108 protein-coding genes and 3 tRNA genes (1 of these 111 running past the window's edge) are annotated in these 115,343 nt (G+C 37.4%); 56 read left to right on the top strand and 55 right to left on the bottom strand.

Translation table 11 applies throughout. The features are described 5' to 3' along the window. The 3 genes from topA to I2F23_RS02300 form a co-directional block, all read right to left on the bottom strand. Positions 1 to 1,966, bottom strand: the 5' portion of a protein-coding gene (topA, locus tag I2F23_RS02310) for a type I DNA topoisomerase (protein WP_195770976.1). Its footprint begins 680 nt before the window's first position; 1,966 of the gene's 2,646 nt are visible here — the first part of the coding sequence; the start codon lies at positions 1,964 to 1,966; the stop codon falls past the left edge of the window. Positions 1,967 to 1,993: 27 nt separating this feature from the next. Continuing rightward, complete coding sequence (locus I2F23_RS02305) at positions 1,994 to 2,434, bottom strand: ammonium transporter (protein ID WP_195770975.1); 441 nt, start codon at positions 2,432 to 2,434, stop codon at positions 1,994 to 1,996. 148 nt (positions 2,435 to 2,582) lie between these two features. Continuing rightward, positions 2,583 to 2,825 carry a SlyX family protein gene (locus I2F23_RS02300; protein ID WP_023273416.1) on the bottom strand — a complete coding sequence of 81 codons (243 nt, stop codon included), beginning with the start codon at positions 2,823 to 2,825 and terminating at the stop codon, positions 2,583 to 2,585. Between the two features lie 35 nt (positions 2,826 to 2,860). On the opposite strand from I2F23_RS02300, the gene I2F23_RS02295 reads away from it, so the two are divergent. The 9 genes from I2F23_RS02295 to truA all read left to right on the top strand — a co-directional run bounded on the left by I2F23_RS02295 (position 2,861) and on the right by truA (position 12,425). Next, entirely contained in the window at positions 2,861 to 4,756 is a 1,896-nt protein-coding gene (locus I2F23_RS02295) for an ATP-binding cassette domain-containing protein (RefSeq protein WP_195770974.1), read from the top strand. 269 nt (positions 4,757 to 5,025) lie between these two features. Beyond that, positions 5,026 to 5,358, top strand: a complete 333-nt coding sequence (locus tag I2F23_RS02290; RefSeq protein ID WP_195770973.1) for a darcynin family protein — start codon at positions 5,026 to 5,028, stop codon at positions 5,356 to 5,358. Between the two features lie 51 nt (positions 5,359 to 5,409). Continuing rightward, positions 5,410 to 5,799, top strand: coding sequence for a tautomerase family protein (locus I2F23_RS02285; protein WP_195770972.1), 390 nt, complete (start codon positions 5,410 to 5,412; stop codon positions 5,797 to 5,799). 94 nt (positions 5,800 to 5,893) lie between these two features. Then, positions 5,894 to 6,829 carry an LpxL/LpxP family acyltransferase gene (locus I2F23_RS02280; RefSeq protein ID WP_195770971.1) on the top strand — a complete coding sequence of 312 codons (936 nt, stop codon included), beginning with the start codon at positions 5,894 to 5,896 and terminating at the stop codon, positions 6,827 to 6,829. A gap of 267 nt (positions 6,830 to 7,096) precedes the next feature. Beyond that, positions 7,097 to 8,215: an aspartate-semialdehyde dehydrogenase gene (asd, locus tag I2F23_RS02275; protein WP_195770970.1), complete on the top strand. Its 1,119-nt coding sequence runs from the start codon at positions 7,097 to 7,099 to the stop codon at positions 8,213 to 8,215. A 110-nt stretch (positions 8,216 to 8,325) separates the two neighbouring features. Beyond that, complete coding sequence (locus I2F23_RS02270) at positions 8,326 to 9,369, top strand: FimV/HubP family polar landmark protein (RefSeq protein ID WP_195770969.1); 1,044 nt, start codon at positions 8,326 to 8,328, stop codon at positions 9,367 to 9,369. 52 nt (positions 9,370 to 9,421) lie between these two features. Next, complete coding sequence (locus tag I2F23_RS02265; RefSeq protein ID WP_195770968.1) at positions 9,422 to 10,588, top strand: hypothetical protein; 1,167 nt, start codon at positions 9,422 to 9,424, stop codon at positions 10,586 to 10,588. Positions 10,589 to 10,642: 54 nt separating this feature from the next. After that, positions 10,643 to 11,614 carry an asparaginase domain-containing protein gene (locus I2F23_RS02260; RefSeq protein ID WP_195771028.1) on the top strand — a complete coding sequence of 324 codons (972 nt, stop codon included), beginning with the start codon at positions 10,643 to 10,645 and terminating at the stop codon, positions 11,612 to 11,614. A 13-nt stretch (positions 11,615 to 11,627) separates the two neighbouring features. After that, on the top strand, positions 11,628 to 12,425 hold the full coding sequence (gene truA / locus I2F23_RS02255; RefSeq protein WP_195770967.1) for a tRNA pseudouridine(38-40) synthase TruA: 798 nt from the start codon (positions 11,628 to 11,630) through the stop codon (positions 12,423 to 12,425). On the opposite strand, the gene I2F23_RS02250 is transcribed toward truA, so the two are convergent. Then, complete coding sequence (locus I2F23_RS02250) at positions 12,422 to 13,447, bottom strand: AraC family transcriptional regulator (protein ID WP_195770966.1); 1,026 nt, start codon at positions 13,445 to 13,447, stop codon at positions 12,422 to 12,424. The two genes, truA and I2F23_RS02250, sit on opposite strands and share 4 nt — an antisense overlap. A gap of 211 nt (positions 13,448 to 13,658) precedes the next feature. Between I2F23_RS02250 and infA the strand changes: the two genes are divergently transcribed. Continuing rightward, entirely contained in the window at positions 13,659 to 13,880 is a 222-nt protein-coding gene (infA, locus tag I2F23_RS02245) for a translation initiation factor IF-1 (protein ID WP_004718087.1), read from the top strand. Positions 13,881 to 13,999: 119 nt separating this feature from the next. On the opposite strand, the gene I2F23_RS02240 is transcribed toward infA, so the two are convergent. From I2F23_RS02240 to leuC, 5 genes are all read right to left on the bottom strand, one after another. Next, positions 14,000 to 14,290 carry a hypothetical protein gene (locus tag I2F23_RS02240; protein WP_195770965.1) on the bottom strand — a complete coding sequence of 97 codons (291 nt, stop codon included), beginning with the start codon at positions 14,288 to 14,290 and terminating at the stop codon, positions 14,000 to 14,002. Between the two features lie 46 nt (positions 14,291 to 14,336). After that, entirely contained in the window at positions 14,337 to 15,413 is a 1,077-nt protein-coding gene (leuB, locus tag I2F23_RS02235) for a 3-isopropylmalate dehydrogenase (protein WP_195770964.1), read from the bottom strand. A 76-nt stretch (positions 15,414 to 15,489) separates the two neighbouring features. Continuing rightward, positions 15,490 to 16,065: a hypothetical protein gene (locus I2F23_RS02230; RefSeq protein ID WP_195770963.1), complete on the bottom strand. Its 576-nt coding sequence runs from the start codon at positions 16,063 to 16,065 to the stop codon at positions 15,490 to 15,492. Between the two features lie 93 nt (positions 16,066 to 16,158). After that, positions 16,159 to 16,809, bottom strand: coding sequence for a 3-isopropylmalate dehydratase small subunit (leuD, locus tag I2F23_RS02225; RefSeq protein ID WP_195770962.1), 651 nt, complete (start codon positions 16,807 to 16,809; stop codon positions 16,159 to 16,161). Between the two features lie 11 nt (positions 16,810 to 16,820). Next, a complete protein-coding gene (leuC, locus tag I2F23_RS02220; RefSeq protein WP_211140196.1) occupies positions 16,821 to 18,239 on the bottom strand; it encodes a 3-isopropylmalate dehydratase large subunit in 1,419 nt (472 codons plus the stop codon). Between the two features lie 259 nt (positions 18,240 to 18,498). Here leuC and I2F23_RS02215 point away from each other — a divergent pair, with 259 nt between their 5' ends. Next, a complete protein-coding gene (locus tag I2F23_RS02215) occupies positions 18,499 to 19,368 on the top strand; it encodes a LysR family transcriptional regulator (protein ID WP_195770960.1) in 870 nt (289 codons plus the stop codon). Here the strand turns inward: I2F23_RS02215 and I2F23_RS02210 are convergent. Further along, the gene (locus tag I2F23_RS02210; RefSeq protein ID WP_195770959.1) at positions 19,365 to 20,021 is read right to left on the bottom strand and encodes an HAD family hydrolase; all 657 of its coding nucleotides are present in this window, start codon (positions 20,019 to 20,021) and stop codon (positions 19,365 to 19,367) included. The genes I2F23_RS02215 and I2F23_RS02210 overlap by 4 nt on opposite strands. A gap of 185 nt (positions 20,022 to 20,206) precedes the next feature. Between I2F23_RS02210 and I2F23_RS02205 the strand changes: the two genes are divergently transcribed. Together I2F23_RS02205 and ptsP are read left to right on the top strand one after the other, a co-directional pair. Continuing rightward, on the top strand, positions 20,207 to 20,689 hold the full coding sequence (locus I2F23_RS02205; RefSeq protein WP_195770958.1) for an RNA pyrophosphohydrolase: 483 nt from the start codon (positions 20,207 to 20,209) through the stop codon (positions 20,687 to 20,689). A gap of 86 nt (positions 20,690 to 20,775) precedes the next feature. Continuing rightward, positions 20,776 to 23,070: a phosphoenolpyruvate--protein phosphotransferase gene (gene ptsP / locus I2F23_RS02200; RefSeq protein WP_195770957.1), complete on the top strand. Its 2,295-nt coding sequence runs from the start codon at positions 20,776 to 20,778 to the stop codon at positions 23,068 to 23,070. Between the two features lie 47 nt (positions 23,071 to 23,117). On the opposite strand, the gene katG is transcribed toward ptsP, so the two are convergent. Next, positions 23,118 to 25,304 carry a catalase/peroxidase HPI gene (gene katG, locus I2F23_RS02195; RefSeq protein ID WP_195770956.1) on the bottom strand — a complete coding sequence of 729 codons (2,187 nt, stop codon included), beginning with the start codon at positions 25,302 to 25,304 and terminating at the stop codon, positions 23,118 to 23,120. Between the two features lie 320 nt (positions 25,305 to 25,624). On the opposite strand from katG, the gene I2F23_RS02190 reads away from it, so the two are divergent. After that, positions 25,625 to 27,142 carry a catalase gene (locus I2F23_RS02190; RefSeq protein WP_195770955.1) on the top strand — a complete coding sequence of 506 codons (1,518 nt, stop codon included), beginning with the start codon at positions 25,625 to 25,627 and terminating at the stop codon, positions 27,140 to 27,142. Positions 27,143 to 27,186: 44 nt separating this feature from the next. Here the strand turns inward: I2F23_RS02190 and I2F23_RS02185 are convergent, their stop codons facing one another. Beyond that, complete coding sequence (locus I2F23_RS02185) at positions 27,187 to 28,239, bottom strand: MBL fold metallo-hydrolase (RefSeq protein WP_195770954.1); 1,053 nt, start codon at positions 28,237 to 28,239, stop codon at positions 27,187 to 27,189. A gap of 352 nt (positions 28,240 to 28,591) precedes the next feature. Here I2F23_RS02185 and hcaR point away from each other — a divergent pair, with 352 nt between their 5' ends. Continuing rightward, a complete protein-coding gene (gene hcaR / locus I2F23_RS02180) occupies positions 28,592 to 29,488 on the top strand; it encodes a DNA-binding transcriptional regulator HcaR (protein WP_195770953.1) in 897 nt (298 codons plus the stop codon). Positions 29,489 to 29,538: 50 nt separating this feature from the next. On the opposite strand, the gene I2F23_RS02175 is transcribed toward hcaR, so the two are convergent. Beyond that, positions 29,539 to 30,186, bottom strand: a complete 648-nt coding sequence (locus tag I2F23_RS02175; RefSeq protein ID WP_195770952.1) for an HAD-IA family hydrolase — start codon at positions 30,184 to 30,186, stop codon at positions 29,539 to 29,541. A 5-nt stretch (positions 30,187 to 30,191) separates the two neighbouring features. Continuing rightward, positions 30,192 to 31,121, bottom strand: coding sequence for an RluA family pseudouridine synthase (locus I2F23_RS02170; RefSeq protein ID WP_195770951.1), 930 nt, complete (start codon positions 31,119 to 31,121; stop codon positions 30,192 to 30,194). A 721-nt stretch (positions 31,122 to 31,842) separates the two neighbouring features. On the opposite strand from I2F23_RS02170, the gene I2F23_RS02165 reads away from it, so the two are divergent. The 3 genes from I2F23_RS02165 to I2F23_RS02155 all read left to right on the top strand — a co-directional run bounded on the left by I2F23_RS02165 (position 31,843) and on the right by I2F23_RS02155 (position 35,714). Next, the gene (locus tag I2F23_RS02165; RefSeq protein ID WP_195770950.1) at positions 31,843 to 35,289 is read left to right on the top strand and encodes an Rne/Rng family ribonuclease; all 3,447 of its coding nucleotides are present in this window, start codon (positions 31,843 to 31,845) and stop codon (positions 35,287 to 35,289) included. Between the two features lie 253 nt (positions 35,290 to 35,542). After that, a tRNA-Lys gene (locus I2F23_RS02160) sits at positions 35,543 to 35,618 on the top strand. Between the two features lie 20 nt (positions 35,619 to 35,638). Beyond that, positions 35,639 to 35,714 (top strand) — tRNA-Lys (locus I2F23_RS02155). A 38-nt stretch (positions 35,715 to 35,752) separates the two neighbouring features. On the opposite strand, the gene I2F23_RS02150 is transcribed toward I2F23_RS02155, so the two are convergent. Then, entirely contained in the window at positions 35,753 to 36,376 is a 624-nt protein-coding gene (locus I2F23_RS02150) for a hypothetical protein (RefSeq protein WP_195770949.1), read from the bottom strand. Positions 36,377 to 36,629: 253 nt separating this feature from the next. Between I2F23_RS02150 and I2F23_RS02145 the strand changes: the two genes are divergently transcribed. The 3 genes from I2F23_RS02145 (at position 36,630) to glyS (ending at position 40,033) form a co-directional block, all read left to right on the top strand. Next, on the top strand, positions 36,630 to 36,881 hold the full coding sequence (locus I2F23_RS02145; protein WP_195770948.1) for a PspC domain-containing protein: 252 nt from the start codon (positions 36,630 to 36,632) through the stop codon (positions 36,879 to 36,881). A gap of 105 nt (positions 36,882 to 36,986) precedes the next feature. Then, the gene (gene glyQ, locus I2F23_RS02140; protein ID WP_195770947.1) at positions 36,987 to 37,964 is read left to right on the top strand and encodes a glycine--tRNA ligase subunit alpha; all 978 of its coding nucleotides are present in this window, start codon (positions 36,987 to 36,989) and stop codon (positions 37,962 to 37,964) included. Then, positions 37,964 to 40,033, top strand: coding sequence for a glycine--tRNA ligase subunit beta (gene glyS, locus I2F23_RS02135; protein WP_195770946.1), 2,070 nt, complete (start codon positions 37,964 to 37,966; stop codon positions 40,031 to 40,033). Before glyQ ends, glyS begins: the two co-directional genes overlap by 1 nt. Before the next feature lie 52 nt (positions 40,034 to 40,085). Here glyS and I2F23_RS02130 read toward each other — a convergent pair whose 3' ends face one another. Further along, positions 40,086 to 41,348, bottom strand: a complete 1,263-nt coding sequence (locus I2F23_RS02130) for a hypothetical protein (RefSeq protein ID WP_195770945.1) — start codon at positions 41,346 to 41,348, stop codon at positions 40,086 to 40,088. A gap of 339 nt (positions 41,349 to 41,687) precedes the next feature. Here I2F23_RS02130 and I2F23_RS02125 point away from each other — a divergent pair, with 339 nt between their 5' ends. Then, positions 41,688 to 42,269 (top strand): hypothetical protein, encoded by a 582-nt coding sequence (locus I2F23_RS02125; RefSeq protein ID WP_195770944.1) that lies wholly within the window; start codon positions 41,688 to 41,690, stop codon positions 42,267 to 42,269. A gap of 38 nt (positions 42,270 to 42,307) precedes the next feature. On the opposite strand, the gene I2F23_RS02120 is transcribed toward I2F23_RS02125, so the two are convergent. Then, positions 42,308 to 43,156 (bottom strand): aldo/keto reductase, encoded by an 849-nt coding sequence (locus tag I2F23_RS02120; protein ID WP_195770943.1) that lies wholly within the window; start codon positions 43,154 to 43,156, stop codon positions 42,308 to 42,310. A 167-nt stretch (positions 43,157 to 43,323) separates the two neighbouring features. Between I2F23_RS02120 and I2F23_RS02115 the strand changes: the two genes are divergently transcribed. Both I2F23_RS02115 and I2F23_RS02110 read left to right on the top strand, forming a co-directional pair. After that, the gene (locus I2F23_RS02115) at positions 43,324 to 44,121 is read left to right on the top strand and encodes a class I SAM-dependent methyltransferase (RefSeq protein ID WP_195770942.1); all 798 of its coding nucleotides are present in this window, start codon (positions 43,324 to 43,326) and stop codon (positions 44,119 to 44,121) included. A gap of 1 nt (position 44,122) precedes the next feature. After that, positions 44,123 to 44,638, top strand: a complete 516-nt coding sequence (locus tag I2F23_RS02110) for a hypothetical protein (protein WP_195770941.1) — start codon at positions 44,123 to 44,125, stop codon at positions 44,636 to 44,638. On the opposite strand, the gene I2F23_RS02105 is transcribed toward I2F23_RS02110, so the two are convergent. Then, complete coding sequence (locus I2F23_RS02105) at positions 44,635 to 45,048, bottom strand: protease inhibitor I42 family protein (protein ID WP_195770940.1); 414 nt, start codon at positions 45,046 to 45,048, stop codon at positions 44,635 to 44,637. The genes I2F23_RS02110 and I2F23_RS02105 overlap by 4 nt on opposite strands. Positions 45,049 to 45,221: 173 nt before the next feature. After that, positions 45,222 to 45,686, bottom strand: coding sequence for a Holliday junction resolvase-like protein (locus tag I2F23_RS02100; RefSeq protein WP_195770939.1), 465 nt, complete (start codon positions 45,684 to 45,686; stop codon positions 45,222 to 45,224). A gap of 142 nt (positions 45,687 to 45,828) precedes the next feature. On the opposite strand from I2F23_RS02100, the gene I2F23_RS02095 reads away from it, so the two are divergent. From I2F23_RS02095 to yccS, 5 genes are all read left to right on the top strand, one after another. Further along, entirely contained in the window at positions 45,829 to 46,473 is a 645-nt protein-coding gene (locus tag I2F23_RS02095; RefSeq protein ID WP_195770938.1) for a ParA family protein, read from the top strand. A gap of 56 nt (positions 46,474 to 46,529) precedes the next feature. Next, complete coding sequence (locus tag I2F23_RS02090; protein WP_195770937.1) at positions 46,530 to 47,603, top strand: AI-2E family transporter; 1,074 nt, start codon at positions 46,530 to 46,532, stop codon at positions 47,601 to 47,603. A 179-nt stretch (positions 47,604 to 47,782) separates the two neighbouring features. After that, positions 47,783 to 48,412: an NAD(P)-dependent oxidoreductase gene (locus I2F23_RS02085; protein ID WP_407647988.1), complete on the top strand. Its 630-nt coding sequence runs from the start codon at positions 47,783 to 47,785 to the stop codon at positions 48,410 to 48,412. Between the two features lie 117 nt (positions 48,413 to 48,529). After that, entirely contained in the window at positions 48,530 to 49,705 is a 1,176-nt protein-coding gene (locus tag I2F23_RS02080; protein ID WP_195770935.1) for a glycoside hydrolase family 28 protein, read from the top strand. A 64-nt stretch (positions 49,706 to 49,769) separates the two neighbouring features. Next, on the top strand, positions 49,770 to 51,929 hold the full coding sequence (gene yccS, locus I2F23_RS02075; protein WP_195770934.1) for a YccS family putative transporter: 2,160 nt from the start codon (positions 49,770 to 49,772) through the stop codon (positions 51,927 to 51,929). Positions 51,930 to 51,981: 52 nt separating this feature from the next. Here yccS and I2F23_RS02070 read toward each other — a convergent pair whose 3' ends face one another. Beyond that, entirely contained in the window at positions 51,982 to 53,211 is a 1,230-nt protein-coding gene (locus I2F23_RS02070) for an MFS transporter (protein WP_195770933.1), read from the bottom strand. Positions 53,212 to 53,539: 328 nt separating this feature from the next. On the opposite strand from I2F23_RS02070, the gene I2F23_RS02065 reads away from it, so the two are divergent. Continuing rightward, the gene (locus I2F23_RS02065; protein ID WP_195770932.1) at positions 53,540 to 55,345 is read left to right on the top strand and encodes an aminopeptidase P family protein; all 1,806 of its coding nucleotides are present in this window, start codon (positions 53,540 to 53,542) and stop codon (positions 55,343 to 55,345) included. Between the two features lie 48 nt (positions 55,346 to 55,393). Here the strand turns inward: I2F23_RS02065 and I2F23_RS02060 are convergent, their stop codons facing one another. Then, positions 55,394 to 56,800 (bottom strand): FAD-binding oxidoreductase, encoded by a 1,407-nt coding sequence (locus I2F23_RS02060; protein ID WP_195770931.1) that lies wholly within the window; start codon positions 56,798 to 56,800, stop codon positions 55,394 to 55,396. 88 nt (positions 56,801 to 56,888) lie between these two features. Between I2F23_RS02060 and serA the strand changes: the two genes are divergently transcribed. Continuing rightward, on the top strand, positions 56,889 to 58,121 hold the full coding sequence (gene serA / locus I2F23_RS02055) for a phosphoglycerate dehydrogenase (protein WP_195770930.1): 1,233 nt from the start codon (positions 56,889 to 56,891) through the stop codon (positions 58,119 to 58,121). Between the two features lie 74 nt (positions 58,122 to 58,195). After that, positions 58,196 to 59,137, top strand: coding sequence for an EamA family transporter (locus I2F23_RS02050; RefSeq protein WP_195770929.1), 942 nt, complete (start codon positions 58,196 to 58,198; stop codon positions 59,135 to 59,137). A gap of 15 nt (positions 59,138 to 59,152) precedes the next feature. On the opposite strand, the gene I2F23_RS02045 is transcribed toward I2F23_RS02050, so the two are convergent. The 14 genes from I2F23_RS02045 to ispH form a co-directional block, all read right to left on the bottom strand. Then, positions 59,153 to 59,920, bottom strand: coding sequence for a sulfite exporter TauE/SafE family protein (locus I2F23_RS02045; RefSeq protein ID WP_195770928.1), 768 nt, complete (start codon positions 59,918 to 59,920; stop codon positions 59,153 to 59,155). Positions 59,921 to 59,935: 15 nt separating this feature from the next. After that, complete coding sequence (truB, locus tag I2F23_RS02040) at positions 59,936 to 60,850, bottom strand: tRNA pseudouridine(55) synthase TruB (protein WP_195770927.1); 915 nt, start codon at positions 60,848 to 60,850, stop codon at positions 59,936 to 59,938. A gap of 155 nt (positions 60,851 to 61,005) precedes the next feature. Then, positions 61,006 to 61,374 (bottom strand): 50S ribosomal protein L19, encoded by a 369-nt coding sequence (gene rplS, locus I2F23_RS02035; RefSeq protein WP_195770926.1) that lies wholly within the window; start codon positions 61,372 to 61,374, stop codon positions 61,006 to 61,008. A gap of 139 nt (positions 61,375 to 61,513) precedes the next feature. Then, a complete protein-coding gene (gene trmD, locus I2F23_RS02030) occupies positions 61,514 to 62,254 on the bottom strand; it encodes a tRNA (guanosine(37)-N1)-methyltransferase TrmD (RefSeq protein ID WP_195770925.1) in 741 nt (246 codons plus the stop codon). A gap of 46 nt (positions 62,255 to 62,300) precedes the next feature. Continuing rightward, positions 62,301 to 62,849: a ribosome maturation factor RimM gene (rimM, locus tag I2F23_RS02025; RefSeq protein WP_195770924.1), complete on the bottom strand. Its 549-nt coding sequence runs from the start codon at positions 62,847 to 62,849 to the stop codon at positions 62,301 to 62,303. A 19-nt stretch (positions 62,850 to 62,868) separates the two neighbouring features. After that, complete coding sequence (rpsP, locus tag I2F23_RS02020; RefSeq protein ID WP_195770923.1) at positions 62,869 to 63,126, bottom strand: 30S ribosomal protein S16; 258 nt, start codon at positions 63,124 to 63,126, stop codon at positions 62,869 to 62,871. A gap of 128 nt (positions 63,127 to 63,254) precedes the next feature. Continuing rightward, positions 63,255 to 63,683 carry a type IV pilin protein gene (locus tag I2F23_RS02015; RefSeq protein WP_195770922.1) on the bottom strand — a complete coding sequence of 143 codons (429 nt, stop codon included), beginning with the start codon at positions 63,681 to 63,683 and terminating at the stop codon, positions 63,255 to 63,257. Then, the gene (locus tag I2F23_RS02010; protein WP_213014634.1) at positions 63,683 to 64,141 is read right to left on the bottom strand and encodes a type IV pilin protein; all 459 of its coding nucleotides are present in this window, start codon (positions 64,139 to 64,141) and stop codon (positions 63,683 to 63,685) included. Before I2F23_RS02010 ends, I2F23_RS02015 begins: the two co-directional genes overlap by 1 nt. Positions 64,142 to 64,156: 15 nt before the next feature. Further along, positions 64,157 to 68,044, bottom strand: a complete 3,888-nt coding sequence (locus tag I2F23_RS02005) for a pilus assembly protein (protein ID WP_195770921.1) — start codon at positions 68,042 to 68,044, stop codon at positions 64,157 to 64,159. A 13-nt stretch (positions 68,045 to 68,057) separates the two neighbouring features. Then, positions 68,058 to 68,765: a pilus assembly PilX family protein gene (locus I2F23_RS02000; protein ID WP_195770920.1), complete on the bottom strand. Its 708-nt coding sequence runs from the start codon at positions 68,763 to 68,765 to the stop codon at positions 68,058 to 68,060. A gap of 1 nt (position 68,766) precedes the next feature. Continuing rightward, positions 68,767 to 69,633: a prepilin-type N-terminal cleavage/methylation domain-containing protein gene (locus I2F23_RS01995; protein WP_195770919.1), complete on the bottom strand. Its 867-nt coding sequence runs from the start codon at positions 69,631 to 69,633 to the stop codon at positions 68,767 to 68,769. Between the two features lie 2 nt (positions 69,634 to 69,635). After that, on the bottom strand, positions 69,636 to 70,145 hold the full coding sequence (gene pilV, locus I2F23_RS01990) for a type IV pilus modification protein PilV (RefSeq protein WP_228284765.1): 510 nt from the start codon (positions 70,143 to 70,145) through the stop codon (positions 69,636 to 69,638). After that, positions 70,142 to 70,630 carry a GspH/FimT family pseudopilin gene (locus tag I2F23_RS01985; RefSeq protein ID WP_195770917.1) on the bottom strand — a complete coding sequence of 163 codons (489 nt, stop codon included), beginning with the start codon at positions 70,628 to 70,630 and terminating at the stop codon, positions 70,142 to 70,144. The genes pilV and I2F23_RS01985 overlap by 4 nt, the downstream gene beginning before the upstream one ends. Positions 70,631 to 70,742: 112 nt before the next feature. After that, positions 70,743 to 71,693 carry a 4-hydroxy-3-methylbut-2-enyl diphosphate reductase gene (gene ispH, locus I2F23_RS01980; RefSeq protein ID WP_195770916.1) on the bottom strand — a complete coding sequence of 317 codons (951 nt, stop codon included), beginning with the start codon at positions 71,691 to 71,693 and terminating at the stop codon, positions 70,743 to 70,745. A gap of 131 nt (positions 71,694 to 71,824) precedes the next feature. Here ispH and gmk point away from each other — a divergent pair, with 131 nt between their 5' ends. From gmk to bfr, 6 genes are all read left to right on the top strand, one after another. Continuing rightward, on the top strand, positions 71,825 to 72,448 hold the full coding sequence (gene gmk, locus I2F23_RS01975) for a guanylate kinase (protein ID WP_195770915.1): 624 nt from the start codon (positions 71,825 to 71,827) through the stop codon (positions 72,446 to 72,448). Positions 72,449 to 72,520: 72 nt separating this feature from the next. Further along, positions 72,521 to 72,799, top strand: a complete 279-nt coding sequence (gene rpoZ, locus I2F23_RS01970) for a DNA-directed RNA polymerase subunit omega (RefSeq protein ID WP_195770914.1) — start codon at positions 72,521 to 72,523, stop codon at positions 72,797 to 72,799. Between the two features lie 201 nt (positions 72,800 to 73,000). Beyond that, the gene (locus I2F23_RS01965) at positions 73,001 to 75,103 is read left to right on the top strand and encodes a RelA/SpoT family protein (protein WP_195770913.1); all 2,103 of its coding nucleotides are present in this window, start codon (positions 73,001 to 73,003) and stop codon (positions 75,101 to 75,103) included. Positions 75,104 to 75,112: 9 nt separating this feature from the next. Then, entirely contained in the window at positions 75,113 to 75,493 is a 381-nt protein-coding gene (locus I2F23_RS01960; RefSeq protein WP_195770912.1) for a RidA family protein, read from the top strand. Positions 75,494 to 75,645: 152 nt separating this feature from the next. After that, positions 75,646 to 75,840 carry a bacterioferritin-associated ferredoxin gene (locus tag I2F23_RS01955; protein ID WP_195770911.1) on the top strand — a complete coding sequence of 65 codons (195 nt, stop codon included), beginning with the start codon at positions 75,646 to 75,648 and terminating at the stop codon, positions 75,838 to 75,840. 245 nt (positions 75,841 to 76,085) lie between these two features. Further along, positions 76,086 to 76,559 (top strand): heteropolymeric bacterioferritin subunit Bfr, encoded by a 474-nt coding sequence (bfr, locus tag I2F23_RS01950; protein ID WP_195770910.1) that lies wholly within the window; start codon positions 76,086 to 76,088, stop codon positions 76,557 to 76,559. 27 nt (positions 76,560 to 76,586) lie between these two features. Here the strand turns inward: bfr and I2F23_RS01945 are convergent, their stop codons facing one another. Continuing rightward, positions 76,587 to 78,254, bottom strand: a complete 1,668-nt coding sequence (locus tag I2F23_RS01945) for a PglL family O-oligosaccharyltransferase (protein ID WP_195770909.1) — start codon at positions 78,252 to 78,254, stop codon at positions 76,587 to 76,589. Between the two features lie 177 nt (positions 78,255 to 78,431). Between I2F23_RS01945 and I2F23_RS01940 the strand changes: the two genes are divergently transcribed. Further along, positions 78,432 to 79,211 carry an META and DUF4377 domain-containing protein gene (locus I2F23_RS01940; protein WP_195770908.1) on the top strand — a complete coding sequence of 260 codons (780 nt, stop codon included), beginning with the start codon at positions 78,432 to 78,434 and terminating at the stop codon, positions 79,209 to 79,211. Between the two features lie 42 nt (positions 79,212 to 79,253). Here the strand turns inward: I2F23_RS01940 and I2F23_RS01935 are convergent, their stop codons facing one another. The 6 genes from I2F23_RS01935 to I2F23_RS01910 all read right to left on the bottom strand — a co-directional run bounded on the left by I2F23_RS01935 (position 79,254) and on the right by I2F23_RS01910 (position 84,644). After that, positions 79,254 to 80,117, bottom strand: coding sequence for a pirin family protein (locus tag I2F23_RS01935; RefSeq protein ID WP_195770907.1), 864 nt, complete (start codon positions 80,115 to 80,117; stop codon positions 79,254 to 79,256). Between the two features lie 110 nt (positions 80,118 to 80,227). Next, entirely contained in the window at positions 80,228 to 81,013 is a 786-nt protein-coding gene (locus I2F23_RS01930; RefSeq protein WP_195770906.1) for an ABC transporter ATP-binding protein, read from the bottom strand. 11 nt (positions 81,014 to 81,024) lie between these two features. Continuing rightward, positions 81,025 to 81,804, bottom strand: coding sequence for an aliphatic sulfonate ABC transporter permease SsuC (ssuC, locus tag I2F23_RS01925; RefSeq protein ID WP_195770905.1), 780 nt, complete (start codon positions 81,802 to 81,804; stop codon positions 81,025 to 81,027). Beyond that, the gene (gene ssuD / locus I2F23_RS01920; protein WP_195770904.1) at positions 81,801 to 82,964 is read right to left on the bottom strand and encodes an FMNH2-dependent alkanesulfonate monooxygenase; all 1,164 of its coding nucleotides are present in this window, start codon (positions 82,962 to 82,964) and stop codon (positions 81,801 to 81,803) included. Before ssuD ends, ssuC begins: the two co-directional genes overlap by 4 nt. A gap of 1 nt (position 82,965) precedes the next feature. Beyond that, positions 82,966 to 83,946 carry an aliphatic sulfonate ABC transporter substrate-binding protein gene (locus tag I2F23_RS01915; protein ID WP_228285995.1) on the bottom strand — a complete coding sequence of 327 codons (981 nt, stop codon included), beginning with the start codon at positions 83,944 to 83,946 and terminating at the stop codon, positions 82,966 to 82,968. A 338-nt stretch (positions 83,947 to 84,284) separates the two neighbouring features. Further along, a complete protein-coding gene (locus tag I2F23_RS01910; RefSeq protein WP_195770902.1) occupies positions 84,285 to 84,644 on the bottom strand; it encodes a winged helix-turn-helix transcriptional regulator in 360 nt (119 codons plus the stop codon). Positions 84,645 to 84,746: 102 nt separating this feature from the next. On the opposite strand from I2F23_RS01910, the gene I2F23_RS01905 reads away from it, so the two are divergent. Further along, positions 84,747 to 85,751: a zinc-binding alcohol dehydrogenase family protein gene (locus I2F23_RS01905; RefSeq protein ID WP_195771026.1), complete on the top strand. Its 1,005-nt coding sequence runs from the start codon at positions 84,747 to 84,749 to the stop codon at positions 85,749 to 85,751. A gap of 12 nt (positions 85,752 to 85,763) precedes the next feature. Further along, entirely contained in the window at positions 85,764 to 86,048 is a 285-nt protein-coding gene (locus I2F23_RS01900) for a putative quinol monooxygenase (protein WP_195770901.1), read from the top strand. 67 nt (positions 86,049 to 86,115) lie between these two features. On the opposite strand, the gene I2F23_RS01895 is transcribed toward I2F23_RS01900, so the two are convergent. The 3 genes from I2F23_RS01895 to tpiA all read right to left on the bottom strand — a co-directional run bounded on the left by I2F23_RS01895 (position 86,116) and on the right by tpiA (position 87,392). Further along, a tRNA-Leu gene (locus tag I2F23_RS01895) sits at positions 86,116 to 86,200 on the bottom strand. A 53-nt stretch (positions 86,201 to 86,253) separates the two neighbouring features. Beyond that, positions 86,254 to 86,577, bottom strand: coding sequence for a preprotein translocase subunit SecG (secG, locus tag I2F23_RS01890; RefSeq protein WP_195770900.1), 324 nt, complete (start codon positions 86,575 to 86,577; stop codon positions 86,254 to 86,256). Between the two features lie 20 nt (positions 86,578 to 86,597). Continuing rightward, complete coding sequence (gene tpiA / locus I2F23_RS01885; protein WP_195770899.1) at positions 86,598 to 87,392, bottom strand: triose-phosphate isomerase; 795 nt, start codon at positions 87,390 to 87,392, stop codon at positions 86,598 to 86,600. Positions 87,393 to 87,663: 271 nt separating this feature from the next. On the opposite strand from tpiA, the gene pilB reads away from it, so the two are divergent. Genes pilB through coaE form a run of 4 tightly spaced genes read left to right on the top strand, consistent with a single transcriptional unit; the run spans position 87,664 to position 92,089 of the window. After that, entirely contained in the window at positions 87,664 to 89,382 is a 1,719-nt protein-coding gene (pilB, locus tag I2F23_RS01880) for a type IV-A pilus assembly ATPase PilB (RefSeq protein ID WP_195770898.1), read from the top strand. A gap of 22 nt (positions 89,383 to 89,404) precedes the next feature. Then, entirely contained in the window at positions 89,405 to 90,628 is a 1,224-nt protein-coding gene (locus tag I2F23_RS01875) for a type II secretion system F family protein (RefSeq protein ID WP_195770897.1), read from the top strand. After that, positions 90,628 to 91,485: a prepilin peptidase gene (locus I2F23_RS01870; RefSeq protein ID WP_195770896.1), complete on the top strand. Its 858-nt coding sequence runs from the start codon at positions 90,628 to 90,630 to the stop codon at positions 91,483 to 91,485. Before I2F23_RS01875 ends, I2F23_RS01870 begins: the two co-directional genes overlap by 1 nt. A 1-nt stretch (position 91,486) precedes the next feature. Continuing rightward, the gene (gene coaE, locus I2F23_RS01865; protein WP_195770895.1) at positions 91,487 to 92,089 is read left to right on the top strand and encodes a dephospho-CoA kinase; all 603 of its coding nucleotides are present in this window, start codon (positions 91,487 to 91,489) and stop codon (positions 92,087 to 92,089) included. On the opposite strand, the gene rlmB is transcribed toward coaE, so the two are convergent. Both rlmB and ppnP read right to left on the bottom strand, forming a co-directional pair. Continuing rightward, positions 92,080 to 92,829: a 23S rRNA (guanosine(2251)-2'-O)-methyltransferase RlmB gene (gene rlmB, locus I2F23_RS01860; RefSeq protein ID WP_195770894.1), complete on the bottom strand. Its 750-nt coding sequence runs from the start codon at positions 92,827 to 92,829 to the stop codon at positions 92,080 to 92,082. The genes coaE and rlmB overlap by 10 nt on opposite strands. A gap of 109 nt (positions 92,830 to 92,938) precedes the next feature. Then, complete coding sequence (gene ppnP, locus I2F23_RS01855; protein ID WP_195770893.1) at positions 92,939 to 93,262, bottom strand: pyrimidine/purine nucleoside phosphorylase; 324 nt, start codon at positions 93,260 to 93,262, stop codon at positions 92,939 to 92,941. Between the two features lie 331 nt (positions 93,263 to 93,593). Between ppnP and recN the strand changes: the two genes are divergently transcribed. From recN to ruvX, 3 genes are all read left to right on the top strand, one after another. After that, positions 93,594 to 95,255 carry a DNA repair protein RecN gene (recN, locus tag I2F23_RS01850; protein ID WP_195770892.1) on the top strand — a complete coding sequence of 554 codons (1,662 nt, stop codon included), beginning with the start codon at positions 93,594 to 93,596 and terminating at the stop codon, positions 95,253 to 95,255. A 93-nt stretch (positions 95,256 to 95,348) separates the two neighbouring features. Beyond that, complete coding sequence (locus I2F23_RS01845) at positions 95,349 to 95,903, top strand: YqgE/AlgH family protein (protein ID WP_195771025.1); 555 nt, start codon at positions 95,349 to 95,351, stop codon at positions 95,901 to 95,903. Further along, the gene (gene ruvX, locus I2F23_RS01840) at positions 95,896 to 96,333 is read left to right on the top strand and encodes a Holliday junction resolvase RuvX (RefSeq protein ID WP_195770891.1); all 438 of its coding nucleotides are present in this window, start codon (positions 95,896 to 95,898) and stop codon (positions 96,331 to 96,333) included. Before I2F23_RS01845 ends, ruvX begins: the two co-directional genes overlap by 8 nt. Before the next feature lie 30 nt (positions 96,334 to 96,363). On the opposite strand, the gene I2F23_RS01835 is transcribed toward ruvX, so the two are convergent. Genes I2F23_RS01835 through I2F23_RS01825 form a run of 3 tightly spaced genes read right to left on the bottom strand, consistent with a single transcriptional unit; the run spans position 96,364 to position 99,675 of the window. Continuing rightward, positions 96,364 to 97,365, bottom strand: a complete 1,002-nt coding sequence (locus tag I2F23_RS01835; protein WP_195770890.1) for an HlyD family secretion protein — start codon at positions 97,363 to 97,365, stop codon at positions 96,364 to 96,366. Positions 97,366 to 97,387: 22 nt separating this feature from the next. Next, complete coding sequence (locus I2F23_RS01830) at positions 97,388 to 97,594, bottom strand: DUF1656 domain-containing protein (RefSeq protein ID WP_195770889.1); 207 nt, start codon at positions 97,592 to 97,594, stop codon at positions 97,388 to 97,390. Then, on the bottom strand, positions 97,591 to 99,675 hold the full coding sequence (locus I2F23_RS01825; RefSeq protein WP_195770888.1) for an FUSC family protein: 2,085 nt from the start codon (positions 99,673 to 99,675) through the stop codon (positions 97,591 to 97,593). Before I2F23_RS01825 ends, I2F23_RS01830 begins: the two co-directional genes overlap by 4 nt. A gap of 352 nt (positions 99,676 to 100,027) precedes the next feature. Between I2F23_RS01825 and I2F23_RS01820 the strand changes: the two genes are divergently transcribed. Then, positions 100,028 to 100,831 (top strand): IclR family transcriptional regulator, encoded by an 804-nt coding sequence (locus I2F23_RS01820; protein ID WP_195770887.1) that lies wholly within the window; start codon positions 100,028 to 100,030, stop codon positions 100,829 to 100,831. Positions 100,832 to 100,945: 114 nt separating this feature from the next. Beyond that, positions 100,946 to 102,667 (top strand): gamma-glutamyltransferase, encoded by a 1,722-nt coding sequence (gene ggt / locus I2F23_RS01815; RefSeq protein ID WP_213014632.1) that lies wholly within the window; start codon positions 100,946 to 100,948, stop codon positions 102,665 to 102,667. Between the two features lie 114 nt (positions 102,668 to 102,781). Here ggt and I2F23_RS01810 read toward each other — a convergent pair whose 3' ends face one another. From I2F23_RS01810 to lpxO, 4 genes are all read right to left on the bottom strand, one after another. Continuing rightward, positions 102,782 to 103,390, bottom strand: a complete 609-nt coding sequence (locus I2F23_RS01810) for an alpha-ketoglutarate-dependent dioxygenase AlkB family protein (RefSeq protein WP_195770886.1) — start codon at positions 103,388 to 103,390, stop codon at positions 102,782 to 102,784. Between the two features lie 50 nt (positions 103,391 to 103,440). Beyond that, positions 103,441 to 104,031 carry a CDP-diacylglycerol--glycerol-3-phosphate 3-phosphatidyltransferase gene (gene pgsA, locus I2F23_RS01805; protein ID WP_195770885.1) on the bottom strand — a complete coding sequence of 197 codons (591 nt, stop codon included), beginning with the start codon at positions 104,029 to 104,031 and terminating at the stop codon, positions 103,441 to 103,443. Between the two features lie 155 nt (positions 104,032 to 104,186). Further along, positions 104,187 to 105,986, bottom strand: coding sequence for an excinuclease ABC subunit UvrC (gene uvrC / locus I2F23_RS01800; protein WP_195770884.1), 1,800 nt, complete (start codon positions 105,984 to 105,986; stop codon positions 104,187 to 104,189). A gap of 154 nt (positions 105,987 to 106,140) precedes the next feature. Further along, complete coding sequence (gene lpxO / locus I2F23_RS01795; protein ID WP_195770883.1) at positions 106,141 to 107,061, bottom strand: lipid A hydroxylase LpxO; 921 nt, start codon at positions 107,059 to 107,061, stop codon at positions 106,141 to 106,143. 293 nt (positions 107,062 to 107,354) lie between these two features. On the opposite strand from lpxO, the gene I2F23_RS01790 reads away from it, so the two are divergent. The 6 genes from I2F23_RS01790 (at position 107,355) to I2F23_RS01765 (ending at position 113,198) form a co-directional block, all read left to right on the top strand. Next, positions 107,355 to 109,496 carry a 3-hydroxyacyl-CoA dehydrogenase NAD-binding domain-containing protein gene (locus I2F23_RS01790; RefSeq protein ID WP_195770882.1) on the top strand — a complete coding sequence of 714 codons (2,142 nt, stop codon included), beginning with the start codon at positions 107,355 to 107,357 and terminating at the stop codon, positions 109,494 to 109,496. Then, the gene (locus tag I2F23_RS01785; protein WP_195770881.1) at positions 109,496 to 110,605 is read left to right on the top strand and encodes an acetyl-CoA C-acyltransferase; all 1,110 of its coding nucleotides are present in this window, start codon (positions 109,496 to 109,498) and stop codon (positions 110,603 to 110,605) included. The genes I2F23_RS01790 and I2F23_RS01785 overlap by 1 nt, the downstream gene beginning before the upstream one ends. A 122-nt stretch (positions 110,606 to 110,727) precedes the next feature. Then, complete coding sequence (locus tag I2F23_RS01780) at positions 110,728 to 111,429, top strand: DsbA family oxidoreductase (protein ID WP_195770880.1); 702 nt, start codon at positions 110,728 to 110,730, stop codon at positions 111,427 to 111,429. A 114-nt stretch (positions 111,430 to 111,543) separates the two neighbouring features. Then, positions 111,544 to 111,738: a hypothetical protein gene (locus tag I2F23_RS01775; protein ID WP_195770879.1), complete on the top strand. Its 195-nt coding sequence runs from the start codon at positions 111,544 to 111,546 to the stop codon at positions 111,736 to 111,738. Then, positions 111,735 to 112,199, top strand: coding sequence for a hypothetical protein (locus I2F23_RS01770; RefSeq protein ID WP_195770878.1), 465 nt, complete (start codon positions 111,735 to 111,737; stop codon positions 112,197 to 112,199). Before I2F23_RS01775 ends, I2F23_RS01770 begins: the two co-directional genes overlap by 4 nt. 51 nt (positions 112,200 to 112,250) lie before the next feature. Beyond that, positions 112,251 to 113,198 carry a hypothetical protein gene (locus tag I2F23_RS01765; RefSeq protein WP_195770877.1) on the top strand — a complete coding sequence of 316 codons (948 nt, stop codon included), beginning with the start codon at positions 112,251 to 112,253 and terminating at the stop codon, positions 113,196 to 113,198. A 50-nt stretch (positions 113,199 to 113,248) separates the two neighbouring features. Here the strand turns inward: I2F23_RS01765 and htpG are convergent, their stop codons facing one another. Continuing rightward, positions 113,249 to 115,171 carry a molecular chaperone HtpG gene (gene htpG / locus I2F23_RS01760; RefSeq protein ID WP_195770876.1) on the bottom strand — a complete coding sequence of 641 codons (1,923 nt, stop codon included), beginning with the start codon at positions 115,169 to 115,171 and terminating at the stop codon, positions 113,249 to 113,251. Between the last annotated feature and the right edge of the window lie 172 nt (positions 115,172 to 115,343).

Here is a 115,343-nt window from a genome sequence, read left to right as displayed (position 1 = left end):
ACAGATTAAGTGTACCCTTACAGCGTTCTTTTGGTGGCAGGTTATAGCCTGAACATCCTAAGAAGACACCTGTTGTTCCTGTACGAATCTGCATTGGTCGTTCGCACTGTGGACAATGCACATCGGCAACTTCAACAGGTTCATTACGGCGCATGCCATCTGCACCTTGTGCAGTCGTTAAACGCTTTTTAAAATCGCCATAAAATGTATCGAGTAATTCTTTCCAATTGCGATCGCCTACTGCAACATGGTCAAGTTGCCCTTCAAGATCTGCAGTAAATGCATAGTTCATGAGGTTATTAAAACTCTCATTTAAACGCTCGGTAACAATCTCACCCATTTTTTCTGCGAATAAACGACGATTTTCAAGTTTTACATAACCACGATCTTGAATGGTTGAAATAATTGCAGCATATGTTGAAGGACGACCAATACCACGCTTTTCAAGCTCTTTCACCAAAGATGCTTCGGTAAAACGTGCAGGTGGCTTGGTAAAATGCTGACTCGGATCAAGCTTATTCAGAACAAGCGTTTCACCCACTTGAACTGCAGGCAGTAACACATCATCGTCAGACTTATTCGCACCACGGACACGTGTAAAACCATCAAATACGAGTGTACGGCCTTTGGCTTTTAAATCGATCTCAGATGCTTTGACATGTAATGTAGATGACAAATACTCGGCAGGTGTCATCTGACAAGCAACAAATTGACGCCAAATTAGATCATACAAACGCTGTGCATCACGCTCTGCACCTGCAAGCTGATCGCCTTTTAAAGCCACATTCGATGGACGAATTGCCTCGTGGGCTTCTTGTGCACCTGCTTTATTGCCATAACGATTTGGTTTTGCAGGTAAGTATTTTTCACCATATTCAGATTGAATATGATCTCGCACCATATTTACTGCATCATCACTTAAAAAAGTTGAGTCCGTACGCATATAGGTAATAAAACCAGCTTCATACAGACGTTGAGCGAGCATCATGGTTTTCTTTACAGAGAAACCAAGGCGTGTGCTCGCTGCTTGTTGGAGCGTAGATGTAATATATGGTGCACTTGGATTAACCTTAGTTGGCTTGTCTTCACGCTGTGCAACTTTATATTCAGCCGACTTTAAAATGTCTAAGACGGCATCCGTCTCAGCTTTATTTTTTAGCTTAAGCGTTTTGCCTGCACGTTTAACTGCTTCAAGGCGAATTGCATCTGCCTTAGATTGTGTATCTGCAAAAACTTGCCAATATTCTTCTGGAATAAATGCACGAATTTCACGTTCACGCTCTACAACCAATTTTACAGCCACAGACTGTACACGCCCTGCCGATAGACCTCGTGCAATTTTTTCCCATAATAACGGAGAAATCATAAAGCCAACCACACGGTCTAAAAAGCGACGTGCTTGTTGTGCATTTACACGATCTAAGTCTAAACGGGTCGGTTGTTTAAAAGCTTCTTGAATTGCATTTTTTGTAATTTCATTAAATACAACACGATGGTAACGAGAACTGTCTCCACCAATGACTTCACGTAAATGCCAAGCAATCGCTTCCCCTTCTCTATCCAAATCGGTTGCGAGATAGATTTCATCAACCTCAGAAGCGAGTTTTTTCAATTCTGCAACAACGTGCTCTTTACCTGGTAGCACTTCGTAGTGCGCATCCCAGTCATGCTCTGGGTCTACGCCCATACGCTTTACAAGTGCTTGCTGTGCTTTTACAATTTTTTGATCTTCGGTAAGTTTTGTTCTTGGTGCTGCTTTTTTCTCTGTTGTTTTACTCGCAGAACCGCCTGTCGGTAGGTCACGTACATGCCCTACTGAAGATTTAACAATATATTCAGACCCTAAATACTTATTAATTGTTTTTGCTTTAGCAGGCGACTCCACAATCACTAAAGCGCGTTTTTTTGCAGCCGAGTCAGCACTTGCTGTGGTGCGTTTTGATGTGGATCGAGGAGCATTCGCCATAATGTTATATCTTTCCTATCATTAAAATTAAATTTCTGCTAAAGAAACTAAATACGATTTCATTTGTTCGAGCTGAGTTGCATGAATGTCTGCATCCTCATCCCAATAAAGTCCAATATAGTTCGACTGCATCTCCACAGCATAAATACCTTTTAAGTCAACTTGAAGATGCTGAAACTTATCTGAACCATTTACCACAACCAACTGGTTATTTTCAACGCATGCTCGCATTAGAGGCATCGTTGCTTGTGGCAAGAGAATGCTGTAAAACGCGACCATACTTGCGCGCGTTTCTGTCATTTTTGGTATTTTTGTCCATTCAGGTGCAGGCACCAAACGTGGATGCAGTGACATTTGTCTTGCTTTATCACGCATCATACCAATGGCTTTCTCTCTAGGGTTGATGCGTAAACTAAAAATAGAACCTGCAACAAACACGATAATAATAATGGCGACCCAAAGACCCATTTTTTGTGTTATCTCCCTCTAATGCATTATTAGAGTTACATAAGATGAATAAAAAAGGCAAGTTTCATATAACATGCAACTCTCGCCGTTAAGGTGTGTATAGTAATATTGAATAACAGATTTTCAATCTTTATTCTTCAAATATCACTTAATAGTGTGGTGGTCTGTTGCTCATTGGATCAAATTCAGCAATGCCTTCTGATAAATCAGAAGCCTCTACACGACGATATAAAAGCTGCATTTGCTTTTTTAAATCGGTAATTTCTTGGCTTTGATGAGCCAACTGTTCATTTAACTGTTCAACTAAATCATCTAAAAATGAAATTCGTACTTGCAAATCTTCGATGGGTGCGGAAAATGACGCATGATCATCATAAGGTGGTTTAGTCATTTAACACTCCTCAATTTGAGACACTAGGAAACATTATGGCCTATATTACTTTAAGGGATGTCCAACTTGCATTTGGTGGGCCTGCCCTCCTCGACGGCGCAAATTTTACATTAGAACGTGGCGAGCGAGTATGTTTAATTGGACGTAATGGCGAAGGTAAGTCTACTTTACTCAAACTTATTGAGGGAAGCCTCCATGCCGACAATGGGGAAGTTTTAATTCAAAATGGCTTAACTGTTTCAATGTTAACCCAAGATGTACCCATGGATTCTGGCAAAGTTGCCGACATCGTCGCTGAAGGTGCAGGTGAAGTTGCTCAAGTACTGCAACAGTACAATACTGCAAGCGATGCATGTGTATTGGGTGACATGGAAGCTTGTGAGCGCATGGGCGACTTACAGCATAAGCTTGACCAAATGGATGGTTGGACGCTTGAAAACAAAGTTAATACAATTTTAGGTAAAATGGGATTAGATCCCAATGCCGATTTGGCAGATTTGTCAGGTGGTCGTAAACGCCGTGTACTTTTAGCACGCGCTTTACTTACACAACCAGATATTTTATTACTTGACGAACCCACTAACCATTTAGATGTAGAAAGCATTGAATGGCTTGAAAAATTCTTACTCGAACAAAACAATCTTACATTGCTATTTATCTCGCATGACCGTTCTTTTGTCGACCACCTTGCTACACGTATTGTGGAACTCGACCGTGGTACGCTACGAAGTTTTGAAGGTAACTACTCTCGTTACCTCGAGCTAAAAGCACAACAGCTTGAAGCTGAAGAAAAGCAGAATGCATTGTTTGATAAAAAGCTTGCAGAAGAAGAAGCTTGGATTCGTCAGGGCATTAAAGCACGTCGTACCCGTAACGAAGGTCGTGTACGTGCATTAAAAACATTGCGTGAAGAATCTAAAGCAAGACGTTCACAGCAAGGTAAGGTGAATATGGGCGTACAAGAAGCACAACGCTCAGGAAAACTGGTCTTTGAAATTGAAAATCTTGGTGTAGATTACGACAATATATCACTTATTAAAGACTTCTCTACTGTTGTGGTACGTGGTGACCGTATTGGTCTTGTAGGTGATAATGGTGTAGGTAAAACAACACTTGTTAAAGCCATTCTTGGTGAGATTGAACATCATGGACAAGTGAAAACGGGTACACAGTTAGAAGTAGCTTACTTTGACCAACTACGTAACCAACTTAACCTTGAAAAATCTGTTTCAGATAACGTTTCAGAGGGTTCAGACTTTATTGATATTAATGGTCAGCGCCGTCATATCTTGAGTTACCTACAAGACTTCTTGTTCTCTCCTGAGCGTTCACGTACACCTGTAAAAGCCTTGTCTGGTGGTGAGCGTAATCGTATTTTATTGGCGAAGCTTCTACTCAAGCCTTCCAACCTCATTGTGATGGATGAACCAACCAACGACCTAGACATGGTAACGCTTGAGTTACTTGAAGAAATGCTTGCTGAATATAAAGGCACGTTACTTCTGATTAGCCATGACCGTGCATTTATGGATAACGTTGTTACATCTACATGGGTGTTTGATGGTAAAGGACATATTCAAGAGTACATTGGGGGTTATCAAGACTATCTTGCACAACGTCCTGAACTCAAAACTGAAACTGTGAAGAAAGATACGCCAAAGTCCAATACATCGGATAAATCTGCACAGAAGAAAGTTAAACTGAGCTATAAAGATCAGCGTGAGCTTGAACAGCTACCACAAGAAATGGAGCAACTTGAAGCTGAACAATCTGAACTGACTGAAAAACTTGCTGACGGCTCTTGGTTTGTTAAAGACGCAGATGCAGCAACAAAAGCGAGTCAACGTCTTTCAGAAATTGAAGAACTTTTATTAGAAAAGTTAGAACGTTGGGATACATTAGAAAATATGGTGAAAGGTCACACCGAATAAACCTATACCGATTATAGCTAGCTCATATGAGCTAGCTATATTAAACTCTGGTTTAGAAAATTTATCATATTCTTTCTAAATAATTTTTATTTATCATATGTTTATAATCAAAAAAATTGCACTTCCCGAGCCTGTAAAAATACTAAAAAAATCAGTAGATTTTCTTTATTTTTTAGGTTGGGTATAAATCGATTTATCTATTCAAAAGAAATAGTCATCATTTTAGTGTATTGTGAATACGCTTACCCAAAACTATAGAATTACAAATAATGAATATTATCCAAATTGTTCTCCTTGAATTTTATCCATCTTGGCTTGCCCTTCCTCGTGAAATACGCCGTAAATATGCAAAATCACTTGAAGAAATTATTGCAAAATATCCTGATGTAAAAGTACGTTTTTGTGACTCAGAGGCATTTCCCGGAAGTAATTTTACAGATTTTCTTATTTGTGAAACTGAAAATTTAAAGTCTTACCATTTTATGTGGGAAGAAATTCGTGATACCGAACCTTACACTCGCGGTTATTTCAAAATTAAAGATGTCATTATGGGTGCTGAAAATGCTTTTCAAAGCTATGAAAAAGAAAGTTTAAAAATTTAAATTATTTAGGGTATCCGAGTAGTCAATACCCAAAAAACATAGAGAGATCTCATGTCGCAAATTAAAATTTACGGTTTAACGCATACAATAAATACATATAGAAAAATGCTCTCTCCAGCGATACATAGCTCTCTCATGGAAAGTTTAAACTATCCATCAGAAAAGATTTTTCAGAGATTTATAAAGCTTGAGCCTGAAGATTTTATATTTCCTCAAGACCGTAGCGAAAACTATCTGATTATCGAAATATCTATGTTTGAAGGACGTTCTACTTCTGCAAAGAAACAGCTCATTGCATCATTATTTAAAAATATAGAAACCGATTGTCAGATTTTACCGCAAGATATCGAAATCACTATTTTTGAAACACCTTTAGAAAATTGGGGAATCCGTGGCAAAGTTGCAAGTGAATTAACACTTAACTATCAAGTAAAAGTTTAGTGATGAAATTCATCATTTTAAATATCAATCTATCAACCCTAAAAGCATATCGTGCTAAAATCACGCCCACTTTTCACTGGTTCATTACACGTATATGAGTACGCAACCTGACTATATTCCTGGTAAATTTTATTGGTCTTTTTTATTGCCAAGATATTGGAATGTATGGATTTCTATTTGTCTATTGATGCTTTTGGCCGTTTTACCTTGGTCAGTTCAACGTATGATTTCACGTACGCTTGCAAAACTTGCTTGGAAACTTCTAAAGTCACGAAGAAAAACCACCATCCGCAACTTAGAAGTTTGTTTTCCTGAATGGTCTCAAGAAGAAGTTCTTCAAAAAGCTCAACAGGTTTTTGTAGATATGATGCTTGGTACATTCGAAACCCTCAATGCTTGGTATAAACCCTATTGGTTTAAAAATAGAGTTACCATCGAAGGACTTGAACATATCACTCAAGCACAAGCTTCTGGTCAAGGTGTACTTCTGCTTGGAACACACAGTACATTGCTCGATGCAGGTGGTTATATCTGCTCACAATACTTTGAACCCGATGTCGTTTATCGACCACAAAACAACCCCCTACTCGACTTAATCATTTACCGTTGTCGTGCGACTATTTATAAATCACAAATAGACCATGATGATATGCGTGGCTTGATTCGCCATTTAAAAGATGGTGATGCAATTTGGTATAGCCCTGATCAAGATTTCGGTTTAAAGCAAGGCATTATGGCACCTTTTTTTGGTGTGCCTGCGGCAACCGTTACTGCCCACCGTCGTTTATTAAAGATTTCTAAAGCGGTGGCTATTCCTTTATATTTTTACCGTTATGGCAGTGAAAGAGATCCTAAGTATCATATTTTAATTGAGCCAATTGTTGAAAATTTACCTTCTGAAGATGAATTAGATGATGCAACACGCGTGAACAAAATTATTGAAACTCAACTTCGCATTGCACCTACACAATATATGTGGTTTCACCGCCGTTTTAAAACTCGCCCTGAAGGATACGAGCGCATTTATTAAAATTAAACCTCTAATCTACTATAGCAAAGAGTCATTTTTAAGCAGATACTTGCATATATATCGCCTAAAGTCGTATATGCACCTTAATCGTGCTAAGTCACTTAAATACATCATCTTTTTTTGCCTTCAAAATAAGATGATGAAATCTCAGCTATTTACTTAAAAATTATCGTTTTTTTCAGCCATATATCGTTTGCACTTAAAAAGATGTTTGATACACTCAAAGATCACATTTATTTTTTACACACAGTACCGAGGCAAAATGACATGAAAGTAGGTCTGGTCGGTTGGCGTGGAATGGTTGGTTCCGTTCTTATGCAACGTATGGTTGAAGAAAATGATTTCGAGCACTTCGAGCCATTTTATTTTTCTACCAGTAATGCAGGTGGTGAAGCACCTGCTTTTGGCGGGAAGACCGCCCCAGCACTTATGGATGCAACAGACATTAAGAGTCTGAAGCAAATGGATGTTATTATTACCTGCCAAGGTGGAGACTATACCTCATCAGTTTATAGTCAACTCAAAGAAACAGGTTGGACAGGTTACTGGATTGATGCTGCATCGACTTTACGTATGAAAGATGATGCGATTATTGTTTTAGATCCAGTCAACTCAAACGTAATTAAAAATGCACTTGCTAAAGGCACCACAACGTTTGTAGGTGGTAACTGCACAGTTTCTCTCATGCTTATGGGTTTAGGCTCTCTTTTCCAAAACAACTTAGTTGAATGGATGAGTGCCATGACATACCAAGCTGCTTCTGGTGCAGGTGCACAGAACATGCGTGAACTACTGACAGGTATGGGTTATCTCTATAACAATACCAAATCATTGTTAGATGACCCAAAATCAGCAATTTTAGATATTGACCGTCAAGTTGCTGAACTACAACGTGGTGAACAGTTCCCGAAATCGAACTTTGGTGTACCGCTTGCTGGCTCACTCATTCCATATATTGATAAACAGCTTGAAAATGGTCAGTCAAAAGAAGAATGGAAAGCACAAGCTGAAACCAATAAAATTTTAGGCAATACCAACATTATTCCAATTGATGGTCATTGTGTACGTATTGGTGCTATGCGTTGCCACTCTCAAGCACTTACCATTAAATTGCGTAAAGATGTGCCACTCAATGAAATTGAAGACATGATTGCACAATCAAACCAATGGGCAAAAGTGATTCCAAATACACGTGAAGCATCTATGCATGATTTATCACCAGTAGCTGTAACAGGAACACTCTCTGTACCTGTAGGTCGCTTACGTAAATTAAATATGGGTAAAGAATACCTCGGTGCCTTCACTGTAGGTGATCAACTACTTTGGGGTGCAGCAGAACCACTACGCCGCATGCTTAGAATATTGATCGAGTACAAACAAAATTAAGAAAATGCAAAAAGCTAGTTAAAATACTAGCTTTTTTTTTAAATCGTTTACATTCGATTAACATATCGCTACATTATATAGGATGCCTATTTTTTGTTTAGTAATGTCTAATGACTTCTTACCATAAGCTTTCATATGCCATTTTATGTCTTGGTATATCGCAATTTAGCCATGCGCTTACATTTGGTCAGCCTAATATTCTGTCTACAAAAGCACAGCTTTTGTATATGGAAATCCCGTATCAAGGTGCAATTTCTTCGAATATTCAAGCAGATATTGCCGATGATGATGACTTAGTCAGTTTTGATTCACTCAAAGCTGAGATTACAAGTGACCTAAACGTATTCCTACGCAGTACAGGCCCGAATACAGGGGTAATTACAGTCACATCTTCTCGGCCTATCTATAACGGTGATGTTCGCTTTGTTTTAAAAGCAAAGGATGGAAATGGTCAATACTTAAAATTAATTGAACTTCCTTTTAAAGTTACTCATCCAAATCAAAGTAATGCACCTACAGTTCCGATTAATAAACCAAGTATTCATACAGACCAACCTCTCATTCCAATTACCATATTGAATGAAAGACAAATTTCAAAAGGATCTGTAAAGAAAAATCTAAAACAAGGCGTACAGCAAAAAGCGATTGTTACCTCTCAAAAACAGGCTGAGAGCAACAATACATCTGATCATACTTATACGGTAAAGCAGCAAGATACTTTATGGTCTATTTCTGCACGTATTGCACAACAAACCAATCAATCAATCTATGCTGTCATGCAACAAATTCAACAGATGAACCAACATGCATTCATCCATGGGAATAAAAATCGTATTAAAAAAGGTGCTGTTTTAGACGTAAGTGATGTCAAAAGAGCGACTATTCTTTCTAAAACGACACATACTGAAATGACTGTCATTGCCGATAAAAATGCAAATAGCCAGTCGACAAGTAATGAATTGACTACACCAAAACAAGGTTTACCATCTGATTCTAAACAGCAAAAAGAAGTTACATCTTTAGAAAGTGAAATTGCACAACTTGAGCATGGTTTGCAAAATAAAAATATTAAGCTTGAGATATTAGATGCTAAACTAGCTAAGATTCAAGAATTGCTTAAACAGCAAAATGCGCAAAAGCATGCAGCAGAATAGAATCTGATTGTAAATTTTCAGATCTTCTAAAATTTTATGGGGTATTAATACTATGTTGCTTTCCATCATTTCAGCCGTTGTTATACTTTTAATCATTGCGGTCGTGATTATAAAAAAGCGCAATGCTGAAGCACCAAAAACACAGCCTAAAAAACCGTCAGATCTAAAAACAACAACAGAGAATCAAGCTGAACAAAAATCATCTGCTGCCTCTGAACAACCTAAAGCAGATGAAAGCCTGTATTCGCAAATTCATACATTGATTGAACAAGAGAACTATTCTGCTGCTGAAGCACTCATCAATCAATCTTTAAATAAAAATCCTAAGCAATCTAAGTTATATCTTGTATTACTTGACATTTATCAGAAACAAGACGATGAACTTGCTATTAAGCAATTAATTAATCAACTGCGCTCTTCAGAACTTTTTGAATCACTTAAAGAAGTTAAAGAAAAAAATAATGCGTATAAAGAAGCAAAAAGACAAGAAGAAGAGGCTAAAAAACCAACTTCTCAAGAGGAAGTAAAGAAGGATGTTTTCTCTAAAGAGACTCAATTTACCAATCAAATTAGTCATGAAGAACTGCTTGGTCAAGCTGTAAGTCAGCCAAAACCACCAGTATCTGAACAGCCTAAAAAACAAGAAACATCTGCACCTAAAGAAACTGTAAAAGTTGAGCCTCAACCTGAACAAAGTACGACAAAAAAAGAAAGTATTCCACAAAAGGAAAAAGCTTCAGAAGACTTAATGCCACTTGACTTTACGTTTAATAAAAAAAGTGAAGATCAAAAAGAAGCACCAAAACCAGACACAACACCTGAGCCAGAGAAAAAGGCTGAACCAAAGGTAGAAGAAGCACCGACACTCAACTTCGATACAAAAGTACCCGAAGAACCAAAAGTTGAATTAGAACAACCAGCGGAAAAGTCGACCAAAGCAACTGAAGACAGCTCATCAGATACGCCAGAACTAGCTCCGCTTAACCTAGATTTTGGGAATACTTCATCTACAAAAATCGATGAAAATGATGTTCTTGTTAAAAACTTTTCAGAACTCAAAACACTTAATGAAAATGCACTAAACATTGATCTTGCAGAACAGTATATTGCATTTGGTGAAAAAGAACGTGCGAAAGAACTTCTGACTGACCCTAAACAAGATTACTCAGCAGAAGAAAAGCTGAAAGTAGATAAGTTATTAAATAGCATAGCATCTTAAAGCGCTTCGTTTTAATATAAGCAGTCATTCTTGACTGCTTTTTTTATTTTATATATGTCTAAAATTGCATTAATTTATATGGGTGGTACATTTGGTTGTGTTGGCACACCATTGAGCCCAATGCCAGAAAGTCAATTCCTACCTCAACTCAAAAATGTGTTACCCACTTATTATCAAAATAAAACTGATTGCTTTGCAGCACCCGACATTATTGACAGTAGTGCATGTACAGCACAAGAATGGTTGAAAACAATCCAACTTATTCAAGAGTTAAAAATAGATTATTCAAAGTTTATTATTGTTCATGGAACAGATACCCTCAGCTATGCAAGCGCAGTTTTTTCTTATTTTCTAGCACAATCAAGTTGTACAGTTCTTACAGGTAGTCAATACCCCCTACTTACAGTTGAGGGCAAACAAGTAAGAGAAGAGACTGATGCTTTCGATAATTTAATTTTTGCTTTAGAGCAAGTCGAAAGATACGATCGTGGCGTCTATCTTGCATTTCATCACCATCTCTACCATGGTCATACTACAATTAAACATCATACAACTGCACTACATGCGTTTGAAGGAATACCTGCTCACGAAGAAATTGTAACTCCTCAACAGCAATATGTCGTAACCAATAAAGATATTACGCGTGCAACCACGCTAAATCTGATCAACTGGATGATGCAACCCGTTTCAACAGAGTTTTTAGTAAAAAATCTAAGTCTTATTACAAATGAACCACCGCACTTTCTTATTTTGCAAGGATTTGGCACGGGAAATATTACTGTAAATGATCAAATCATTAAAATTCTTCAAAAATTGAGAGAAAGTGGCTGCTTACCGATTCTCACAACACAAGTTACTTTTGGTGAAATAGACCAGAGATATGCTGTAAGCCGTTGGGTAAGCGATGCTCAAATACTTACAGCAAATACACTAGGACATGCGCATATATATGCAAAAATTTTATATCTCTATTTGAAACATATTACAGTCGAGCAATGTGCTTTACACTGGTCTAATGAACAATAACAAAGGCAATTTTATGCAACGCTATGCTATTGGAATTGAATTCTGTGGTACCCATTATCGAGGTTGGCAAACCCAACAAACAGGCGTACGTAGCGTACAACAAACCTTAGAAGATGCGCTCAGTCATGTGGCTAACCATCGAGTAGATGTTCATGGCGCGGGTCGTACAGATGCACAAGTACACGCAACAAATATGATTGCTCATTTTGACAGTCCATCTATTCGAACAGACCGTGCGTGGATTATGGGTACAAACAGTAAGCTACCTAAGGATATTTCAATTCAGTGGATTAAACCAATGAGTATGGATTTTCATGCAAGGTTTAAAGCGATTGCTCGGCGCTATCGATACATTATTTATAATGCACCTCAGCGCCCTGCACTGCTACATAAACAAGTCACGCATGTATATCACTCATTGAATGTTGAAAAGATGCAATTGGCAGCCAAAAAATTTGAAGGTACACATAACTTTGAAAGTTTTCGTGCAGCCGCTTGTCAATCTAATCAACCTGTTCGTCATGTTCAGCACTGCACACTTACACCTCATGGACCATTTTTAATTTTAGATATTCAAGCAGATGGTTTTTTACACCATATGGTTCGAAATATTGTAGGTTGCCTGTTAGAGGTTGGTCAGGACTGCTTTGATGTATCTCATATAGACAACATATTTGCAGCCCAAGACCGAAAAGCAGCAGGAGTTACAGCACCACCAGATGGATTATACTTTATACAAGCTTACTATCCTGATGCATTTGAACTTCCAAGACCATCTTTAGGGCCACAGTGGCTTAATTGGCCTGTTTAAATAGATGATGTAAGAGGACTTTGTTTACGTCTACGATATTCGATAGGCGTTTCATTGGTCCACCGTTTAAATGCTCGGTAGAAAGTGCTTGGTTCAGAAAATCCAGTTAAGCAGACAATATGATCAATACTTTCATTACTATTTTTCAGTAATTTCTTGGATAAACGGCAACGATAGTCTGTGAGTAATTCTTGAAAGCTGGTATTCGCTTCACTCAATTGATGTCTCAATTGTCTTGCACTCATTCCTAAATCTGTCGCAATCATTTCAAGGGTTAATTCACCCTTCTCAAGCATTCGACCAATCACCTCTTGTACGTTGTCAATTAAGTCATAACGTACCAATTCTTCTAGTTTTTTGGTTGCAAATCTTTCATGAAGCGTAAGTAGCTCCGGTTCAGCTTGCCATAACTGATAGTCTAGAATTTTCTTATCAAAATATAATCGAGTTTCTTTTTGACCTAAGGACACAGAGCAACCATAAATTGCTTCATATTCTTTTAAATCGGCACCTTTACTAAAGTCAAAATCGATACGTAATGGTTCAAAGAGATTATCCGTCATAAATTTAAAAAACTGTATCACACCAGACATAGCACACTCTGAGAAGTGACGATTAACCAAATTATTTGGTCTGGCCTGCGTTATATTTTTTAAGTAACATAACTCACCATCAATCACTAGTTTTGCTTGAAATGCATCACTAATTAGTCGCTGATACGGTAAAGTTCGTTTTAATCCTTCTCCAAAGGAAGAGCTACTCACAAAGAGCTGTTCGATAATTTGTCCACGAAATAAAGGCAGGTGCTGCCCCAAATGTAAACCAATATCATTGTCACGACTCAATGCAATCATTGCTCTCCAAAACGAAAATTGTGCTCTTTGAGGGACTCTTTGATATAACCGCATATGATCTTGAGTAATACCTGCTTTTTTCAAAATATTTTCTACAGGTAAACCAGACCTTGTGATCGCTTCATAGGCTAAGCGTAGGACTACTGCCCCATCTGTTCGTTGTTTCACAACGATTATCCTTATTTATTATCATTCTTAAGCTTAGATTAACTACTATTATAAAAACTCTCAATATGAATATGTCAGTTTATTGAAATATTTTGGTCCAATTTTATTCATTATCGAAAGTTATTTCTAATCATCCTTTTGGCCTTGCTTGTTTTCGATAAGTAATTTGTATATAATTTGCGCCTTGTTAATTCATTCATTCAGGTAGGCTATGGCCAATAAAGAGGAACTAATTGAGTTCGAAGGCGTTGTCACCGAGACGCTTCCTAATACTATGTTTCGTGTTCGTTTAGAAAATGGTCATGAAGTAATTGCTCATATTTCAGGAAAAATGCGCAAACACTACATCCGTATTTTAACTGGCGATAATGTAAAAGTTGAAATGACACCTTACGACTTAACAAAAGGTCGTATCACTTACCGTGCGCGTTAAGTATTAGTCGAAGCAAAAAAAGCCACTCATTTTAAAGTGGCTTTTTTTATATGTCTTATTTAAGTATTCAAAGTTTGCCAATTTGATTCTTTTGTATATGAAAAAATAAGAAAAGCCAATCATGTGCCAATAGGAAAACCTAACAGTAAAAAGCAAGCTAACATCCTTGATAAAATTTTACCTAGTTTTTTCCACTTACATACCTCGCTATATGCTTTGAAATGCATTGCAATCATGAAAACCAAGAAACACATATAACCCATTGCTACATGGTCTAACGATTGATTTGCACCAAATGACAGCACAGCAATGATGACAAAGATTACGAGATAGAAAATACCCACCCCTAAATGAAAAGCTGACAACTTTTTATTTAACAATACAAATTTGGCCTTAAATAAAAAATGCATAGCTCTACCTAAATATAGCCATGCATTACTCAACCCAAAACTAATCCTATAAAGCGTTTACAACCGCTTCTCCCATCGCTGCGGTTCCCACTTTCTTCATGCCTTCAGAATAAATATCTGCAGTTCTTAAGCCCTGATCTAACACAGTACCTACTGCCTCTTCTATCGCTTTTGCCGCAGCTTCTTCTTTAAACGTGTAACGTAGCATCATGGCTACAGACAAAATCGTTGCAAGCGGGTTTGCAATATCTTTCCCTGCAATATCTGGTGCCGAACCGTGACATGGCTCGTACATTCCTTTACCATTTTCATCTAATGATGCAGATGGTAGCATCCCAATTGAGCCCGTTAACATTGCAGCTTCGTCAGAAAGAATATCGCCGAACAAATTACCTGTAACAATCACATCAAATTGTTTAGGTGCACGTACCAATTGCATGGCAGCATTATCTACATACATATGAGAAAGCTGAATATTTGAATAGTTCTCAGCGTGTTCTTGGCTTACTGTTTGTTTCCAAAGCTCCGTCACTTCCAAAACATTTGCTTTATCTACCGAACATACTTTACCACCACGTAAACTCGCTAGATCAAACGCAACTTTAGCAATACGTTTAATTTCAGACTCTGAATAAACATCTGTGTTATAGCCTTGCTTTTCGCCATTTTCTAACTCACGAATCCCACGTGGTTGTCCAAAGTAAATACCACCAGTCAGCTCACGGACAATTAAAATATCCAGACCTGCTACAATTTCAGGTTTCAAGCTCGAAGCACTCGCCAATTGCGGATATAAAATTGCAGGACGAAGATTTGCAAATAGGTTGAGCTCACTACGAATTTTTAATAAGCCACGTTCAGGGCGTATAGAGCGCTCAATTTGATCCCACTTTGGTCCACCAACAGCACCTAATAAAATGGCATCGGCTTTTTTTGCTTGATCACTTGTTTCTTTTGGATATGGCTCACCATATTGATCAATTGCTGCACCACCAAGTAAACCATGCTCCCAATCTAAGTTCAGATTGAATTTATGATTAACTGCTGTAAGCACCTTCTCTGCTGCTGTAACAATTTCTGGGCCAATTCCATCACCTGCGAGAATAAGAATTTGCTTTGACATATAGGATTCCATAGATAAAAGTTATGATGATGTCATCAATCAAAAATATGCCAGCACGAGATATATTACTTACTCATTATCCTGCTTTTTGTTCTATAAACTCACCAAGCCCATTTAACACATTATAAGGCTTGCAGAAACGGCGAATGACTTTCTCATTTTCCATGAGCTTCACACACAGCGGGTCTGGTACAGAAACACTAAGTAAATTATTAGAGCGTTTAATACGATCTCGATACATGACAAACTTATAGTGTTTATTCGGTTTAAAATTTTGTATAACGTTAATTTTTTCAGCGCGGTCGGGAGATATTGGATAAAAACGAATAACAACTTCATGTTGTTGTGCAGGTAAGGTCAGAAAAATTGCATTTGAATCAAATGTAGACCTTTGCTTTAATCTGACATAACCTTGCCCGATCGCACTTGGATTAATCAGATGCGTAGACTCATCAACAATAACAATATTATTGATACGCTCAAACTCACAGTTTGCAGTCCCTTCACAATAAACCGTCGCCACTGTAGAGCCTAGCTTAGGTGCACTATAACGAATATTTGCAGTTTCTCGTGCATGTTGGAATGTCTGACAAGAGGCCAATAACATTCCACACATTCCCCAAAGTACACTTTTACCAATAATATTCCGCATGACAAATGTTCAACCTAACAACATAAAAGTAAAAATAATTCACCTTATGTTAGCAATAGTTATTCAATTTCGCCATCACTGAAATATAGCAATTTAGTCAATTAGATCTTGAAAAACCCAAGGACGTGTTTGTTTAGTTTTTGCTTCATAGCTATGAATAACATCACTATCTTGTAAAGTGAGCCCAATATCATCTAAACCATTTAATAAACAATGCTTACGGAAAGGATCAACCTCAAAATGAAACACTGTACCTGATGGCAGACGGACTTCCTGTGTCTTTAAATCGACCGTTAATGCATAACCTTCTTCAGCTTCACATTCCTTAATAATCTGATCAACTTCTTCTTCAGACAAAATGACAGGTAACATGCCATTTTTAAAGCTGTTATTAAAGAAAATATCTGCATAACTTGGTGCAATGACAGTTCTAAAGCCATATTCATTTAAAGCCCAAGGCGCGTGCTCACGACTTGAACCACAACCAAAGTTTTTACGGGTCACTAAAATTGTCGCACCACGATAACGTGGCTGATTAAGTACAAAATCTGGATTCTTTGGTCGCTTAGAGTTATCTTGACCAGGATATCCTTCATCTAAATAACGCAACTCATCAAATAAGTTATCCCCAAAACCAGTACGTTTAATTGATTTTAAGAACTGCTTAGGAATAATTAAATCTGTATCTACATTGGCACGGTCTAATGGTGCAACAATACCTTCTTCAGTCGTATAAGCTTTCATTATAAAACTCCTTAGAATGTTCTTACATCAACAAAATGACCAGCAATTGCTGCTGCTGCTGCCATGGCAGGGCTCACAAGATGAGTTCTACCCCCATTACCCTGACGACCTTCAAAGTTTCTGTTAGATGTTGATGCACAATGTTCACCTGCTTGTAATTTATCGGCATTCATTGCTAAACACATAGAACAACCAGGTTCTCTCCATTCAAATCCTGCTTCTAAGAAAATTTTATCCAAACCTTCTTTTTCTGCCTGAGTTTTAACAACACCAGACCCTGGTACAACCATCGCCTGTTTAATACTTGTTGCAACCTTGCGACCTTTAACAACTGCAGCGGCCGCACGTATGTCTTCAATACGAGAGTTCGTACATGATCCAATAAATACGCGATCTAAATGAATTTCAGATAATAGTTGACCTGCTGTTAAGCCCATATACTGATACGCACGTGTCCAGTCATTACGCTGTACATCATCTTTAGCTTGCGTTAATGTCGGTACAGCTTGCGAAACAGGTATTACCATTTCTGGAGAAGTTCCCCAAGATACTTGTGGTTCAATCTCTTCGCCTTTCATTTCAATCACTGTATCGAAATATGCATCTTCATCAGAGTGAAGTGTATTCCAATATGCAACCGCTTTATCCCAGTTTTCAGCTTTTGGCGAGTAAGGTCTATCTTTTACATATGCAATAGTTTTTTCATCAACAGCAACAAGACCTACTCGTGCACCTGCTTCAATGGCCATATTACATACTGTCATACGTCCTTCAATAGACATATCTCTAAATACTTGTCCACCAAACTCAATGGCATGACCTGTACCACCAGCTGTTCCAATTTTACCAATAATGGCAAGAACAACATCTTTCGGAGTAACACCTTGTCCTAATGTACCATCTACACGAACAAGCATATTCTTCATTTTTTTCTGAACTAAACACTGTGTTGCCAATACATGCTCAACTTCGGATGTTCCAATACCATGTGCTAAACAACCAAATGCCCCATGTGTTGCTGTATGTGAATCTCCACATACCACTGTCATGCCTGGTAATGTTAAACCTTGCTCAGGACCAACCACATGAACAATACCTTGACGCACATCATTAATACCAAACTGTACGACATTAAATGACTTACAATTATCATCTAAAGTTTGTACTTGAATACGCGATGTATTGTCTTCAATACCTGCAATACCTTGGTCACGCTCTTTTTTAGATGTAGGTACATTATGGTCAGGCGTTGCTACATTTGCACTTAAACGCCAAGGTTGACGACCTGCAAGCTGTAGACCTTCAAATGCTTGCGGTGACGTTACTTCATGAAGTAGCTGACGATCAATATAAATTAAACTCGAGCCATCATCTCTTTGCTTAACTAAATGGTCATCCCACAATTTGTCATATAAAGTTTTGCCTGCCATGTCGTGATACTCCATTGGACTGGGTGTTTATGTTGGTTGTTATCTTTGATTATATAATTCAAAATTAATAAATCTAATTTATCATTTTTATAAATCAAAAAACTTTTAGGAATAAATGTCTAATTAAATGAGTGTAACAATTTTAAATAGTAAGGTATGTAGTGGCTTTATTCTAAAAATGTATTTGCACATAAAAATAATAAAAAGTTATATTAAGATTAAATATGCATAACATTATATTATTTATAAGGGTGAAATTATGAATCTTGCTGCATTTGAAGCCTTTGTGAAAGTCATGGAAACAGGCTCTGTTTCTCTGGCCGCAGATCATCTATTTATTACTCAGCCTGCAGTTACCAAGAGAATTCATAGCCTAGAAGAATACTTTAATGTCACCTTATTCGAATCTGCGGGAAGAGGAATTAAACCAACACATGTTGCTTATTCTCTACTGCCTAAAGTAAAAACTTGGCTCAATGAGCTTGGTGATATTCATCACAACCTAAGCCATCAACACGAGCAAGTACAAGGTCGCTTAAAATTAGGAACAAGTCATCATATTGGATTACATCATGCTCCACCTTACTTGAAAAGCTATGTACAGCAATATCCTCATGTCGAGTTAGATGTAAAGTTTGTTGACTCAGAACAAGCACACGAGCAAGTACTTACGGGTGATCTAGAACTCGCCTTTCTTACTTTACCGCCGACTGGCGATGACAGACTCTCTTATTTGCCTATTTGGGAAGATCCACTGGTTTTTGTAGCATCACCATTTCATCCCTTAGCAAAAGTTTCTAATTTAGATTTAGAGCAACTTACACATTACCCAAGTTTATTGCCTGCAGCAAAAACTTATACGAGTCAGATTACACTGGCGGAATTTGAAAAACGTGGGTTACGCCCGAAAACCAGTATGACCAATAATCCACTAGAATCTATTCGAATGCTTGCCTCCATTGGTGTAGGATGGTCTGTTTTACCAAAAACGCTCATTAACCAAGATTTAAAACAACTTGATTTAAACTTTGAACTTAAGCGTACATTGGGTCTCGTATGGCACCCTTCTCGCAGTCAGTCCAAAGCAGCGGAAGCCCTCATTCAGTTGGTAAAAATGACACAGGCTTAAGCGTTTAAAGACCAATCTAAAATAGGCCACCCTTTTTCATTGGCAAGCTCAATTAATTTTTTATCAGGTGAAATAGCGGTGGCATGATCTACGTATTCAAGTAAAAAGCGATCATTAAATGAATCTGAGTACGCCCAACTTTCCGTAATGGTTCGCCCATCAAGCCATTGTTTCAGGCGAATCAACTTACCCTCTTGGAAACAAGGTGTTCCTGCCACTTTGCCAGTGTAAATACCATCTTTTTGCTCGGCTGTCGTTGCAATAACATGTTTAATGCCAAATTCATGAAAAATAGGTGCCGTAATAAAATCACTGGTTGCTGTAATTCCAACAATTTCATGGCCTAATTGCTGATGATGCTGAATCATTTTTAATCCTTCTGTTCGCATCATTGGTCGAATTACTTTTTGCATAAAACACGCATGTAGCTCATTTAATCTATCACGATTATTTTTTGTTAAAAACTCAAATACAAATTCATTATATGCAATTGGATCTAAACACCCTGCTTTATAATCTTCATAAAATTTATCATTCATTTGTCGATGGTACGCTGGATCCACAAGTCCCTCTGTCACCAAGAACTCTCCCCAAGAGTGATCGGAGTCTGTATCTATTAAAGTATGATCAAGGTCAAACAAAGCCAATTTCATGAAAATTCTCATTTAATTTGAAAAATAAAGAAAAAAAATGTAAATCAATCACCGCTTAAGGCAAGAAATTCGTTAAGATCATAGCAATTTTAACAATATTCTGTCGTCTTTTTTATGCTGAGGTTTATCCCCTTATTAGCCTATCTAAAGAAAGACAATAAGAAACACTAGATTAAGGTAGCCAAATGATCGACTCCGAAGGTTTCCGACCAAATGTCGGGATCATTTTGGCAAACGATAACGGACAAGTTCTATGGGCAAAACGCATTGGTCATAATGCGTGGCAATTCCCTCAAGGTGGAATTCACTATGGAGAAACAGCAGAACAAGCACTTTTTCGAGAGCTTCGAGAAGAAGTTGGTTTATTGCCAGAGCACGTTCAAATTGTTGCACAAACCAAAGGCTGGTTGCGTTATCGTCTGCCACACCGATATATCCGCTCAGATTCCGAGCCTGTGTGTATCGGTCAAAAACAAAAATGGTTTTTGTTAAAGCTAATTGCTTCGACAAAACATATTCAGCTTCACTTATCGGATCCGCCAGAGTTCGATCAGTGGCAATGGGTAAGCTATTGGTATCCACTCGGTCAGGTGGTTAACTTCAAGCGAGATGTGTATAGAAAAGCAATGCTTGAGCTATGCCACAAACTCCCCATACAAAAAGCCTAAAAGAGATGCTTTTTGTGAATGCTTTTAAATTTAGATGCTGTTATAAATAAAAATCGCTTCTCACTTAACTTCGGAGCATGCAGTACATGTCCAACATGCAGTTAGATACATTAAGACGAATTGTCCAAGAAATTAATGCTTCAAATGGTTTACATGAATCACTCGATATCATGGTAAATCAAGTATCTGCTGCGATGGATGTCGATGTGTGTTCAATCTATTTATTAGATGAGCGAAATCAGTGCTATGTACTTATGGCGACCAAGGGTCTTAACAGCGAAGCGGTAGGAAATATTTCTATTCCTTTAAGTGAAGGTCTAGTTGGTCTAGTAGGACAACGTGAAGAAATTGTAAATCTTGAAAATGCTTCTGAGCATGAACGATTTGCCTATTTCCCAGAAACGGGTGAAGAAATCTTCAACTCATTTTTAGGCGTACCTGTTATGTATCGCCGTAAGGTGATGGGCGTTTTAGTTGTTCAAAGAAAACTTAAACAAGACTTTAGTGAAGCTGCTGAATCCTTTCTTGTCACATTATGTGCTCAACTTTCAGGTGTTATCGCTCATGCACATGCGGTTGGCTCAACTGATGTATTTAGAAAAGTTGCTAACACTTCAAATTATAAAATTTTTAAAGGTGTCGCAGGTTCTGGTGGAATTGCCCTAGGACGTGCAATTATTTTATATCCTCCTGCTGACTTATCTGCCGTACCAGAGCGTGAAGCAGAAGATATTAGTGAAGAATTAGAGTTACTCGAACAAGCCGTCGAATCGGTACGTAATGAAATACGCTCACTCGATGAAAAAATGCAAGACTCTCTTATGTCAGAAGAGCGCGCATTGTTTAGTGTATTTTTACGTATGCTTGACGAAAACGCTTTGCCTGAAGAAATTCAAGATGAGATTCGAGCAGGAAGTTGGGCACAAGGTGCTGTCAAACGGGTGATCGATAAACACAGCGCCCTCTTTGCACAAATGGAAGATGATTATTTAAGAGAACGTGTATCAGACCTAAAAGATCTGGGACGGCGTATTTTGGCTTGTTTACAAGAAGCAGATTCTTCACATAAAGAACTCAGCTCAGACAGCATTCTTGTTGGAGATGAAATTAGTACGGCTGCGTTGGTTGAACTTCCTGTAGATAAAATTGCCGCTATTGTAACCAGTGATGGGGCTGCCAATTCACATATGGTTATTGTGGCACGTGCCTTAGGCATTCCAACAGTCGTTGGTGTGACAGAACTCCCTGTAAATACGCTCGATGACGTTGAAATGATTATTGATGCTTATCAAGGCAAAGTCATTGTTAATCCGCCTCGCAGATTACGCCAACGCTACAAAGAAATTCAAAAAGAAGAAGAGTTAATAGCAAAAGACTTAAAGCTGTATGAAACCAAAGATTCCATTACACCTGACGGCGTAGAAGTTCGATTATTTGTAAATACGGGTCTTATGATTGATGTTGTTCGCGGTGTCCAACGTGGTGCTAAAGGCGTTGGGCTATATCGTAGTGAAATCCCTTTCATGCTCCGTGATCGTTTCCCAGGAGAAGAGGAACAGCGTGCTATTTATCGCCAACAGCTTAGCCATTTTGCCAACAAACCCGTCATTATGCGCACCCTAGACATTGGTGCAGATAAAGAGCTTCCTTACTTCTCTATTCATGAAAATAATTCAGCACTTGGCTGGAGAGGGCTTCGCTTCACCCTCGATCACCCAGAAATTTTTTCATCACAAATTCGTGCTATGCTCAAAGCAAGTATTGGACTAAACAATCTACATATTCTCTTACCTATGGTCACCAGTGTAAGCGAGGTTGAAGAAGTGCTGTATCTTCTTGAGCGTGACTGGCTGGCTGTACAGGAAGAAGAACAAGTAAAAATTAATAAGCCTAAAATTGGAATCATGGTAGAAGTACCAAGCGTAATTTTTCAAATTCATGAATTTGTAGAATTGGTCGATTTCTTCTCAGTTGGTTCAAATGATCTTATACAATATCTTTTGGCCGTAGATCGAAATAATCCACATGTATCAGGCGTATATTCTCATTACCACCCTGCAGTTTTAAAAGCCTTAACTTATCTGGTAAATGAGTGCCACAAATATAATAAGCCAATTAGTATTTGTGGTGAAATGGCAGGAGATCCGCTTTCTGCAATTTTACTTATGGCGATGGGGTTCAATACCCTTTCCATGAGTTCAAGTAATATTCTACGCGTAAGAAAAGCAATTTGTCATACCTCTATGGAAGATGCAGAAAAACTTTTAAAGCATGTACTTACGCTAAATAATCCATTACTGGTAAAAAGCTGGATCGAACACTATTTTAGAAATAATGGTTTAGAAGATATGGTAAAAACCAATCGCCTACTGACCAATTAATTAAAAAAAGACCCCGCATCAGCGAGGTCTTTTTTAGCGTTTATACCTTAAGATTTAACGTCAAAGCGGTCTGCATTCATCACTTTCGTCCATGCTTTCACAAAATCTTGAACAAATTTTTCTTTGTTATCATCTTGTGCATATACTTCTGCATAAGAACGTAAGATTGAGTTAGAACCAAAGACTAGATCAACACGTGTTGCAGTCCATTTCACATGACCTGTTGCACGATCACGAATTTCATATACATTTTTGCCGACTGGCTTCCATGTATTGTTCATATCTGTCAGGTTTACAAAGAAGTCATTGGTAAGTACACCTTCTCTCTGTGTAAATACCCCATGTTTAGCTTGACCATGGTTCGTACCAAGTACACGCATACCACCAATTAATACCGTCATTTCAGGTGCAGTCAAACCAAGTAGCTGCGCGCGATCAAGTAACATTTCTTCAGGCTGAACTGCATAGTCTTCTTTAATCCAATTACGGAAACCATCATGCTTTGGCTCTAGATCTTTAAATGAATATTCATCTGTTTGATCTTGCGTTGCATCACCACGACCTGCAGTAAATGGTACAGTAATTTCTACACCAGCCTCTTTCGCAGCTTGCTCTACTGCAGCAGTACCACCAAGTACAATCAGATCAGCCAAGCTCACTTTTTTATCTAAAGTACTTTGCAACTGCTCAAGCATAGCAATGACTTTGGCCAATCGTTCTGGTTCATTACCTGCCCAGTCTTTTTGTGGTGAAAGACGAATACGTGCTCCATTTGCACCACCACGATAGTCTGAACCACGATAAGTACGCGCACTATCCCATGCAGTATTAATTAATTCAGCAGATGTTAAACCACTTGCAAGCAATTTCTCTTTTAAAGATTTTACTTCATCATCAGTTAATACATAGTCCACCGTAGGAACAGGATCTTGCCAAATTAAATCTTCCTGAGGTACATGTGTACCCAAGTATCTTGCTTTTGGCCCTAAATCACGGTGAGTTAGTTTAAACCATGCACGTGCGAATACTTCCGAGAAATAAGCAGGATCTTTATAAAAACGTTCCGAAATTTTACGATATTCAGGATCTATTTTTAATGCCATATCCGCATCAGTCATAATTGGATTACGACGAACATTTGGATTGTGTGCATCAATCGGCTTATCTTCTTCTTTAATATTTACAGGTTCCCACTGCGTTGCACCCGCTGGGCTTTTTGTTAACTCCCAGTCATATGTAAAGAGTAAGTAGAAGAATTCATTATCCCACTTGGTCGGATTCGTTGTCCAAGCACCCTCAATACCACTTACCATGGTATTTGTACCATTACCTGTACCTTCAGGGTTGTGCCAGCCTAAACCTTGAAACTCAACATCTGCAGCTTCTGTATCTGCACCGAGTAATTCTGCTTTACCATTACCGTGTGCTTTACCGACAGTATGCCCACCAGCCGTCAATGCAACCGTTTCTTCGTCATTCATTGCCATACGGTCAAAAGTAACACGCATGTCTTGTGCTGTTTTTAAAGGATCAGATTTACCGTCTACCCCTTCAGGATTCACATAAATTAAACCCATTTGAACAGCAGCAAGCGGATTTTCTAACGAGGTACGGTCTTGGTCATCTTCATAACGGTTTTTGGTTGCATCTAACCACTGACGCTCTTCACCCCAGTAAATATCTTTTTCTGGATGCCAAATATCTTTACGACCACCGGCAAAACCAAAGGTTTTTAAACCAGCAACTTCATAAGCGACTGTACCTGCCAAGATAATTAAATCACCCCAAGAAATTTTATTGCCGTATTTCTTCTTAATTGGCCATAACAAACGACGACCTTTGTCTGTATTAACGTTATCAGGCCAACTATTTAATGGTGCAAAGCGTTGGTTACCTGTATTGGCACCACCACGACCATCTTGTTTTCTATATGTTCCTGCCAAGTGCCAAGCGGTACGTACAAACATACCCACATAGCTTCCCCAGTCAGCAGGCCACCAATCTTGGCTTGAAGAAATAAGTTCACGAATATCAGCTTTCACTGCTTCGATATCTAATGAATTAAAAGCTGCCTCATAATCAAAATTTGGATCCATCGGATCTGTTTTATGATCATGTTGAGACAAAATATCTAAATTTAACGCGTTTGGCCACCAATCTGTATTTGAGCTAGCTGCATTTGTATTTGCGCCCTCTGCATGAAATGGGCATTTCGCTTGCGATTTATTATTCACGTTACCACTCCAACTAAACAATGTTGTTTAAGTTAGTTTTTTTATCTTTAAATTGGAATCCGTATTTTTTAATAGCCTTAATAGGCAAAGCCAATCTTTAAAATTATTTTATTGAAAATATAGATTTAAGTCGCTTAATTACATTTAAGCACCTGAGAAATATCATATTTAGATGCTACATTTATTCACATAGTGCAACTCAATTGTACTTTTTAGAATGATAATAATTGTGTATTATTTACGCAAAATAAATACTAATACACTTTTTATTTTTAATAACCATATAGCAAGCCCTAACAATATAAATATAGGAGTTAGCCATGAGCAAATGCCCATATCATCAAACGACAACAGCGGGCTCACCAGTTGCTGATAACCAAAACAGCCTATCTGTTGGTCCTAGAGGTCCTTTACTGTTACAAGATTGGCAACTCATTGAAAAGTTAGCACACCAAAACAGAGAGCGTATTCCTGAACGTACTGTACATGCAAAAGGTTGGGGTGCTTTTGGTACATTTAAACTGACAAAAGACCTTTCTGAATATACACGTGCAAAAATATTTAACGGTGTTGGAAAAGAAACAAAAATGCTTGCACGTTTCTCTACAGTTGCTGGAGAAATGGGTGCTGCAGACGCAGAGCGTGATGTTCGTGGTTTTTCTTTAAAGTTCTATACAGAAGAAGGAAACTGGGATCTTGTAGGAAACAACACACCCGTTTTCTTTGTTCGTGACCCACTAAAGTTTCCAGACTTTATTCATACACAAAAACGTCATCCACGTACAAACCTACGCTCACCAACAGCAATGTGGGACTTCTGGTCACAATCCCCTGAGAGCCTGCACCAAGTTACTATTTTAATGTCAGACCGTGGCTTACCTACCGATGTTCGACACATGAACGGTTATGGCTCACATACTTATTCTTTTTGGAATGAGCAAGGCGAACGTTTCTGGGTAAAATTCCACTTTAAAACACAACAAGGTCATCGCCATTGGACAAATCCTGAAGGCCAACAAAAAGTGGGTGAAAGCCGCGAAACAACACAAGAAGATTTATACTACAGTATTGAAAATGGTGACTTTCCTAAATGGACAGTACAAGTTCAAATTATGCCAGAGCTAGAGGCAGAAAAAACACCATATAATCCATTTGATCTTACCAAAGTATGGCCACATGCAGACTACCCACCTATCGAAATTGGGGTGTTAGAGCTTAACCATAATCCAGAAAACTACTTTGCCCAAATCGAGCAAGCAGCATTTTCTCCATCAAATGCCGTTCCAGGAATTGGATTTTCACTAGACAAAGTACTACAAGCACGTGTTTTCAGCTATGCAGATGCTCATCGCTATCGTTTAGGTACACACTACGAAAACATTCCTGTAAACCGACCTATTTGCCCTGTTCATCACTACCATAAAGATGGTCAAATGAATGTTCAGGAGCATTTTCCAAATCCAGATGCATACTATGAACCAAACTCATTTGGTGGGCCAGTTGAAAACCCAGAAGTTAAAGAACCACCTCTAAAACTTGACTCAAGCATAGTTGATCGCTTTAACCACCGTGAAGATGAAGGTAACAACGATTACGTTCAAGTTACAGCGCTATTTAATATCTTTGATGAAGGCGAAAAGAGTCGTCTATTTAGTAACATTGCCGATGCAATGCAAGGCGTACCTAAAGAAATTATTGAGCGTCAGCTTGTGCACTTTAATCGTATTCACCCTGATTATGAAGCAGGTGTTCGCAAAGCTTTACATGAAAGTGGTCACAGCTCATATCAACAACAAGATGGACACATCGAAGAACAAAATAGTGGACATCCTGAATAACCCATTCGCTATTAAAAAAGCCTATCTTTAAGATAGGCTTTTTTTTAAACAATGAGTTTTTTTCCTTCATGAATACAATAAAAAGGATTCATTAACTTAGATGCATGTTCAATCGCGTGTTCAAGCACCTGCTCTGGCTGATCTCTGCCTTCATCTGTAAGCTGAAAAGTCCTATAATGAATGGCTATCGAACGTTGAGCTTGCAAATCCATATGTGCTTTTAATGCATCGTAAGGATTCATATGCACATATTTCATTAATGGTCTTGGTTCATACGCGCCAATAGGTAAAAGTGCAACACGGGGCGCACCATATTTCGCATGAATTTCTTTAAAGTGTGTTGAATAGCCTGTGTCCCCTGCAAAGTAAACATATTGCTCATCTTTACGAAGACAAAAACTTCCCCACAACGCTCGGTTTTGGTCACGTAGACCACGACCTGAACCATGTTGTGCAGGTGTATATACAATTTCAAAGTCATCTAAATAAGCAGACTGCCACCAATCTAACTCAATCACATGAAGGTGTTTAGGCAAATAATAACTATTACCTAGACCGGTATAGATCGGCATTTGAAACTTATCATGCAACCACTCTAGAGTTGCTATGTCCATATGGTCATAATGGTTATGACTGAGCAGCACCCCATGAATTGGGGGTAAATTCTCTAATGCCACGCCTGCTGGACAAACGCGACGAGGACCTGTTCCCGTCTTCGGGCCTGCATATTCTGACCATACGGGGTCAGTTAGAAAATTATGTGCTCCAATTTTAATCAATGCAGTTGCATGACCAATAAACCATACTTTCCATTGTTTCGGATCTGTATTGGATTGAATAGGCTGCATATTTGCAGATTGTGCTAATACTCTTTCAAACTCACGATCGACATCAATATTCCAAGATTTACCGTTACGCCCCATGAGCCATTTAAATATTTTAAATTTATTTGCCTTTCTGTCTGACGTATGTTCATTATGAAAACGACCATCATGATAATTTGGAGAGTGGTCAAAATGCTGATCAGGCTTTATTAACGTATGAGACCAACAGTTCTTATTAGAAAGCTGATAATGCAATGGCGTAGATTTAGTCATACCTTCTTCTTTATATTTTTATACGATATTCTCAATAGTCTGAATGTTAAACACAAAGTCATGTTACATTTTTCGTAAACGCATCATATCACTCTCATATTTCGTTTTATATGCACATTTTATATCTGGTACATTTTTGCTACATCTTTAACATAAAAGGTCATCATTTACCCCATCCAATTAAGTCTCTAATTTCAAATAAGATACCTGATTTTTTTCATTTCTTTTATATAAAAAACCTACTAAAAAAAATGGTATTTTTCAAAGAATTTCTTATTTTTCTAGTTTAAATTTAAAATGTTTAGACTATACTAAGTATTTAATTTAATAACAAAACACTCAGGTCAATCTCATGGAATTGCGCCACCTTAGATACTTTATAACAGTTGCAGAAGAATTAAACTTTAGTAAAGCTGCTTTACGACTTTATACCGCTCAACCTTCCCTAAGCCAACAAATTAAAGATTTAGAAGAAGAAATTGGGGTACGCTTATTTAATCGTACAAAACGCAAAGTGGAGCTAACTGAAGAAGGGGTTGTTTTTTTAGAACAAGCACGCTTGACCATGGCTCAAGCAGATAAAGCAGTTCAAATGGCTCGGCAGGTTCACTTATCTAAACAGCATATTTTACGTATTGGTTTTATTACGGCAGCAGAAATACGTATTCTCCCAAAAATTCTCCCTCATTTTCGTGTGCAGTACCCAAATTTTAAAATAGAATTACAAATACTAGATGACTTTGAACAGCACAAAGCGCTTAAGAAAGGTGAACTAGATATTATCTTTAGTCGCCAGAAAGTAAATGATGCAAAAATTGAAGATAAAATTATTTTTAAAGATGAACTTGCATTGATCTTACCGAAAAAACACCCTCTTGCAGAACTCGAAAAAATTCCATTAAAAGCGCTTGAAGATTTAAGCTTTATTGCTCCAACAACATCGACGTTCAATATTATGAACCAAGCTGTAAATCACTTTGTTAAACAACACAATATTCGCTTAAACGTTACAGAGCACTCTACAACGATTGTAGATACACTCTCACTCATTAATGCAAATAAAGGTTGTTCAATTCTACCAAAATATGTAGATCCATTTAGTAGCTTACCCAACCTTGCTATTCGTGCATTAGAAAAAGACTTACCTACACTCGACATTATTATGAGCTATAAAAAAGAAAACACATCAATTGCGCTAAAAAGCTTACTCGATATGATGCAAACCTTTTTTGAACTTTCAAACGATTAAATAAAATAAGGTATTTGATCTCCCAATACACAAATACCTTATACCTTTACTTAAGTATAGGCCAATAGCTTTTCTGTCAGCTCATCAATACTATTTACAACACAAAGTGGATTGTAATTCATTAGAATATCTTCTGAATGCACACCATAAGTCACACCAATAGATGGCATCTTAATATTTGATGCCATTTCTAAATCATAACTTGTGTCACCTACCATAATTGCTTCATGAACAGGAATTTGTGTATGTTCTAGAATTTCTTGAAGCATTAATGGATTTGGCTTAGATTTTGTTTCACTTGCTGCTCGTGTAATTTCAAACAGATCATTACTCCCTGTTTTAAGCAATACACGATCAAGACCTCGCCTACTTTTTCCAGTAGCTACAGCAAGTATCACACCTTTTAGCTGTAGAGCCGTCAACATCTCTGATACGCCCTCAAACCACGAATCACTCTCAGAAGATAAAACATAGTGTTCTGCATAAGCATTTAAGATATCTTCATGCAATTCTGGTACAGTTGGAAACAAGCGTTGCATTACCTCAGGCAAGCCTAACCCAATAATATCTTTCCCTTCATCTGCAGTTAAAGGCTGATGATATTTTCGGGCAGCATAAAGTAAACTATCTACAATCTGACCAATTGAATTAAATAGCGTACCATCCCAATCAAATACAACGAGTTTCGCTTTTTCCATATTTGTTATTCTTTACTCAGTGAAGTTAATACATCCTGCATATCCTCTGGCAATGGTGCCTCAATTACAGGATAATTTGGAATATTTAAGCGCATCGCATGCAAGCATAATCTTCTCGCAACAATACCCTGATCAGATACATTATGCCCATACTTATCGTCCCCTAACAAGGGATGCCCAATACTTAGCCCATGTACACGAATTTGATGCGTACGGCCAGATAACGGCGATGCATACACCAATGTCGCCGCTTTAAAACGTTGTTTTACCGTCCAAATTGTTTCACTCGCCTTACCATCTTTACTTACTCTGACACGTCTTTCTCCATTAGAAAGCTCATAACGTAATAAAGGTGCATTAATACGTTGTTCATCTAGACTGACCTGACCTTTTACAATCGCAGCATACGTTTTTTGTATTTTATGCTGACGCAATAAATCTTGAAGTACTTTCAAGACACTTCGTTTTTTACTCACCATCACTAACCCAGACGTATCTCGGTCTATACGATGAACCAACTCTAGGTACTTTTTCCCTGTTGCTGAACGCAAAGCCTCAATTAGACCATATGCAATACCACTCCCACCATGTACCGCAATCCCAGAGGGTTTATTGATAACAATTAAACCTTCATCTTCGTATACAATACGATTAAGCAAACCCTGAGCAACTTGGTCACTCATCGGAATATCTGTCTCTTGCTTTTGTTCGTAGCGGATAGGAGCCACTCGAATCTGATCGCCTAAACTTAGTCGACTCTCCGCTTTTACACGCTTTTTGTTTACACGTACTTGCCCTTCACGAATTAAACGATAAATCCTACTTTTAGGGACACCTTTTAAACGTGAAAAAAGAAAATTATCGATACGCTGATCAATTTGATTTTCATCAACTTCAAACCAAGTGACACTTTGCCATTGCTGATTGGAATTCATACAACTATTTTTAAACCTTTATTTAACAATTTTGCGTAAAATATGACCACTTAGAAAGATTATTTCACAATAAACATCTGCTAAACCCATAGGCAGATGCCCCAAGGTTTGATATAGTCAGCGCTCGGATACCGCCGTAAATGAGATGCTGAACAAAAAATATCCAACATTCAAATGGATAAATCATACAGTTCAAGCATTTTCATTATAAGCTCGGAGTGGTCCTAAAAGAATATGCCGATGCCAAAGGCGTTATTATATCGGCAAAACAGTAGACTATCGCGTGAAATATTGCTTTTGCATACAAAATAGTCTACCCCAAAAAGATTTGTTGCCAATTTCGATTGGTTTATTAATGTAAACTGAAACACATCGGATAAGTCGCTTCCTGAACGTTATTCAGGCTTAAACATTTGGTGTATTGAAATACTGTAGTAGATAGCCTTAATACGATGAACATTCCGTATTGAACGCCTCACAAGGACGAATACGCTTCACTATAGTCAAAGTGATTTTTACAATACAACAAATGTACTGATAAAGTTTAGGTGTTTTAGTCAAGGATATACGCGCAGTTTGAAAGATTAAAAGAGAATAAAATCCACTTGAATTTAAGTGCCTACCTATATCTGTCTCACAACCAGACATTTTTATTCTCTACATCCTCACTGCACTACATAGACTGGCTTATCGTTATGTTTCAATGATTAGGTATTTACCCATGAAACGTATGTTGATCAATGCAACACATGCCGAAGAAGTCCGTGTTGCACTCACTACAGGTCAGCGTCTATATGACTTTGACCTTGAAAACCGTACCAGAGAGCAAAAAAAATCAAATATATATAAAGGTCATGTCACTCGTGTCGAACCTTCTTTAGAAGCTGTATTTGTAGAGTATGGTGCTCAACGTCAAGGCTTCTTATCCATGCGTGAGATCGCACGTAGCTATTTAAATGCAGATGCTCGTGACAGCTCAAACATTCGAGAGCTCATTACAGAAGGTACAGAACTTTTAGTCCAAGTTGAAAAAGAAGAACGAGGCAATAAAGGTGCTGCACTTTCTACATATATTTCCCTAGCGGGACGCTACTTGGTACTCATGCCAAATAACCCTAAAGGTGGTGGCATTAGCCGTCAAATTTCAGGTGCTGTACGCGAAGAACTCAAAGAGATGCTCTCATCTTTAAATATGCCTCGCGGTATGAGTGTTATTGTTAGAACAGCAGGCATTGGTCGCAGTCAAGAAGAATTACAACTAGATTTACAGCATCTTTTAGACCTATGGGCTCAAATTCAAAATACTGCAAGTTCTGGTCCGTCTCCAATGTTAGTACATCAAGAAGCAGGTGTTGTTACACGTGCAATTCGCGATTACTTACGTGATGATGTGTCTGAAATTCTCATCGACAATGAACAAGCATTTAATGAAGCATATAATTTCGTTAAAGTTGTTATGCCTCGTCAGTTAGAAAAGTTAAAAACATATACACTTAATGAGCCGCTCTTTGCTCACTTTGGCATAGAAAGCCAAATTCAAACGGCATATGAACGTGAAGTAAAACTTCCATCTGGTGGGTCTATTGTTATTGACCAAACAGAAGCACTCGTCTCTATTGATATTAACTCGGCTAAATCTACACGTGGACAAGATGTAGAAGATACTGCTCTCAATACCAACTTAGAAGCTGCTGAAGAAATTTCACGTCAACTTCGTTTAAGAGATATTGGTGGTTTGGTTGTTATCGACTTCATCGATATGGGTAAAGAACGCAACCAGCGTATGGTAGAGGCAAAACTACGCGATGCAACACAAAGTGATCGTGCACGCATCCAATTTGGTCAACTATCACGTTTTGGCCTTATGGAAATGAGCCGTCAACGCTTACGTCCTTCTTTAGAAGAAGCAACAGGTTATGTTTGCCCACGTTGCCATGGTACAGGTATGGTTCGCGATGTTCGTTCGCTTTCCCTATCAATTATGCGCCGTGTAGAAGAAATTGCTTTACAAGAGCGTCAAGGTGAAGTTCAAATTGAGGTTCCTGTAGAAATTGCAGCATTCCTTCTCAATGAGAAACGCCATAGCCTTGTTTACTTAGAGCAAACTTCGAATGTTCGTATTACTGTATTGCCACACCCACATTTAGAAACACCACATTACGAAATTCAATATAATCCAGAAGGTTTTGCACCAACAAGTTATGAGCGTACAGAAGCGACACGCTCTACAGAAAAAGAGTTAGGTTACGAATCTTCTGACTGGCATTTAGACGAAGTTGAACAGCAACCGATTCAACAGGCTGACACACGTAAAAATAATAATCAAAAACAAAATACACAGAAAAATGTACAAAACAAGGTATCTCAACCAGCCGTACCACCAGCGCAAAGCAATAGCCCATGTGCATGGTTAGAAAACTTATTTGTACAGAAACAAGCGCAAACGACTGATCAATCTCGTACTGCACATAATGCAGCTGCCGCAATTGAAGAAATGGTCAATAATGGCGCGGTCAGCCGTGGACAGTTTGGGAATATTGATAGCCAAAATACTGTAGTTACTGCAGAACCTGCTGTTGTACACACCAACAATAACGCATACATGGCGCGTAATACGTCCAATGTAAAAGCGGAAAAATTGGTTGAGAAAGAAGATAAACCTCAGCGTAATAATAAGAAACAGCAACGCAATCATAAACAAAAAGATCAACGTGAATATCACAATGATCAGAATACGAACCATCAGGTTCATGAAGAAGTGGTACAGCTGTCTCGTCAAGAAATGCGCGATTTAAAACGCCAGCAAAAACGTCAGCAACAACAAGACGCACCTGCTCCTCAAGCTCAAGCCGAGTCTCAGAATCAAGTACATCAGTCAGAGCCTCAGCAAACTGTTCCTCGTCGTGATCGTAATCAACAACGACCAAACAGACCAAACCGTCATCGCGATAATAGTGTGCTTGAGCAACAATCAGAAAAAACGGTTGCAGCGAAAATAGCATCGAATCAAGATATTAAAGTTGACTTGATTGATACACCGCGTTCAGAAGAAATGCCAACAGCTTTGGTCGTAAATGTTGATAAAGAGACAAAAAATATTGTCGCTTTAAATGAAACATCAGAAGTTTCTACGAAGCCAATAAATACTCCAAAGACTGAGCAGACGGCTCCTGTAGTGAAAAATGCTGTTGCACCTAAGTCACAACAACCTGTAGCACAAAAGACTAAACAAGATGCATCAAAAACAGTTGAAGCTGAACGTGAAGTTAAAGAAGCTACCCCTCAGGTAAGCAAAGACACTACACCGAAACGTGCAACAAATGACCCACGTTCACGTCGCCGTCAGAAAGGTCAAAAAGCAAACTCTTCGGCTCCTTCTATCACAATTAAACCAACGCAAATACCTGCTTTGGCACAACATACAATAGGCAGCTTAATTCGTCAGATGTATGGTGAAGATTGTACAGTGCTCATTGAGCAATTTGGTCTAGTGCAAACATTTAACCGCGCTCTGATGAAGTTTACTGAACAGCATGCAAATACAGTGATTAATGCAGAAACCATTGTAGAAGCAGAAAAATCTCCAGTGACGCGTGATGTTGAATTACCAACACAAGCAACACAAGAGGAAGTTCCTGCGGCTGTTATTCCGTTAACACCACCAAAATCGCAACAAGTTCGTGTTGCAAATGATCCACGTGAACGCAGACGTTTAGCAAAACTTGCTGCTGAACAAGCATTGGAACAGGCTAAAGCAAAACATATTGAAGAGGAAAAAACTGCTCAACAGCAAGAAGTCATTTCCTCTGACTCTAAAGTAGCAGAACAACCTTCTGAAGAAGTTACAAGTAGTCAACCACTAGTGGTAGAAAATCAAGTGTCTATCCCTGAGGTTGCTCAAGTATCAGATACTCAAAAAGTAGATGAAACGCCTGCAACACCTTCAAGAAAGAAAGTGTCAACTAAGTCAGCTACTCAAGAAAGTGATGATAAACAGACACCTTCAAATACTGAAGATGCTACAGAAGTAACCGATGACCTCGAAGCAACACCGAAAAAAGCAACAAAAGTAAAAGCAACTGCTAAAGAAAAAGCTGTACGCCCTCGTCGTCCACGTGGCCGTCCACCAAAGAAAGCAGTTACTCCAACTGAATCACCAGAAGAATAATTTCTTACATTATTCAAAAATAAAATAGCTGCTTTCGAGCAGCTATTTTATTTTTCAGTCTTATAAAAGAAAAAATACTATGAATGTTTATTACGTTAAAAACGTATTTTTAGTCCCCTCAAGCTTAATTTTGTTGATTTTTAGCTCAAAAAATAGGTTTTTGCATTTTTTATAAACAACTAATCGTTTTTTTTCTAAATAAGACTTGTCATCATCGAATAAGTTGCTACAATACGCTCCATCAAGACGATATGGGTCGTTAGCTCAGTTGGTAGAGCAGTGGACTTTTAATCCATTGGTCCCGCGTTCGAGTCGCGGACGACCCACCATTTATCTTGAAACCCTTTATGGGTCGTTAGCTCAGTTGGTAGAGCAGTGGACTTTTAATCCATTGGTCCCGCGTTCGAGTCGCGGACGACCCACCAAGATTCAAAAAAACCTCTTAGAAATCTAAGAGGTTTTTTTATGCTTGTTTCTTTAACTCATATTCTTGTATCGGAAAAGGATAACCTTGGCGGTACTCTTGTAAATTAATAAGTCTCGTTCTTTTTAAATCCATCATCAAACTATTATTTGGCAAAACTTTATAATAAAAATGCATACCTGTTGCATAAGATGTCACAACATACATTTGATTATTAATATATATTTGACTCCAATGATCATACCGACGATCGTTATCTACATTTTTTCTCGTATCTAACTGAATCATTCCTAAACTTTTAATAAGACGGTAAACAGAACCATCCGAAGCTAAATTTAAAATAAAATCTACAGACCCCTCTTCTTTTTCACCACACCTAGCAACAGGATCATGGCAAGGAATCGTCACGATATATCGACCTACTAATTTTTTTTCACTTTGTGTCAGAATACGTGAGTAACCATTTTTTTCATGATCTTTAGGAACCACACTCTGCCCTGCAACATGCCACAAATTTCTTTCGTCCATGTTCTGCTCAGGCGTATCATTTGAAGCAGACTGTTGTGTACTCTCTTCTACTTTACGGTCACATCCTGTGAATGTTGTTATATATACAGCCAATAGAATTACTGTAGATAATGGTTTTTTCTTATTTAGGTACATAAATTTACTTCTAGATATTACACCACACAAAACCGCGCTACGCTTTGAAGATAATATAAAATATCTCTTATTTTAAAATGCTGTTTCATATGCATGTTTGGTTTTTCATTCTAATAAATATTCGGTGATATAAGCAGAGTATTTACATAAATTAACGCTTTAGCATTCATTTATTTGTTTAATTTATAATATCTACCCTTATTTATATAAGAACAGGTGTTCTACACACTTATACCCCATAGGAGGTTATATCATGGCATCTTCAGGCTTATATCGTTCCAACAAACAATACATTGTTGCAGGTGTAATGGGTGGAATCGCAGAGCGCTTCGGTTGGAATGCAAACCTGCTTCGCGTTATCTTTGTTTTAGTTTCTGTAATAAGTGCAGCCTTCCCTGGCATACTTGTTTACCTAATCCTATGGTTACTCATTCCTAAACAAAAAATAGCTATAGATCATCAGTCGAACCATCTTCGCAATGTCTATGAAGAAGGAAAACATTAATTTCCTTCTTTATTTAGCAAGAGGGTGAATGATGATTAGACTTTCCACCACCCCACAAAATCCTTATACTTAGAGGTAATTTTCTTATAATATATTGGATGCTACATGAGTCGCGCCATTTCTCATATTGATACATTTCAAGGTTTAATTCTTGCCCTTCAAACTTACTGGGCTGAGCAAGGCTGTGTTGTACTACAGCCCTACGACATGGAAATGGGTGCAGGAACATTTCATACTGCAACATTCTTACGTGCTTTAGGCCCAGAAACTTGGAATGCTGCTTATGTGCAGCCTTCTCGTCGTCCAAAAGATGGGCGCTATGGTGAAAATCCAAACCGCTTACAGCACTATTATCAATTTCAGGTTGCACTTAAACCTAATCCAGACAATATCCAACAACTTTATTTAGACTCTTTAAAAGCCATTGGAATTGACCCACTTGTACATGACATTCGTTTTGTCGAAGATAACTGGGAATCTCCAACGCTTGGCGCTTGGGGACTTGGCTGGGAAGTTTGGCTCAACGGAATGGAAGTTACGCAGTTCACCTACTTCCAACAAGTCGGTGGGATCGAATGCTACCCAGTCACTGGTGAAATCACTTATGGCCTTGAACGTTTGGCCATGTACTTACAAGGTGTCGATTCCGTATATGACCTTGTTTGGACAAAAGGACAATTCGGTACAGTGACATATGGTGATGTATTCCATCAAAATGAAGTAGAACAATCGACTTATAATTTTGAATATGCACCTGTTGAAAAATTATTTGAGCTCTTTGATTTCTACGAAGCAGAAGCAACACGCTTAACAGAAGTTAATTTACCTTTGCCAGCTTACGAGCAAGTCATTAAAGCCTCACATTCATTCAACCTACTTGATGCTCGTGGTGCAATCTCTGTAACCGAGCGCCAACGCTATATCTTACGTGTACGTACGCTTTCTCGCGCTATTGCACAAAGTTATGTAGAAGCACGTGCAAAGCTTGGCTTTCCTATGGCAGAACCACATTTAAGAGATGAGGTATTGGCAGAGTTAAAATTACAAGCTGAAAATGAAGCAGCAAAAGCGGAGAAAAAATAATGAATCAACATACGGTATTATTTGAACTCGGCTGTGAAGAACTCCCGCCAAAAAGCCTAAAAAAATTACGCGATGCGTTAAAAGAGAATACTGCAAAAGGCTTAAACGATGCTGGTCTAAAATTCTCTAAAATTGAAGCCTATGCTGCACCTCGTCGCCTTGCATTAAAAATTATAGATGTCGATAGTGCACAGGCAGATACAAAAAAACGATTTGATGGGCCAGCTGTGCCTGCTGCATATGACGCGGAAGGTCATCCAACAAAAGCCTTGGAAGGCTTTATGCGTGGTCAAGGTATTACCCTAGATCAAGTAGAGAAATTTCAAGCAGGCAAAGTTGAAAAAGTTTGCTATTACAAAGAGATCAAAGGGCAAGATTTAGATGCTCTACTCCCTGCTATTTTACAACATGCTTTAGATCAACTCCCTATAGCAAAACGCATGCGTTCTGCTGCAAGCCGTACAGAGTTTGTACGTCCTGTTAAATGGGTTGTTTTACTCAAAGATGATCAAGTCATTCAGGCAACCATTCAAGACCATGCAACAGATGCAATTACTTATGGTCATCGTTTCCATAATCCTGAGGCCATTACGTTAGCGCATGCCAATGACTACCTCGAAGCACTTGAAAAAGCATATGTTGTTGCCGACTTTGAAAAACGTCAAACAACCATTCAAGCACAAGTGAAAACGTTGGCGGAAGAAGTAAATGCCGTTGCAATTGTGCCAAATGATTTACTAGATGAAGTGACCGCGCTTGTAGAATGGCCTGTAGCATTACGAGCAACTTTTGAAGAGCGTTATCTTGCTGTACCACAAGAGGCACTCATTACAACCATGCAGGACAATCAAAAATATTTCTGCTTAGTAAACAGTGATCATCAGTTACAACCTTACTTTATTACTGTATCCAACATTAAATCTAAAGATCCAAGTCAGATTATTGAAGGTAATGAAAAAGTTGTTCGCCCACGCTTAAGTGATGCAGAATTCTTCTTCTTACAAGATCAAAAACAGCCTTTAGCAAGCCGTTCAGAAAAGCTTGCAAAAATGGTATTCCAAGCACAATTGGGTACACTTTGGGATAAATCTGAACGTATTGCACAGCTTGCAAAGCAAATTTCTCAAATTACAGGTGCAAACATAGCAGATGCAGAAAAAGCAGCTCACCTTGCTAAGTGTGATCTGACTTCTGAACTCGTGGGTGAATTTCCTGAATTACAAGGGATCGCTGGAACCTATTATGCACGCATCGAAGGTGAAAATGATGAAGTTGCCGAAGCATTAGGTGAGCAGTATTTACCAAAATTTGCAGGTGATGCATTACCTAAAACAAAGACAGGTACAACACTTGCACTTGCAGATCGTTTAGATACGCTTGTCGGCATCTTTGGCATTGGACAAGCACCAACAGGCTCAAAAGATCCGTTTGCGCTTAGACGTTCTGCTATTGGTATACTACGTTTAATTATTGAAAACCAGTTGAATGTTACTATTGAAACTCTAGTTAACTTTGCATTGAATGCATATGGCAATGTAATTGAAGATCACGAGAAAACACGTAACGATGCTGTGACTTTCTTAGAAGGACGCTACCGTGCAAAATATGAAGACCAAGGTGTGGCTGTAGATGTACTTCAAGCAGTACAAGCACTTTCACCAAACTCTCCTCTTGACTTTGATCGCCGTGTAAATGCAGTCAATCACTTCCGCACACTTCCAGAAGCAAGTGCTCTTGCTGCTGCAAATAAACGTGTTGCAAATATTCTTGCAAAAGAGAATGTAGCAGATGCCCCAATTGTTGAAGATAAGCTCATTGAAGATGCTGAAAAGGCACTGTATAGTGCTATTCAACAGATTGAACCAATTGTTCAACCTCTTCTTCAAGAACAAAACTACACAGAGGCATTAACACATCTTGCAACGTTACGCACACCTGTAGATGCTTTCTTTGATCATGTGATGGTAATGGCAGATGACGAAACGTTAAAAGCCAATCGTCTACGTCTACTCACTCGCCTACGCCAGTTATTTACTGCAATTGCAGATATCTCGGTATTACAAGGTTAATCAAGACATAAAAAAAAGCGCTCCCATGAGCGCTTTTTTTTATTCTTCAGTATTACACTAAAATCAGTTTTTCATTTTCACTTACTGGAGCTTCTACAAAGCTACATAATCCATGATCATCGGTATTTAGATTCAGATTCTTGTAACTAATAACATAGTAATCTAAATATTTCTTCAACACTAAAGGATTCATATCACTTGTAAGCGCATCATCTTCTTTAAAAATTTTCATGACACGACGATCATTCATTGCTATTAAATAGCGCTCACTATTTAACTCAACTTTCACCAAACAACTCGATTTTGCCATAAGTGGCAGTAAGTATTTATTATTTAGATCAATTGCATCTTGTGAATAGCTCTCTACTTTATTACTAATCACGTTAAATACTAAAAAATTACCGAAATTATCCTGTAATTGCTGACGACTTTCTTGTGGTAAATTAACTTTAATTCCGAGTTTTTGTAAATCTTGCTCTGTCACTTGACGACGACTTAACATGACTCGCGTAATTAACTGCTTGAGCGTCGGATCTAAATATTGTGCATCAAGTTGTAGATCATTATTCTTTAAAATTCGCCCCAGTGCTTTACTATGGCGTGACATCAAATTCCCGATCACATTACGATAATAAAACTTACTTTTTTTCTTTACTTGACGCATTTGTTCATAGAAATAAGGCTGATCTAAATCATGTCGAATAAAGTCGTTTAACAAACTCGAACTGGCCAGAACGGACAAAGCCTCATGTCCTGTAAATGGAAGATTAAGCGTCATGACATTAGGCAAAACCTGTTTTATTTTTAAGTAATGCTCTCTGTCATTTTCATAGTAAGGGTCGTAAACAATCACATAGTCTATGTCTTCAGAAACATCTTGTGCTTCAATTCTCATATCACGATGTAGACTAACATCAAAAAATTCTGCGTAGCGACGATCCTCAACTTCCTGCGGATCAATGGTAAATTGTGGAACAAATGCAATTGCACGAGACATATTCAATAACTTTGAATATTTTAAAACAGCATAACCACCCATCGATCCACCATAGCCAATAATTTTTTTAAATTGAGCTATATAAGGTGTAACCGCTTCCATCATATTTTTCATGCTTTGTGCAGGAAACCATGACTTTTCTTTAGGCATAATTCCGATGACATTGTAGTCATATTTCATTAAAGATTTTTCGGCATTAATACTTAAGCCTTTTGCACGTGTGATTAAATCACCAAACGAAAAAATCAACTCTTCTGAGTTGCCTTTCAGAAAAATGACTCTGATTTGTTCGTCTTCAAAAATTATTTGCTTATCCATTACACACCGAAAAATTTAAAATAAATGGCAACTTTTATAAAGTGCCACAATAGAAATATATAAGGGCAAAACTATGTTTTAGCGTGCCAAATCAAATGAGTGATATAAATATACCATTTTTGAAAGGACTTATGTAAAAGCCCTCTCAAATACAAACAACCCAATACCTATTTTTATGAAAAATTGAGATGAATCAATAAATTAATAAAACAGAATATGTCATCTTTAATTTAATTCATAAAAAATATAATGGAATTCAATAACTTCATGAAAATGTCACATCAATTTGTAAAAGTATCGATACAAAATTAACCATCTGTCCATTTCGGAATCTAGGGCATGCAGTATATAAGAACTTCAGAAGGATTTGCGGCATTACAAAACCGTGACCGCGCTCTATCTTCAAAACAACGCCAATTACTACTCATGATTGGTACCAGTGACTTCGAAAAACTGTCTTCTGCAGTAAAAGAAAAACTGTGTACTTCTGAGGTACTCGGGGGCTTACTTTCTTTAGGTTTTATTCAACGAAAAGAAACCACTATTAAAAGTAATGTTGAACAAACGTCAATATTGCCTCATCCAACACCTCAGCAAGAAACCACTGCTACATCTAAACCACCAGAAGTTGTTCAGCCAATCTCATCTCTACCTATAGCACCCGATTTAGAACAATATGATATTGAATTTACTTTTGAGAATATGAAAATACTCATGGTAGATGCACTTCAAAAACACTGTGGTCTTATGGGTAAAGCACATATTCGGTATATTAACGGCTGTACAACCATTTTAGAACTTAAGCGCTCACATATGACCGTGGTGACTTTACTACAAGAAAGTCGCATGCCTCAGCCTGAAATACGCCGTTTAACTAAAATATTACAACGTTTTTATGAGTTGAGTATCGAAACTGTATAAATGAAAAAGCAATGAGCGTACTCATTGCTTTTTTACTTTTAAAACTCTTCGTAAGTGGCTGGGTCTTGTGCCTGTAAACGCCCATTTGGCTGAGTGAGTGCATTAATTGCGGATACGTGTTCATTTGTTAAGAAGAAATCAAAAATAGATCTATTTTCAATCTGGTTTTTTTCACTTGTCGCTTTAGGAATGGTAATAACACCCAGTTGGAACTGCCATCTCAAAATAACCTGTGGTACGGTTTTACCAACTTCTTCGGCAATTTTTTGCAAAACTGGTTCATGTAGAACCTCACTTGCACGACCTAATGGGCTCCATGCCATCGTTACAATACCATTTCTTTGGTTATATTCTCTTTGCTCTTGTTGATTAAATAATGGGTGCAACTCTATTTGATTCACAACAGGAACAATACCCGTTTCTTGTTTTAATAAATCGATATGATCTGGTAAAAAATTACTTACTCCAATCGATTTAATCTGTCCCTTTTTCTGAGCATCAATTAAAGCTTGCCACGCTTCGACAAATAGTTCTTGTTTAGGGTTTGGCCAATGAATGAGATATAAATCGTAATAATTCAACTGAGCACGGAAAAGCGATTCTTCTATTGTTTTAACAGCTTCTTCGTATCGATGATGACGGCCAGGAAGTTTAGATGTTATAAAAAACTCTTCTCGCTCAATACCCGACTGCTGTAATACCTGACCTACAGCCCCCTCATTTTCGTAGTTAAATGCAGTATCTAACATACGATAGCCTTGTTGCACCGCTCCTAGCATTGTACTCACGCCTTCACTCCCGTTTAGCGTATATGTTCCAAAACCAATTGCGGGTACACTATATCCATCATGCAATGTATGAACAGGAATACTTGGTTGTAACGCCATACTCACCTCCATATTATATTTATTTCGACATATAGACTTTGTTATAAAATACCTATTTTAAAAATACTATGTTGTATACAAAATGATACTTCAATAGCTATAAACTCAAGCGTCTTTTCAGATGCTATGACTATACTTAAAAATTTAACTCATTCTTTAAATATATCATGACTCAAAACATTCACCCTACAGCACAGGATGCTTTCGATAAAAATGCACAATCTTACCAACAAGCAAGACCAGATTATCCACCTGAAATAATTCCTTGGCTTATCCAAAACTTTGAAATTGATAATTTAACAACAGCTATAGATTTAGGCGCAGGTACAGGAAAATTTACGCGTGTACTCACGCATACAGATGCACATATTCTTGCTATTGAACCAGTTGATGATATGGCTAAGCAATTTATGCATATACATCCAAATATTGAACTCATCCGCGCATTCAGTCATGCTATGCCATTGAAATCTCAAAGTGTCGATCTTGTTATGAGTGCACAGGCATTTCACTGGTTTGCTCATATAAATACGTTACAGGAAATTCATCGAATTTTAAAGCCAAATGGACATTTGGGACTCATATGGAACTACAGAGACAACTCACATGCATGGGTTCAAGAAATATCTAACTTTATAGCTACTTTTGAAGGAAATACACCAAGATTTCATCATTTTAACTGGAAAGAAGTTTTTAACCATCAAAACTTATTCAAAGCCGTCTATGAAAAAAGGTTTAGCTACATTCATCGTGGTACGGTAGAAAAAGTTGTATGCCAGCGTTTACTCTCTACTAGCTTTATTTCAACTCTAACAAACACAGAGAAAAAAGAGATTCAGGATCATTTAGAAAGAATTATTTATCAATTTTTAAAGAAATCTCCCAAAGATCAAATAAATTTTCCATATCATACTTATGCGTATACTTTTATCCGCTTAGATTCGCCAACCAATATGAGTACCTAATATGCCGAGAAGCTTAAACTCTCTCTTTACAATGACCTTATGTCTTTTCGTCTTTTTGTTTTCAGGTTGTAAAGAAAAATTAGATGCTGTACATCAGCATCAAGACATTCACACACATAGCGCTGAGCACGCTTCATCGACCTCCCGTAATATTCCAGCAACTTCACAAGATCAAACAGATATTCAGGAACTCGATCAATTTAATGCTGATTTCAATACAACCACACAAGAAATTTACCAAGAACTGCAACAATTAAAACGCCAAAATATGCTTCGACCTGATTATTTAATGCAACGTAAATATGATCAGGCACGTGCTGCAGTAAATATGCTAGATGATTTAGAACTCAATACTGCTCAAGGCAAGCAGATTAAAGATTTACTTACTAAATATTGGGAACAACAAGCATTATTTCTGAAAAGTAAAACACAAGTCATGCCAATATCTCCTCAGCCAGCAGACATCAATGACTTAATTGAAGCAGAAAAACAGCTAATGAAATGGAAAACATCTTAAGAAATACGTACACGACAATGCCAAGTTTCGACAGGTGGTGACGATTGATCCCAAGGACGTATATAGACTAATCGAATCTCTTCTTCACCAGCTTTCACGGCATCGAACTGATAAATTTTTTCCGCAGGTTTTCCTACAACTGGATTACTTTCATGTTGCTTAGGTTTTTGTTCTTCTTGATCAACACTAAAAAGATTTAAGGGTGATACGATTTGCCACTGATAGCCTGTGCTTAAATTTTCAGGTGCATGAAACATCAGACTTTGTCCGACTTTCATATCTAACAATGCAGGACATTTTTGCTTAAGGGTAAAAACATGTGTTTTTCCATCAATCGTTGGGCTACTGCTGTAACAGCCCACCAAAGCAAGTGCCGTACAGAGCGTGCCCATGCAAAGTGCATACTTCATTTCTGCTCACTCATTATAATTGTTCATGTTGCTATAACTGACAAAATAGCATTGTATGAACATACATATCTTAGACTCAGATTATCGTTTTTTTAATACATAAAAAAGTATTTTTTCATATAATTCGAATCAAATTTCAAAAAATGACATGACCTATACTTATTCAACACGCTTTATATTTGATCAATACGTATAGTTTCGAATCTGACACGACCAGCACGAATCGCATTTGCAATGGCTTGCTGACCTTTACTTAAACGTGCTCTACCACTTTTAATATCAATCAATACAACCTCAATTTCATCAGCAGAAATTTCACCATCTCGAAATTCGCTATATCCATTAAATACTACATAGTCGATAGGGTCTCCTAAAAAACGAGCATCTGCAGGTAAATAACTAAACTGGGGAAATAAAGGTGCGAATTGTTCTGCCATTTTTCCTTTCAAAACTGCTCTACTGGTATTCACACTTTTTCTTCTTGCTTCTTCTAAGGCCTCTCGATGTTCAAGCTCAAGTTGGGCAATGTATTGTTCATACTCTGCTTGAATTTTTCCATTCCTAAAATTGGACAGTAATAGTGTAGTCAGAACAACACCGATCAATCCTCCAATAAAGGCAGCAACCCAGATAGACATTTCTCAATTTTCCTGTTATCTCTAATATGAAGTAGTGTGCCGAATTTTTAACAAAGCAACAATGTCATCTTGGCAAGGTTCATAGGTTAAATATTCATGAAAAGAATGTTACAGTATTACAAATCAGAATATACGATATCTCATGAAAACTATTTTAGTTGCAAACCAGAAAGGCGGATGCGGAAAAACAAATACAGCGATTACCCTTGCGACGGCCCTTGCAGCCAAAGGTTATCAAGTTGCACTTGCCGATGCAGATACACAAAAATCAACGTTACAATGGCTTAAACAACGCCCAGCGTCAGCACATAAAATTCGTTCTCTCGATTGGAGAAATGAAAATTCAATTGGTGATGCACCCAAAGATTTAGAATATCTCATTATTGATGCGCCTGGAGCTGTCTCTGGTGAACATGCCGAGCAACTTATTAGTGAAAGTCATGCAATTATTACCCCTCTACAGCCTTCATTTTTTGATTTAAACAGTACCAAGAAATTTTTAAAGCGTTTACAAGATATTAAGCGTATTCGCAAAGGAAAAGTTGACATTATACTTGTTGCAAATCGTGTTAAATATCATAATATTCACTCTCCAGAAGTACTCGATTTTTTTAAAAAAGTTGAACATGAGCCCGTAGCATGGATTTCTGAACGCAGTGCTTATGGGCAACAAGCAATGCAAGGTTTAAGTATCTTTGATCATCAACAAAAACGTTTCATAGATATCCAAAAACAATGGCAACCTATCTTAGATCGTATTATCGAAGATGACACAACTTGGTTCTAAATTATATAAAGGGATGGATCTTAAATTGACTTGCGTTTAGAAAATAACTATACAGTATGTTTAAAGATTCTATCCCTCAAGTGGTACAGCGCAGTTTAATTTTTATTGTTCTACTTTTATTCATATACCTTAGTTTTTCTATTCTTAAATATTTTATTATTCCTATATTATGGGCAATAATTATTGCTTACATTACTTGGCCACTCTACCGTAAACTTCAGAAGAAAATCGGCTTACAGCATAAAATATTTAATGCATCTCTTATGCTTTTCCTATTTATGGCTGTAATTGGTTTACCCTTTTTATGTGCATTTTTGGTCTTACAACAAGAAGTACAAACCCTCTTTCATGAACTATACAAAGTTATATTTTTAGGCCCTGTTAGACTCCCCTCATCACTGCAACATATTCCAATGGTCAGTGAATTTTTAGAAAAAATGATTTCTCGTATAAATGAAAACCCAGAACAATTTAGACAGAATCTGATCACTTGGTTTCAAACCCATTCCGATTATGGTCGCTCCATTTTAAATGAATTTACACAACGAGCATTTTATTTATTTTGCACACTTATCTCCCTCTTCTTCTTATACAAAGATGGAGATCAATTGCTGCAACACACTGAAATTATATTACATAACCTATTTTCTGACCGCTTTAAACCCTATTTAAGTGCCATCATGCAAACAACTCATGCAGTCGTTTATGGCATTGGATTTACTGCATTTATTCAATCTTTATTGGCAGGTCTAAGCTATGTCGTTGTTGGTATTCCCAATGCATTTCTTATGACATTACTTACTTTTATACTGGCTTTTATTCCGCTTGGCACACCTATATGTTATGGCAGTATTGCACTATGGTTAATATCGCAAAACCAAGCCACTTCAGCACTCATTATATTCTTATGGGGCTGTTTCATCGTAACCCCCTCTAGTAATATTATTCGTCCACTCTTTATTTCAAAAACGACCAATATTCCTTTTTTAATCATTATGTTTGGTGTTATTGGAGGTATCGCAAGTTTTGGGTTCCTTGGTATCATTTTAGGGCCCGTGATTCTTGCTTTGCTACTCGCTATATGGAAAGAATGGCTTCAAAAATCGAATACATCTATGAATGAGAACTAACTTACATTTTTCTACGCATAACTGACTGTTCTACACCAATCATAATGTAAAAAATATCTACAATAATAAAAGGCCATATACATATGTTGAACCGATAAACAATCGATTGTTTCATTCAGTGCAACAGTTTGTCTTAATTTAGCCTATTTAACAGACCTAATCAAAACGATAATCTAAGAATAAAACATAGGAGCAAAAATATGAAAGTTGCAATTATTGGCGCATCAGGTATGGCAGGTTCTCGCATTTTAAATGAACTTGTTTCACGTGGACATCAAGTCACTGCAATCGCAAGAAACACTAATAAAATTGAAAAAAATGATGCTGTTACCACCAAAGCAGTTGATATTAAAGATCAAGAAGTGCTTACTGAAGCTCTAAAAGGTCACGATGCTGTAATTAGTGCTGTGCGCTTTGCCGACTTAGATGGACTGGCACTTATTGATGCTGTAAGAAACTCTGGTGTAAAGCGTTATCTAGTGGTAGGTGGCGCAGGCAGTTTACTTTTACCTGATCAAACACGCCTTATTGATTCACCAGATTTTCCTCAAGAATACCGTAGTGAAGCAGAGCCAGGATGTGTTTTTCTAGATCAATTAAAAGAAGTTAAAGATTTAGATTGGACATTCGTATCACCATCTGCATTATTCCAACCTGGTGAGCGTACAGGCAAATTTCGTATAGCAAAAGATACGCTTATTACCAATGAACAAGGTAGCCATATTTCTGCTGAAGACTATGCAATTGCCTTGGTCGATGCATTAGAAAAAAATCAATATATTCGTGAACGCTTTACAGTAGGTTACTAAATTAATCGTTGTATCGCACCATAAAAGAAACGGTATACCTAAGGTATGCCGTTTTTTATTTTAAGTTGACACATTTAAGATTGATGTATTGTATTGAATATTGATGCGATTATTCCGATGAAATTTACCAAATATATTCTCATGGGTGGCATGCTTTTATGTTCCTCGGCTCTAGTTGTTGCAATGCCTACGACTCCCAATCGCTGTACGACACTTTTTGCACAGAATGGAGAAAGTACACTGCTCATTCAAGAATCACTTGATCAATGTGAAAAAGGAAAGGCTGTTTATCTTGAGTCGAATAACAACCAACATTTTTTTATAAGTGGTCCAATTTCTATACCTTCTGAGCGTGCATTAGTAATACAATCAGGTGTTACTCTCAGAGCCATCAATCGTGCTTCTGCATTTGATTCAGGTAAATATACTTGTGGCACATTAGATAATCATGGAAATGGATGCCAACCTTTTATTACCTTTAATCATGTTAAACATAGTGGTTTGTATGGTTCAGGTACTATCGACGGTCAGGGCAATCTTCCTTTATTGGATCTAGCCAATACAACATGGTGGTCTTTGGCAAATGATGCTAAGGAGAAGAAACTTAAACAAAATAATCCACGATTGATTCAAATAAATCATAGCCAAGATATTACTTTATCTAACATTCATCTTATAAACTCACCCAATTTTCACGTTGTATTTAAAGAAAGTGATGGTCTAATGGTTTGGGGTATACAGATTCAAACACCGAGCTATGCTAGAAATACAGATGGAATCGATCCAATTTCTTCAAAAAATGTCATAGTCGCTTATAGTCAGATTAGTACAGGTGACGACAATATTGCAATTAAAGCAAATACCCAAAGTGCCCAAAATATGTATTTCTTTCATAATATTTTTGGGACAGGACATGGCTTATCTATTGGTAGCGAAACAAACGGTGGCGTGTTTAATATAAAAGTGGATGACTTGGCAATGGATCATACAACCAATGGTCTTAGAATTAAAAGTGACCAATCTGCTGCTGGAGAAGTTGCCAATATTTCTTATAATCATGTACATATGCATGATGTAAAATATCCGATTGTTATTGATACCGTCTATGAAAATAAGTCTGGGCACAACCAAGCAAATTGGCACAATCTCACTTACAACGATATTACCGCAAATACGGGTACAGTACTTATTGATGGAAGTAATGCCCAAACACCCTTCAACTTAGATATGTCACAAGTACGTTTCCCAGACAACATCATCTGGAAAATTATAAGTGCTCATGTAAAACATTAAAATATTTGACAGTACATCAAAAAAAGAACAATCTTTAGAAAAAATTAAAGGTGTTTTAACGTCTGTGAACAGCTTTCTAGAGAAATTAACTCAATATAAATCAAATGTTATCTTTATTTATTGCCTACAAATTTTTATTGTATTTTCAGGCACATTACTTGGTTTATATTATATCGGTTGTACCGAATACATCGTTCCTGTTACGTTGGGCACGATTGCGGCCGCACTTACAGACTTTGACGATCGATTAAGCATTCGATTACGTAATTTATTGTATGTATGCATTTTATTTTTTATTACAAGTACAATTTTAGAATTTCTTGCCCCCTATCCTCTTCTCTTTATTGTCTATCTCTCACTTTCCAGCGGATTCCTTATTCTTCTTGGAAGTTTGGGGCAACGTTACGCCGTCATTTCATTTGGTACAATACTCCTGTCTATCTACACGATGTTTGGCCTAGAAGATCATAACGTATGGTATTTTCAACCCATATGTTTTGTATTAGGTGCACTGTGGTATGGTATGACTTCTATTTTGTTTTACCTTCTTAAACCGACTCTTTTCGTTCAAGACAGTCTAGCGCAAACTTTCCTTTCAATTTCAGACCTCCTTACTCATAAATCTAAGCTGTTCGACCCAGACAATAATAAAGAACAAATTCATAATTTACTTCTAACGCTTTCAATTAAAAATGCAAATTTAGTACAATATTTGGATACAACCAAAAGCGCTTTACTTACTAGACTAAAAGCTTCCCGTGCAAATAAACACACTTTAAGCGCGTTGCATCTACACTTTTTCGCACAAGACATTCATGAGCAGGCTGCATCGAACTACCTAAGCTACGATCGCATTGGTATAAACTTTCACCATAGCGATCTTATTTTTAGAATACAAAAAACAGTTCGCTTAACTTCCCAAGCTTGTGCAGATCTTGCAGAATCTATTTTGCACCACAGACCTTACAAAGTAAAAAAAGAACATACCATCGCACTGGCTCAACTTGAAAGTTCAATACATGATTGGATTGAAGAAAATCCTAACAACCGCGAAGTGAAGAATCTCTGCCTCATTCTTAATAACTTAAAAAATATTTACGAACAGCTATTTCAACTTACACTCACACAGCATAACGAGCATCAGCATACGACACATGCAGTTATTCAAGATAATACAAACTTATTAGACAATGATATTCAAGATTGGAATGATCTGGTTTTAAAATTCAAACAGCATTTAACCCCACAATCTGCATTATTCCGTCATGCTGTCAGAATTTCTTTTGTCTTTTGTATTGGTTATGGCATATCGCTGCTTCCATTCTTTAAAAATGGATACTGGATACTTTTAACGAGTCTTTTTGTCTGCCAAGTCAGTTACTTTGCAACGAAGAGCCGGTTAAAAATGCGTACATTGGGCACACTTCTTGGTGTCATCATTGGCGTACCAATCTTATACTTCATTCAAAACACAGAAAGTCAGCTCATGCTTACTGTCATCTGTGCAGTACTTTTTTTCTATCTTCGCGTAAAAAAATATGCCATGGCCACGCTCATGGCAACACTCATGGTATTGCTTATTTTTAGTCTTAAAGGCTCTGCTTATGAGATTATTCTACCAAGAATTATAGATACACTCATCGGCTGTTTTATTGCATGGTTTGCGGTTAGTTTTATTTGGCCAGACTGGCAATGCCGTAATATTTCTAAGAATATTATTAATAGTGACATCGCTACACTCGACTATTTTGACGAAATTACTTACCAATATGAATATGGTCGTGACAATGGTATGACTTATCGCACTGCACGGCGTTTTGCACACAATAGACAAACGGAGCTTGCAAATATGATTTCAAGCTTAAGTGCTGAACCGAATCCCGATAAAACACTTATTCATGATGCATTTCGTTACCTCGTACTCAGTCATAGTCAACTCAGTTATATATCAGCTTTAGGTGCTCATCGACATACTGTTGATGACGAGAACATTTTGTCACTATTACAATGGTGTAGCCAAATATTAAGAGAAGTACTTATTGAGCAGTCACCTTTGTCTCAACAGAATATAGAATCTAAATTGTTAGAAATTGAAATACTTGCATCTCAGCAAAATTTATCTGCACAGTTACAACTCACCCTTAAACAAATCTCTTTGCTAATTGAAATGCTTCCTGAAATTAGTGCACTCAAACATCAGCTTCTTTCACAAGAAATTAAATAAAAAAGAGGCGTATATACGCCTCTTTCTTTTTGCTCAAATACTGAAACTTTAATTATTTAGCTTCAGCCTCTGCTCTTAAACGCATACCCTTGAGTAAGGCACGGCGAGGGAACGTAAACCAAATAAGAATAATAACAATACTTGCAAGCAAGTAAGCTGCCATATGGAAATGACTATATAACGTACGCACAATTTCAATACCAACAAAGAAAGAGAGCATATTTAAAATCGACATCGCAGCTGCAACTGTTCCTTTTGGCATTTCTGAAGAAGAAAAAGCAAAACGAAAGACAACCGATACAGCAATTCCCTCACCAAAGCTTACTAGCGTTAAACCAATGAGCAGTAATGGTAAAGTTAACGATGGGATAACTAGACCCATTGCTGCAATAATTGCTCCCACCAACATAATTGGAAAACCAACTAAAATGGTCTTGCCTAATGCATAGCGATCAATCACTTTAATTAAAACGATATTACCTAAAATGAGACCACCAAAAATAGGTACTTGGAATAAACCATATTGCAAACTAGATAATCCAAGTTCGTTGACTAACATTACTGGAGAAATGGAAATCCATAACATCAGTGGTAAAACAACAAGTGGTAAAGCAATCGCTAGGCTTAAAAAATGACGATCTGAATAGACCTGTTTGAAATCACCAAATAAATTACGCATTGGTTTTTTTTCAGCAGGTGGCGCAATTTCTGGCATATATGCCTTTAAACCAAACCAACTGATCAAAGACATAAGCGCAATGAGAATAAAGCCCCAATGCCATGAAATATGGTCAATTAAGAAAGCGCCTAGAACGGGGCCTAATAATGGAGCGAGCAATGAGATATTGGTCATAATTGCCATAACTTTTACGGCATCACGCTCTTCAAATGACTCTTGTACTGCAGCATACCCCACTGCAGAAACAATCGTTAAACCTGAACCTTGTAAAAAACGCAAAATAAGAAACTGATACATATTTTGCGTGACTAAGATAATAAGGCAACATACTGTAAAAAATAATACGCCTGCCAATAAAACTTTCTTACGTCCATAACGATCTGACAATGGGCCAAAGAGCCATGCAACCCCTGCACCACCCAACAGATAAAAAGACATTGCTGAAGGTGCCCATGTTGGACTAACACCAAAATATTGTGTAATTGGCAACATGGCAGGTTGAATTAAGTCATTACAAATGTAAGTCGCCAATTCAAAGAGAACAAGCGCTAGAGGGAACATTAGGGTCGCAAGACTTAATGTTTTTGCTTGAGAATTTTGCATTTTTTTCTAAAAAATAACGAGGTACAGCAAAAGCATCTTAAAACTGTCAGAGGGTGCCATTTGCTGAACGAAAGACTATGGGATTTCGCAAATCGCCCATACAGCACTAAATAAATTGAGATAAATGCGGCATCGAATTTGCTTTCTGTATATGAACCAAACAGTGACATTTTTTGATCAATTCAAGGAGCGCAACATTAGCATATTTTTAAATAAAGGTCGACTCATCTCACCTCACCCTTATCGGCATACATTGCAGCATTGCATAAACTCAGATCATACAAGATGCTATATTATTTAAGAACTCAGAATGAAGGCCGGATGCTTTATGCAAAATATGTCTATACAAGAAAAGTTAAAACAACTCCGTCAGCAAATGCAGACACACCATATTAATGCCTATATTATTCTCAGTGCAGACCCACATATGTCTGAGTATCTCCCTGAACATTGGCAAAGTCGTGTCTGGCTGTCAGGTTTTACAGGCTCAGTGGGTACATTAGTGATTACACAAGAAGAAGCTGGCCTATGGGTAGATGGACGCTATTGGGTGCAGGCAGAACAACAACTTCGTCAAACAGAAATCAAATTAAAAAAACTTACTGCTGAACCAGATTCAACACATATTGCATGGCTTGTAGAGCATTTAAAACAAGATGATATTATTGCAACAGATGGACGCACACTTTCATTAAACCAGTATCAACAACTTTCAGTAAAACTTGGCCATAAAAAGATTTCATGTCAGATAGCTAAAGATTTTATTTCACCTATTTGGAAAGATCGCCCGACATTACCTAAATTTTCTATTGATGAAATGCAATCAGGGCTAAATCATTTCACGCGTTTAGAAAAAATACAACAAGTGAGTCAGTATCTTACCCATGAACATATCGATGGGCATTTTATTTCAAGCCTTGATGACATTGCATGGCTATTAAACTGCCGCGGTCAGGATGTCGAATATAATCCTGTCTTTCTTGCTCACTTATATATCTCCAAATATGGTGAAACTACTTTATTTATTCATGAAGAGAAAATACCACAATCACTTAAAGAAGCTTTTTTAAAAGATAAAATTAATCTGCTTCCATACGAAGACAGTGGAAATTTTCTCGCACAGATAACCGATAAAAAAATACTCATTGATCCAAATAAAGTATCTGTTTATCACGTTCAAGCCTTACCTCAAGCAACTCAAGTCATAGAGGAATTAAATCCGTCGACACGCTTTAAAGCAATAAAGTCACCTAGCGAGATTGAACACATTCGGCATGCGATGCTCAAAGATGGTATCGCCTTAAGTCATTTTTTTAGTTGGCTTGAACGTGCTATTAAAAATCAAGAAGTTATTTCTGAGCTTACAATTGACGAAAAAATTACTGCACATCGCGCAAAAGAAGAAGGTTTTATTGGTGCAAGCTTTGCCACGATTGCAGGGTTTAATGCCAATGGCGCCCTACCACACTATAGAGCAACAGAAGAACAATTCTCTGATATTCAAGGCAATGGTTTATTACTTATCGATTCAGGCGCACAGTATATAGATGGTACAACCGACATTACACGTGTTGTACCAGTTGGCACACCCACAGATGAACAAAAGCATGACTACACACTTGTTTTAAAAAGTCATATTGCTCTTGCACAAGCAATTTTTCCTGTCGGACTACCTGCACCACTATTAGATAGTATTGCAAGGCAACCCCTCTGGCAAGAAAAGCTTAATTTTAGACATGGTACAGGTCATGGCGTAGGCTTTGCACTCAATGTGCATGAAGGGCCTCATAGTATTTCTTATTATGCACCAGTAAACAAAAATACTGCGATGTTTGAAGGAATGATTACTTCAAATGAACCGGGTTTATATAGAGAAGGACTCTGGGGAATACGTATCGAAAACCTTATTGTAAATCAGTTGGTTCCACATGGAACACAAGAATACGGCGATTTTTTATATTTTGAAAATCTTACACTTTGCCCAATCAATACCACATGCATTCAACGAGATCTCTTAACCACTCAAGAAAAACAATGGCTCAATACATACCATGAACAGGTTCGCACGAAGCTTCTTCCACACCTGTCAGGTCATGCAAAAGATTGGCTCATTGAAAACACAGAAGCGATTTAGAACATAAAAAAGAGCGATATCACATCGCTCTTTTTTACTTAGATTCGGTTAGTCAAACAATTTACCTGGATTCATAATCGAATTTGGATCAAACACTTGTTTCAATGCTTTCATATATTCAATTTCTTCAGGACTTCTCGTCATTGCAAGATAAGGCTTTTTAGTCATACCTACGCCATGTTCTGCTGAAATAGAACCATCATATTTTTGAACTGTATTAAATACATGCTCATTTACGACCTTACATTTCGCAAAAAAGTCATCTTTATCTAAATTTTCAGGTTTTAAAATATTTAAGTGTAAATTACCATCACCAATATGCCCAAACCAACAAATCTCGAAATCTGGATAATTCTGCTCAACAATCTCTTCAATTTCTTTAATAAACGCAGGTACGTGCGTAATTAAGACAGAAATATCATTCTTGTATGGTGTAAATGGCGCAATAGACTCTGAAATATCTTCACGTAAACGCCATAAACTTTCAACCTGATCTAAACTCTGACTAAGTACACCATCGAGTACCCAGCCTTCTTCCATGCAGTGCTCAAAGATTTCCATGGCTGTGTCCATAATTGGCTCATATGGTGCTTCAAATTCAACTAGCACATAAAATGGACATTCGGTATCAAATGGACGCTGTACATGCCCATGATCAAGTACTTTTTGCATTGCAAGTTCGCCAAAAAACTCAAATGCCGTTAAATCAATTTTACTTTGAAACGCATGTAGAATTGGCATCACAGCATCAAAGTCTGGTACTCCCAATACCATCACTTGAAGGTCATGTGGTTTGCGCTCTAGCTTAATTTCAGCTTCAGTCACAATGCCTAAAGTGCCTTCACCACCAATAAATAAATGTTGTAGTGCATAGCCTGTGGCATTTTTAATCATGCCTTTGTTTAGATGAAGTATATCGCCCTTACCTGTAACAACAGTTAGGCCTAATACCCAATTGCGTGTCATACCATATTTAATAACTTTAATACCACCTGCGTTGGTTGCAATATTGCCTCCCATCTGGCTTGAACCTGCAGATGCAAAATCAACTGGATAGTACATATCTTTAGATTCTGCATATTCTTGGAGTTGTTCAGTCACTACACCCGCTTGAATACGAACCATGCGATCTGCTGGGAAAAAGTCTAAAACTTGATTCATTTTATCTAGACTTACAACAATCTCACCATTTGTTGCAACAGCACCTGCGGATAATCCTGTACGACCACCCGATGGCGTAATCGCAATTTGATGTGTATTCGCAAATTGAACAATTTGCTGTACCTGCTCTGTGGATGAAGGAAAAACAATCACGGATGGATTTGGTTCAAAATGCTTGGTGTAGTCCTTCCCCCAATGTTCCAAACTACTGGCATCTGTTTTCACTCGACTTTCACCGACAATTTCGGTCAATTGAGCTAATAATTGTGGCGATAACTGTGCTGCAATACTCATCTTGGCAAACCTAGCAAGAAATAAACAAGTTGTTGATCATTATGTTATCATACTGCAACCAATATTTGGCCTTTGTAGCGGAGCCGTAATGAGCCAACATCTATCTCTTGATAAAGATAAAATTCGTTTTTTACTCCTTGAAGGTGTACACCAAAATGCAATTAATACATTAAATGCAGCAGGTTACACGAATATTGAATATCACAAAACTGCATTAGAAGGCGAAGCTTTAAAAGAAGCTGTCAAAGATGCACACTTTATTGGTATTCGCTCCCGTACTCAATTAACGGAAGAAGTCTTTGAAGCAGCAAGCAAACTCATTGCTGTTGGATGTTTTTGTATTGGTACCAATCAGGTTGATTTAAAAGCAGCCATGCATCGTGGTATTCCTGTATTTAACGCACCATTTTCAAATACACGTTCGGTCGCAGAACTCGTTTTAGCTGAGACTATTCTTCTTCTTCGTGGTGTTCCAGAGAAGTCAACAACATGTCACCGTGGCGGATGGCAAAAAACAGCAGTGGGTTCATTTGAAACTCGTGGTAAGACATTGGGGATTGTCGGCTACGGTTCAATTGGCTCGCAACTTTCTGTGCTTGCAGAAAGCTTAGGTATGCAAGTCATCTACTTTGACACTGTTACTAAACTTCCTATGGGTAATGCACGCCAAGTCGGTTCATTAAATGAACTTCTTGAAACTGCAGATGTTGTTACATTACATGTGCCTGATGTGCCATCGACACGTAACTTCTTTACCAAAGCTCAGTTTGACAAGATGAAGCAAGGTTCTATCTTCTTAAATGCAGCACGCGGTACATGTGTTGTCATTGAAGATCTTGCAGATGCAATTAAATCTGGTCATTTGGCAGGTGCAGCAGTCGATGTATTCCCGAAAGAGCCTAAAGGTAACAACGAAGAGTTTCAATCTCCTCTACGCGGTTTAGACAACGTGATCTTAACACCACATGTGGGTGGTTCGACCATGGAAGCACAAGCAAATATTGGTCTTGAAGTTGCTGAAAAGTTTGTTGCATATTCAGACAAGGGTATGACACTTTCAGCGGTTAATTTCCCTGAAATTGCACTTCCATTGGCTGAAGGCAAACACCGTTTACTTCATATTCACAAGAATGTACCGGGTGTATTGTCAAAAATTAATACATTGTTCGCAGAACAGCATATTAATATTTCAAGCCAATCTCTAATGACCAAAGATGATGTTGGTTATCTTGTGATGGACGTAGATGCATCTACTTCAGCTGAAGCACTCGATATGCTTCATCAAGTTGAAGGTACAATTCGTATTCGTGTATTGTTCTAAGCACTATCTCTGCTTTAAAAAAGCCATAACTAAAAAGTTATGGCTTTTTATTTTAAATGATCTCAAAGGCCAACATGAAAGTCGAAAATCAAAATAATTATGGCTCTGCGATATTTTTACTGCTAATTGCAATTGTCAGTATTCAATGCAGTGGTTCACTCGCAAAAATCTTATTTCAAACACACGATGTACTTGTCGTTGCAACCCTTCGCTTAGGCCTAGGCGGTATTATTCTAGCGATTATTGGTCGTCTATGGACAATTCATTGGAAAAGTGTGCATTGGAAAACTGTTATGAGCTATGGCATCGCCTTAAGTGGTATGAATGCTTTGTTCTATATGTCACTAAAATATTTACCCTTAGGAATTGCTGTTTCTTTCGAGTTTATTGGCCCATTGGCAGTCGCATTGTTTCATGCAAAACAAAAATTTGACTTTATTTGGGTCGGTCTCGCTATTTTAGGTATGTGTCTGCTTTTCCCCTTTAACCAAAGTCGAGATTCTTTAAGCACGATCGGCATTGTATATGCTCTGGGTGCAGGCGCTTGTTGGGCAGGTTATATTCTGTCTGGTCAAAAGAATGCAGGGATTTCAGGAATTCATACCGCTTGCCTAGGTATGCTGATTGGTACAACCATGGTATTTCCATTTGCACTTTACCAAGGTACTTTTACACATGCTTTTGAACCCAATGCTCTGGTTTATTTTGTTTTACTTGCAATTTTAGCCAGTGCCTTGCCTTATACTCTTGAAATTATTGTACTTAAGCGTATACCACCTTTAGTTTTTGGTACACTGACCAGTCTAGATCCTGCTATTGCTGCTATTTCAGGATTTATTTTTCTACATGAACAATTACTCATTTCTCAATGGCTTGCATTATTTACAATTATTATTGCATCCATTGGCTGTACTTGTTCAACACATTTTGCCAAACTAAATTTAGAAAGAAAAATACGTAAAAAACAAAAACAACTTGAAAAAGAATTTCAGTCTCATAAAAATAAAGGATCTTAAAAGATCCTTTGCTTCCTACCCTTTAATCGTTTGATAGCCAATGCGTACAATTAGAACAGACACCAAAACTAGAAATATTTTTCTGACAAAACCACTGCCATATTTTAATGCAACTTTTACACCTACAATAGAGCCAATGACGTTTGCAACAGCCATCATTAATCCAATCCCAATAATTGCATGCCCAGTAGGAATAAAAAAACTCAACGCTGCAAAATTGGTCATGAAATTTCCAATTTTAGATAAGGCAGATGCATGAACAAAGTCTACCCCCAGAAAGCGAATGAAAAAGAAAATAAAAAAGCTACCAGTACCAGGGCCAAATAAACCATCATAAAACCCGATAATTAAGCTTCCAATAGCAGCATAAATAAGTACTTTCTTAGTAATCTTAAGCTGAAACTTACTCTGTCCAAAATCTTTTTTAATAAACGTATAAACGGCAATAATGATAAGTAATATAAATACAAGCGGTCTCAAAACCGACTGTGGAATAAGCGATAAACATGCAGCACCAGCAAAAGCACTCACTAACGCACAAATTGCAATTACGGCCAGTAACTTCCATTCTAACTTTACTTTCTTACCAAAAGTATATGCTGCTGATGCTGTCCCAAAAATTGATGAAAGCTTATTAGTACCAATTACTGTCGCAGGTTGCATCTGAGGGAATGTACTCATTAAACCCGGAATCTGAACAAGACCACCACCTCCAACCGCTGCATCAATTGCACCTGCAGTAAAAGCAAATCCAATCAATGTAATTGCCGTTAATACATCCATGACATGGTCTCACTTTTAAAGTTTATGTAGGTTTAAAACACGTTTGGGTACAAGACGCTTCTTATCTGTAATCTCGGCAAGACCTAAACAAAGATCACCATCAAATACCAATACTTGTTGCTCCTCAGAATGATCAATATTACTTTCCAATCCATTAGAAAAATATTTTGCTCTCCCTTCAGGAACTTGGACTTGCTTAAAGTGTTCAACAGGTGCAAATGGAGGAAGTAATAAAGCCTCCCGTTCTAATTCAGTTAAACTTTCTAAATACTCAATGGTATATTCTGGAATTAAATTAAAGTGTCCTGTGCCAACACGATGTAATGCTGAAAGATGTCCGCCACAACCCAAAGCTGAACCGATATCTTCACCCAATACACGAATGTATGTTCCTTTTGAACAAGTTACATCTAATGTCAAAGTTTCATCTGTAAATGAAACAAGTGTTAAGTCAAATATAGTAATTGGCCTAGCTTCACGCTCTATTTCTATGCCTTGTCGGGCAAGCTCATATAAAGGCTTCCCTTGTTTCTTTAGCGCAGAGTACATTGGAGGGATCTGTTGAATCTCACCCCGAAACTTTTGAAGAACTTGTTCTATTTTTTCTTTCGTCAGATGAGGAATCGGACGCTGTTCTAAAACATCACCTTCAACATCACCCGTTGTTGTAGTTACTCCAAGCTTAACCGTGGTTTCATACCGTTTTACCGAATCTAGAAGATAATGAGAAAACTTAGTCGCCTCTCCTAAACAAATTGGCAATAGACCTGTTGCTAAAGGGTCTAATGCGCCCGTATGACCTGCTTTTTCAGCACGAAACAACCATCTTACTTTCTGTAATGCACCATTTGAGCTCAAATGTAAGGGTTTATTTAGTAAAAAAACACCATGGATATGACGACGCTGAATTTTCTTCTTCTGAACTGACATATTTTGATACAACAACGAAAAGACAGGCTATCTTAACAAACCTCTTTTAGATCATCAGCACAATTATCTATTTTTATAATTTTCTATTTTTATAATCATTATTTTATTATAAAAAAATGCGCCATATTGGCGCATTTTTTAAGCTCAAGTAAAGATTACGCTTTACGAGCAGGTAGCTTCTCACGAATACGTGCAGCTTTACCAGAAAGTTCACGTAGGTAATAAAGCTTAGCACGACGTACATCACCACGACGTTTAACTTCGATTTTAGCAACGATTGGTGAATGTGTTTGGAATACACGTTCAACACCAACACCGCTTGAGATTTTGCGTACAGTGAATGCAGAGTTCAAACCACGGTTTTTCTTCGCGATTACAACACCTTCAAATGCCTGAAGACGTTCACGCTCACCTTCTTTTACTTTTACTTGAACTACAACAGTATCACCTGGTGCAAAAGCAGGAATATCTGATTTTAACTGTGCGTTTTCAACAGCTTGAACTAAAGGATGTTTACCACTCATTGTGGGAATCTCCAATAATGCGGTTAAGACCTAATCTTACGACCGCTGGGGATAGAGGCTTTCACGCATATCAACCCGGTTATCTTCCCCTCTATTGTTATTTAACAATAAAGAGCCTATTTCAAATCGCTTAAATAACTTAAGCTTTTAAATCTTTTAGCCACTTCTTTTGTTGTGGACTCAACTCAACTTTTTCGACCAACTCAGGGCGACGATCCAGTGTGCGTTGATATCTTTGCAAAAAGCGCCACTTTTCAATATTGCCATGATGCCCTGATTTTAATACATCAGGTACAGACAATCCCTCAAAGTGATCGGGCTTTGTATATTGTGGGCAATCTAAGAGACCATCCACAAAAGAGTCCTGCACCGCAGATTGTTCGTCAGACATTGTATTCGGTAATCTTCGAATTAATGTATCTAACAACACCATCGCAGGGAGTTCACCACCAGAGAGAACATAATCACCAATAGACCATTCCTGATCGACATATTGCTGAATAAGACGCTCATCAATGCCTTCATAACGACCACACAGTACAATCATACCGTCATAACTTATGAGGCTGTGTACCTTGTCTTCATGAAGTGTTTTTCCTTGTGGCGACATATAAACCACAGGAACACGTGTACATCCTGCTTGCGAAGCAAGTTGTTTTGCATGATGAATTGCTTTTGCCAACGGCGCTGCCATCATCACCATACCAGGACCACCACCAAATGGACGTTCATCCACTCTTTTATAGTTGCCCTCAGCAAAATCACGAGGATTAATGCAATGGACTTGCACAATATCGTTTTTTACTGCACGCCCGCTAATGCCGTAGGCTGTAATCGCTTCAAACATCTCAGGAAAAAGCGTAATGACTGCAAAAAACACACAGACTCTCCTCTATTTCCTGCTGTGTCTTATCCCACAAAGTGGATTAATAATCTATGCCCCAGTTGACATAAATGCGACCAGCTTCAAGATCAACGTCTTGTACAACATCTTTATGCCACGGAATCATTCGCTCTTCAGAGTCAATGCTGTCAGGTGTGGCGCGAACCACCATTACATCATTTGCCCCTGTTTCAAACAGTTCATAAATTTGACCAAGATTTACATCTTGCTCTTCTTCATTCAGACTCATTACAGTTAGACCCTTAAGGTCAGACCAGTAATATTCATCTACACCTGCTTTCGGAAGTTGCGACTTTGAGATCCAGATATCGGCACCTACCAAGCTTTCCGCTAATGTGCGATCACTCACATCCTTTAGCGCAACAACTAGGCCTTTACCGTGTGGCTTCCAACGTTTTACACTTGCTGTTTGCCATCCCGTTTTGGTTTTTATAAACCAAGGAAGATAGTCAAATATGTTGCTCATGGGTTCTGTATTTGAATACACCCATAGCCACCCATTAAGTCCATATGCTGAACGTAACTGTCCAATCTGAATACGATCTTCGGGTACATTCTGAGTTGGTTTCATGGGCTATACCTACTACAGATTATGCAGCAGTTGCAGCTTTTTTAGCTTGAGTAGCTAATGCAGCAACACGTTCAGATGGCTGAGCGCCTTGAGCAACCCAGTGTGCATAGCGATCAACGTCTAGGCGAAGTTTTTCCGCTTGACCTTGAGCAGTTGGGTTGAAGAAACCAATACGTTCGATGAAACGACCGTCACGTGCATTGCGGCTATCTGCAATAACAACTTGATAGAACGGACGTTTTTTAGCACCACCGCGTGCTAGACGAATTACGACCATGTTAATACTCTCACATGTTAAGAAAACTCTTTAGATTCGGCTGAACCTAAAAAGGCGAACATTTTACGATATATTCGCCCGAAGGGAAAGGTCAATTTTTGAGTTATTCACAAATTTGAATTTATTTCTCAATCATTCCATGTCGATGTTGCACTTAAAGTGCATATATTTTGTCCTCTTGACCAAAATCTTTGACCATCTTGGTTCAGACAAACAACACCATCGCCATTTTGTCTACCAGCAACTGGTGTTGCGGTTAATGTATATCCACGATTATCTGTATTTAGCGCAAGTGTAATTGCATAGTTGGCTGTGCCTTGAGCAGGATAATTCGAAGTACCACCGATATTCGCTAAAGTCGCATTACGGTAAGTATGGTTAATTACACGATATTCTTGCAATCTGGTTGAAAGTCGCATGAGTTCACTTTGCACATCAACACGGTTAGTTTTCACAATATGTTGTGTATATAGTGGATATGCAATAGCCGCTAATATCGCAATAATAGCGACCACTATCATCATTTCCATGAAAGTAAAACCTTGAGAACTTTTCATTACCACCCCTGAGTGCCGGTACCACATGTATTAAATGTGACATTAGATGCTGCTTGGTTTTTACAACGTAATCCTTGGCTTGTTAAAAGCAAAGTAAAGTTTTGAGGATCTGTAGTTTGTGCACGTATTGCCCAAGTTTGACCTGGGCTGTTGTCATTATTCAAAGGCACAGCATTTGAGGTACTACTTCCATCAACGACTTGTACGGTATAACCATTTTGTAGAGTTACTGTATTTGTACTTTGATTGGTTCCATCTAGAGAAAAAAGTTTATAAGTGAAATTACGTGCCTTGTGACGCTCTAGAAGTACGGAGATTCTCTGCATTTCTTGAATTGCTTGACCTTCGTTATTACGCCTCATATAACTCTGATAGCTTGGAATAGCAATTGCTGCAAAAATTGCAACAATTACTACAACTACCATCAGCTCTAGAAGAGTAAAGCCATTTTGTTTCATGATTTATAGCCTCTCCTAGTTATTATTCAGCTCATACCAACTTAGCTTTTTAAGCCCTTTAGTACTTGCATAAGGTACAGGCACAGGCTGTGTATTGGTAATTAAAGTTTTACCATTTGCTATCGGATCACCATTTGTACCCACATTTGGTCCGATTGCAGGCGCAACAATTCCTGTACCTATATCTATTTTTTGTGAATAACCAGTCGGACTACTTCCACTTGCAGCAACATTATATGGCAGATTGAATTTATACACAGAACTTCCACCTTTAACACCTGCACCGCATTGCCCTTGTATGCCATCACGACTAGAGTCGAAAGTAGTCACATATAAGCTTCCCTGAATAACAATTGGATAGCTCATTACCTTTTCAACTTGTTTTAATGCATTAGAACTACCAAACTCATAGAACCATCCTTTTGCATTATTAAGAACTGTTCCAGTGTTTGCATTAGCTAGGTCACTTTTAACAGTATTAGATGTGTTATATGTCTGTGTAGTATAAATATCAGATCTTAATACATCTCTATCAAAAACATTATAGATTGCATCATTTTGATATCCATTTGTGCTCGCTTGTTCTTGAGCTAGTGGACGACTACGATTACCACTACCAATTGAAACCACACCAAAACGACTCGTTCCGCTTGCATAAGAGGTATATGCAGGTTTTTCATAGAATCTTGGGCTATATTGACTATTATTTAAGTTTAAAATTTTAACCGGTGTTCTCGCAAAGTTAGATGGCGATTCAGAATTATTTAAATCAATACGCCATACTTGTCCGCCTAAATCACCAAAATACAAGTGGTTAATAAGACCATTACCTGTGGTGTCAACGGCTTTTATCTCACTTGGAATACTGTATTTCATATCTGAACTTTCAGTATACTGAACGCCATTGTTATTACTTACTTTATTGGCACTTGTCCACCATAACAGTTTTCCTGTTAAGGCATCGAACATATATACCCCTGCGCCCTGACCGTTAGTTTGCTGATAGTCACGATTCTCGTAACCGCTATAGCTTTTACGCGAACCATCATCATTAAATAAACCATCACCATTAGCCCCACCGGCATCGTAACCACCACCAACGAACATAACTAAGGTTTTTGTACCATTCCAATTTACATAACCAACCGTTGGTTTAGACCAACTTTGTGCCATAAATTTAAGCTGATCATACGAGGTATTATTAACCGTACTATCTTTAGAATATATTCTATTAGAATTAGGGTCGATACGAAATGCTAATGATGGATTATCCATATTTTGTAGATTTAAAGCATAATAGCTACGCCCACCCATACGTAAGCCACCATATGCCATTTGTAAGCCTTGTGCATTATTTGCACCCTGTCCTACAGTCACCGTATTGGCATCACTTGCTGTAGGAACATACTCGCTATATACACTCCACGGCGCATCTACACCGTAGTAAAGATCACGTATTTTATCTTCACTTGCTTCAGCTGTCAGCTGATATCCTAAGAATCCTTTTTTCTGATAATTCACCATTTCATTAGGTAAGAATGCAAATTTCTCTATACCTGTCGACTCATCAACAACATGTAATAACCCTTGGGTTGTACCAAATAAAACATAATCTTGACGATTAGAAGTAACTACATTACCACTTGATGAAAGTCCAATCGTTCCGCCATTCGTGACAAGCAATGGTGAAGAATGCATCACAGCACCGACTTGTCTTAGCTCTGGCATTTGCTTTAATGCATTTACACTATTTGGCGGATTATTTGGATCAACACTAAAGCCAAGTAAAGAAATGATATAACCTCTATCTTTATCATTTGTAGAAGATAAATACTGATTTGTCGGTTGAATCTGAGTTAAGCTCGTTGGTGTGGAATCTCCATTAGTTGCTCGGTTCATTAATAACTTTCTATTGGCTGTATTAGCACTATTTATTCCGAGTAACAAACTTGATTTAACACCACCTACTGTACCGTCATCTTTTGCCCACAAATCTTTACTAGACTGAACAAGCTCACCGTTCGTATTAAATGCTCTATTTCCATTAGAGTCGACAAGTATATTATTAATGACATTATATTTTTTAACATTACCTTGCCATAACTTATAAGTTTGATCTGGTGTCGGCTGAAATTGTGATAAATAAGCGATTGGACGGATAATAGACGGAACAAGTTGATCAACAGGAATAGTTGCAGAACCCGTCGTTACATTTGGAATTTCTGTTTTTATATTTCCAATAAAGTTATTGACACTATTTACAATATCTGAAGATGATGTTGCCGTATACCACCCCCCTTTACCATATACGCCCCATTTCATGGTATTTTTTATATCATCATTTAAGCTGCTTACACCATCAATAATTTGTGCATTTTGACTATCACTTAAATTTGGATCGTATTGTTTGTTGGCATCAGTCATTTGCTGAAATTCGCCACCAAAGCCTACTGTTGCCGTTTTTACTTTTAATCCACTTGGGGTACCGTTGCCACTGGCAAGAACTTGAGAGAAATCAGCGATACATTGCCAGCCGGAATCTGCACTTGAATTTTGACCAAAGTTTAGACCAGTACAATTAAAGGAACCATTATTGAGTGCACCTTGCATTAACGATCGAGCAACTGGAACACTTGACACATTAGGATAACCATCTGTAAGCACATAAACGCCTTGGGCACTACATGCTTGAGAAGATGAATTTTGATTCGCTATACTTGCAGGTTGTATATAAGAACGTCTTCCTCGAACAATTTCCGTATTATCTAATACATTTTGAATACCATTAGAAGTTCTACCAAGGGTAGTTGTACCAAATAAATAAGAGGCTGTATCCGCATATGCATTTGCTGTAGGTGTACCGCCTGCACCAACAAAAGCTGCAACTTTTTGCTTAATTGCATTGCGCTGTTCGGTATTTAAAGGCTTTGCAGGAGAGACAATATAACCTGTTGTATTATTATAACTATTCAAATTATATGAAAAAGCAGAAATACCTAATATTAGATCATCCGATAATCTTTGAACGCCATTTGTACCATCCAATAGATCAAACATTGCATCTTTCAAACGTGTAATACGATCATAATATTTTACAGTCTGTATAGCATACGTTGGACGTGTACCATATGTTGGACGGGTACCATACGTTGGACGGGTACCATACGTTGGACGTGTTGCATACGTTGGACGTGTCGCATACGTTGGACGTGTCGCATATACAGGATCCATTCTATAGTAATAGGTATTACTTCCTATTACTTCAGACTGACCACCACCAAATAAAAATTGACTAATAAAAGAAAGTAAACTACTAATTGGCCCAACGTAATTATTACAATTACTTACTGAAGCCACGGTAGTGTTTGCATTACAAGTATAAAAACTTAAAGGAATACCAAAAAAACTTGTATTCCCTCGATAATAGTATATTTTTTGTCTTTGACCAGTATCATACGTTTCCGTACCCGTTTGATACGTTTCTGTACCTGTCTGATATGTTTCTGTACCTGTCTGGTATGTTTCCGTACCTGTCTGGTATGTTTCCGTACCTGTCTGGTATGTTTCCGTACCTGTCTGAACTTGCTGCTGTATACCACAATAATAACGTGTATAAGATGGGTTTGTCGTGGAGGTTTCTTGGCCTACTGTAAACGTATTCATGTACTGACGAGGGATATCACAAGCAGTATACGAATCACTACGACTGAAAAAACGGTTCATATAAGTAATACTCATACTTCCCGAAACATCTAGCATGAACATAAGTGTGGTATTTGCACTCTTCGCAGGCTGATAAATTTCAGTATCACTTGCATATACTGTGGAGTATGCGATAAGTGTGGCAAATGTTGTACCAACAATAAAAGATAAGGAGGTTCTCCCCTTCTTATATGACTTCATGAAAGTTCCCCCCTTAATTTTCACTTTGGTATTCCGCAACTGCGGTATAATTCGGTACATTTAATGCTGATAAACATTCTGATACAGTATATGTCTGAGGATTACTCTCAGTCTTATTAACATAGGTAGGTCGACCACTCACTCTAGTAGACAAACAAGCATTAATAGCATCTGCATTTGCCGTAGAAAGTGTTGGTATAAACGATGTGGTATAAACGATTATTTTTACAGGCGGTACACTATTATCATTTGAACTACTGTTCGTTATGACTGACGAATTAGTCAAAGAAATCGTTGCTGCAACTTGTGTAACAACAGTTGAACGTCCAGTCGAAAAACTGTTACTTCTACAGAATCCATCATTGCCAATTGTAGTGGCTTGTGTATTCCCTGCTATCCAGTAAATTAAACTAGAATTATTTAATGTAAAAAAATCTCTTTGTAAATCGGAATAGCACCATACTACTTCTTTACCAATATTCTTTTTAATAGTAGAAAATAAAGAGTTTACAGCTGCACTACTATTTTGTTTATGAAGTTGCTCAAAACGCAATAGGGCTGCATCTGAGTTCTGCATCATTAATTTTTGTGCTTGAGCACCAGTTGCAATATTTAAAGATACAGAGCTTTGACGAATAGCAACCGTAGCGATAATAGTTACCAATAATACAATACACAGCACAATAATGAGGGTTGCACCTCGTTGTAATGATCGATTCATCTTAATTTGTCCCCATCGCATTTCTAAAAGCAACAGTTTGCGTCATTACTTCCCTTAAAAATCCTTGCGGCGCAGTATTGCTTAAAGACACAGACTGATCGGCAACATTAAATGTTGTTGGTAATGCTGATGTTGTACCCACTCTTTGAGTAGATCGTGCTAATACGGCCACTTTTACACCCACAACATCACCACTGTTCTGCGTATAGCTGCTAATTGGCATTTCTTGTAAATTATTATTCGATTGACGAACGATTAATAAAACACGCATATAATCTGCACGTGGCATAATAATTTGACCATCGCGAGTTCCTATCGTTTGCGCAGTTCCTGCTTCGCATGCAAGCGACAAGGCATTATCATTGGTCTCACCATTAAAAATGCCAGCATCTCTTCTAATAAAATAACGTTCTACTACAGGCGTATTGGTATTTGTAATTTCATTACCTTGGCAATCAAATACTCTTGTTTGAGATTGTTGAGATGGTACAGGTAAATATTGAATTACTAATTGATCACTCTGAATATTTACATTACTTGGCCCTGAAGCATTTCTCGATAGTTTATTAGGATTATTATTACTACTAGCTTCACTACTTAAATTGTAATCATTTAATACAACACCTGCCTGAGGTGCTTGCAAGTTAATTGCACTGCCATCATTTCCATAATTTGCAATGCGCAAATTTTTCACAATATAGTCAAAAGCAAAATTGGCATTATTTTGAATCTCTGCTGAGCTTTGTTGGACTGCTAAACTCCGCTGGGCAGAAATAAGTAACATGGTCGCAGAGGCAATAATAATTAAGCCCAAAGCTAAGGCGACCATAAGTTCAATAAGCGTAAAACCTTTCTGAGATGAATACATGATTAGTATGCCTCCATCACAATACACGTAGAATTAGGTGTATAGGTATAACTGCTACTTGTGCTTTGAGTACAAGGTACATAACCCGCCGTCGTTGCCGTATTATCAACAGGATCTGTTTTATTCCAAGCCACATAAATACACTGCCGTCCATCTTGTGCTGAAGGACAACCATTAATAGACACTTGCATCCCTAAATTTGATGCTTGAGCTGCTGTTTGTGCTAGATCAAATGCTGCCTTTTGAGTTGGACTACATGAATTAGTAAAACAATTAGAAGAGGACTGAATATTAGATAAGCTGCCCGTATAGCTGCTCTGTGCTGTGGTATTTATTCGAATTTGTTCAGCTAAGTTTCTTGCAACATTCATTGCTTGAACTCGGTTATTTGCCTCAAAAATGCCTTCATTTGCTCTAAATTGCAGTGCGATGAAACCAAGTACCCCAATGGCTAAAATCAGAAGGGCAACGAGAACTTCCATTAAGCCTACCCCCCTTTGATGACTCATCATGATGAACATCCCCCAGAACCTTGTATTCCACTATTTCGAATATTTCCCAAAAAGCTAATAGTAATTGTTTTAGAGTATTTTGCAGAAGTCGGCTGATTACATAAAAGTATATCTATATTGCTATTCAATGGCTTAGTAGTATCTTGTGGATCTTGAATTAATCCATCGGGTCGAAAAACAATTGAACCAATACCAGTTGAACCGCTTGCTGTTTTCTGAATAGTTTGTCCACTTGGTGCCCAGTTCAGTACAGTGCCGGTATTGGCTTGCGCCTGTGTACCTAGAGTTACAGTGATATTACGTCGCTCTAAAACAGCTTTAGCTCTTGCCTGCGAAAAAGTCGCAGTTAAATTATCAGCACTACTGTTCAAATTTTGTCTTGATATCATATCTGAAAAAGAAGGTGCTGCAAGCATTGCAATAATTGCAAGCACAGCAATTGTGACCATCAGTTCAATTAATGTAAAACCCCTTACTGGTCGCATACCAGTAACCCCCATTAAAATCCAACCAACAAAAATAAAGTATAAAAATTACACTATGCAAATAGACATAGTCAAAATAAATAATAAAATTTCTAAGCTTAGGGAGTATACCCTAAGCCTGTACAACTTGTATACGAAGTTCTTTTGGTAAGCTAAATGTAATATTTTCTGCTCTACCATCTAACTCATTTGCGGAAACTGCACCCCAATCTTGTAAACGCTGAATGACTTGCTTAATTAATATCTCTGGGGCAGAAGCACCCGCAGTCACACCAATTTTACATGCACCGACAAACCAGTTTTGATCAAGCTCATCTGCATTATCCACAAGAAATGCAGTTTTCCCCATACGTTCAGCAAGTTCACGTAAACGATTTGAATTTGAAGAATTTGGAGAACCAACCACCAAAACAGTATCACATTGTTGCGCTAAGTCTCTAACAGCATCTTGTCTATTTTGTGTTGCATAACAGATATCGTCTTTACGAGGCCCTTTAATCTCTGGAAATTTCTGTCTTAATGCATCAATAACTTTAGCAGTATCATCAATTGAAAGTGTGGTCTGAGTAACAAATGCTAAATATTCAGGATTAACGACCTCTAAATTTTTAACATCGTTTTCATCTTCTACCAAATAAATATGACCACCATATGTCAGGTCGTATTGCCCCATGGTTCCTTCAACCTCAGGATGCCCATGATGACCAATTAAAATGGCTTCTCTACCCTCTCTTGCGTATTTAGTTACTTCAATATGTACTTTTGTCACTAAAGGACATGTCGCATCAAAAACTTTGAGCCCTCTACGCTTAGCTTCATCCTGAACAGCCTTTGATACTCCATGCGCACTAAAAATGACAATATTATCGTCAGGAACTTCATCTAACTCATCTACAAAAATCGCACCGCGTTGTCGTAAATCATCGACGACAAATTTATTGTGTACAACTTCGTGACGCACATAAATTGGATGACTAAAGCATTCAAGTGCACGATTAACGATCGCAATGGCGCGATCTACACCTGCACAAAAACCTCGTGGATTCGCCAATACAATTTCCATAAATTCCTCAATTACACTTGAAATCACTATTTTTTTGCATTTAAACGCAAGTCTATTCAAATAAACTATTCAGTTTATGTACAGTCTACTTTAAAATAGAGAAGATATTTTATCATATCAGGAAAAATATCATGTCAGGTCTATTGTTTGTCGTTTCTGCTGCGTCAGGAACTGGCAAAACTTCCCTGGTTAAAGCCTTGCTTGAGCGTGTTACAAATTTACATGTCTCTGTTTCCCATACAACACGTGGCCAACGAACTGGCGAGCTTGACGGTGTTCACTATCACTTTACATCTAAAGATACGTTTCTTGAACAAGTTGAACAAGGCGGTTTTATTGAATATGCCGAAGTTTTTGGTAACTATTACGGTACATCGCAAGAAACTGTTAGAAAACAGCTTAAACAGGGTCATGATGTCCTGTTAGAAATAGATTGGCAAGGTGCTGAACAAGTTCGTAAACTTTTTCCTGAATCAAAACAAATTTTTATTTTACCTCCAAGTCAGTTTGATCTGCGTCAGCGCTTATCGAACAGAGGTACAGATGCTGTAGATGTCATTGAACATCGTTTAAGCTGTGCTGTTGAAGATATGCATCAATATGTCAATTTCGACTATGTCATTATTAATGATGATTTCAACAAAGCACTCCATGATTTGGAATCTGTAATTAATGCAAATCGTTTGGTCATGTCACAACAAGCTCAACGACATGAAACATTAATTACACGATTATTAAGTACAGAAATTGATTAAAACTTGAGTCTGCAAGCAAAGCATTTTATACTTCGCAGTCTGGTTAATTTTAACTGATATAAGAGATATGTTATGGCACGCGTAACCGTTGAAGATTGTTTAGACCATGTAGATAACCGCTTTGAGTTAGTTCTTGTGGCGAGTAAACGTGCGCGCCAATTGTCACGTCAAGGCATGGAACCAACTGTCGAGTGGGATAATGACAAGCCTACAGTTGTTGCACTACGTGAAATTGCCGTTGGTCATGTCAGCAAAGACATATTAAAACAGCGTGAACAAGACTATCAAGCATCAAACCTTGACCTTGCTCTTTCTGCAAATAACTTAAACCTTGAGAACTTTTCTTTTTAAGTTTTATTTTGCTGAAAAAGCCTAGTTTATCCAACTAGGCTTTTTTTATTGAATGCTTTTTATGCACAATTGCCTAAAAAGATAACTATCATTGAAAAATTCTTCCTTTTTCTTCATATAAAATTTGACAAGTTCATTAGAATGTTTTTCATTAGATAGTGAATGTATTTATCTCTTGTCACTTAACGTAAGGGTGTTTTTATGCCAGGCGAAGATGTCAGCCAAGCCAAGCAACAGCTTAACCGAATTATAGATGTCTATTTGTCTGAATATGATGTCGAACGCGTATTGGCTGCATGTGACTTTGCCGACTTGGCTCATAGTGGAGTTACACGTAAAAGTGGAGAACCTTATATTCTTCATCCTATTGCCGTAAGCTGTATTTTGGCACACATGCGACTCGATTCAGAAACACTCATGGCATCATTACTTCATGATGTCATCGAAGATACTGAATTTACAAAAGACGAAATTGCTGAAAAATTTGGTAAAACCGTTTCCGAACTTGTCGATGGCGTAACTAAACTTACGCATTCTAGCGATAAAGAGTTTAATAAAGCAGCCTCTTTCAGAAAAATATTACAAGCTACTTTACAAGACCCAAGAGTCATCATTATTAAGTTAGCCGATCGCTATCATAATATGACGACACTAGGGGCTTTACGCCCAGACAAACGTGCTCGTATCGCGCAAGAAACCCATGATGTATTTGTACCTATGGCGCGTATTGTTGGTATGAATGAAATGGCAGATAACCTTGAATACCTCTGTTATCAAAACCTAGATCTAGATCTATTCAATACTGTGCAAAATGCTCTTCAAGAAACACGCCCAAAACGCTGTGAATATCAGCAAATCTGGGAAAACAACTTACATAAACTTCTTGAAGAACATCATATTAAAGGCACAATTCAAAAGAAAAATAATAATATTGAATTATTGCGCCACTTTTTAAAGAATGAAATAAACTTACAGGAACTCACACGTAGCCATAATTTCGATATCGTGTTGGAAACTATTGCAGATTGTGACCGTCTCGTAGATATTCTAAGCGAAAATTTCCAAGTTCTACAGTTTCAAGATCATATTCGACGCCCTCTACCGGGTGGTAATCAATCCCTTATGATGAAACTGAAAGGCGAAAAAACGGCTTTATCTGTAACAATTCAAACTGAACTCATGCAAAAAGCTGCCCGTTTCGGTGTTGTATTGGGTGAAAATGCACCTCAGGCAGCACGCTCTGCCATTCAAGCTTCAATGAAAAACTTGAATACACTGATTGATACAGAGTGTGCAAAAACAACCTTCAATGAGCTCCTTGATTACTTACATCAGGAAAAAATTTGGGTTTACACTCCCCATGGGCAGTTACATGAGTTACCACAAGGTGCAACCGTTGTAGATTTTGCATATTCGGCAAGTTTATTTTTAGGCAACCATGCGATTGGCGCAAAAATCGATGGTGAACATAAACCATTATCGACACCTTTAACCAATGGCCAAGTCATTGAAATCATCACCGATGTACTCGCAACACCAAATCCAGATTGGCTAAGTTTTGTAAACACTCAAAAAGCACGTAGAGCCATTCAAAATATTTTGCGCGAGCAAGATATAGAAGAGCAAAGAATTATTGGTCAGCAAGCCCTAGATCGTGCATTTAAGCTATTTAATCAATCCACTGCTTCATTATCACCACAAGAATGGAAAAGTCTTTTAGAGTGGCGCCATATTGAATCGCAAGAAACCTTGTATGAACAAATTGCTGTCGGAGATTTACTCCCTCAACTTGTTGCCAACCATCTATTTACACACGAAGCTTCTGAAGAAATAATTTCACATCATCGCCTTATTCAAGGAACTGAAGGGATTGATGTAAAATATGCACACTGTTGTAACCCTGTGTTAGGTGATCCGATACAAGGCCATTTATCTCGGCGTGGCTTAATTGTACATCGTACGCGATGCTATAACTTACTTCATGAGCAACACTTACACCCTGAAAGTATTATGTCTTTACTCTGGCATACAGATACCAATCATGAAGTGAACTTCCCTGCATTTTTATGTGTTCATATGAGCATGAACGATGAGGAAATTTCGGAGCTCATTTATCACTGTCGTAAAGCACAAACAGGGGTTGAGTCTGTACATACACAGAAACAAAAAACTTACGTCAATTTAGTTGTTCACAATAGACAAGAGATTGCTCAAGTCATTCGTGATTTAAGAATGCATTTTGGCTTCCCTCGTATTATTCGACAAGATGCACCAATTCAATTAGAAACCAATAATCAGAACTAAGGAAAAAAGATGTCACGTCAAGTTATACATACAACAGATGCGCCTGCTGCTATTGGTACATATTCACAAGCAATTCTCGTTCATAATACATTATATCTTTCTGGTCAAATTGGCTTAGATCCTGAAACAATGGTTCTTGTAGAAGGTATTGAAGCACAAATACGACGTGTATTTGATAATGTAAAAGCTGTATGTGCAGCAGCGGAATGCTCTTTGGCAGATATTACAAAACTGAATATCTACTTAACTGACTTATCACATTTTCAACTTGTGAATGAAATTATGGGTGAATATTTTTCACAACCTTACCCTGCACGTGCAGCATTGGGGGTAGCTAGTCTTCCTAAAGGTGCATTGGTTGAAATGGATGGCTTTGCTGTTCTCCCCTAATGTATTGATATTCTTAAGACCACCTTTTATGGTGGTTTTTTTATTCAAATTTCCGATGACAATTAATAAAAAAATAAATTAATTTTATTGACAAACGATAATAGTTATCATTAATATCACTATTGTATTTATTATATCTGCAGGTATATCTGATGTACGTGTGCTTATGTCGTGGGATTACTGATCAAGACATTAAAGATGCTGTTGATCGTGGCGCTGAGAGTTTTCGTGAGGTAAGAGACTTACTTGACTTAGGCACCTGTTGTGGTCGTTGTGTACCTGAAGCACGTAGCATTATTAATGAAGAACTTGCGGAAATTGCAGCACGTATTTCTGTTGCAGCCTAAAAGATAATTATAAAAATAAATTCTTATTAAAATTAAAGCAAAATGCCAAATTCTCCTCCCCCACTTGCCTAAAGTGGGTTTATTTTTAACAATGTATATTTGATATAATTGTTTTCGATTATGATTTCCATTTGCTGTTCAAAAAACATCTCGCTTTCATGCAAGTTGTTGTTTAGCATATGCATAACCAACTGTCTTAATCTAAATCTAGATCGAGACATCATAGATATGCGGAGTGGAAAAGAATGAAAGGCAATCGTGATGTAATTAACCAATTGAATCAGGTTTTGTATCATCATTTAACAGCAATTAATCAATATTTCCTACACTCACGCATGTTTAATGATTGGGGAATAGAACAACTTGGCTCGGCAGAATATAAAGAGTCAATTCGTCAAATGAAGCATGCAGATAAAGTTATTGCACGAATTCTCTTTCTAGAAGGACTGCCAAACTTACAACACCTTGGTAAGCTATATATCGGTCAACATACACTTGAAGTTTTAGAGTGCGATATTCGTAAGGTAAAAGAAAATATTGATGTATTGACTGCTTGTGTGGCACTTGCAGAAGAAAAACAAGACTATGTTACACGTGATCTAGTACAAGAAATTTTAGAATCTGAAGAAGAATACTTCGACTGGGCAGAAACACAAGTTGACCTGACTGATAAAGTAGGTATTGAAAACTATATTCAAAGCCAATTAGAAAAAGAATAAAAAAAGCTGCCTCAATGGCAGCTTTTTTTATAGTCTCTTAGGCGTTATCTGATCATAATCAATTGCGATTTTATCATCAGAGTGTAAGAAAAGCTGTGATGAACTATATCTTACATGGTAAAGGCCATCAATATATGCAAGCTGCTGAATTGCCTCTTCATTCTTTCCATTAAATGCTAAAAGTTGTGCATACTTAAATAAGTCGTAATTGGTTGGCGATATAAGTACCACTTTATGTAGTTCTTTTAGCTGTTTTTCATCTACATAACTAAAACGATTTAAGTAATACCATTCTGCTCTTGCACGATATTCAGTTAAAAATAAGATATGATTTGTTGGTTGTTTAAAAATACCTTTTTCTGCTGAATGACGTCCATTTACCAGTGCATCGACTGCATTGTTATAGTCACGCCAAATTAGCCCATAGAGCAATATAGACACAACAAGAATTGCTGTGTTTATTCCGCTTTGTAAATTATATATCTTACCCGTATATTTTTCAGCCTGAATGAGACCCAATAAGAACCCTACTGGGAATAAAAAATATGCATAATTTTGTGGGAACTCTAACATTGAATGAACAAGTACTGGAGTTACCATCAGAGCTGCCACCAGAGCTTCTTTTGTTTTAATGAGGCGACTGAGTTTAAAAATCCAATAACTAAAATATGCAATAATAATTGAACCTAGAATCACACCATTCCAAACTAAAAGTTCTAATATAATGTTATGTGCACTATTTGTTCGTTCATCATGAGAAATAAAATTTGCGCCCATCATTTGTGCAACACTGGTCTGATTCCATCCATAACCAAACCATGGCTGCTCTCTAATCGCATAGAGCATCTGAGCCCAAATTCCTAAGCGTGCGTGGCCTGTACTTGCACGCTCGACAACAGTCGTTAAACCTGAATGAGATAGCCCCTCTTCAACTAAGTGGGTATTAATTGATGGTAATAAAATTAAACAACAGAAAAAAAGACAGGGCCATAAGAGTAAATATCTTTTCTTTAGAAGAAATGCTTGAGTATTGTACTTATAAAGAAGATAAACAGTTAAAATACAAGATGCGATCCAAGGGGTTCTAGACTGGCTTAGGGTAAGCACAATAATGATTAGTATTGCCCCCAAGACATTCAACCACGTAGGCGTCATTTTCTTTTCGAACAGGTAAAATGATGCCATTAGACTCATCATTAAAAAAGTTCCCATATTATTGGGCTGAGCAAAATTTGCGTAAGGTCTTGGTCCCTTTAAGGGCATAATGCCCCATAAGTTTTTCTCTAAACCAAAGGTCTGTAATAACGCAATAACTGCTGTAGTCAGCCCAACACCAAAAGTAATTGTAGTTAAACCTTTTAATATTTTTTCTGATCCAACATCTTTACTTAAGTTAAAGCCCAATACCGTACTAGCAGCAAAGCCCATTAGGTAAAAAAAGGATAAGAGCGCCTTATTAAAGTAAAGTTCTATTCCAAAACACCATTGTCCTAAAGGGATTAAGGCAATTGCAAACCATAACCATTGTATTTGGGGTATTTTTAATGCAGTATTCCAGTAGTATGCAAGAAGACAAAATAGACTGGCATAACTAAACATTTCACTTGAAAATGTTAACCAAGGCATATAGTGATATGGAGAAAGCCAAGCCAAAGCAAGCAAAATTCCTGCAGCATATAATAAGAAACGTTGCATATATCAAAATACTATCCCAAAGAAGGAGGTATTATAGAGTAAAGTTTAAATAAACGCTTAAAATACTCATGAATTGTGTTACGACAACAAATAGAAATCATTCATGACTCAAAATAACAGTATCTTCGTCGAATCATCCTTAAGCTATAAATATATTATTTTATTGGAAAAATCCGAATGAATAAAAAGCACTTATTACTTATATCTGTTCCCTTCATTTTTTCTGCTTGTCAAAGCTTACCCACACACTTAAAAGATAATAATGAAGCAATGATGATTGAAGCCAAAAGCCCAAACTTACTGCAAACACTTGCTGACTATACGTGGTCTAAGCAAACCCACGAAAACCTTCCACCTATTACACTCAATTTAGATGCAGAAAAAAAATTATCTATTAGCAGTGGGTGTAACCATTTAATGGGTGTCTGGCAATTTGATGGAAAACAAATCAATACTTCTCCGCTTGCATCCACGTTAATGATGTGTCCACCACATTTAATGGCACAAGAACAATCTGCACGCCAGTTTTTTAATCAAGCACATTTAAATGTCAGTATTGATATGAGACACCCTGCTCAACCTACCCTCATACTCGAAAATATGACAGGACAAAAAATTAAATTTCAAGGAACACTCAAACCAGAAGCACAATACAAATCGACAGGTGAAGTTATTTTTCTAGAAATTTCACCAACTAAAAAAGCTTGCTCTACCTCTAACGGTTCAAAACAATGCTTACAAGTAAAACAAATTCAATATAATGATCAAGGCGTACAGACAAGAATAGATGAAAGTTGGCAGGTTCTCCCTGTGGAGATTCAAGGCTATGAGCATGATTCAGGTTTACGCCAAGTGATTCGTGTAAAACGCTTTAATACAAAACCACAAACAGCAACACCTGAATATGCATATATTTATGATATGACAGTAGAACAAGAAGTTATTCCGAAGAAGTAATATATTAGGTCACCTGTAACATCTGCAAGTGACCTATATTTTCTAAGCAAATCTCCCTGCTCTAAAATCTTGAAATGCTTGAACAATCTCATCTTTTGTATTCATAACAAATGGCCCATAACCTTGTATAGGTTCATTAAGAGGAGTACCAGTCAGAATCAAAAAATCCACGGATTGCGAATTTACAGTGCTTAATTCAAACTCTGTTTCTTTGTTTTTTTCAAGCAAGACAACACTATGGTCATGAACAATCTCAGCGTTATTTACGAGCAATGTTCCATGACGCACTACAATAAGTGTCGTGTGATCAACAGGCACAATAAACTTGTGAGATTGGCATTCAGATAAATGGACATCCCATACATTTAGAGGGCTGAAGGTATATGCTTTACCCAATAACTCGTTATACTTTCCTGCAACCACACGAAGAAAGCTCCCCACTTTGTCTAACTCAACCCTTGGAATCTCTTCAGACAAAATCGTCTGATAGTTTCCTGAAGTCATTTTATACGCTGTAGGTAAATTTACCCAGAGTTGAACCATTTCAAAATTCCCACCCTTTTCAGTGAATGCTCTTGAATGAAACTCTTCATGTAAAATACCTGAACCTGCAGTCATCCACTGCACATCACCAGGTCTAATAGTCCCTCCGCCTCCTTTAGAGTCTTTATGGCTAACCTCACCCTGATAAGCTAAAGTGACAGTTTCAAAACCACGATGTGGATGTTGTTCTACACCTTTAGGTATATTTGAAGGCGTCACATATTGCTCAGCAGCATAGTCGAGCAATAGAAAAGGACTTAGCATTTGCCCAAGTTGGTTATAAGAAAACAACGTACTTACATGGAACCCATCGCCCACCCAATGTTTCTGGGTATTATGATAAATACCGATCACTTTTTTCATGTCAACGCTCACACCATAAGAACATCTTTTTATATAGCTATTTTAGTTCTTTAGGTTTGAATCGAAATACGCTGTGTAAGAGAGACCGTTTCAAAAATGAAACAACCTAATTACGTTGCTAAAACTGCTTGTAAGACTTCTTGCTCTAGCGCTGTGAACTGGGATGTTTTTTGTCTAGGTCGTGGGAGTTCTACGTGAAATGTTTGCGCAATTTCACCACGATTTAATAAAATAATACGATCTGCTAACTGCACAGCTTCACTAACATCATGTGTTACAAGTACTGTTGTGAAACCTTGTTCAACCCAGAGCTTTTCAATTAAATTCTGCATATCCAAACGTGTTAATGCATCAAGTGCGCCTAGAGGTTCGTCCAACAACAAAACTTTTGGCCGATGCAAAAGCGCACGTGCAAGTGCAGCCCGTTGGCGTTGACCACCCGACAACTGGCTTGGCCACAAATTTACTTTATCTTCTAGTCCCACGCGCTTAAGCAAAGCAACTGCTTGTGATTCTTTATCTTTTGGCAGACCGAGTTTCACATTATTGACAATACTTCTCCAAGGTAGCAAGCGAGGATCTTGGAACATCACACGTATATCATTTTTATTAATTTCATCTCGTGTAGAAAAATGAATATGACCTTGACTACTTTTTTCTAAATCGGCAATAAGTCGTAGTAAAGTACTCTTGCCACAGCCACTACGCCCAACAACTGCAACAAACTCGCCTGCGCGAATATTCAAATTTAAATTTTCTAAAACAGCTACTTGCCCATAGTATTTATGCAACTGTTCAATTTTAATCTCAACACCTGACGTAGCTGTATTTTGACGTGACTTCTCTACGCTAAATTCTACCGAGTCATCAAAATTTGTGATGCTTAAATTGGTCATGATTGTTCTCCTTATTTATTTTGATATCCCGAATGCCAGCGTAATAAATAACGCTCTAATACTTGGGCAAATACATCAGCTAATTTACCTAACAAGGCGTATAGCAAAATACCGACCAATACAATATCAGTCTGGAGAAACTCTCTTGCATTCATGGTCATATAACCAATTCCTGATTGCGCCGATATCGTTTCAGCAACAATAAGGAGCACCCAAACCAACCCTAGTGCAAAACGTAAACCCACTAAAATTGATGGCATTGCACCAGGTAATATAATTTCACGATATAACTGCCAACGCGTTAAACCATAGCTTTTCCCCATCTCAATCAATTGAGGATCTACACTTCGAATACCATGATATGTATTAATATAAATGGGAAAAAATACGCCCACTGCAACTAAAAATAATTTTGCAGACTCGTCAATTCCAAACCAGAGAATAACTAAGGGAATAAGTGCTAGAGCAGGAATATTACGTACCATTTGTAACGTGGTATCGAAAAGCGTGGAAGCTATCTTAGATGAGCCATTTAGAAGGCCAAAAATGAAACCTAAGCCTCCACCCACAAATAAACCAAGCAGTGCACGTCCTGCACTTACTTTAACATCACGCCATAACTCTCCATTTACAAGTAAATGCCAAAATGCTGTTACGACGCTACTAGGTGCAGGTAGAATTTGTGCACTTAGCATTCCTGTAGATGAAGAAAACTGCCATACTCCAATTAATATAATGGGTACAATCCAAGGCAATAAACTACCTTTTAACTGACCTCGAAGTCTACTCATGCTGACTCCTTTGCCTGTTTTGTATCAGGTGTATAGTTATTAGCAATAATTTCACCAAAGGGGCCAGTCAAATGTGGCTGTGTCAATTTCTTTTGAGTTTCAAGTGGCAAGAGTGGGAATACCAACTCAGCAAATCGAATAGACTCTTCTAGATGTGGATAGCCTGAGAAAATAAAAGTATCTATACCTAAATGGGCATATTCTTGAATTCTTGCCGCAACCGTTTGAGGATCGCCTACCAACGCAGTACCTGCTCCACCCCGTACAAGACCAATGCCTGCCCATAAATTTGGCGAGACTTCTAATTTGTCACGCTTGCCTCCATGTAAAGCTGCCATACGTTGTTGCCCAACTGAATCCATTTGCGAAATCTTACGTTGCGCTGCTGCAATCGTGTCATCATCTACATATTGTATGAGTTGTTCAGCAGCAGCCCATGCTTCCTCATTAGTCTCTCGAACAATGACATGCAGTCGAATGCCATAATTTAATACACGGCCTTTAGCAGCTGCTTTTTTACGTACCACTTCAAGTTTTTCTTTCACAGCTTCAGGTGGCTCACCCCATGTTAAATAAGTATCAACTTGTTCTGCCGCCAAATCAGTTGCCACGTCAGATGAACCTCCAAACCATAATGGTGGATATGGTTTCTGTATAGGTGGATATAAAAGTTTTGCATCATCAACGCTAAGACGCTTGCCATGAAAAGTAAATGCATCACCTGTATGGGAACGTGTTAAAATTTCACGCCAAATTTTTACATATTCATTTGCTGTCTGATAGCGTGTTGAGTGGTCTTCATATACACCATCTCCTTTTAATTCTTGCTCATCTCCCCCTGTCACCAAGTTAAGAAGAATACGACCCTGTGACAAGCGATCAAAAGTTGCAGACATACGCGCAGCCAAAGCAGGAGTCGTTACACCTGGTCTTAATGCCACTAAAAATTTTAGATTCTTTGTCGCATCAATTAAACTTGCTGCAACAATCCAAGGATCTTCACAAGAACGGCCAGTCGGAATAAGTACACCCTCATACCCAAGACTATCGACAGTAGTTGCGATCTGCTTCATATATGCATGATCAACTTGTCTTGCACCTTTTGTTGTACCTAAATAACGACTATCACCATGTGTGGGAATAAACCAAAAAATTTTCATATTATTGTCCCTGCCAAACTGCTTGTTTAACATCAATATGTTGAGGAATTACATTATCTTTTGCGAAACGATCTGCGATATTTTGCTGTGCTGCAACAACATCATCAGTCATTGGTTTAGTGAGTGAAGGCTTATATCGTTTATCTAAAACACGCTGTGCAATCTCTGCATTTACATTAATTGCTTTTTGGTACAAGTTTCTTGTTTCTGAAGAATGTTCCACAATCCACTGAGCTGCTAAATTAGAAGCTTGTATAAAACCTTTTACTTCACTTGCATGGTTTTTTACAAAATCAGGTCGGCTAATCAAAAAGTTATATGTATTTTCAAACTTTGTACCATCAATGATTGGTCTTGCATGCCCCTCTACTTGAGCAACTGTTAAAAATGGTTCCCAAATTGCCCATGCATCGACTGAGCCCTTGTCTAATGCAGCACGAGCATCTGCGGGTGCAAGCCATACTGGCTGTATATCTGACCATGTTAAATGAGCTTTTTCTAGAACACGCCCTAACAAATCATGTGCACTCGAACCCTTTTGAACAGCTATTTTTTTCCCTTTTAATTCATTAATATTTTGAATACTGCTTTTATCTGACACTAAGATTGCTTGCCACTGTGGCTGGACATTTTCATAACCAACGTACACGATATTTTTATTACCAGCCTGCGCAAAAATAGGTGGGGTATTCCCTACAGAACCAATATCGATTGCGCCTGCTGACAGCGCTTCTAATAGTTGAGGTCCTGCTGGAAATTCACGCCATTGAACATTTAGTTGTGGAAATTCTTTTTTTAATAAACTTTGTTCTGTCTGTAAAACAATTGAACTTAAAGATGACTTTTGAAAGCCAATCGTCAATGTTTGCTGCTGTTCTTGTTCATGAATTTTGGTTTCCGTCTGAGAAGAACAACCGTATAAAACAAATGTACTCAAACCTATACTTAAAAAAGCATTATATGTATTTTGTATTTTCATCATTTAACCCATTTAAAATAAAATATATTGATTATTTAATAAGGAAAATACATTCGTTGTTGGATTTGAATAAAACGTATATATAACATTGCAGAATTACCATTCACTGTTTTTATTTACGTTAAAATGAATAAATAAAAATAAAAATAAATAAAAATAGCTTTGCTTAGTCATAAAACTGATATTCAAAAATTGTACATATAATGCATATAAATATTCATTACAAAATTAATTAAGTTATTGTTAAATATTAACTTATTTTTATTCTTATATATTATTTCTATATATGTATTTCTTTTTTTGATGATAGGTATTTAAACTTTTTAAATACCCATACGTAATTAAACCAACTTTGCTTTTCCATAAAGATCTAAATGCTCATCTCCCCACTCTTTTAATGCAAACAAAATTGGTTTTAAAGTTATACCTAATTCAGATAGTCTATACTCAACTTTAGGCGGCACTTGAGCATAAACCTTTCGCGTAATGAGACCATCTTCCTCTAGCTCTCTAAGCTGATTAGTTAACATTTTTTGTGTGACATTCGGAATTCTTCTTCTAAGCTCATTAAATCTTAAAACTTCTTCTCTTAATAAATGCCAAAGAATAATACTTTTCCATTTACCATCTAACAGTCCTATCGCTGCCTCTACAGCACACCCGGGTGCACAATCAAAGCGAGAATGTTTTGCCTTACCCATTATTTAAGTATCCTTTTTGACACTATATTACAAATTCGTCTGTATACATCATTTTCAATGTTAAATTAAACTGTTCTCACAACACAAGTAGGACACATAATGATGAAAGCAGTTTCGTTCAAAGAAGATTCGACATCTGATCTCACTAATCCATTAATAGACATAGATATAGATACACCCACTCTTCAATCCAAAGATCTACTGGTTAAAATACATGCTATCTCTGTTAATCCAGTAGACACAAAAGTGAGAAAGAAACAAATTCCTATTCAGGATAAAAATAGAATTTTAGGATGGGATGCTGTGGGTGAAGTTATAGAGATCGGTGCAGATGTCCAAAACTTCAATATTGGAGATACCGTATGGTATGCAGGAGATCTCACTCGCTCTGGAAGCAATGCAGAACTACAAGCTGTAGATGAAAGAATTGTGAGTTTAGCTCCAAAATCTATTAGTTATGAAGAGGCTGCTGCTCTTCCATTAACTGCATTGACTGCATGGGAAATGCTGTTCGATCGCTTTGAAATTAATGAAAATGAGCATGAAAGTATACTTATTATTGGCGGTGCTGGCGGTGTCGGTTCAATTGCAATTCAACTTTTAAAAGCTAAAACAAATCTGACTATTATTGCAACTGCATCTCGTCCAGAGACTCGTGAATGGGTTACATCTCTTGGAGCAGACTATGTCATCAATCATCATCAAAACTTAGATGAACAAATAAAAAATTTAGGCATAGAAGCACCTAAATATGTCTTCTCTACAAACGCGAGTGCAGATTATATAGAACAGATTGCGACCCTCATTGCACCTCAAGGTAAATTTGGACTAATTGATGATCCAGAGTCATTAAATATTATTCCATTAAAAGCAAAATCTACGTCGATCCATTGGGAATTGATGTTTACACGATCTATGTTTAATACAGCAGATATCTCGAAACAACACGAAATTTTAAAAAATCTTGCTCAATTGGTAGATGAGAAAAAAGTACGTAGCACCCTTAATCAGAGCCTAGGTCAGATAAGTGCATTAAATTTAACAAAAGCACATCAACTCATTGAATCTGGTCAGGCAAGAGGAAAAGTAGTTTTAACAGGCTTTTAATAGGAGTAAACGATGAATATTTCAGTAGTTGCAACGTTTATTGCAAAACTTGGAGATGAAGCCAATATACAGACGCTTGCCATGCAAGCAATTGCGCCTACGCTCAAAGAAAATGGCTGTCTAAAATATGCTCTCCATATCAATAAAGATAATTCTCGTGAGTTTGTATTTATTGAAGAATGGAAAAGCCAAGAAGATTTAGACTTACATCTAAAAACGAAACATGTTCAAGTACTTTTTAATGGCATTCAGCCATATATTGAGTCTTCTGATATTAAAGTTTATAAACCATTATAATCACATACAAAAAAGGCCTAATTCTTAGAATTAAGCCTTTAAAGTATATATCCAACTATGTATAAGTTGGTGCGGAAGGGGGGACTTGAACCCCCACGCCCGAAAGCACTACCACCTCAAGGTAGCGTGTCTACCAATTCCACCACCACCGCATTTGCAGGCATTTTATTCTTTTATGAAAGAAAAGAAAAGTATTTCTAACAAATTAGTTCGCACTTTTTGTGGTGTTTGCTGAATTTGTAGCCGGTGCAGTTACTGGTGCCTGATGATCAGTCGTTAGACTATAAGCATCATTCGTTTGCTGTTTTGCAAAAATTGCAAGAGTTAAGCTAGTGACAAAAAATAACGCTGTAAGCACGCCTGTTAATCGAGTTAAAAAATTACCCGAGCCAGAAGCACCAAAAACCGTTGCCGCACCACCGCCACCAAACGACGCACCAGCATCTGCGCCTTTACCTTGTTGCACTAAAATTAGTGCAATCATAGAAACTGCCAATAAAACGTGAACTACGAGTACAAAAGTATGCATATAAAAAGGTTTCCCCTGCCCTATTTTGCTTGAGCAAAAGCTTGTGCAATTTTATAGAATGAATCTGCTTTTAAAGAAGCGCCACCAACGAGTGCACCATTAATATCTGCACATGCAGCAAGCTCTTCAGCATTTTCAGGTTTCACACTACCACCATATAAGATCGCAATCTTATCACCTGAAGACGTCAATTGTTTTAAACCTTCACGAATTTTTGCATGCATCGCTTGAGCATCATCAGCAGAGGCTGTTTTGCCTGTACCAATAGCCCAAATTGGTTCGTAAGCAATAACTATTTGTGATTGCCATTGTGTTTCATTTATAACAGATGCAATATCACAAATTTGCTGTAATACCACTTGTTCAGCGATACCCTGCTCGCGTTGTTCTAAACTTTCACCAACACAAAATACCGCAGTTAATCCTGCTTGAAGCGCATTCGTTAATTTTTTACGCAATACTTCTGTATCGTCACCTAACAATTCACGGCGTTCCGAATGTCCAATAAGTACATAATTAATCTGACTATCTTGAAGTAAAGTCGCACTCACTTCACCTGTAAAAGCACCCGTACCTTCAAAGCGAGAAACATCTTGTGCAACGGCATGTACTTTGCGTGAGTATGATGAAAAATCAGATTGTACTTTAGAAAGTGCAATAAATGTTGGCGCAATCGCAATATGGCATTGTTCTTCTGAAATTGATGCTTGCTGCAAGCATTGACCAAATTGCTCAGTCCACTCCTGAATACTTGATAATGTTGGGTTCATTTTCCAATTCCCAATCACCCAAGGTACAATTGTCGAAGCTGACATACACACACCTTTCTTTGTTTATAAAAAATAGAATGGACTTATTTTACACAGTTTTTAATACTTTGCGTTTTTTTTTGCTTTTTGCTACATTTATTGTGTTTTAAATAAAAGATTTTCAAGTAACCAGCACCTTTTTATTTTTTTGAAGTAAATTGCTTTTAACATACACATTAGTTGTGTACCTTTTTTTATCTTCTCCGTATAATAAAACGGTTAAGATTTAGGCATTTTTTTATTTTACTGAATCATTTTATTTTAGGCATTACTTGTTATGGCACCTTCTTTAGTCACACCTCGGTTAACAGGTTTTGTTCGTCGACTCGTCGATGAAGGGCATTTTTCTGAAGAAAAAATGTTTGATGCTTTAGAAAAAGCAAAAAAAAACCAAGAAGATATTGTGGGGTATCTTGTTGAGAAATTAAATTTTTCTTCATTGATTCTTGCTGAAATAATTTCTAAAGAGTTTGGGGAACCTCTATTAGATCTTGCTACATACGATAAAACATTACTACCAAAAGGCTTAGTAGATACAAAACATATTCTTAAATATCGTATTGTACCACTGTTACAACGTGGTAATAACATTATCATTGCCATTAGCAATCCAACCAATCTTGAAGCGATAGATACGATTCGTCTAAACAGTAACTTACAACCAGAAATTGTAGTTGTAGAACACAATAAATTACTGAGTTTTATTCAAGAAAACTTTGACGAAAACGCACACTTTAATTTTGATGACGATGATCTTGATATCAGTATTGATGAAAACATGGATACTGATGGTGGGAGTGCCGACGATGCTGATCAAGACAATGAAAATGAAGCACCTATTGTAAAATATATCAACAAATTGTTGGTTGATGCAATTCGTATGGGCGCATCAGATTTACACTTCGAGCCTTATGAGAAAAGCTATCGTGTTCGATATCGTGTAGATGGGGTTCTTCGACAAATTGCAACTCCACCGTTACAACTTGCCAATCGTCTTTCAGCACGCTTGAAAGTCATGTCTCAGATGGACATTTCCGAGAAACGTGTACCACAAGATGGACGTATTAAGCTTAAACTCTCTAAAAACAAAGCTATCGATTTTCGTGTGAACTCACTACCAACACTGTTTGGTGAGAAAATTGTATTACGTATTCTAGACCCTTCAAGTGCAATGCTAGGTATTGATGCATTAGGTTATGATGAAGACCAAAAAGCATTATTCTTAGATGCACTTCATCAACCTCAGGGAATGGTACTGATTACAGGTCCGACGGGTTCAGGTAAAACTGTTTCCTTATATACAGGCCTAAATATTTTAAATACTGAAGATTCAAATATTTCAACAGCTGAAGATCCTGTAGAAATTAACTTAGAAGGCATTAACCAAGTTAACGTCAACAATAAAGTTGGACTCAGCTTTGCGACAGCACTTAGATCTTTCTTACGTCAAGATCCAGACATTATCATGGTGGGTGAGATTCGTGACTTAGAAACAGCAGAGATCGCTATTAAAGCAGCTCAAACTGGTCATATGGTACTGTCAACCCTGCATACCAATAGCGCACCAGAAACTCTCACGCGTCTAAGAAATATGGGTGTACCATCCTTCAATATTGCAACTTCTGTCAATTTGGTCATTGCACAACGTCTCGTTCGTAAACTTTGTCCATCGTGCAAGGCACCTATAGATATCCCTAAAAATAGCTTATTAGAAATGGGATTTACTGAACAAGATTTACAAGAAGATTTTACGATTTACCAACCTGTGGGTTGCTCTGAGTGTCGTGAAGGCTACAAAGGTCGTCTAGGTGTTTATGAAGTGATGAAAGTTACACCTGAAATTTCTAGACTAATTATGCAAGACGCAAATGCTATCCAAATAGCAGATGTTTCTGAAAAATTAGGTTTTAATAATTTAAGACGTTCAGGTCTTAAAAAAGTCATTCTTGGCTTAACATCATTACAAGAAGTACATCGCGTCACAAGTAGTACGTAATTTTTTTATTGGGGTTTAGACTGTGGCTAAAAAAGCAGATCAGATATTAAACTTTGCCTATACGGGCGCAGACCGTAAAGGACTTAAAGTTAAAGGGGAAATATCTTCGCGTAATATGGCACTTGCAAAAGTGACTTTACGCAAACAAGGTATTCAAGTTGCAACAATTCGACAAAAAAGAAAGAATATCCTTGAAGGTGTGATTAAAAAGAAAATCTCAACTCAAGATATTACGATTTTTACACGACAATTGGCAACCATGATGAAAGCAGGTGTACCATTAGTACAAAGCTTTGAAATCGTTGCAGGTGGTTTGGACAATCCTGCCATGCGAGATGTGGTATTAGGGATTAAATCTGAGGTTGAAGGCGGGAATACATTTACCCAAGCCCTAAGAAAGTATCCTCAGTATTTTGATAATCTCTTTTGTTCATTGGTTGAGTCTGGAGAACAATCGGGTGCTCTAGAAACCATGCTTGACCGTGTTGCTGTTTATAAAGAAAAAAGTGAAATACTGAAGCAAAAGATTAAAAAGGCAATGAAATATCCTTTAACGGTTATTGTTGTTGCACTTATTGTGACCATTATTTTGATGGTTAAAGTTGTACCAACTTTCCAAAGTATGTTTGCTTCTTTTGGTGCAGAGCTACCCGCCTTTACCCAAATGGTTGTAAACATGTCAAATTGGATGCAATCATATTGGTATATTCTCATTGGCATTATTGTGGTGAGCGTTGTTACCATACTTCAACTTCACAAACGTAGTTTAAAGTTTAGAAACTTCTTAGATAAACTTATTTTAAAACTACCAATTTTTGGTGATCTTGTTTATAAATCAATTATTGCACGTTATAGTCGTACACTTGCAACCACTTTTGCTGCAGGTGTTCCGCTGATTGAAGCACTTGAATCCACAGCACGTGCAACCAATAATGTAATCTACGAAGATGCAGTAATGCGTATACGTGATGACGTTGCTTCAGGTCAGCAACTCCAGTTTTCAATGCGTAATGCAGATCGTTTTCCAAGTATGGCCATACAAATGGTCGCGATTGGTGAAGAGTCTGGTGCATTAGATACTATGCTTGATAAAGTCGCCACATATTACGAAAGTGAAGTAGATAACGCAGTGGATGGCCTCACAGCAATGATGGAACCATTAATTATGGCAATTCTTGGTATCTTAGTTGGTGGACTTGTCGTTGCCATGTATTTACCAATTTTCAAAATGGGCTCCGTCATCTAATGCATGACATCTTAATTTTATTCCTCGAAAATCCAACACTACTTTATGTAGTCGTTGGATTAGTTGGTCTGTGTGTAGGTAGTTTTTTAAATGTTGTTATCTTGCGCACACCAAAAATGATGGAACAAGAGTGGAAAGTAGAGTGTCAATCATTACTACACCCCGATCAACCTATCATTGACCATGAGAAATTGACACTCAACCACCCAGCCTCAACGTGTCCTCAATGTCATATGGGTATACGATGGTTCCATAATATTCCTCTCATTAGTTGGTTAGTTTTAAGAGGAAAATGTGCATCATGCAAACATCCAATTAGCATCAGATACCCTTTTATCGAAGTACTTACCGCGGTTACCTCTATAACAATTGCGATTGTATTTGGTACCTCTGTACAAATGCTATTTGGTCTTGTATTTACATGGATTTTAATTACTTTAACTTTTATAGATTTTGATACTCAGCTACTCCCCGATCGATTTACTTTTTCTTTAATTGGTCTAGGGCTTGCTGCAAATAGTTACAGCATATTCACTACTCCAACAACAGCTATTTGGGGTACTCTCATTGGCTTCTTATGTTTATGGGTTGTTTATATTCTCTATAAACTCATTACAGGCAAGGAAGGCATGGGTTACGGCGACTTTAAACTTCTTGCAGCTTTAGGCGCATGGATGGGGCCAATGATGCTGCCGTTGATTATTTTACTGTCTTCTGTGGTCGGTGTAATTATTGGACTCGTTGTCATTAAAGTCAAAAAGAATCAAGCATTTGCATTTGGGCCTTATATTGCAATCGCAGGTTGGATTGCTTTTATATGGGGATCTAAAATCATGGCAATATATTTAGGTCAATAGTATGTCTTTAGTCATTGGTTTAACTGGCGGAATAGGAAGTGGTAAGAGTACTGCCAGCCAATGGTTTGAGAAAAAAGGCATTGCTGTTGTAGATGCAGATATTGTTGCCCGAGAAATCGTTTTGCCAGGGCAACCTGCTCTAAAAGAAATTAAAGAAACTTTTGGTGAGTGGACTATCCAAAACGATGGCTATCTAAATCGTCAAGCTTTAAGGTCATATATCTTCCAACATGTAAAAGCACGCAAACAACTAGAAGAAATTACCCATCCTAAAATTAGAGCTTCTATCATTGAGCAATTAAATAGCACTCAATCCTCTTATAGCATTCTGGTTTCACCACTACTTTTTGAAACAGAACAACATTTACTCACAGATCGTACACTACTAATTGACTGCACAGAAGCAATTCAAATCTCACGAGCAGTACAAAGAGACCACCAATCTCTTGAACAAATCAAGAAAATTATTGCGGCACAAATGACAAGAATAGAAAAACAAAAACGTGCAGATGATATCGTACTCAATGAAACATCACCTGACGATCTATTTAGTCAACTTTGCCCACTACATGAGAAATATTTAGTACTCGCACATCAGGCTTGAGTACGTTGTTTAGATGCTTCATAAAGCGCCATACCTGTTGCTACACTTACATTCAAGCTTTGTAACTGACCAGACATCGGAATATATGCCGTTACATCGCACTGACTTTGTGTAATTGGTCTAAGCCCCGTATCTTCTGCACCCATCACAATTGCAACAGCACCAGTCAAATTACATTTTTCGAGTGGTTGTGCTTTTTCATCAAGCATTGTTCCAACAACGTGATAATAAAATTCTTCTTTAATATGTGCCAATGTTCTTGCAAGATTAGTTACTTGTATAAACTGAATTTTCTCGGCACCGCCTGCTGCTACTTTTCGTGCAGTTGGCGTTAGACTTGCAGAGCGATCACGTGGAACTATCACTGCTTCAACACCCATCGCCGCAGCTGTACGAATACATGCACCCAAGTTATGCGGATCTGTAATTTGATCTAATGCCAATAATAAACTTTCTGGTTTCTTTGTTAATAATGCATCTAAATCTTTTTCGTTTAAAACAGGATGTGGTCTCACGGCTGCAACTACACCTTGATGATAGGGTAAACCTGCAAGCTTTTCTAAGGTATCACGGCTTGCTTTTTGTACACTCACCCCAAATGGATCAGCCAATGATAAAATGTGTTTTAAACGTTGATCATCACGCCCCTTCAATGTAAATAGTGTCAGTACACGCTCTGGTTCAATTTCCAATAACGACTCTACTGAATGTACACCATAATAATATTCTGGTTTTGCCATGAATTCATAACCCTTAAAACACTAGAAAAAAATAAAATCCTGTTCAGTGAAACAAAACAGGATTTCTAACAGACTGTAGACTATTTTAGCTGATATTAATTAGATTTACCTAACCTTCTAAGTGACAAACATAATCAAGAACTTCTTGTGCTTGTATCTTAAACATGCTCTCTCCTGGCACATAAAATGACTGACCTGCTCTAAAAAGCTCTGCCTCTTCACTTTCCCCCATCCAAACGCGACACTCACCCGAGATGATTTCCATTCGTTCAGGCACATGTGCTTCAAATGTAAGTACTTGATCGCTAGGTAAGATCACACCCAATGTTTTTTTAGTACCATTTTCAAACTGGACTGTATGACTGACACATTGTCCATCGAAATAAACATTAGATTTTTTTACAACAGAAACATGATCAAACTGCGTCGACATGTATATATTCTCCACTTTATTTTACTGAGCCAGAAAAAATGTATGCATTGCGATTACCCAATGTTAACAATATTGGTTTTCTATAAAATGCTATCATTTCGTGCTATATCATTTTTATATTATTTGTATCCACAACCTATTATTATCAGAGGCATGGAAAATATAAGTATAATCATGATATATCAGATGCTATAAATCAACGGTTATCTTTGCTTAAAAGAGTGTTGGTCAATACAAGTTTTATGTATCATCTTTCTTCAAGATGAAATTTTGATGACATGTAATCATCAATCAATCTTAGGATAATACTTCGCACAATTTGGATGCGTTTATGCTCACTCATTTAACACTTATAAACTTTGCCCTTGCAGACCATCTTGCATTGGATATTCCACCAGGTTTTAATGTTTTAACCGGTGAGACTGGCGCAGGAAAATCTCTTCTACTCGATGCACTTTCTGCATGTTTAGGCGAGCGTACCGACAGTAATTTGGTTCGATTTGGATCAGATAAAGCAGATGTGACTGCAATCTTTAGCTATCATGCAAACTCGCCAGAAGCACATTGGTTAAACCAACGTGAATTAACTGACGATTCTGGAGAAATCCATTTACGTCGGGTCATTTTTACGACAGGACGTAGCAAAGCATGGATTAATGGCAGACCTAGCAATCTCACAGAGCTTAGAGAACTCGGCCGCATTATTGTTCAGTTATATAGTCAACATAGTCAACAGCAGCTATTAGAACCACCGTATCCACGCCAATGGTTAGATCGCTACAGCAACTTTAATACCACGGCACAACAAGTTAGACATGCTCATCAAGAGTGGCAAAAAAATATTCGATTACATACTGAAGCCGTCAATGCACAAGCAACAAGAGCTCAACGTATCCAATTATTAGAACTACAACTTGAGGAAATAGAACAAATTTCTCAATATAACTATGTAGAAATTGAACAAGAATTTGACCGTCTCAGTCATCATGAAACAATCATGCAAGATTGTAGTTACAGTTTAAATGTACTGGATGAGGATGAACAAAACATAACGCAAGAACTGGCAAATATTTTAAGAAAACTTGAAACTCATGCTGGTCGTAGTGAACAATTAACAGAAATATATAGCTCGCTATTAAATGCACAAAGTGAGTTAAGCGATGCTACTTCCAACTTACGTCAATTTATTGATCGTCAGAGTTTTGATCCTGAGCGCATGGAACAATTAAATCAGGAGCTTGAAGTTTTTCATCGTCTTTCTCGTAAATATCGTATCCCGCCAGAAGAATTAATACTGCAGAACAATATTTGGCAAAAAGAATTAGAGGAACTACAACAATTAGAAGATCCTGAATCGTTGGCACTACAAGTAAATGAAAGCTATCAAACATTTATAAATACAGCAAACCAATTGGACAAGATGCGTAAAGACGCAGCTAAACCACTGGCAAAGCAATTGACAGAACAAGTAAAGTCTCTTGCATTACCAGAAGCATTATTTGAGTTTAAGTTCGATGCGCTCGAGCACCCTACTGCCGAAGGACTAAGTACAATTCAACTGCTTTTTACAGCAAATAAAGGTATTCCCCCTCAACCACTCGCAAAAATTGCTTCAGGTGGTGAATTGTCACGTATTGCATTGGTCATGCAAGTCATGAATGCCGAAAAAACCGAAGCTGAAATGATTGTTTTTGACGAAATTGATGTAGGTATTAGTGGAGGGACTGCGGAAATTGTGGGCCGCCTACTGTCTGGCTTAGCCAAGCATGTACAAGTTCTATGTATTACACATCAAGCGCAAGTGGCAGCACAGTCTGACCATCATTTACTGGTACAAAAACAACAAACTGACCCCGCCAGTAGTCGCATTTTCCCTCTCACAGAAGAACAGCGCATACAGGAAATTGCACGCATGACTGGCGGTATTGAAATTAATCAAACGACCCTAGAACATGCAAAGCAGTTAAGAGAACTAAAGTTTCAAATGAAATAAATCATATTACTTTGTTTGGAGAATAGGACAAAGTCTTGTATGTTAAAATATAAACTTCGTCCTATAGACCTGATTTTGGGGAGAATACAATCGGTGGCAAAACAATACCTAACTCATCGCTGTTTAATTTCACCTCCTGAAACGACAGATCTCTTTTTCACCAATACACTCATTTATATCGTTCGACATGATAGTGAAGGTGCACAGGGAATTATTATTAATAGGCCGACAGATATTGAAGTAAAAGAGCTACTTCACGATCTAGAAATTAATGCAGACCATGTGAACCCACATGCAGTTTTACAAGGTGGTCCATTGCGTCCTGAAGCAGGGTTTGTTTTACATACAGGACAACCTACATGGCACTCTTCAATTGCCATTAGTGAAAATGTATGTATTACCACAAGTAAAGATATTTTAGATGCGATTGCTCATAATGAGGGCGTTGGTCGCTATCAAATTGCTTTAGGCTATGCCAGTTGGAGTAAAGGACAACTTGAAGAAGAAATTGCACATGGCGACTGGCTCATTTGCGATGCAGATATGGATCTGATTTTTAACCTTCCATACCATGATCGCTGGGATGCAGCGTATAAAAAAATTGGAATTGACCCTAACCGCTTAGTTACAGAGATTGGCCATGCCTGAACAACCTAAAATGATTATGGCTTTTGATTTTGGTACACAGAAAATGGGGATTGCTGTAGGTCAGCAAGCAATAGCTTCAGTAAATCCTCTACCCTTATTCCCAATGAAAGATGGTATTCCACAATGGGACCAATTACTAAAAATTGTTAAAACATGGCAACCAGATATTTTTCTGGTTGGACTACCTTTAAATATGGATGACACTGAGTCAGATTTATCTCTTCGCGCTCGCAAATTCGCACGTCGCTTACGTCATCAAACAAACATTGAAACATGGATGGTAGATGAACGTTTGACTACCCGAGAAGCAAGAGAAGATTTAGCTCACTATCAACAACAAGGTCGTGGCAAATCAATTGCTGCTGACAGTCTTGCTGCATCTCTTTTTATTGAGAGTTGGTATCATACGCCATACGGTGTAAAACCATAAAAAATGCTCGGAATCCCGAGCATCTCAACGTTAAGAACCCACTATCCTTACAGTCGCAGTACGACCGGCCATAAAAGCCATCTGATTTACAGGGTCTTCATCAAGTACAATTTTAACAGGAACACGTTGTGCCAACCTAACCCATGTAAATGTCGGATTCACATTTGCCAGTAAAGATGAACTGGTTGCACGCTCACGATCATCAATGCCTGATGCAATTCCTTGAACATGCCCTTTTAATCGATGATTATCACCCATTAGCTCAATGGTTGCTTTATCTCCAATATGAATGCGATTAAGCTTAGTTTCTTCAAAATATCCCACAACATACAATTGTTTTCTATCTACCATTGCGGCCACTGCTTGGCCTGTTTTCACATAATCACCTACACGCATACTAAAATTTGTTAGCGTACCATCTGCTGGTGCAAGAACTTCTGAGCGTTGTAAATTTAACTGTGCAAGATTTAAGTTACTTTGTGCAACTTCAATTAATGCATGCTGTTGCTTAATGTTTGCTTCTGCCTGTTCAATACCTGCTTGCAATTGCTGATGTTCGGCATGTGCTTGATCACGTGTAGCAATCACTTGATCTTGATCTTTTTTAGAAATAGCCCCTTCCATAAGATCTGCATAACGTGCGGCATTACGATCTGCTAAACGCGTGTCCACACCCGATTTAATTAAATTTGCTTTTGCTTGTGCGAGACTGGCCTCACCCTGAGCAAGACCTGCTTTCGCTTTAGCTAAGTCAGATTTTGCTTGCTCTACATCAAGTAGTTGTCTGGCTGTATCAATTTTAAATAGAACTTGTCCTTTCTTAACGCTTTCATTGTCTTGCACAAGTACTTCTGTAACCAATCCAGAAACATCTGAGGAAACTTGCATGACATCACCTCGTACACGACCATCACGTGTCCAAGGTTCTGCATTATAGTAGTCCCATAAGTGCAACACCGTAAAAACAGCGATCACAACCATCACAATAATAACAATGGGTCGGACAACTTTTCGTACATCAAAAGAACTCATTTTTTTAACCTTAATTTATGAATTACACAATAAAGTAGACAAATATTTGATGAATAACCAAAAGACATACCAGATAAAGACAAAGGTTAAATACACCAGAAAATGCAATCCAGCCATTTTGTATTTGTCGATCAGTCACCTTTCTCACACAGACAAATAGAAGATAGGCTAAAATCGCTTGGATAAGAAAACTAGGGACAAACACCCCATAAATGTCAAAATCGCTCATGCTATCGCTCCGCCAACATGAATATGATTGGATGCATCTGCATGTAAAATACTGCTTCGAATATTATTCAAACTACTTTTTAATCTCTGTTTTAATTGAAGCTCTTGATTCTGATTAACCAAACTCTCCACATCTTGTAACTGTGTCATCAGTTTTTGCTGAGTTTCATGACTCAGACTCAGCTTCTCTTCAAGCTCTCTAAATGTGTCATCTAGTATTTGCTGTAGTTCACCTAAAGCATGATGTAGTTGAGGTGCCAATTTATTTGAACTGGCCAATTCATCTAATCGCGCAAACTCTACAACAGCACTTGTTTCAATGAGTGCAGCATTCATTGCCATTTTTAATTGATCAGATTGAACCATTTTTGTATTTAAGACACCTATCCGATCCATCATACTGCGCAAATGAATTCTAAACTTCGTACCATATGGCAGATAAAGTGCCTCACGCATGGCTTTATAATGTCTAGTAAGAATTCGACTGGCTGTTTTTTCTGGAGACATTGCACGAATAAAATAGATTGAAATCAAAGCGCACAATACGCCTAAAATCATTCCAAACGACCCTTCTAAAAATGCAACTGCATCCATTGCATAACGGTTTTGTAAATTCATTGCCATCACACTTGTCACACCCAAAACTAACCCTAAAGCCATTAGACTTGGTGTAGGAATAAGCAAAGCACAAACAATAAGTGTTGGGGCTAACACAACTGCCAATTCCCAAAACTCGGTAATATTTGGAAAAATTCCAAATGCATAAATAAATACAATTACAGATGAGACCACACTTCCCCACAAAAAGATTTTTAGTGCAGGTATTGGATTATCTATTGCCGTTAAAATACATGCACATACTGCTGCCATCTGTGCCAGCATATAGCCTGCCTTCCATCCACTCAGTATCCATATAGATATACCCAGTAATGTACTTAAAGCAGCGGCTAACCCACCACGAATAGCTACGCCGTGGTCCCGATGTAAACTCGGATATTTGGTTGTTAAAGGAATAATATTTTCTGGAAATTTCTTTCGACCTTGCTGAATCTGTTGCCAAATGAATTTCACAATGCGTACATTTTGAATATAGTGACGGACATCCATTTTGAAGCTGTATAAGATCGTTTCTTGCTCAGGCGACATATTCAGCATCAGCTTGTCAAACTTCTCCTCAAAATCTGCTGGAAGTGCCAGCAAATTGTTTTCATTACATTGATCTTTAGTACGTAAGAAACTCAGAACAGACTCATCAATTTGATTGAGTGTGTGTGTAAAGTCATTATCATGGAGGTCTAATTGCTTGAGTCTTTCAGACATTGAAACTAAATTTGCCACAGCCATTGAGAGCTGATGAAGCATTTCTTGTAAAGGTTTAGTCATCCCTTTAAGTTGTGATTTTTCATACCATAAATGGACAGCCATAGTATGAATTTCACTCATATCTCGTGTGACTGTTGCCAATGCCTGCGTATAATTTTGTTTTTCAATCTCATTTTTTAAGATATGAGAAAATAGCTCTTCAATACTCACTAAATTTTTATTTACACGCTGTTGAATAACAGGACCTATATGCATAGGAAAAATAACTGCAGAAACGACAGCAGTACAAATTACAGCAATTCCTATCTCTAGAAATCGTGCAAGAGCAATGTCAAAAATATTATGAGTATCAATATTATTAATTGAATTAAACACAATCATGGCCACGGTATAGCCTGAGAGCATGAGCATATAGCTTCGTGGTGTACGATCTAAAAGCGATATATACAGACAAAAGCCCACCCAGCCTGCAATAATTATTGAAAATAGCCAAGGCGTATTAATTAAACCTGGCATTAAAATAATAGCAATAACTGCCCCAATTGCCGTCCCAGCCAAGCGATACAGTGCCTTAGAAGACACCATGCCAGAAAAGGGATTAGATACAATAATAACTGTACCAATTGACCACATCGGATTGAGTAAATCGAGATCAAATGAAATATATAACGCAAGCATGGCTGCAATGTAGGTTTTAATTGCAAAAATTAAATCGAGCTTACTTGGACGAAATGCCAAAAGTTGTTTAATTAATTGCATACCTTACCTCTATAGCGCGCATTCTTTAAATCTCTATCTATTTTCCATAGTGAATTTTACCTAAGGCATAAATGCGCTAAGTACCCAACTGACAAATGTGTAAATTTAATCGTATAGAAGGTCGTATAAAGTGGTTTTTATACACCTTATTTATTCAGGCAACAGTATATTGCACTGTCTTGATTCGATATTTATGCTGACAATTTTTCCAAAAAAAAACACAATAGTCAATTAAAATATCTTATTATGATAATATACAACTTTTACTATCTTGGAGAATTGAGAATTTTATGTTAAAAGCATTTTCTTTAGGGTTGAAATATCATTTTTTATTTTAGGAATAGCACGTATTATGGCTATTACAAGTTTTGGGAAAATCTTAACTGTACTGGATCTTTTTTCAGTATCTCGCCATGTCATTAATGTAGATATTATTAGTGAGGAGCTTGGCCTATCTCGTCCAACAAGCTATCGCTACTTAAAGGAGCTTGTTTCTGCAGATTTATTACAGCGCCTGAGTGGAACATCGGGTGATTACACCCTTGGGCCAAAAATTGCAGTCCTTGATTATGTTTCTCGTACAACAGATCCACTTGTACAAATCAGTATTCCTTTTATGAAAGAAATTGCTGAACGGACTGAGTTAAACTGTCTACTAACATTTCTAAATCATGACTATTGTATCGATTTACATGGTGAATCATTTAAAGGCAATATGGTCTTATCCTATGGTCGTGGAAGCCCAAGACCTGCTTATGTAGGCTCATCTCCTAAGATTATTATTTCCCATTTAAATAAACAGGGACTTCAGTCTTTCTACGAACGACATACTAAAGAACTGTCGAATGTAGATTTTGCAAAAGATGAAGCAACTTTCTTACAGCGTCTAAAGAAAATTAAAAAACAAGGCTATTATTTTTCTCAAGGTGAAATTCACCCAGACTATTCAGGCCTTGCTGTCCCTGTACGCTACTCTACTAAACTGGCTCCTGTTGCACTCACCATTGTAGGTTCTAAAAATCGATTTGAATTTGTAAATATTCAGAAACTGATTTCAATGCTACAAGAAAATGCGGCAGAAATTGAAAAGAAGTACCAATACCTTGTTGCACAAGTAGAGTCTGAACATCAGACGCATACAGTTGAAAAGATTTAAATAAACTACTATGGAGGTGAATGTTAATTTACCTCCACTTATATAAATGTACTCCAATCGTGGTACGTTTCTTGCTTATCTAAAAGTGAAATAATAAGCAAGAGTCGTAAAGATATGAGTAGCCAAATTCATTCAACACAGCAAGAAAATAATAAAATGGATGATTCCATATCTGGAAAATATTGCGCGACAGCATCTGCAAGTCAAAATCCTATTTTAACCAATGTGGCTGTGACTACACCACATTATCTCGCGACACAAGCCGCCATTGAAATACTACAACAAGGTGGAAATGCGATTGATGCTGCAATTGCCGCATCCGCTACACTTGCTGTTGTTTATCCACACATGAACTCCATTGGTGGGGATAACTTTTGGCTGATTTACAATGCTAAAAATAAAACAGTCAATGCAATTAATGCCAGTGGTCGTTCAGGTGAAAAGGCAACTATTGATTTTTATAAATCTAGAGGATTTGATAAAATACCAAGTCGAGGATATTTAGCAGCCAATACCGTTCCAGGTGTAGTTTCTGGTTGGGATTTAGCCCATCATTATGCAAAAGAACAATTTTCTAATACGGGTTTAGATTGGAAAAACCTCTTTCAAAAGCCTATCTTATATGCCGAAAAAGGCTGTGCAGTTACCCCCTCTTTTGCCAAATGGCTAACCATTAATACATCATCTCATGATCTGTCAGCACGCTATTTACAGCGCTTTAATAGCTTTAAAAGGACTTACATCAAACCAAATGGTGACTGTTACCAAATCGGTGAAGTATTTAAACAGCCAGATTTAGCTAAAACACTTCAAACCATTGCCAATGAAGGTGCACAGGCTTTTTATAGTGGTAGTATTGCCCAAAAGATTATTGCCGACTTATCTGAAAATGACGGTGTACTCACACTCAATGATTTTAAAGCACATGAAGCCAATTGGGTCGATCCCATTTCGGTTCCTTATCGGCAATACACTGCTTATAATTTACCACCCAACACCCAAGGAATGACTTCTTTAGAGGTATTAAACATACTCAATCAGTTTAATCTAAAAGACATCCCTGAAGGTTCAGCCGATTATTATCATTTAATTGTTGAAGCCACCAAAGAAGCATTTATTGATCGAGATTTATATTTAACAGATCCTGAATTTTCAGATATCCCTGTAGAAAAACTACTCTCCGAAAGCCATGGACAAAAGCAAGCTAAACGTATTTGCATGGATACTTCTGCCAAAAATCAATCTGCTTTAGACCCGCATGGAGATACGATTTGGTTAGGTATTGTCGATGAAGATGGCAATAGTGTATCTCTTATACAAAGCATTTATCATGATTTTGGTTCTGCAATTGTGCCAGAAGGAACTGGGGTCTTACTTCAAAATAGAGGTAGCTTCTTTTCTTTAGATCAAGCACATATTAATTGTTTACACCCTAAAAAACGCACATTCCATACCTTAAATGCAGCAATGCTATTAGATGAACACCATAGACCGACACTGGTTTACGGTACTATGGGAGGCGAAGGCCAACCCCAAACACAAGCTGCAATTGCAACACGTGTTGTTGACTATCATATGACTGTACAAGAAGCAGTTGCTGCTCCCCGTTGGTTATATGGGCGGACATGGGGAATGGCTTCAAATAACTTAAAACTAGAAAATCGAATTTCTGCCGAAATTATTCAGACACTTGAAAAACGTGGCCATCTTACAGAAATCGTAGAAGGTTATACCGACTTAATGGGTCACACAGGTGCAATTTCAGTTAATTATGAATTAGGCACCTTAAGTGCAGCAACTGACCCAAGAAGTGATGGACTTGCAAGTGGGTATTAGTAGATTTGTATTGACAAAGAGATGTATGTTTAATCATCTCTTTGTTTAAGGAAATAAATCTTTCAGACCACTTTATCAAGGTTAAAATAAAAATCTTGGCTCACCTTTAAAACCTTAATATTGAAAATTTCTGAAGGTCAAATTAATTCGTGGCGATAAGATACTGTTCATTTTAGGTAATGAATGCAACCAAAATTGTTGTGTCTTTCCTTTCATAACAATGAGCTGCCCTGAATATAAGTTGATATCGACATATTCACCCGTAAATCTATGTTTAAATTTAAATCTACGAGTTACACCAAAACTTAAAGATGCAATGATAGGATGACTTCCTAGAAACCGATCTGCATCACTATGCCAACCCATCCCTTGACTTCCATCCATATACAAATTGGCCAAACAAGAGTTAAATGGCGTATTTAATACGGTTTCAACTCTTTGTTTTACCCTTAAAAGAAATGAGTCCCATACTTCTGCACTGTGTTTAAAACCAGAATAGATATAGTCGGCCGTTTGGTCTGCGTACCATGCATATTTTCTTCCAGTTACATAGTGCTTTCCATGGATATACGCCTGATCATTCTTCCAATTTAAGTGTTTTAAAAGATAATCAAAACTTTTATTTGACTCTATAGGTGTGCAAATAAGACCATAATCCTCTACATGACCATCGTAAGGTAAAAGGTTTTGGCATGGTTCAGGCATAAATAAGTCTAAATTCATATTACCTCATACTCATAAAAAAGCCTCTATAACAGAGGCTTTTTCAAATATTATGGTTGTTTTAGAAATGGCCATGCTGCCCTTAAATAAATCACCATAGACCATAGGGTTAGAATAACTGCTGTATACAATAATAAATATGCCAAAATGTCTAAGGGTTGCCAATTCAACAAAAAGACACTAATCGCAATCATTTGAAATGCAGTTTTGTATTTACCCACTGTAGATACCGCAACATTTGTTCTTGCACCAAGTTCCGCCATCCACTCTCGTAAAGCAGATACCGTAATTTCACGAGAAATAATTACTATCGCTGCAAAAGCCATCGTAATAGATGGCCTCCACTGAACCAGTACAACCAATGCAGCAGCAACCATTAATTTATCCGCAACTGGATCTAAAAATCGTCCAAATGCCGATGTCTGATTCAGTACTCTGGCCAAATAGCCATCGAACCAATCTGTCACCGCTGCAAGAAGAAATATAGAAGTTAATAACGTATGACGAAATAATATTGTTTCATTTACACCACTTACACCAACCACAGGTGGCCAATATGCAATCACCAAGAAGACAGGGATTAATACAATCCTTGCAATCGTCAAGATATTTGGAATATTCAGGATCCGCCCTGTGCTCATATACACCCGCCAATTTACTCTAGCTGATTATGCTCAACATACGTCGTGTCAAAGACATTATTATTTTACTGAAACATCTTGTCACTTTATACGAATTGACGTTTTATGTCGACTAGAAGCGTAATAAACTTTTCTCAACTCAAAGAAACCTCGAATTATTCATGCAATACCTTATAAATCGTACGTGCCATCGACGCACCAATACCTAAAACCCCCGTCAATTCCTTTTCAGATGCCCTTAAAACACCTTGAATTCCTCCAAAATGCGTCAGTAAGTCACGTCTTCGTTTAGGCCCAAGCCCTGGAATAACTTCTAATACTGAACCTGCACGGCGCTTATCTCGTTTTGCACGATGTTTTGTAATAGCAAAACGATGTGCTTCATCACGTACTTGTTGAATAAGATGTAACGCTTTGTGATCCTCTGGCAACTGTATTTTTTCACCATTTGTGAAATGTAATGTTTCTAGTCCTGGTTTTCTTCCCTCCCCTTTAGAAACACCCACCATAAAAGGATCAAGATTTAAATCTTTCATCACTTGCATTGCCATATGCAACTGCCCCTTACCTCCATCAATCAATAGTAAGTCAGGAAGTAATGCTTTTTTATAACGTCGTGTTAGTGCTTGTCGCATTGCAGCATAATCATCTCCGGCCTGAATATCTTCAATAGAAAATTGGCGATAATCTCGCTTTCTCATTCCACCTTGATCGAATACCACACACGATGCAATGGTTGCTTCGCCCATAGTATGACTAATGTCAAAACACTCAATACGATCTACTTTTTTATTTAAAACTTGTTCTAACTGATGAAAGCGTTCATTCAATTCTAAATGATGATTTAATTGCCCTTTAATTGCATGCTGAACATTCATTTGTACCAACTCTAGCCATTCAGCTCGAGTTTCCCTCACACTATGTTTAATCGTGACTTTCTTCTTAAATGCTTCATAAAATGCTTCTTCAAGTTGTGTTTGGTCTGTCAATTTTTGATTAACAATCAATTCTTGAGGAATTTCATCTACAACCTGAAAATAAAAATTAGCAATAAAATCGCTCAGCATTTGCCCTAAATTACTTCCCATCATATCTGGAAAATAACTTTTTCCTCCGAGCATTTGACCATTACGCACATGCATGACTTGAACACAAGTTACACCCGCCATATAAGCAATTGCTAAAATGTCTGCCTCACCCTTAAACGTATACACCGCTTGCTGTGCAGCCACTTCACGAAGTAAGCCTAAACGATCTCTATAAAATACTGCTTTTTCAAATTCTAATTGTTCAGCAGCCATTTCCATTTTTTGAATCAATTCATGATTCAATGCTTTAGTATCACCCTGTAAAAATTGAATAGAGTTTTTAACATCTTGTGCATAACTTTCAGGTGAAATCAGTCCTACGCAAGGCGCTGTACAACGCTTAATTTGATATTGTAGACATGGTCTTTTTCGCTGTGAAAAAAAGCTATTTTCACACTGCCTAACATTAAATAACTTTTGAAGTGTCAACAACATATCTCGTGCACTTTGTGCACTCGGATAAGGCCCAAAAAACTTACCTGTTTGATGATTTCCTTTGCCACGACCACTTGCAATTCTAGGGTATGGCCGATCTGCAGAAACATAAATATAGATATAAGACTTATCATCCCTAAGCATAATATTGTAAGGAGGACGATGCTCTTTAATGAGATTTTGCTCAAGCAATAAAGCTTCAGTTTCAGAACGAACAATTAACGTTTCTATATCATAAATACGTGCGACCAATGCTTGTGTTTTTGGATGCTCAATCGTTTTAACAAAATAACTCGAAACTCGATTTTTTAATTTTTTTGCTTTTCCAACATATAAAAGCTCACCATTTTTTCCTAGCATTTTGTACACACCAGGTAGCTGTGTCATATGAAGAAGAACTTTTTCTATATGTGGACGAGCATTCGGATTCACAGTATTCCTTTTTCAATCAATTGAATTACATAACATAAGCTATGTATTGGACATCGTAGATAAAGTTTCAAGTCTCAGATACATCAAAACAATAAAAATGCACCCAATAGACCAGATTAAAATCCAATCTTTTTAGATGCACTTTTAAGCTACATTATGATTTAAAAATATAAGGACGAATAAAAATAAGGAAGAAAATGCCCAACATTAATGTCCATTTTAAAATGTAATATAGTGTTTTATTGGCTTTTTTAAGTGCTTTCGCTTGTATACGAATTTGATATACATAACCAAAAGCTTTATTTAGTCCTCCAGTTTGGTCACCTGCCTCATTCGGTGAGCTTGCGGCGGTCATGACTTTCTTTCCAAACCAGTGGTTAAATTTTTCCATCCATTTTGTTTTGAGGGGACGTTCTACATCACAAAATAAAATAATACGATTTTGAGCAGTGGTATTTTCAGCATAGTGTATATAGGTTTCATCAAATACAACACTTTCACCGTTACGCCAAGAATAACGCTCACCATCAACATCAATAAAACAACGATCATCATTCGGTGTTAATAATCCCAAATGATAGCGCAATGAACCTGCATAAGGATCTCGATGACGCACCAAGCGACTATCTGGTGCAAGCTCTGTAAACATCGCAGCTTTAATACTAGGAAGGGTTTTAAGTAAGGCTGTTGTTTTTGGACAAAGTTCAGATGCAGATGGATGGCTAGATTCATACCATTTTAAATAAAACCGTTTCCATCCTGTTTTAAAAAATGAGTTAAAGCCAAGATCATTATATGTACTTGATGCTTTAATGCCTCCTCGATCATATAAAGCTTTTGCTTCATCACGAATCATTTCCCAATTGTCATCGAGTACTTTTAAATCTTTAAAATATTGAGTTTCTATATAAGGCTGATTAGGCACTTTAGAAAAGCAATACATTAAAAAATTAACTGGTGCGAGTAGTGTTGAATGATCAAAAAATTGACGATAAAACGAATGACGTACCTTACCCCGATACTGTATATACAGTGCAGATATCACAAATATCGCTAAAATAATCCATTTAGTCATAGAGCAATCACTTTTATTCTAAATATAAAAAATCACGTTAACTTTCAAGAATTCTCATTATATGAAAATCAATTAAAAAATACCTATAATTTTTCTAAAAATCCGTTAATTCCGACACTTTTTTTATTAATAATGCATCCATATCACATATCGCTACTTAGCGAAAATAGAATAATACAGCAGACTTTATATAGTTATCGTAATATTCAGCAATAAGTTGATGTGCATCCATACAAATATATGCAAAATAGCAATACGTTTAATATTGGCAAAAAAATAAAGGAGATCAGCGCATGATCCATGCTGGCAATGCCATTACCGTTCGTATGTTGCAAAGCGGTATTGCAGAGTTACATTTTCATTCACACGAGTATTCAGTGAATAAGTTTGATCATGCCATCTTAGAAGAGTTCGAAACGGCGTTAGAGTGCATTGAAACTCAGCAAGATATTCAAGGTTTAATTCTTACCTTTACAAAAGATCATTGTTCTTTAGAAAATGAAATTCAAATTTATCAGCAATATACACAAGAAAATACAGACGAACTACATACACATTTAACTGAAATTCAAGATCTCACAAACCATATTGAAGACTTGCCTTTTCCTACTGTGGCAGTAATTCAGCATCATGTCACTGGCAGTGACTTCGCCATTACATTAGCATGTGATTATCGAGTTAGTGCTGAGCATTTGAAAATTGGGTTATTAACAACAACATTGGGAACACTTCCTACATTTAGCACATTTGTTCGCTTACCACGCCTTATAAGTATTGAATCGGCAATTAATTGGCTCACCGCTACAACAGATCGGGATACAAATTCAGCTTTTAAAGATGGACTCATTGATAACCTTGTTCATGAAGATCAGGTTATTGCCAGTGCCTTAGACATTTTACAACATGCAATACATGGGCATTTTAATTGGAAAAAACAAAGAGAGAGAAAACTAAACCCTCTTGAAATGACAGAAATAGAAAAGTTTGTTTCTTTTTATACGGCAAAACATGTTATCTCTACACAAAAAGATTTAACACATAATCTCATTCTCAAACTCCAAATCAAATCACTTGAAGAAACTGTAAATCTAGCACGTAATGAAGCACTTAAAATTGAACTGGATTACTTCAAAGAAATTCTTTCACTCACACAAATGCAAGCCCTTCTTAGTGCTGTAGAAAACCAAAGTTTTTACAATCAGCAGTTTATAAAATATGAAGAAAAAACAACCCCCATTTTAAATACAGCAATTTTAGGTACAAACTTACAAGCGAGCGAGCTAGCCATTCGCAGCGCAATACAAACACAGGCTGTTTTAATTAAAGTAAATGATGCTGAGCAGGCCAATCAAGTCATGCAAAACATTCGTACTACACTTGAGAATATGCATATTTCGCCACAGAAAACAGGCGAGCTTTTATGCCGTATTCGTCCAACATATACTCACGATATGATTTCAAAGGTAGATTTTGTTATAGAATGTTTGGCTCAACATCCAAAATCGAAAGTACAAGCAATTAAGGAAATCGAAAGTCAAATTGTTACTCGAGATACCATTATTGCTTCAGATATTTCAGCGATCTCTATTACACAAATTGCAAAAACACTTCAACGACCAAGTCAGTTTATTGGCCTACATTTTCTAGATGAAATTAGTTGTAATCATTTGGTTGAAGTTGTCTACGGTGAAGAAACAGCGCAAGAAACCATAGCCACTTGCATGACATTTACCAAGTCATTGAATAAAACCCCTATTCTGGTGAAAGATAATGCAGGCTTCTTTATTCACAGAGTTTTACTTCCTTATCTCAATGCGTTTGAAACACTCGTTACCCTAGGCATAGATTTTCAACAAATCGACCAAATAATGGAAAAATCTGGTTGGAAATATGGCCCTGCAACACTCCTCGATAAAATAGGAATACCAGCTTTTTTAGATATAGCAAAGCTCCTTGCTGAAAGCTACCCTGAGCGTATGCACTACGAGGCTGACACAAGTATCGTTTCTTTATTACATGCTGCTGAACGTTTAGGTCGCCAAAATCATAAAGGGTTCTACCAATATAAAAATAATGCACAAATAAGAGATGGTGCAGTGTATGAAATATTAGAATCTGCTATAGCAGACGAACGTGAAAATTTAGATACACATACAATTATTGACCGTTTAATGATCCCATTATGCAATGAAAGCATACGCTGTTTGGAAGAAAATATTATTTCCACGGCATATGAAGTTGACCTCACACTTACAAGTATTGGCTTTCCGCTAAATAAAGGTGGCCCTTGTCGTTATATTCAGCAACTTGGAATCAAAGAATATATTGCTTTATGTAATACCTACTCAGATTTAGGCGAAAATTATAAAGCACCCAAACTATTACAAGAACTGGTCAAAAGTGGTCAGTCTTTATTTGATGTAGGAGTAAAATAATGGCACAACCTCATCCACGTGACATTGTTATTGTCGATGCAATTCGAACACCTATGGCAAATGTAGAGAGTGGTTTTTTTAAACATACGCATGCGAGCCAGCTTTCTGCATGTCTTGTGAGACATCTTATTGAAAGAAATAATTTTGATATTCATGATATTGAAGATGTAATTTGGGGCTCAGTTTATTCAAAGAATAAAAATATTGGTGGTGAAATTAGAAGTTTAGCAAACCTTGCTAAAACAACTGGTGGTCAAACCATTAATCGCTTAGATGGTTCATCTATACAAGCATTGCATACTGCTGCCGCACAAATTGCGATGCACCAAGGAAATATTTTTATTGTGGGTGGTACTGAAGATCAAAGCTATACCACAACACAACACAATGGATTAAGTGCTGAAATTTTTGCACGTATGAATGGCATTACCCGTGAGCAACAAGATATTTTCACCCTGCAATCGCATCAACGTGCTTGGCAAGCGACACAAAATGGGATGTTTGAAAAAGAAATTATGACGACCATCGGGTACAAGAAAAATGGATTTAAAACACCATTTAAACACGATGAAGTCATTCAACCACATCTTACTCTTTCTGACTTACAAAGATACGCACCTACTTTTGACACTGCTCAGGGCATCATTACCGATGCCACGATTGCACAAGCAGCAACCGGTGCTTCTTCACTTTTACTTATGTCTTATGAGTATGCAAAATTATCTAATTTAAAACCTCGAGCTGTCGTACGCTCAATGGCTATTGCAGGGTGTGATCAAGCAATGGTGGGATATGGCGCTGTTCCTGCTACACAAAAAGCCCTCAAACGTGCAGGGCTTTCTATGAAAAATATTCAAGCCATCGAAATTCATGAGTCTTCCGCTGCTGAAACATTGGCTATACTTAAAAATTTAGATCTTTTCGATCAACAAGATAAAGTCAATATCCATGGGGGAGCCTTGGCGCTTGGACATGCAAAAGGTAACTCTGGCACACGTATGATCACCACCCTACTTCACACGATGGAGCAAAAGAAAATTCAGTTTGGACTCGCCACTTTATCTATTGGTGACGGTCAAGGAATTGCAACAATTATCGAGCGTGTTTAGCTTAAAGTGCCATCCATATCTGAGATGGCACGTAAATTAATAGTCTGTTCGTTGAAATCCACTTGCCTTTTTTATAATGATCTCCATCATATTCCTTATCAGAATTAGTTATTGAGATACTTATGCGCGTAGACATTTGGTCAGATGTAGTTTGCCCTTTTTGCTATATCGGAAAAAAACGCCTAGAACGTGTTGCAAAAGAGATGGAACTAGATCTTGAAATTCATTGGCATAGTTTCCAACTCGATGCCAAATCGCCGAGTAGCTACAATGTGCCTACTACTGAATTAATTGCAAAAAAATACGGTCGTAGTATAGAAGAAATGGAACAAATGCAAACTCAAATTGCAGCAATGGCAGCGGAAGAAGGCATAGATTTCCAATGGAGAAAGACTAAAGCAGGCAATAGCTTTAATGCACATCGTGTAATACATCTTGCACAAAGTAAAGGTTTAGGTAATAAAGCAAAAGAAGCTTTCTTTTATGCGTATATGACGGAAGGCTTAGCAATTGGTGAACGAGAGACTGTAGAGGAAATTGCTTCACGTATTGGTTTAGACAATGGTGAAGTAGAAGACATGTTAAATTCAGATGAATTTGCTGAATTTGTAAAATATGACGAAGATTTAGCACGTGATCAATTAAAAGTCACAGGTGTACCATTTTTTGTATTTGACCAACGTGTTGCACTTGCAGGTGCTCAGCCAGCCCATGTTTTTAAAGAGGTGATTGAAAAAACACTTTCTTCTAAAGAGACAACAATAGACACATCATCTGAACAGAATAAAGCTCAGTGCAATGATGATCAATGTGATGTGAAATAAAATCCACAAATTAAACAATTCGTGACCATTTTCTCAAATTAATGGTTGCGAATGCTACTTAATTAATCAAAAAAAGACTATAATTACACTTTTAAAACAAACAAAGCATATCGTATGCAACAGGTCAATGCATTCTTACAGGAAAAAATTTCAACAGCTGAGCTAGATATAGATCAACTGATTAAATTAATTCAGCAACACTCAAGCCCTGACAGTGTCGAATATAAATTATTAGAACTTACATTAAACCAAGTTTTGGCTGAGTACTTAAGAAAAGCTGAATCTTGCATTTCAGGCATTCACTCATGAATTTATTGGAAAAAGCACGTTTAATTCAAGAAATACGTGATAATTTAAAACAAATTGAACACTCAGATACGCTTATTGAAAAAGCGAAGGCGACCTATCGCTTAAAAGAAATTATTCAAATATGTAGCCAACCAAATTTACTTCAAGCAAAAAAAAACACTACTGTTTTACCTGAGGAAAAAGACTCTATTTTAGACATTGTACAAACCTCTGAATATAAACAAAGTTATTGTGGTGCATACCATAATAAGCAAATGCTTTTAAGCCAATTGAATAAATGCAATGCTCCACAATGGGCAATTCTTTATCAAACCAATCAAACATTTTGGCAAATTTGGATTAATTTAGGTCCCCATCGCAGTATTATTTATTCTGACTGGTATCGTCAATTAAAAGACGCTTACACATGGCTTATCGAACAACAACAGTTTTTTCTACATTTAAAGAAAGACTTAAGTTAATATCGTTAGGCTTATTGTTCTCCCCTTTCCTTTAACTTTTGTATTTAGTCGATGATGTTTATCCAACGTCAAATTATCTATACTTGCTCTTGTATTGCTTTATGTACTTTACCTCAAGTGGCATATACGGCTATTTCCAAAAGCTGTTTACCCTCTCAAACCTCTCTAATTTTAAAACGTGTTCAACATCGATCTCTAACGGCACATAAAAAAAATAAGAAAAATACTTATAATAACATTCCTCTAGATGCTGCCCCTTTAGAGGATATTACTGCGGTAGAAGAACCTCCTTTAGATTTTGACCCGTACTCGCCAGCTTTTGCCGAGCAACTCTTAGAAGTATTTGGAAAAGATTCACTGTCATTACGCTTACAAAAAGATGAAAAGAAACATACTAAACAGCGGACGCTAGGTATACATAAAAGCAAGCATAAAACCACAAAGAAAGAAAAAGAAAAGCTTTGGGTAAGTGAGGTATTTGGCGAGCTTTCAAAAATGCTCCCGTTTGAAAATGGTATGGATATCGGATCTAACTCCACAACAGATGTGTATGTTCAAGTAAGCGCAGAAAAAAACTGGGACTTATTTTTAAACTGGAAGCTTGATGCCAGTCAAACTTTCCGTTACGGTGCTCAAAGTAGAAACTATTCTGAAACTGACTTTAATTTTACTCAAAAAAGCTCCGATACAGATCTCGCATCGAATCAATTTTCTATTGTAAAAAGCTACGCGGAAGAGTTTACATGGAGCGATAAACTCTTTATGCAAAAAGAATTTTTTGGTAAAAAAAGAATTACCTACGGGATTTATACCAGTGGCATCTATAACAAAGAAAAGAAAGATGTAGAACTACAAAGTTGGGGGCCCTATTTTGGTTGGCGTGTTCCTATTTGGAGAAACTGGATTTTTTTAGAGCATGACATTTCTTATTATCGCGATAGTACTGCAACAGATGGTTATTCATTTAGTTCAAACTTACAGTTTGAAGCCAGCTTCTAATTAAAAAGCTGAACGCTTCGTGAAACGTTCAGCTTAATAAACGAGTTAGATTATTTCATGAGTAGACTATTAATACGTTTTACGTATTCAGCAGGGTCCTCAGGTAAACCACCTTCTGCAATCACAGCCTGATCAAAGATTACATTTGCAAGATCGTCGAACTGTCCTGTTTGCTCCAATTTCTTCACCAATGGATGCTCAGGATTAATTTCTAATGTTGGTTTTACATCAGGTACAGCCTGTCCTGCTTGCTTTAACATACGCATAAGCTGAGGAGAAAGTTCTCCTTCGCTAGTCACTAAACATGCTGGAGAATCAACTAAGCGTGTCGTCACACGTACTTCTTTCGTTTTATCTTTCAGCGCATCACTGAGTTTTTCTACGATTGGTTTAAATTGAGCTTGTGCTTCTTCTAATGCTTTTTTCTCTTCAGCATCTTGTAAATCACCAAGATCTACCGCACCTTTAGCAATACTCTGCATTGGCATACCATCAAACTCATGCACAAAGTTCATTGCCCATTCATCTACACGGTCAGCCATTAGTAAAACTTCAATACCTTTTTTCTTGAAAAGTTCAAGCTGTGGTGAATTTTTTGCCGCTGTTAAGCTGTCTGCAGTCACATAATAAATAGACTTTTGGCCTTCCTTCATACGTGCTTTATAATCAGCCAATGATGTTGAAATTTCATCATTAGTCGACGTTGCAAAACGTAATAACTTTAAGATACGGTCACGATTTGAAAAATCTTCACCTAAACCTTCTTTAATGACTGAACCAAACTCAGCATAAAACTTTTTGAATTTCTCTTGGTCTTTTTCATCTTCAGATTTTGCTAAACCATCTAGCAATGTAAGTACACGACGCGCATTCCCTTCACGAATCAGTTTTACATCACGGCTTTCTTGCAACAACTCACGACTTACATTCAATGGTAAGTCTGCACTGTCTACCACACCTTGAACAAAACGTAAGTAGTTTGGAATTAAGTTATCAGCATCATCCATAATAAATACACGTTTTACATAAAGCTTAATACCTGCTTTTGCATCGCGTGTAAAAATGTCTTGTGAAGCTTTGCTCGGAATGTAAAGAAGTTGTGTATATTCAGTATTTCCCTCTACACGGTTATGAGACCAAGCCAAAGGCGCCTCATAATCATGTGTCAGATTTTTATAGAACTCAACATATTGCTCTTCTGTCACATCATTTTTATTGCGCGTCCATAATGCACTTGCAGAGTTAATCGCTTCCCATTCATCTGTTTTGACCATTTGACCGCCTTTAGGTTCTTCACCCTCAGCAGTTTCTTCCTCTTGCCAAACTTCTTTTTGCATTTGAATTGGAAGACTAATATGGTCTGAATATTTATTAATAATCTGCTTAACTTTATGGCTTTCTAAATACTGCAATGCATCATCACGCAAATGCAAAATAATGTCTGTACCACGAGACGTTTTTTCAATTTCTTGAACTTCAAAATCGCCTGTACCACCGCTAATCCAGCGAACTCCTTCATTTTCTTGGAGACCTGCACGACGTGATTCAACAACTATTTTATCTGCAACAATAAAACCTGAGTAGAAACCTACACCAAATTGACCAATTAACTGCGCATCAGATTTCTGATCGCCTGTTAATTTAGACATAAAATCTTTTGTCCCAGATTTAGCAATCGTACCTAAGTTATCAATCGCTTCTTGTTGGCTTAAACCAATTCCATTATCTGAAATGGTAATTGTTTTAGCATCTTTATCTAAAATAACACGTACATGAAGATCAGGATCATTTTCATAAAAATCGGGATGATTAATTCCCTCAAAACGGAGTTTGTCACATGCATCTGAAGCATTGGAAACCAACTCTCTTAGAAAGATTTCTGGATTCGAATATAAAGAATGCGTCACCAAATGCAACAGTTGAGCAACCTCTGCTTGGAAACTATAGTTTTGTGAATGACCTTCGCTACTCATGAATTACCTCTTCGTATTAATGGTACTTATTGTATGAATACCCTATGAATGGAGGAAGCATGAGTATTTTTCAAGATAATTTTTTAATTTTTTTAAACATCAATATCCTACTGTTCAGTTGACATAAAAAAACCTCACTCTAGAGGAGCGAGGTGCGCTTATTATTATAAGT

Source organism: Acinetobacter pollinis, assembly GCF_015627175.1.
Lineage (GTDB): Bacteria > Pseudomonadota > Gammaproteobacteria > Pseudomonadales > Moraxellaceae > Acinetobacter > Acinetobacter pollinis.
The sequence above is the reverse complement of the archived record's forward strand: the minus strand, read 5'-3'. Positions and strand labels throughout refer to the sequence as shown.

Excerpts from the sequence above, each read along its gene's own strand:
- I2F23_RS02305 (WP_195770975.1), bottom strand. The coding sequence starts at position 2,434 with ATGGGTCTTTGGGTCGCCATTATTATTATCGTGTTTGTTGCAGGTTCT.
- I2F23_RS02300 (WP_023273416.1), bottom strand. The coding sequence starts at position 2,825 with ATGACTAAACCACCTTATGATGATCATGCGTCATTTTCCGCACCCATC.
- I2F23_RS02295 (WP_195770974.1), top strand. The coding sequence starts at position 2,861 with ATGGCCTATATTACTTTAAGGGATGTCCAACTTGCATTTGGTGGGCCT.
- I2F23_RS02290 (WP_195770973.1), top strand. The coding sequence starts at position 5,026 with ATGAATATTATCCAAATTGTTCTCCTTGAATTTTATCCATCTTGGCTT.
- I2F23_RS02285 (WP_195770972.1), top strand. The coding sequence starts at position 5,410 with ATGTCGCAAATTAAAATTTACGGTTTAACGCATACAATAAATACATAT.
- I2F23_RS02280 (WP_195770971.1), top strand. The coding sequence starts at position 5,894 with ATGAGTACGCAACCTGACTATATTCCTGGTAAATTTTATTGGTCTTTT.
- asd (WP_195770970.1), top strand. The coding sequence starts at position 7,097 with ATGAAAGTAGGTCTGGTCGGTTGGCGTGGAATGGTTGGTTCCGTTCTT.
- I2F23_RS02270 (WP_195770969.1), top strand. The coding sequence starts at position 8,326 with ATGACTTCTTACCATAAGCTTTCATATGCCATTTTATGTCTTGGTATA.
- I2F23_RS02265 (WP_195770968.1), top strand. The coding sequence starts at position 9,422 with ATGTTGCTTTCCATCATTTCAGCCGTTGTTATACTTTTAATCATTGCG.
- I2F23_RS02260 (WP_195771028.1), top strand. The coding sequence starts at position 10,643 with ATGTCTAAAATTGCATTAATTTATATGGGTGGTACATTTGGTTGTGTT.
- truA (WP_195770967.1), top strand. The coding sequence starts at position 11,628 with ATGCAACGCTATGCTATTGGAATTGAATTCTGTGGTACCCATTATCGA.
- infA (WP_004718087.1), top strand. The coding sequence starts at position 13,659 with ATGGCCAATAAAGAGGAACTAATTGAGTTCGAAGGCGTTGTCACCGAG.
- I2F23_RS02240 (WP_195770965.1), bottom strand. The coding sequence starts at position 14,290 with ATGCATTTTTTATTTAAGGCCAAATTTGTATTGTTAAATAAAAAGTTG.
- leuB (WP_195770964.1), bottom strand. The coding sequence starts at position 15,413 with ATGTCAAAGCAAATTCTTATTCTCGCAGGTGATGGAATTGGCCCAGAA.
- I2F23_RS02230 (WP_195770963.1), bottom strand. The coding sequence starts at position 16,065 with ATGCGGAATATTATTGGTAAAAGTGTACTTTGGGGAATGTGTGGAATG.
- leuD (WP_195770962.1), bottom strand. The coding sequence starts at position 16,809 with ATGAAAGCTTATACGACTGAAGAAGGTATTGTTGCACCATTAGACCGT.
- leuC (WP_211140196.1), bottom strand. The coding sequence starts at position 18,239 with ATGGCAGGCAAAACTTTATATGACAAATTGTGGGATGACCATTTAGTT.
- I2F23_RS02215 (WP_195770960.1), top strand. The coding sequence starts at position 18,499 with ATGAATCTTGCTGCATTTGAAGCCTTTGTGAAAGTCATGGAAACAGGC.
- I2F23_RS02210 (WP_195770959.1), bottom strand. The coding sequence starts at position 20,021 with ATGAAATTGGCTTTGTTTGACCTTGATCATACTTTAATAGATACAGAC.
- I2F23_RS02205 (WP_195770958.1), top strand. The coding sequence starts at position 20,207 with ATGATCGACTCCGAAGGTTTCCGACCAAATGTCGGGATCATTTTGGCA.
- ptsP (WP_195770957.1), top strand. The coding sequence starts at position 20,776 with ATGTCCAACATGCAGTTAGATACATTAAGACGAATTGTCCAAGAAATT.
- I2F23_RS02190 (WP_195770955.1), top strand. The coding sequence starts at position 25,625 with ATGAGCAAATGCCCATATCATCAAACGACAACAGCGGGCTCACCAGTT.
- I2F23_RS02185 (WP_195770954.1), bottom strand. The coding sequence starts at position 28,239 with ATGACTAAATCTACGCCATTGCATTATCAGCTTTCTAATAAGAACTGT.
- hcaR (WP_195770953.1), top strand. The coding sequence starts at position 28,592 with ATGGAATTGCGCCACCTTAGATACTTTATAACAGTTGCAGAAGAATTA.
- I2F23_RS02175 (WP_195770952.1), bottom strand. The coding sequence starts at position 30,186 with ATGGAAAAAGCGAAACTCGTTGTATTTGATTGGGATGGTACGCTATTT.
- I2F23_RS02170 (WP_195770951.1), bottom strand. The coding sequence starts at position 31,121 with ATGAATTCCAATCAGCAATGGCAAAGTGTCACTTGGTTTGAAGTTGAT.
- I2F23_RS02165 (WP_195770950.1), top strand. The coding sequence starts at position 31,843 with ATGAAACGTATGTTGATCAATGCAACACATGCCGAAGAAGTCCGTGTT.
- I2F23_RS02150 (WP_195770949.1), bottom strand. The coding sequence starts at position 36,376 with ATGTACCTAAATAAGAAAAAACCATTATCTACAGTAATTCTATTGGCT.
- I2F23_RS02145 (WP_195770948.1), top strand. The coding sequence starts at position 36,630 with ATGGCATCTTCAGGCTTATATCGTTCCAACAAACAATACATTGTTGCA.
- glyQ (WP_195770947.1), top strand. The coding sequence starts at position 36,987 with ATGAGTCGCGCCATTTCTCATATTGATACATTTCAAGGTTTAATTCTT.
- glyS (WP_195770946.1), top strand. The coding sequence starts at position 37,964 with ATGAATCAACATACGGTATTATTTGAACTCGGCTGTGAAGAACTCCCG.
- I2F23_RS02130 (WP_195770945.1), bottom strand. The coding sequence starts at position 41,348 with ATGGATAAGCAAATAATTTTTGAAGACGAACAAATCAGAGTCATTTTT.
- I2F23_RS02125 (WP_195770944.1), top strand. The coding sequence starts at position 41,688 with ATGCAGTATATAAGAACTTCAGAAGGATTTGCGGCATTACAAAACCGT.
- I2F23_RS02120 (WP_195770943.1), bottom strand. The coding sequence starts at position 43,156 with ATGGCGTTACAACCAAGTATTCCTGTTCATACATTGCATGATGGATAT.
- I2F23_RS02115 (WP_195770942.1), top strand. The coding sequence starts at position 43,324 with ATGACTCAAAACATTCACCCTACAGCACAGGATGCTTTCGATAAAAAT.
- I2F23_RS02110 (WP_195770941.1), top strand. The coding sequence starts at position 44,123 with ATGCCGAGAAGCTTAAACTCTCTCTTTACAATGACCTTATGTCTTTTC.
- I2F23_RS02105 (WP_195770940.1), bottom strand. The coding sequence starts at position 45,048 with ATGAAGTATGCACTTTGCATGGGCACGCTCTGTACGGCACTTGCTTTG.
- I2F23_RS02100 (WP_195770939.1), bottom strand. The coding sequence starts at position 45,686 with ATGTCTATCTGGGTTGCTGCCTTTATTGGAGGATTGATCGGTGTTGTT.
- I2F23_RS02095 (WP_195770938.1), top strand. The coding sequence starts at position 45,829 with ATGAAAACTATTTTAGTTGCAAACCAGAAAGGCGGATGCGGAAAAACA.
- I2F23_RS02090 (WP_195770937.1), top strand. The coding sequence starts at position 46,530 with ATGTTTAAAGATTCTATCCCTCAAGTGGTACAGCGCAGTTTAATTTTT.
- I2F23_RS02080 (WP_195770935.1), top strand. The coding sequence starts at position 48,530 with ATGAAATTTACCAAATATATTCTCATGGGTGGCATGCTTTTATGTTCC.
- I2F23_RS02070 (WP_195770933.1), bottom strand. The coding sequence starts at position 53,211 with ATGCAAAATTCTCAAGCAAAAACATTAAGTCTTGCGACCCTAATGTTC.
- I2F23_RS02065 (WP_195770932.1), top strand. The coding sequence starts at position 53,540 with ATGCAAAATATGTCTATACAAGAAAAGTTAAAACAACTCCGTCAGCAA.
- I2F23_RS02060 (WP_195770931.1), bottom strand. The coding sequence starts at position 56,800 with ATGAGTATTGCAGCACAGTTATCGCCACAATTATTAGCTCAATTGACC.
- serA (WP_195770930.1), top strand. The coding sequence starts at position 56,889 with ATGAGCCAACATCTATCTCTTGATAAAGATAAAATTCGTTTTTTACTC.
- I2F23_RS02050 (WP_195770929.1), top strand. The coding sequence starts at position 58,196 with ATGAAAGTCGAAAATCAAAATAATTATGGCTCTGCGATATTTTTACTG.
- I2F23_RS02045 (WP_195770928.1), bottom strand. The coding sequence starts at position 59,920 with ATGGATGTATTAACGGCAATTACATTGATTGGATTTGCTTTTACTGCA.
- truB (WP_195770927.1), bottom strand. The coding sequence starts at position 60,850 with ATGTCAGTTCAGAAGAAGAAAATTCAGCGTCGTCATATCCATGGTGTT.
- rplS (WP_195770926.1), bottom strand. The coding sequence starts at position 61,374 with ATGAGTGGTAAACATCCTTTAGTTCAAGCTGTTGAAAACGCACAGTTA.
- rimM (WP_195770924.1), bottom strand. The coding sequence starts at position 62,849 with ATGAAACCAACTCAGAATGTACCCGAAGATCGTATTCAGATTGGACAG.
- rpsP (WP_195770923.1), bottom strand. The coding sequence starts at position 63,126 with ATGGTCGTAATTCGTCTAGCACGCGGTGGTGCTAAAAAACGTCCGTTC.
- I2F23_RS02015 (WP_195770922.1), bottom strand. The coding sequence starts at position 63,683 with ATGAAAAGTTCTCAAGGTTTTACTTTCATGGAAATGATGATAGTGGTC.
- I2F23_RS02010 (WP_213014634.1), bottom strand. The coding sequence starts at position 64,141 with ATGAAACAAAATGGCTTTACTCTTCTAGAGCTGATGGTAGTTGTAGTA.
- I2F23_RS02005 (WP_195770921.1), bottom strand. The coding sequence starts at position 68,044 with ATGAAGTCATATAAGAAGGGGAGAACCTCCTTATCTTTTATTGTTGGT.
- I2F23_RS02000 (WP_195770920.1), bottom strand. The coding sequence starts at position 68,765 with ATGAATCGATCATTACAACGAGGTGCAACCCTCATTATTGTGCTGTGT.
- I2F23_RS01995 (WP_195770919.1), bottom strand. The coding sequence starts at position 69,633 with ATGTATTCATCTCAGAAAGGTTTTACGCTTATTGAACTTATGGTCGCC.
- pilV (WP_228284765.1), bottom strand. The coding sequence starts at position 70,145 with ATGATGAGTCATCAAAGGGGGGTAGGCTTAATGGAAGTTCTCGTTGCC.
- I2F23_RS01985 (WP_195770917.1), bottom strand. The coding sequence starts at position 70,630 with ATGCGACCAGTAAGGGGTTTTACATTAATTGAACTGATGGTCACAATT.
- ispH (WP_195770916.1), bottom strand. The coding sequence starts at position 71,693 with ATGGAAATTGTATTGGCGAATCCACGAGGTTTTTGTGCAGGTGTAGAT.
- gmk (WP_195770915.1), top strand. The coding sequence starts at position 71,825 with ATGTCAGGTCTATTGTTTGTCGTTTCTGCTGCGTCAGGAACTGGCAAA.
- rpoZ (WP_195770914.1), top strand. The coding sequence starts at position 72,521 with ATGGCACGCGTAACCGTTGAAGATTGTTTAGACCATGTAGATAACCGC.
- I2F23_RS01965 (WP_195770913.1), top strand. The coding sequence starts at position 73,001 with ATGCCAGGCGAAGATGTCAGCCAAGCCAAGCAACAGCTTAACCGAATT.
- I2F23_RS01960 (WP_195770912.1), top strand. The coding sequence starts at position 75,113 with ATGTCACGTCAAGTTATACATACAACAGATGCGCCTGCTGCTATTGGT.
- I2F23_RS01955 (WP_195770911.1), top strand. The coding sequence starts at position 75,646 with ATGTACGTGTGCTTATGTCGTGGGATTACTGATCAAGACATTAAAGAT.
- bfr (WP_195770910.1), top strand. The coding sequence starts at position 76,086 with ATGAAAGGCAATCGTGATGTAATTAACCAATTGAATCAGGTTTTGTAT.
- I2F23_RS01945 (WP_195770909.1), bottom strand. The coding sequence starts at position 78,254 with ATGCAACGTTTCTTATTATATGCTGCAGGAATTTTGCTTGCTTTGGCT.
- I2F23_RS01940 (WP_195770908.1), top strand. The coding sequence starts at position 78,432 with ATGAATAAAAAGCACTTATTACTTATATCTGTTCCCTTCATTTTTTCT.
- I2F23_RS01935 (WP_195770907.1), bottom strand. The coding sequence starts at position 80,117 with ATGAAAAAAGTGATCGGTATTTATCATAATACCCAGAAACATTGGGTG.
- I2F23_RS01930 (WP_195770906.1), bottom strand. The coding sequence starts at position 81,013 with ATGACCAATTTAAGCATCACAAATTTTGATGACTCGGTAGAATTTAGC.
- ssuC (WP_195770905.1), bottom strand. The coding sequence starts at position 81,804 with ATGAGTAGACTTCGAGGTCAGTTAAAAGGTAGTTTATTGCCTTGGATT.
- ssuD (WP_195770904.1), bottom strand. The coding sequence starts at position 82,964 with ATGAAAATTTTTTGGTTTATTCCCACACATGGTGATAGTCGTTATTTA.
- I2F23_RS01915 (WP_228285995.1), bottom strand. The coding sequence starts at position 83,946 with ATGATGAAAATACAAAATACATATAATGCTTTTTTAAGTATAGGTTTG.
- I2F23_RS01910 (WP_195770902.1), bottom strand. The coding sequence starts at position 84,644 with ATGGGTAAGGCAAAACATTCTCGCTTTGATTGTGCACCCGGGTGTGCT.
- I2F23_RS01905 (WP_195771026.1), top strand. The coding sequence starts at position 84,747 with ATGAAAGCAGTTTCGTTCAAAGAAGATTCGACATCTGATCTCACTAAT.
- I2F23_RS01900 (WP_195770901.1), top strand. The coding sequence starts at position 85,764 with ATGAATATTTCAGTAGTTGCAACGTTTATTGCAAAACTTGGAGATGAA.
- secG (WP_195770900.1), bottom strand. The coding sequence starts at position 86,577 with ATGCATACTTTTGTACTCGTAGTTCACGTTTTATTGGCAGTTTCTATG.
- tpiA (WP_195770899.1), bottom strand. The coding sequence starts at position 87,392 with ATGTCAGCTTCGACAATTGTACCTTGGGTGATTGGGAATTGGAAAATG.
- pilB (WP_195770898.1), top strand. The coding sequence starts at position 87,664 with ATGGCACCTTCTTTAGTCACACCTCGGTTAACAGGTTTTGTTCGTCGA.
- I2F23_RS01870 (WP_195770896.1), top strand. The coding sequence starts at position 90,628 with ATGCATGACATCTTAATTTTATTCCTCGAAAATCCAACACTACTTTAT.
- coaE (WP_195770895.1), top strand. The coding sequence starts at position 91,487 with ATGTCTTTAGTCATTGGTTTAACTGGCGGAATAGGAAGTGGTAAGAGT.
- rlmB (WP_195770894.1), bottom strand. The coding sequence starts at position 92,829 with ATGGCAAAACCAGAATATTATTATGGTGTACATTCAGTAGAGTCGTTA.
- ppnP (WP_195770893.1), bottom strand. The coding sequence starts at position 93,262 with ATGTCGACGCAGTTTGATCATGTTTCTGTTGTAAAAAAATCTAATGTT.
- recN (WP_195770892.1), top strand. The coding sequence starts at position 93,594 with ATGCTCACTCATTTAACACTTATAAACTTTGCCCTTGCAGACCATCTT.
- ruvX (WP_195770891.1), top strand. The coding sequence starts at position 95,896 with ATGCCTGAACAACCTAAAATGATTATGGCTTTTGATTTTGGTACACAG.
- I2F23_RS01835 (WP_195770890.1), bottom strand. The coding sequence starts at position 97,365 with ATGAGTTCTTTTGATGTACGAAAAGTTGTCCGACCCATTGTTATTATT.
- I2F23_RS01830 (WP_195770889.1), bottom strand. The coding sequence starts at position 97,594 with ATGAGCGATTTTGACATTTATGGGGTGTTTGTCCCTAGTTTTCTTATC.
- I2F23_RS01825 (WP_195770888.1), bottom strand. The coding sequence starts at position 99,675 with ATGCAATTAATTAAACAACTTTTGGCATTTCGTCCAAGTAAGCTCGAT.
- I2F23_RS01820 (WP_195770887.1), top strand. The coding sequence starts at position 100,028 with ATGGCTATTACAAGTTTTGGGAAAATCTTAACTGTACTGGATCTTTTT.
- ggt (WP_213014632.1), top strand. The coding sequence starts at position 100,946 with ATGAGTAGCCAAATTCATTCAACACAGCAAGAAAATAATAAAATGGAT.
- I2F23_RS01810 (WP_195770886.1), bottom strand. The coding sequence starts at position 103,390 with ATGAATTTAGACTTATTTATGCCTGAACCATGCCAAAACCTTTTACCT.
- pgsA (WP_195770885.1), bottom strand. The coding sequence starts at position 104,031 with ATGAGCACAGGGCGGATCCTGAATATTCCAAATATCTTGACGATTGCA.
- lpxO (WP_195770883.1), bottom strand. The coding sequence starts at position 107,061 with ATGACTAAATGGATTATTTTAGCGATATTTGTGATATCTGCACTGTAT.
- I2F23_RS01790 (WP_195770882.1), top strand. The coding sequence starts at position 107,355 with ATGATCCATGCTGGCAATGCCATTACCGTTCGTATGTTGCAAAGCGGT.
- I2F23_RS01785 (WP_195770881.1), top strand. The coding sequence starts at position 109,496 with ATGGCACAACCTCATCCACGTGACATTGTTATTGTCGATGCAATTCGA.
- I2F23_RS01780 (WP_195770880.1), top strand. The coding sequence starts at position 110,728 with ATGCGCGTAGACATTTGGTCAGATGTAGTTTGCCCTTTTTGCTATATC.
- I2F23_RS01775 (WP_195770879.1), top strand. The coding sequence starts at position 111,544 with ATGCAACAGGTCAATGCATTCTTACAGGAAAAAATTTCAACAGCTGAG.
- I2F23_RS01770 (WP_195770878.1), top strand. The coding sequence starts at position 111,735 with ATGAATTTATTGGAAAAAGCACGTTTAATTCAAGAAATACGTGATAAT.
- I2F23_RS01765 (WP_195770877.1), top strand. The coding sequence starts at position 112,251 with ATGATGTTTATCCAACGTCAAATTATCTATACTTGCTCTTGTATTGCT.
- htpG (WP_195770876.1), bottom strand. The coding sequence starts at position 115,171 with ATGAGTAGCGAAGGTCATTCACAAAACTATAGTTTCCAAGCAGAGGTT.